The sequence below is a fragment of the Streptomyces sp. enrichment culture genome (assembly GCF_964273145.1).
Classification (GTDB): Bacteria; Actinomycetota; Actinomycetes; order Streptomycetales; family Streptomycetaceae; genus Streptomyces.
Genome location: NZ_OZ186873.1, coordinates 3,052,501 through 3,167,843 on the forward strand (window position 1 = coordinate 3,052,501; position 115,343 = coordinate 3,167,843).

90 protein-coding genes, 10 tRNA genes, 1 rRNA gene, 1 other RNA gene and 1 riboswitch (2 of these 103 only partly in view) are annotated in these 115,343 nt (G+C 73.5%); of the genes, 47 read left to right on the plus strand and 55 right to left on the minus strand.

Annotated elements, in window-relative coordinates; translation table 11 throughout:
- Together ACSU6Z_RS13760 and ACSU6Z_RS13765 are read right to left on the minus strand one after the other, a co-directional pair.
- Positions 1-218, minus strand: a 16S ribosomal RNA gene (locus ACSU6Z_RS13760); it reaches 1,309 nt to the left of the window's first position.
- A 645-nt stretch (positions 219-863) separates the two neighbouring features.
- Positions 864-1,412: a MarR family winged helix-turn-helix transcriptional regulator gene (locus ACSU6Z_RS13765; RefSeq protein WP_437045679.1), complete on the minus strand. Its 549-nt coding sequence runs from the start codon at positions 1,410-1,412 to the stop codon at positions 864-866.
- A gap of 153 nt (positions 1,413-1,565) precedes the next feature.
- On the opposite strand from ACSU6Z_RS13765, the gene ACSU6Z_RS13770 reads away from it, so the two are divergent.
- Positions 1,566-2,831: an MFS transporter gene (locus ACSU6Z_RS13770; protein WP_437050298.1), complete on the plus strand. Its 1,266-nt coding sequence runs from the start codon at positions 1,566-1,568 to the stop codon at positions 2,829-2,831.
- Positions 2,832-2,852: 21 nt separating this feature from the next.
- Here the strand turns inward: ACSU6Z_RS13770 and ACSU6Z_RS13775 are convergent, their stop codons facing one another.
- Both ACSU6Z_RS13775 and ACSU6Z_RS13780 read right to left on the minus strand, forming a co-directional pair.
- Entirely contained in the window at positions 2,853-4,502 is a 1,650-nt protein-coding gene (locus ACSU6Z_RS13775) for an ATP-binding SpoIIE family protein phosphatase (protein WP_437045680.1), read from the minus strand.
- A gap of 173 nt (positions 4,503-4,675) precedes the next feature.
- Complete coding sequence (locus tag ACSU6Z_RS13780) at positions 4,676-6,052, minus strand: NAD(P)/FAD-dependent oxidoreductase (RefSeq protein WP_437045682.1); 1,377 nt, start codon at positions 6,050-6,052, stop codon at positions 4,676-4,678.
- A 378-nt stretch (positions 6,053-6,430) separates the two neighbouring features.
- Here ACSU6Z_RS13780 and ACSU6Z_RS13785 point away from each other — a divergent pair, with 378 nt between their 5' ends.
- On the plus strand, positions 6,431-7,315 hold the full coding sequence (locus ACSU6Z_RS13785) for a TetR/AcrR family transcriptional regulator (RefSeq protein WP_437045684.1): 885 nt from the start codon (positions 6,431-6,433) through the stop codon (positions 7,313-7,315).
- A 322-nt stretch (positions 7,316-7,637) separates the two neighbouring features.
- Here ACSU6Z_RS13785 and ACSU6Z_RS13790 read toward each other — a convergent pair whose 3' ends face one another.
- On the minus strand, positions 7,638-9,815 hold the full coding sequence (locus ACSU6Z_RS13790) for an asparagine synthase-related protein (protein ID WP_437045686.1): 2,178 nt from the start codon (positions 9,813-9,815) through the stop codon (positions 7,638-7,640).
- A gap of 711 nt (positions 9,816-10,526) precedes the next feature.
- Between ACSU6Z_RS13790 and ACSU6Z_RS13795 the strand changes: the two genes are divergently transcribed.
- The 4 genes from ACSU6Z_RS13795 (at position 10,527) to ACSU6Z_RS13810 (ending at position 15,641) form a co-directional block, all read left to right on the plus strand.
- Positions 10,527-11,951, plus strand: coding sequence for an MFS transporter (locus tag ACSU6Z_RS13795; protein ID WP_437045687.1), 1,425 nt, complete (start codon positions 10,527-10,529; stop codon positions 11,949-11,951).
- Between the two features lie 72 nt (positions 11,952-12,023).
- On the plus strand, positions 12,024-13,238 hold the full coding sequence (gene lhgO / locus ACSU6Z_RS13800; protein WP_437045689.1) for an L-2-hydroxyglutarate oxidase: 1,215 nt from the start codon (positions 12,024-12,026) through the stop codon (positions 13,236-13,238).
- A 139-nt stretch (positions 13,239-13,377) separates the two neighbouring features.
- On the plus strand, positions 13,378-14,190 hold the full coding sequence (gene trmB, locus ACSU6Z_RS13805) for a tRNA (guanosine(46)-N7)-methyltransferase TrmB (RefSeq protein WP_437045691.1): 813 nt from the start codon (positions 13,378-13,380) through the stop codon (positions 14,188-14,190).
- 50 nt (positions 14,191-14,240) lie between these two features.
- The gene (locus ACSU6Z_RS13810; RefSeq protein WP_437045692.1) at positions 14,241-15,641 is read left to right on the plus strand and encodes a PrsW family intramembrane metalloprotease; all 1,401 of its coding nucleotides are present in this window, start codon (positions 14,241-14,243) and stop codon (positions 15,639-15,641) included.
- Between the two features lie 192 nt (positions 15,642-15,833).
- Here ACSU6Z_RS13810 and ACSU6Z_RS13815 read toward each other — a convergent pair whose 3' ends face one another.
- From ACSU6Z_RS13815 to ACSU6Z_RS13835, 5 genes are all read right to left on the minus strand, one after another.
- Positions 15,834-16,778, minus strand: a complete 945-nt coding sequence (locus tag ACSU6Z_RS13815) for an aldo/keto reductase (RefSeq protein ID WP_437045693.1) — start codon at positions 16,776-16,778, stop codon at positions 15,834-15,836.
- Between the two features lie 71 nt (positions 16,779-16,849).
- The gene (locus ACSU6Z_RS13820; RefSeq protein ID WP_437045694.1) at positions 16,850-17,887 is read right to left on the minus strand and encodes a M23 family metallopeptidase; all 1,038 of its coding nucleotides are present in this window, start codon (positions 17,885-17,887) and stop codon (positions 16,850-16,852) included.
- Between the two features lie 12 nt (positions 17,888-17,899).
- Positions 17,900-18,057: riboswitch (cyclic di-AMP (ydaO/yuaA leader) on the minus strand.
- Between the two features lie 253 nt (positions 18,058-18,310).
- On the minus strand, positions 18,311-19,456 hold the full coding sequence (locus ACSU6Z_RS13825) for a PP2C family protein-serine/threonine phosphatase (protein WP_437045696.1): 1,146 nt from the start codon (positions 19,454-19,456) through the stop codon (positions 18,311-18,313).
- A 222-nt stretch (positions 19,457-19,678) separates the two neighbouring features.
- Positions 19,679-19,752: transfer RNA gene (locus ACSU6Z_RS13830), tRNA-Met, on the minus strand.
- A 185-nt stretch (positions 19,753-19,937) separates the two neighbouring features.
- Positions 19,938-21,068, minus strand: a complete 1,131-nt coding sequence (locus ACSU6Z_RS13835) for a dihydrofolate reductase family protein (RefSeq protein ID WP_437045698.1) — start codon at positions 21,066-21,068, stop codon at positions 19,938-19,940.
- Positions 21,069-21,462: 394 nt separating this feature from the next.
- Between ACSU6Z_RS13835 and ACSU6Z_RS13840 the strand changes: the two genes are divergently transcribed.
- A complete protein-coding gene (locus ACSU6Z_RS13840; RefSeq protein ID WP_437045699.1) occupies positions 21,463-21,723 on the plus strand; it encodes a GntR family transcriptional regulator in 261 nt (86 codons plus the stop codon).
- Positions 21,724-21,865: 142 nt separating this feature from the next.
- Here ACSU6Z_RS13840 and ACSU6Z_RS13845 read toward each other — a convergent pair.
- From ACSU6Z_RS13845 to ACSU6Z_RS13870, 6 genes are all read right to left on the minus strand, one after another.
- A tRNA-Lys gene (locus tag ACSU6Z_RS13845) sits at positions 21,866-21,938 on the minus strand.
- 97 nt (positions 21,939-22,035) lie between these two features.
- Positions 22,036-23,607 carry an amino acid permease gene (locus tag ACSU6Z_RS13850; RefSeq protein ID WP_437045700.1) on the minus strand — a complete coding sequence of 524 codons (1,572 nt, stop codon included), beginning with the start codon at positions 23,605-23,607 and terminating at the stop codon, positions 22,036-22,038.
- 72 nt (positions 23,608-23,679) lie between these two features.
- Positions 23,680-26,052, minus strand: coding sequence for an FG-GAP repeat domain-containing protein (locus tag ACSU6Z_RS13855; protein WP_437045702.1), 2,373 nt, complete (start codon positions 26,050-26,052; stop codon positions 23,680-23,682).
- 227 nt (positions 26,053-26,279) lie between these two features.
- Positions 26,280-28,640 (minus strand): DEAD/DEAH box helicase, encoded by a 2,361-nt coding sequence (locus ACSU6Z_RS13860; protein WP_437045704.1) that lies wholly within the window; start codon positions 28,638-28,640, stop codon positions 26,280-26,282.
- Between the two features lie 244 nt (positions 28,641-28,884).
- A complete protein-coding gene (locus ACSU6Z_RS13865; RefSeq protein WP_437045705.1) occupies positions 28,885-29,475 on the minus strand; it encodes a hypothetical protein in 591 nt (196 codons plus the stop codon).
- Positions 29,476-29,563: 88 nt separating this feature from the next.
- A complete protein-coding gene (locus ACSU6Z_RS13870; RefSeq protein ID WP_437018254.1) occupies positions 29,564-29,914 on the minus strand; it encodes a metallopeptidase family protein in 351 nt (116 codons plus the stop codon).
- 84 nt (positions 29,915-29,998) lie between these two features.
- On the opposite strand from ACSU6Z_RS13870, the gene ACSU6Z_RS13875 reads away from it, so the two are divergent.
- From ACSU6Z_RS13875 to ACSU6Z_RS13905, 7 genes are all read left to right on the plus strand, one after another.
- The gene (locus tag ACSU6Z_RS13875) at positions 29,999-31,576 is read left to right on the plus strand and encodes a metallophosphoesterase family protein (protein WP_437045707.1); all 1,578 of its coding nucleotides are present in this window, start codon (positions 29,999-30,001) and stop codon (positions 31,574-31,576) included.
- 80 nt (positions 31,577-31,656) lie between these two features.
- Positions 31,657-31,729: transfer RNA gene (locus tag ACSU6Z_RS13880), tRNA-Glu, on the plus strand.
- Between the two features lie 52 nt (positions 31,730-31,781).
- Positions 31,782-31,856 (plus strand) — tRNA-Asp (locus tag ACSU6Z_RS13885).
- A 24-nt stretch (positions 31,857-31,880) separates the two neighbouring features.
- A tRNA-Phe gene (locus ACSU6Z_RS13890) sits at positions 31,881-31,957 on the plus strand.
- A gap of 302 nt (positions 31,958-32,259) precedes the next feature.
- Positions 32,260-36,237 carry an ATP-dependent RNA helicase HrpA gene (gene hrpA, locus ACSU6Z_RS13895; RefSeq protein ID WP_437045709.1) on the plus strand — a complete coding sequence of 1,326 codons (3,978 nt, stop codon included), beginning with the start codon at positions 32,260-32,262 and terminating at the stop codon, positions 36,235-36,237.
- Positions 36,238-36,331: 94 nt separating this feature from the next.
- Positions 36,332-36,406 (plus strand) — tRNA-Asp (locus tag ACSU6Z_RS13900).
- 372 nt (positions 36,407-36,778) lie between these two features.
- Positions 36,779-36,970, plus strand: a complete 192-nt coding sequence (locus tag ACSU6Z_RS13905; protein WP_437045710.1) for a DUF6274 family protein — start codon at positions 36,779-36,781, stop codon at positions 36,968-36,970.
- Positions 36,971-37,444: 474 nt separating this feature from the next.
- Here the strand turns inward: ACSU6Z_RS13905 and bldC are convergent, their stop codons facing one another.
- Both bldC and ACSU6Z_RS13915 read right to left on the minus strand, forming a co-directional pair.
- Positions 37,445-37,651, minus strand: coding sequence for a developmental transcriptional regulator BldC (gene bldC / locus ACSU6Z_RS13910; RefSeq protein ID WP_003949541.1), 207 nt, complete (start codon positions 37,649-37,651; stop codon positions 37,445-37,447).
- A gap of 573 nt (positions 37,652-38,224) precedes the next feature.
- Complete coding sequence (locus tag ACSU6Z_RS13915; protein ID WP_437045712.1) at positions 38,225-39,076, minus strand: hypothetical protein; 852 nt, start codon at positions 39,074-39,076, stop codon at positions 38,225-38,227.
- A gap of 219 nt (positions 39,077-39,295) precedes the next feature.
- On the opposite strand from ACSU6Z_RS13915, the gene ACSU6Z_RS13920 reads away from it, so the two are divergent.
- Together ACSU6Z_RS13920 and ACSU6Z_RS13925 are read left to right on the plus strand one after the other, a co-directional pair.
- Complete coding sequence (locus ACSU6Z_RS13920; protein WP_437045713.1) at positions 39,296-40,399, plus strand: Leu/Phe/Val dehydrogenase; 1,104 nt, start codon at positions 39,296-39,298, stop codon at positions 40,397-40,399.
- Between the two features lie 311 nt (positions 40,400-40,710).
- Entirely contained in the window at positions 40,711-40,962 is a 252-nt protein-coding gene (locus tag ACSU6Z_RS13925) for a DUF3073 domain-containing protein (protein WP_437045715.1), read from the plus strand.
- A gap of 122 nt (positions 40,963-41,084) precedes the next feature.
- Here the strand turns inward: ACSU6Z_RS13925 and purM are convergent, their stop codons facing one another.
- The 9 genes from purM to purS form a co-directional block, all read right to left on the minus strand.
- Positions 41,085-42,173: a phosphoribosylformylglycinamidine cyclo-ligase gene (purM, locus tag ACSU6Z_RS13930; protein WP_437045717.1), complete on the minus strand. Its 1,089-nt coding sequence runs from the start codon at positions 42,171-42,173 to the stop codon at positions 41,085-41,087.
- Between the two features lie 43 nt (positions 42,174-42,216).
- The gene (gene purF, locus ACSU6Z_RS13935) at positions 42,217-43,743 is read right to left on the minus strand and encodes an amidophosphoribosyltransferase (RefSeq protein WP_437045718.1); all 1,527 of its coding nucleotides are present in this window, start codon (positions 43,741-43,743) and stop codon (positions 42,217-42,219) included.
- A gap of 63 nt (positions 43,744-43,806) precedes the next feature.
- Positions 43,807-44,598: an META domain-containing protein gene (locus tag ACSU6Z_RS13940; protein WP_437045719.1), complete on the minus strand. Its 792-nt coding sequence runs from the start codon at positions 44,596-44,598 to the stop codon at positions 43,807-43,809.
- 103 nt (positions 44,599-44,701) lie between these two features.
- Positions 44,702-45,499, minus strand: a complete 798-nt coding sequence (locus tag ACSU6Z_RS13945) for a sterol carrier family protein (protein ID WP_437045721.1) — start codon at positions 45,497-45,499, stop codon at positions 44,702-44,704.
- A gap of 9 nt (positions 45,500-45,508) precedes the next feature.
- Complete coding sequence (locus ACSU6Z_RS13950; protein WP_437045722.1) at positions 45,509-46,345, minus strand: M23 family metallopeptidase; 837 nt, start codon at positions 46,343-46,345, stop codon at positions 45,509-45,511.
- A gap of 32 nt (positions 46,346-46,377) precedes the next feature.
- Complete coding sequence (locus tag ACSU6Z_RS13955) at positions 46,378-46,878, minus strand: ArsR/SmtB family transcription factor (RefSeq protein ID WP_437045724.1); 501 nt, start codon at positions 46,876-46,878, stop codon at positions 46,378-46,380.
- Positions 46,879-46,991: 113 nt separating this feature from the next.
- Positions 46,992-49,250 carry a phosphoribosylformylglycinamidine synthase subunit PurL gene (gene purL / locus ACSU6Z_RS13960; RefSeq protein ID WP_437045726.1) on the minus strand — a complete coding sequence of 753 codons (2,259 nt, stop codon included), beginning with the start codon at positions 49,248-49,250 and terminating at the stop codon, positions 46,992-46,994.
- Positions 49,247-49,927, minus strand: a complete 681-nt coding sequence (gene purQ / locus ACSU6Z_RS13965) for a phosphoribosylformylglycinamidine synthase subunit PurQ (protein WP_437045728.1) — start codon at positions 49,925-49,927, stop codon at positions 49,247-49,249. Before purQ ends, purL begins: the two co-directional genes overlap by 4 nt.
- Complete coding sequence (gene purS / locus ACSU6Z_RS13970; RefSeq protein ID WP_437045730.1) at positions 49,924-50,196, minus strand: phosphoribosylformylglycinamidine synthase subunit PurS; 273 nt, start codon at positions 50,194-50,196, stop codon at positions 49,924-49,926. The genes purQ and purS overlap by 4 nt, the downstream gene beginning before the upstream one ends.
- Before the next feature lie 341 nt (positions 50,197-50,537).
- Between purS and ACSU6Z_RS13975 the strand changes: the two genes are divergently transcribed.
- From ACSU6Z_RS13975 to ACSU6Z_RS14010, 8 genes are all read left to right on the plus strand, one after another.
- Positions 50,538-50,855, plus strand: coding sequence for a histone-like nucleoid-structuring protein Lsr2 (locus ACSU6Z_RS13975; protein WP_437045732.1), 318 nt, complete (start codon positions 50,538-50,540; stop codon positions 50,853-50,855).
- Positions 50,856-50,988: 133 nt separating this feature from the next.
- Positions 50,989-51,063, plus strand: a tRNA-Gly gene (locus ACSU6Z_RS13980).
- A gap of 77 nt (positions 51,064-51,140) precedes the next feature.
- Positions 51,141-51,213: transfer RNA gene (locus ACSU6Z_RS13985), tRNA-Gly, on the plus strand.
- Positions 51,214-51,375: 162 nt separating this feature from the next.
- Positions 51,376-52,332, plus strand: coding sequence for an ABC transporter ATP-binding protein (locus ACSU6Z_RS13990; RefSeq protein WP_437045733.1), 957 nt, complete (start codon positions 51,376-51,378; stop codon positions 52,330-52,332).
- 29 nt (positions 52,333-52,361) lie between these two features.
- Complete coding sequence (locus tag ACSU6Z_RS13995) at positions 52,362-53,105, plus strand: ABC transporter permease (protein ID WP_437050300.1); 744 nt, start codon at positions 52,362-52,364, stop codon at positions 53,103-53,105.
- Between the two features lie 17 nt (positions 53,106-53,122).
- Positions 53,123-54,376: a sensor histidine kinase gene (locus ACSU6Z_RS14000; RefSeq protein WP_437050301.1), complete on the plus strand. Its 1,254-nt coding sequence runs from the start codon at positions 53,123-53,125 to the stop codon at positions 54,374-54,376.
- Positions 54,373-54,993, plus strand: a complete 621-nt coding sequence (locus tag ACSU6Z_RS14005; protein ID WP_437045734.1) for a response regulator — start codon at positions 54,373-54,375, stop codon at positions 54,991-54,993. Before ACSU6Z_RS14000 ends, ACSU6Z_RS14005 begins: the two co-directional genes overlap by 4 nt.
- Positions 54,994-55,016: 23 nt before the next feature.
- A tRNA-Gly gene (locus ACSU6Z_RS14010) sits at positions 55,017-55,092 on the plus strand.
- A gap of 120 nt (positions 55,093-55,212) precedes the next feature.
- Here ACSU6Z_RS14010 and ACSU6Z_RS14015 read toward each other — a convergent pair.
- The 6 genes from ACSU6Z_RS14015 to ffs form a co-directional block, all read right to left on the minus strand.
- The gene (locus ACSU6Z_RS14015) at positions 55,213-56,112 is read right to left on the minus strand and encodes a phosphoribosylaminoimidazolesuccinocarboxamide synthase (RefSeq protein WP_437045736.1); all 900 of its coding nucleotides are present in this window, start codon (positions 56,110-56,112) and stop codon (positions 55,213-55,215) included.
- Positions 56,113-56,223: 111 nt separating this feature from the next.
- On the minus strand, positions 56,224-57,732 hold the full coding sequence (locus ACSU6Z_RS14020) for a N,N-dimethylformamidase beta subunit family domain-containing protein (protein ID WP_437045737.1): 1,509 nt from the start codon (positions 57,730-57,732) through the stop codon (positions 56,224-56,226).
- 282 nt (positions 57,733-58,014) lie between these two features.
- The gene (locus ACSU6Z_RS14025; RefSeq protein ID WP_437045739.1) at positions 58,015-59,898 is read right to left on the minus strand and encodes a hypothetical protein; all 1,884 of its coding nucleotides are present in this window, start codon (positions 59,896-59,898) and stop codon (positions 58,015-58,017) included.
- 379 nt (positions 59,899-60,277) lie between these two features.
- On the minus strand, positions 60,278-61,540 hold the full coding sequence (purD, locus tag ACSU6Z_RS14030) for a phosphoribosylamine--glycine ligase (RefSeq protein ID WP_437045741.1): 1,263 nt from the start codon (positions 61,538-61,540) through the stop codon (positions 60,278-60,280).
- A gap of 131 nt (positions 61,541-61,671) precedes the next feature.
- Entirely contained in the window at positions 61,672-63,987 is a 2,316-nt protein-coding gene (locus ACSU6Z_RS14035; protein ID WP_437045743.1) for a DNA polymerase III subunit gamma and tau, read from the minus strand.
- 169 nt (positions 63,988-64,156) lie between these two features.
- Positions 64,157-64,255, minus strand: an RNA gene (gene ffs / locus ACSU6Z_RS14040) — signal recognition particle sRNA small type.
- 72 nt (positions 64,256-64,327) lie between these two features.
- Between ffs and ACSU6Z_RS14045 the strand changes: the two genes are divergently transcribed.
- From ACSU6Z_RS14045 to ACSU6Z_RS14055, 3 genes are all read left to right on the plus strand, one after another.
- Positions 64,328-64,412 (plus strand) — tRNA-Ser (locus tag ACSU6Z_RS14045).
- Positions 64,413-64,759: 347 nt separating this feature from the next.
- Entirely contained in the window at positions 64,760-65,479 is a 720-nt protein-coding gene (locus tag ACSU6Z_RS14050; RefSeq protein WP_437045745.1) for a leucine-rich repeat domain-containing protein, read from the plus strand.
- Between the two features lie 177 nt (positions 65,480-65,656).
- On the plus strand, positions 65,657-66,028 hold the full coding sequence (locus ACSU6Z_RS14055; RefSeq protein ID WP_437045747.1) for a hypothetical protein: 372 nt from the start codon (positions 65,657-65,659) through the stop codon (positions 66,026-66,028).
- A 212-nt stretch (positions 66,029-66,240) separates the two neighbouring features.
- On the opposite strand, the gene ACSU6Z_RS14060 is transcribed toward ACSU6Z_RS14055, so the two are convergent.
- The 3 genes from ACSU6Z_RS14060 to ACSU6Z_RS14070 all read right to left on the minus strand — a co-directional run bounded on the left by ACSU6Z_RS14060 (position 66,241) and on the right by ACSU6Z_RS14070 (position 70,609).
- Positions 66,241-67,905 (minus strand): glycoside hydrolase family 13 protein, encoded by a 1,665-nt coding sequence (locus ACSU6Z_RS14060; RefSeq protein WP_437045749.1) that lies wholly within the window; start codon positions 67,903-67,905, stop codon positions 66,241-66,243.
- Positions 67,906-68,283: 378 nt separating this feature from the next.
- Complete coding sequence (gene thrS, locus ACSU6Z_RS14065) at positions 68,284-69,507, minus strand: threonine--tRNA ligase (RefSeq protein ID WP_437045751.1); 1,224 nt, start codon at positions 69,505-69,507, stop codon at positions 68,284-68,286.
- A 301-nt stretch (positions 69,508-69,808) separates the two neighbouring features.
- A complete protein-coding gene (locus ACSU6Z_RS14070) occupies positions 69,809-70,609 on the minus strand; it encodes a GAF and ANTAR domain-containing protein (protein WP_437045753.1) in 801 nt (266 codons plus the stop codon).
- 239 nt (positions 70,610-70,848) lie between these two features.
- Here ACSU6Z_RS14070 and ACSU6Z_RS14075 point away from each other — a divergent pair, with 239 nt between their 5' ends.
- Complete coding sequence (locus ACSU6Z_RS14075) at positions 70,849-71,118, plus strand: hypothetical protein (RefSeq protein ID WP_437045754.1); 270 nt, start codon at positions 70,849-70,851, stop codon at positions 71,116-71,118.
- Positions 71,119-71,211: 93 nt separating this feature from the next.
- Here ACSU6Z_RS14075 and ACSU6Z_RS14080 read toward each other — a convergent pair whose 3' ends face one another.
- A complete protein-coding gene (locus ACSU6Z_RS14080) occupies positions 71,212-72,273 on the minus strand; it encodes a hypothetical protein (protein WP_437045756.1) in 1,062 nt (353 codons plus the stop codon).
- A 244-nt stretch (positions 72,274-72,517) separates the two neighbouring features.
- Between ACSU6Z_RS14080 and ACSU6Z_RS14085 the strand changes: the two genes are divergently transcribed.
- The 4 genes from ACSU6Z_RS14085 (at position 72,518) to ACSU6Z_RS14100 (ending at position 75,918) form a co-directional block, all read left to right on the plus strand.
- A complete protein-coding gene (locus ACSU6Z_RS14085; protein WP_437045758.1) occupies positions 72,518-72,985 on the plus strand; it encodes a hypothetical protein in 468 nt (155 codons plus the stop codon).
- Positions 72,986-73,124: 139 nt separating this feature from the next.
- Positions 73,125-74,066 carry a hypothetical protein gene (locus ACSU6Z_RS14090; protein WP_437045759.1) on the plus strand — a complete coding sequence of 314 codons (942 nt, stop codon included), beginning with the start codon at positions 73,125-73,127 and terminating at the stop codon, positions 74,064-74,066.
- Between the two features lie 25 nt (positions 74,067-74,091).
- The gene (locus ACSU6Z_RS14095) at positions 74,092-74,889 is read left to right on the plus strand and encodes an alpha/beta fold hydrolase (RefSeq protein ID WP_437045761.1); all 798 of its coding nucleotides are present in this window, start codon (positions 74,092-74,094) and stop codon (positions 74,887-74,889) included.
- A gap of 27 nt (positions 74,890-74,916) precedes the next feature.
- Positions 74,917-75,918, plus strand: coding sequence for an endonuclease/exonuclease/phosphatase family protein (locus ACSU6Z_RS14100; protein WP_437050303.1), 1,002 nt, complete (start codon positions 74,917-74,919; stop codon positions 75,916-75,918).
- Positions 75,919-76,008: 90 nt separating this feature from the next.
- On the opposite strand, the gene ACSU6Z_RS14105 is transcribed toward ACSU6Z_RS14100, so the two are convergent.
- The gene (locus tag ACSU6Z_RS14105) at positions 76,009-78,081 is read right to left on the minus strand and encodes a PhoX family protein (RefSeq protein ID WP_437045763.1); all 2,073 of its coding nucleotides are present in this window, start codon (positions 78,079-78,081) and stop codon (positions 76,009-76,011) included.
- A gap of 250 nt (positions 78,082-78,331) precedes the next feature.
- Between ACSU6Z_RS14105 and ACSU6Z_RS14110 the strand changes: the two genes are divergently transcribed.
- From ACSU6Z_RS14110 to ACSU6Z_RS14120, 3 genes are all read left to right on the plus strand, one after another.
- On the plus strand, positions 78,332-79,918 hold the full coding sequence (locus ACSU6Z_RS14110) for a VWA domain-containing protein (RefSeq protein WP_437045765.1): 1,587 nt from the start codon (positions 78,332-78,334) through the stop codon (positions 79,916-79,918).
- Between the two features lie 176 nt (positions 79,919-80,094).
- Entirely contained in the window at positions 80,095-81,819 is a 1,725-nt protein-coding gene (gene metG / locus ACSU6Z_RS14115) for a methionine--tRNA ligase (RefSeq protein ID WP_437045766.1), read from the plus strand.
- Between the two features lie 175 nt (positions 81,820-81,994).
- Complete coding sequence (locus ACSU6Z_RS14120) at positions 81,995-82,360, plus strand: PH domain-containing protein (RefSeq protein ID WP_437018190.1); 366 nt, start codon at positions 81,995-81,997, stop codon at positions 82,358-82,360.
- Between the two features lie 110 nt (positions 82,361-82,470).
- On the opposite strand, the gene ACSU6Z_RS14125 is transcribed toward ACSU6Z_RS14120, so the two are convergent.
- The gene (locus ACSU6Z_RS14125) at positions 82,471-82,683 is read right to left on the minus strand and encodes a DUF397 domain-containing protein (RefSeq protein ID WP_437045768.1); all 213 of its coding nucleotides are present in this window, start codon (positions 82,681-82,683) and stop codon (positions 82,471-82,473) included.
- Entirely contained in the window at positions 82,680-83,555 is an 876-nt protein-coding gene (locus ACSU6Z_RS14130) for a helix-turn-helix domain-containing protein (RefSeq protein ID WP_437045770.1), read from the minus strand. Before ACSU6Z_RS14130 ends, ACSU6Z_RS14125 begins: the two co-directional genes overlap by 4 nt.
- A gap of 156 nt (positions 83,556-83,711) precedes the next feature.
- On the opposite strand from ACSU6Z_RS14130, the gene ACSU6Z_RS14135 reads away from it, so the two are divergent.
- The gene (locus ACSU6Z_RS14135; RefSeq protein WP_437045771.1) at positions 83,712-84,257 is read left to right on the plus strand and encodes an ATP-binding protein; all 546 of its coding nucleotides are present in this window, start codon (positions 83,712-83,714) and stop codon (positions 84,255-84,257) included.
- Between the two features lie 252 nt (positions 84,258-84,509).
- Here ACSU6Z_RS14135 and ACSU6Z_RS14140 read toward each other — a convergent pair whose 3' ends face one another.
- Positions 84,510-85,463 carry an intradiol ring-cleavage dioxygenase gene (locus ACSU6Z_RS14140; RefSeq protein WP_437045773.1) on the minus strand — a complete coding sequence of 318 codons (954 nt, stop codon included), beginning with the start codon at positions 85,461-85,463 and terminating at the stop codon, positions 84,510-84,512.
- Between the two features lie 165 nt (positions 85,464-85,628).
- Entirely contained in the window at positions 85,629-87,392 is a 1,764-nt protein-coding gene (gene aspS / locus ACSU6Z_RS14145; RefSeq protein ID WP_437045774.1) for an aspartate--tRNA ligase, read from the minus strand.
- A 186-nt stretch (positions 87,393-87,578) separates the two neighbouring features.
- Between aspS and ACSU6Z_RS14150 the strand changes: the two genes are divergently transcribed.
- Positions 87,579-89,735, plus strand: coding sequence for a SpoIIE family protein phosphatase (locus ACSU6Z_RS14150; RefSeq protein WP_437045776.1), 2,157 nt, complete (start codon positions 87,579-87,581; stop codon positions 89,733-89,735).
- A 157-nt stretch (positions 89,736-89,892) separates the two neighbouring features.
- On the opposite strand, the gene ACSU6Z_RS14155 is transcribed toward ACSU6Z_RS14150, so the two are convergent.
- Together ACSU6Z_RS14155 and ACSU6Z_RS14160 are read right to left on the minus strand one after the other, a co-directional pair.
- Positions 89,893-90,870: a pirin family protein gene (locus ACSU6Z_RS14155; protein WP_437045778.1), complete on the minus strand. Its 978-nt coding sequence runs from the start codon at positions 90,868-90,870 to the stop codon at positions 89,893-89,895.
- Positions 90,871-90,992: 122 nt separating this feature from the next.
- The gene (locus ACSU6Z_RS14160; RefSeq protein ID WP_437045779.1) at positions 90,993-91,457 is read right to left on the minus strand and encodes an SseB family protein; all 465 of its coding nucleotides are present in this window, start codon (positions 91,455-91,457) and stop codon (positions 90,993-90,995) included.
- Between the two features lie 144 nt (positions 91,458-91,601).
- On the opposite strand from ACSU6Z_RS14160, the gene ACSU6Z_RS14165 reads away from it, so the two are divergent.
- The 5 genes from ACSU6Z_RS14165 (at position 91,602) to ACSU6Z_RS14185 (ending at position 97,804) form a co-directional block, all read left to right on the plus strand.
- On the plus strand, positions 91,602-93,428 hold the full coding sequence (locus ACSU6Z_RS14165; RefSeq protein WP_437023153.1) for an acyl-CoA dehydrogenase: 1,827 nt from the start codon (positions 91,602-91,604) through the stop codon (positions 93,426-93,428).
- A gap of 74 nt (positions 93,429-93,502) precedes the next feature.
- The gene (locus ACSU6Z_RS14170; RefSeq protein ID WP_437045781.1) at positions 93,503-94,846 is read left to right on the plus strand and encodes a M18 family aminopeptidase; all 1,344 of its coding nucleotides are present in this window, start codon (positions 93,503-93,505) and stop codon (positions 94,844-94,846) included.
- 627 nt (positions 94,847-95,473) lie between these two features.
- Positions 95,474-97,099, plus strand: coding sequence for a ribosomal protection-like ABC-F family protein (gene abc-f, locus ACSU6Z_RS14175; protein WP_437045783.1), 1,626 nt, complete (start codon positions 95,474-95,476; stop codon positions 97,097-97,099).
- 11 nt (positions 97,100-97,110) lie between these two features.
- Positions 97,111-97,467: a hypothetical protein gene (locus ACSU6Z_RS14180; protein WP_437045784.1), complete on the plus strand. Its 357-nt coding sequence runs from the start codon at positions 97,111-97,113 to the stop codon at positions 97,465-97,467.
- A gap of 73 nt (positions 97,468-97,540) precedes the next feature.
- The gene (locus ACSU6Z_RS14185) at positions 97,541-97,804 is read left to right on the plus strand and encodes a DUF6458 family protein (RefSeq protein ID WP_437045786.1); all 264 of its coding nucleotides are present in this window, start codon (positions 97,541-97,543) and stop codon (positions 97,802-97,804) included.
- Between the two features lie 12 nt (positions 97,805-97,816).
- Here the strand turns inward: ACSU6Z_RS14185 and ACSU6Z_RS14190 are convergent, their stop codons facing one another.
- Positions 97,817-99,658: an NHL domain-containing thioredoxin family protein gene (locus tag ACSU6Z_RS14190; protein WP_437045788.1), complete on the minus strand. Its 1,842-nt coding sequence runs from the start codon at positions 99,656-99,658 to the stop codon at positions 97,817-97,819.
- A 62-nt stretch (positions 99,659-99,720) separates the two neighbouring features.
- Positions 99,721-100,113, minus strand: a complete 393-nt coding sequence (locus ACSU6Z_RS14195) for a cupin domain-containing protein (protein ID WP_437045790.1) — start codon at positions 100,111-100,113, stop codon at positions 99,721-99,723.
- A gap of 51 nt (positions 100,114-100,164) precedes the next feature.
- Here ACSU6Z_RS14195 and ACSU6Z_RS14200 point away from each other — a divergent pair, with 51 nt between their 5' ends.
- Together ACSU6Z_RS14200 and ACSU6Z_RS14205 are read left to right on the plus strand one after the other, a co-directional pair.
- Positions 100,165-101,178: a GlxA family transcriptional regulator gene (locus tag ACSU6Z_RS14200; RefSeq protein WP_437045792.1), complete on the plus strand. Its 1,014-nt coding sequence runs from the start codon at positions 100,165-100,167 to the stop codon at positions 101,176-101,178.
- Positions 101,175-101,669 (plus strand): LURP-one-related/scramblase family protein, encoded by a 495-nt coding sequence (locus ACSU6Z_RS14205; RefSeq protein ID WP_437045793.1) that lies wholly within the window; start codon positions 101,175-101,177, stop codon positions 101,667-101,669. The genes ACSU6Z_RS14200 and ACSU6Z_RS14205 overlap by 4 nt, the downstream gene beginning before the upstream one ends.
- A gap of 105 nt (positions 101,670-101,774) precedes the next feature.
- Here the strand turns inward: ACSU6Z_RS14205 and ACSU6Z_RS14210 are convergent, their stop codons facing one another.
- Positions 101,775-102,572, minus strand: a complete 798-nt coding sequence (locus ACSU6Z_RS14210; RefSeq protein ID WP_437045795.1) for a carbon-nitrogen family hydrolase — start codon at positions 102,570-102,572, stop codon at positions 101,775-101,777.
- A 241-nt stretch (positions 102,573-102,813) separates the two neighbouring features.
- On the opposite strand from ACSU6Z_RS14210, the gene ACSU6Z_RS14215 reads away from it, so the two are divergent.
- A complete protein-coding gene (locus ACSU6Z_RS14215; RefSeq protein ID WP_437045796.1) occupies positions 102,814-103,638 on the plus strand; it encodes a maleylpyruvate isomerase family mycothiol-dependent enzyme in 825 nt (274 codons plus the stop codon).
- Between the two features lie 48 nt (positions 103,639-103,686).
- Here ACSU6Z_RS14215 and ACSU6Z_RS14220 read toward each other — a convergent pair whose 3' ends face one another.
- The gene (locus tag ACSU6Z_RS14220) at positions 103,687-105,003 is read right to left on the minus strand and encodes an MFS transporter (RefSeq protein WP_437045797.1); all 1,317 of its coding nucleotides are present in this window, start codon (positions 105,001-105,003) and stop codon (positions 103,687-103,689) included.
- A complete protein-coding gene (locus tag ACSU6Z_RS14225) occupies positions 105,000-105,650 on the minus strand; it encodes a GntR family transcriptional regulator (protein ID WP_437045799.1) in 651 nt (216 codons plus the stop codon). The genes ACSU6Z_RS14220 and ACSU6Z_RS14225 overlap by 4 nt, the downstream gene beginning before the upstream one ends.
- Before the next feature lie 205 nt (positions 105,651-105,855).
- Between ACSU6Z_RS14225 and ACSU6Z_RS14230 the strand changes: the two genes are divergently transcribed.
- Positions 105,856-106,755: a D-alanyl-D-alanine carboxypeptidase family protein gene (locus tag ACSU6Z_RS14230; RefSeq protein WP_437045801.1), complete on the plus strand. Its 900-nt coding sequence runs from the start codon at positions 105,856-105,858 to the stop codon at positions 106,753-106,755.
- A gap of 109 nt (positions 106,756-106,864) precedes the next feature.
- Here the strand turns inward: ACSU6Z_RS14230 and ACSU6Z_RS14235 are convergent, their stop codons facing one another.
- From ACSU6Z_RS14235 to ACSU6Z_RS14255, 5 genes are all read right to left on the minus strand, one after another.
- Positions 106,865-108,277, minus strand: coding sequence for a dihydrolipoamide acetyltransferase family protein (locus tag ACSU6Z_RS14235; protein WP_437045803.1), 1,413 nt, complete (start codon positions 108,275-108,277; stop codon positions 106,865-106,867).
- A gap of 10 nt (positions 108,278-108,287) precedes the next feature.
- Positions 108,288-109,253, minus strand: coding sequence for an alpha-ketoacid dehydrogenase subunit beta (locus ACSU6Z_RS14240; RefSeq protein ID WP_437050305.1), 966 nt, complete (start codon positions 109,251-109,253; stop codon positions 108,288-108,290).
- A 32-nt stretch (positions 109,254-109,285) separates the two neighbouring features.
- The gene (gene pdhA / locus ACSU6Z_RS14245; RefSeq protein ID WP_437045804.1) at positions 109,286-110,545 is read right to left on the minus strand and encodes a pyruvate dehydrogenase (acetyl-transferring) E1 component subunit alpha; all 1,260 of its coding nucleotides are present in this window, start codon (positions 110,543-110,545) and stop codon (positions 109,286-109,288) included.
- A 665-nt stretch (positions 110,546-111,210) separates the two neighbouring features.
- The gene (locus ACSU6Z_RS14250; protein ID WP_437045806.1) at positions 111,211-112,830 is read right to left on the minus strand and encodes a protein kinase domain-containing protein; all 1,620 of its coding nucleotides are present in this window, start codon (positions 112,828-112,830) and stop codon (positions 111,211-111,213) included.
- A gap of 445 nt (positions 112,831-113,275) precedes the next feature.
- A complete protein-coding gene (locus ACSU6Z_RS14255) occupies positions 113,276-113,821 on the minus strand; it encodes a bacterial proteasome activator family protein (RefSeq protein ID WP_437050307.1) in 546 nt (181 codons plus the stop codon).
- A gap of 607 nt (positions 113,822-114,428) precedes the next feature.
- Here ACSU6Z_RS14255 and ACSU6Z_RS14260 point away from each other — a divergent pair.
- Complete coding sequence (locus tag ACSU6Z_RS14260; RefSeq protein WP_437045808.1) at positions 114,429-114,857, plus strand: hypothetical protein; 429 nt, start codon at positions 114,429-114,431, stop codon at positions 114,855-114,857.
- A gap of 20 nt (positions 114,858-114,877) precedes the next feature.
- On the opposite strand, the gene ACSU6Z_RS14265 is transcribed toward ACSU6Z_RS14260, so the two are convergent.
- A protein-coding gene (locus tag ACSU6Z_RS14265) for an NAD(P)H-quinone oxidoreductase (RefSeq protein WP_437045809.1) crosses the window boundary here: on the minus strand, positions 114,878-115,343 show its 3' portion. 515 nt of this gene lie beyond the right edge of the window; only the last 466 of its 981 coding nucleotides appear in the window; its start codon lies off the right edge, out of view; it ends in the stop codon at positions 114,878-114,880.

Consider the following 115,343-nt stretch of genomic DNA (forward strand, 5'->3'; position numbering starts at 1 on the left):
GCACCGCCGGAGCTTTCCAGCCTCACGGATGCCCGTGAAACTCGTATCCGGTATTAGACCCCGTTTCCAGGGCTTGTCCCAGAGTGCAGGGCAGATTGCCCACGTGTTACTCACCCGTTCGCCACTAATCCACCCCTGAAGGGGCTTCATCGTTCGACTTGCATGTGTTAAGCACGCCGCCAGCGTTCGTCCTGAGCCAGGATCAAACTCTCCGTGAATGCTTCCCCGTACTCGGGGCGACACACACGAGAGCGGTGCGAGAGGAGGAATAATCCCCCCGCACACAGCATCCTCGCTGTGATTTTTCAAAGGAACCTCGACCATCGGAAAGATCCGACGGACGGGGCATCAACATATCTGGCGTTGACTTTTGGCACGCTGTTGAGTTCTCAAGGAACGGACGCTTCCTTCGTACTCACCCTCTCGGGCTTTCCTCCGGGCGCTTCCCTTCGGTGTCTCCGACTCTATCAGATCGTTTCCCGATCCGATTTCCTCGGCGCTTTCCAGGTTCCCGCTTCCGCGTTTCCCTTTCCGGCGATTCCGACTCTATCAGATCCTTTCGGGCCTGATTCCCAGTCAGCGGGAGTTGTCTTCCCGGCCCTTGGGCCGTTCCGACGTCTCAAACCTTAGCGGATCTTCCCGGCGATTCCCAATCGAGTCGTTGGACTCAAGCGGAGCGTCGAGTTCCTACCGGAATTGAATTCGAGCATGTCGAAAACACCCCGGCGGGAGGATCGTGCTGGTGGTTTGAGTGCCGCTCTCGGCGGCGGGAGGTGCTGCCGCAGAACCGTTACGGCCCCGTGGCAACCCGAAGAACCTTACGGATCGGGCAGGGGGCTGTCAAGCAACGCTGTCAAGATCTTTTAATCCAGGTCGCTGAGCCGGCCGTCGGCGTCCGGCTGGGCGTGCTCCACCCTGCGCAGGAGGCGGGTGAGGACCTCGCCGAGGGCCGTCCGCTCCTCCGGGGACAGGTCCTGGAGGAGGTCCTCCTCGAAGACCGTGGCGAGGCGCATGGCCTCCAGCCACTTCTCCCGGCCCTCCTGGGTCAGCTCGACGATGACGCGGACGCGATTGGACTCGTCGCGCTCCCGGGTGACCAGGCCCTCGGTGACCATGCGGTCGATGCGGTGGGTCATGGCGGCGGGGGTCAGACCGAGGCGCTTGGCGAGGTCACCGGGGCCCATCCGGTAAGGGGCGCCGGAGAGGACGAGCGCCTTCAGGACCTCCCACTCGGCGTTGCTGATGCCGAGGGCGGCGGTCTGGCGGCCGTAGGCGACGTTCATCCGGCGGTTCAGGCGGGAGAGCGCCGAGACGATCTTCTCGACCTGGGGATCAAGGTCCTGGAACTCGCGCTGGTAGGCGGCGATCTGTTCTTCGAGTGTCGGCTCACTGGCGCCGGAGGTGTCGCCCATGGGCGCAGTATCGCACGTGACGCCTTTGCCTTGAAGTCCTTCACTATGTACTCTTTAGCTTCGAAGTTTATCTTCGAAGACTTCAGGCTTCAGTCTTCGGTGACGCAGAGAGAGCAGAGAGAGGTGAACGTGACCAGGGCGAAGGGCGCAGCGATGCGCCGGATCCACGTGGGCAACGCACTCAGTGCGTTCGGGCTCGGTTTCACCGTCCCCTACCTGTACGTCTACGTGGCGCAGGTGCGGGGGCTGGGTTCCGTCACGGCGGGCCTCGTGCTCGCCGTCTTCGCCGTGGCCGCGCTGATCGTGCTGCCGTTCGCCGGGCGGGCCATCGTCCGGCGGGGTCCGCTGCCGGTGCTGCTCGCCTCCTTGGCCGCCGCCGCGGTCGGGGCGCTGGCCCTGGGGCTGGCGAGCAGTGCCGCCGCCGTCCTGCTGTCGGCCGCCGCGCTGGGCGCGGGGCAGGCCGTGATGCAGCCGGCGCTCGCGACGATGATCGTGGACTGCTCGTCGACGGAGACGAGGTCGCGGGCGTTCGCGACGCAGTTCTTCCTGCAGAACCTCGGCCTCGGTGTCGGCGGGCTCATCGGCGGGCACCTGGTCGACGCGTCGAGCGCGTCGTCGTTCACGCTGCTGTTCGCGATCGAGGCGGCGATCTTCCTGCTGCTGGTCGTGGTGATGGCGACGGTGCGGACGCCGCGTGCGCCGCGGGTCGAACAGGCGCCGGGGCAGTCGGGCCGGGGGGACTGGAAGCAGTTGCTGGGCAACCGGGCCATGGTGCAGCTGTGCGTGCTGGGCTTCGTGCTGTTCTTCGCCTGCTACGGGCAGTTCGAGTCGGGGCTGAGCGCGTACGGGACCGAGGCCGCCGGGATCTCGACGTCCGCGCTGGGGACCGCGCTGGCGGCGAACACGCTGATGATCGTGGTCGCCCAGTTCGCGGTGCTGAAGTTCGTGGAGCGGCGGAAGCGGTCGCGGGTGATCGCCGCCGTGGGGCTGATCTGGGCCGTGGCGTGGGCCGTGGCCGGGTACGCCGGGCTGGGGCACGGCAGCCAGACCATGGCGACGGCCGCGTTCATCTCGACGTACGCGCTGTTCGGGCTGGGTGAGGCGATGCTGTCGCCGACGCTGGCGCCGCTGGTGGCCGACCTGGCGCCGAGCGGGATGGCCGGGCAGTACAACTCCGCCTTCGCCCTGGTGAAGCAGCTCGCGCTGGCGATCGGGCCGGCGGTGGGCGGTCCGCTGGGGGCCTCGCTGCACGCGCCGTACATCGTGGCGTTCCTGCTGTTCTCGCTGGTGATCACGGTGCTGGCGCTGCGGCTGGGGCGCCTGCTCACCCAGGCTCAGGACCAGCCGTGGGCGGTGCGCAGCCGGGTGGTCTCGCGGGGTGACGGGCCGGTCGCCGAGCCCGTGCGCGCGGACGCGTAGCCGGGCGTCCGGCCGCGGCCCTCAGCGGTTCGGCAGGACGAACTCGCACCACACCGCCTTTCCCCCGCCCGGTGTGAGCCGGCAGCCCCAGTTCGAGGTGATCGTCGCGACGATGGCGATGCCGCGGCCGGACTCGTCGCCGGGTTCGGCGCGGCGGCGGCGGGGCAGGTGGTCGTCGCCGTCGGTCACCTCGACGATCAGGCGGCGGTCGGTGCGGCGCAGGCGCAGGCGCATGGGGGGCGTGCCGTGCTGGAGGGAGTTGGCGACCAGTTCGCTGGCGGCCATGACGCCCAGGTCGTGCAGGTCCGTGGGGAAGCGCCAGCTGGTGAGGACGCCGGAGGCGAAGGCACGGGCGCGGGGGGCCGCTTCCACGCCGCCGAGCAGTTCCAGGGCCGCGTTGCGGAACAGTTCGCCCTCCGGGCCGGTGCGGGCCGGGTGCTGGAGGACCAGGACGGCCACGTCGTCGTCGTGGTCCGCGGCGACGCCGGCCGAGCGGACCAGGCGGTCGCAGACGACCTGGGGGGTGCCGGTGGCGCCGGCCAGGGCGCGTTCCAGGGCGGCGATGCCCTCGTCCAGGTCCTCGTTGCGGCGCTCCACCAGGCCGTCGGTGTAGAGGACGGCCGTGGAGCCGGGGGTGAGGGGGACCGAGCCGGAGGTGTGCATCCAGCCGCCGGTGCCCAGGGGCGGGCCCGTGGGTTCGTCGGCGCGGTGGACGGTGCCGCCCTCGTCGCGGACCAGGATCGGCAGGTGGCCGGCGGAGGCGTACACCAGGCGGCCCTCGTTCGGGTCGTGGATGGCGTACACGCACGTGGCGATCTGGTTGGCGTCGATCTCCGCGGCCAGGCCGTCGAGGAGCTGGAGGATCTCGTGCGGGGGGAGGTCGAGGCGGGCGTAGGCCCGCACCGCCGTGCGGAGCTGGCCCATGACGGCCGCCGCGCGGACGCCACGGCCCATGACGTCGCCGATGACGAGGGCGGTGCGTCCGCCGCCGAGGGTGATCACGTCGTACCAGTCGCCGCCGACCGCGGCCTCCGTGCCGCCGGGGTGGTAGGTCGCGGCGATGCGCAGGTCGTCCGGTTGTTCGAGCTTCTGGGGGAGGAGGGAGCGCTGGAGGGTGACGGCCGTCTCGCGCTGGCGGCGTTCGCTCGCGCGCAGGCGTGCGGCGGCCTCGGCGTGGTCGGTGACGTCGGTGGCGAAGACGAGCACGCCGCCGGTGTCGCCTTCGGTGACCGGGGTGCAGGTGAAGGTGTAGGAGCGGCCGTCGGGGGCCTTGCGGGCCTTGAGCGTGCGGGGCCGGCCGCTGCGCTGGACCTGGTCGAGCAGCGGGAACAGGCCGAGTTCGTCCAGTTCGAGGAGGGTTTCGCGGGCCCGCCCGCCCAGGGGGCGTACGCCGAAGGCCGCGGTGTAGGCGTCGTTGAGGTAGGCGATGCGGTGGTCGGGGCCGTGCAGGAGGGCGACGAGGGCCGGGACGTGGTCGAGGACCTCGCGTGCCGGCAGGTCGTCGACGGCCGGTACGGGGGGTGGCTCGTCGGCCGGCTGTCCGGCGCGTGCGGTGGGCACGGAGCTCTCCCCCGGCCGGTCCGGGGAGATCGTCGTACCGGTTCGGCCCGCGGCGGGGCGCCGCGTTCCGGGGAATCGGGCGCCCCAGCGCGTGAAGTTCGTGAGGTTCACGAATCCTTGCCTCGTGTAGTCGTCGTCGGCCGGCACCGGGACCGGCCGGCCCCGGGGGGCCGCGGGGGTGGGCGGCGGCCCGCCCGCGGTGCCGGCCCAGTCTGGCAGTGGGCCCGGCCGGGCCGGCGTCATCCGTCAGACGCCGGCCCGGCCGGGGGAGTTCCTGACTCCGTTCAGGACGACCCCTTCGGGTTGCGCGGGGGTTCCTCAGGAGGCTTTCCCCCGGCCGCGAGTTCGAACTCCGCTCGGGGGTGTTCGAGCGAACCCAGGGAGACGATCTCGCGCGCGAAGAGACCGGAGAGGGCCCATTCGGCCAGGACGCGCGCCTTGCGGCCGGCGGTGGGCATGCGGCTGAGGTGGCGGGCGCGGTGCAGCAGCCACGCGGGACGGCCCCCCAGGTCGCGCCCGCGCACGTGGGCGACGCCCCGGTAAAGGCCGAGGGAGACGACGGAACCCGCGCGCCGGTGGGCGTACGTCGTCAGGGGTTCGCCGCGCAGGGCGTGCGCGATGTTGTCGCCGAGGACCTCGGCCTGCCGCACGGCGTGTTGCGCGTCGGGCGCGCACTCGGCTCCGGGGACGGGCGCGGTGACGTCCGGTACGGCCGCGGCGTCACCGGCCGCCCACGCGTGCGGGGCGCCCTCGACGGTCACCTGGGGAGTGCACTTCAGCCGTCCGCGCGGGGTGCGGGGCAGGTCGGTGGCGGCGAGGAGCGGATGGGGCCCGGCGCCGGCCGTCCAGACGACCGTACGGGTGGGGAAGCGGGTGCCGTCGCCCAGGACGGCGACGCGGCCCGCGCAGGACTCCAGGCGGGTCCCCAGCCGCACGTCGACGTTGCGGCGGCGCAGTTCGGTGACCGCGCGGCGGGCCAGTTCCCCGCAGGCCTCGGGCAGGACCCGGTCCGCGGCCTCGACGAGCACCCATCTCATGTCCTCGCGGGTGACGTTGTGGTAGGAGCGCGCGGCGCGGCGGGCCATGTCCTCCAGTTCGCCCAGGGCCGCCACGCCCGCGTAGCCGCCGCCGACGAAGACGAAGGTGAGGGCGGCGTCGCGCAGCGCGGGGTCGCGGGTGGAGGAGGCGATGTCCAGCTGCTCCAGGACGTGGTTGCGCAGGCCGACGGCCTCCTCGACGGTCCGGAAGCCGATGCCGTGCTCGGCGAGGCCCGGGACGGGCAGGGCGCGCGCGACGGAGCCGGGGGCGAGGACGAGTTCGTCGTACTCCAGCCGCCGTGCGCCCGTACCCTCCTGCTCGGTGGCGGGGGTGGTGACGGTGGCCGTGCGGGCCGCGTGGTCGATGGCCGTGGCCTCGCCGATGAGGACGCGGCACCGGCCGAGGACGCGGCGCAGCGGTACGACGGCGTGGCGCGGGGAGAGCGAGCCGGCGGCGGCCTCGGGCAGGAACGGCCGGTACGTCATGCAGGGGTCGGGCGTGACGACGGTGATCTCTGCCTGCCCGCGCCGCAGTTCGCCCTTCAGCTTCCGCTGGAGTCGCAGGGCCGTGTACATCCCGGCGTAGCCGCCGCCGACAACGAGAATGCGCGCGCGTTCCTTCACCCTCCCATGACGCACCCGGCCCTTGTGTTTGTCCACAGGCCCGGCGATTCGTGTGACCGCCGGGTGCGGGGGAGCGACGCCGGCCGGGTCACCGTGCCGTGCGACAGCCGCGCAGGTCAGGACGTGCGCGCCGGGGAGCGGGAAGCGGCGCGGCCGGAGGGGGCGCGATCCGTACTCCGATCGGAGGGAACTCCGTGCGGAACCTGCCCCTTCTGAATTGACTCACGCTCAACTATGTTCGTCCCAACGGGGTGTGGGGGGATGAGCGCTCATTCGGGTCCGCGACGGGCGGGGCCGGCAGCCGGGCCCGTTCCGCACGCTCCGGCTTTCAGGCGGGGAGAGTCTCCGGGGGGAGACGTCATTACCGGGGGATTGTCTATGCATGTTCAGGACTCTCATGGGACCACCGGGCGGCCGGGAGCGGCCGGGCAGTCGGCGGCGTCCGTATCGTCCGTGCCCTCCATGGCGTCCGCGCCGTCCGCGCCGTCCGCGGGCGCCGGGCCCGGCGGGGGCGCCGGTCGCGGGGACGCGGCGCGCACGACGCCGCTGCGCGTGGACGCGCAGCGCAACCTGGAGCACGTGCTGCGGGCGGCGCGCGAGGTGTTCGGCGAACTGGGGTACGGGGCGCCGATGGAGGACGTGGCGCGCCGGGCCCGGGTCGGTGTCGGCACGGTGTACCGGCGCTTTCCCAGCAAGGACGTCCTGGTGCGGCGGATCGCCGAGGAGGAGACCTCCCGGCTGACCGACCAGGCGCGGGCGGCGCTCGGCCAGGAGGACGAGCCGTGGTCTGCGCTCTCGCGCTTCCTGCGCGCATCGGTGGCCTCGGGCGCCGGGCGGCTGCTGCCGCCGCAGGTGCTGCGGGTGGGGGTGCCGGACGAGCCCGGTGCCGATGCCGCGCCCGGGGAGCACCGGGTGCCGCAGCAGCGGACGCAGCCGGGCGCCGGTGAGCTGCGGCCGGTGTCCGGGGAACGGGCGGTCGGCGGTGGCTCCGGCGCCACGGGCGCGGCGGCCGTGGCCGGCGCCGCTCCGGGGCCGGTTCCCGCCGCGGACGACGCCGGAGCGGCGGCGCTGCTGGAGGTCGTGGGCCAGCTGGTGGAGCGGGCGCGGGCGGCGGGCGAGCTGCGGCCGGACGTGTCGGTGTCGGACGTCCTGCTGGTGATGGCGACGGCGGCTCCCTCCCTGCCGGACACGGCCCAGCGGGCGGCGGCGTCGGCGCGGCTGCTGGACATCCTGCTGGACGGGCTGCGGTCGCGGCCGGCGTGAGGAGGACGGCCGCCGCCGGACGGTGAGGAGGACGGCTACCGCCGGACGGTGAGAGGAACGACCCCGTCGCGGCGGTGAGGAGGACGGCCCCCGTCGCGGCGGTCCCGCCGGTGATGCCGCGCTCGCGGCCCGGACGGAGCCGGGCCCGCCGCAGCGGCCGGCCGTCCTCCACGGCGCACCGGGCCGGACGAGGACGTTCCGTCGGTGTCGGCGGGGCGCTGCCCGTGCCCCGCGGGCCCGCGGCCGGCCGCGGCGGGAGGGACCGTGCCGGGGGCGTCCGCCCCGCCACCGCGGGCACCCCGCCCCACCCGCGGGCGAAGCCTCACCCCCGCCGCACCACGGCCCCCGCCCCCAGCGCCCCCCGCTGCGGCGCGATCCCCGCCGGCACCGCGCGTTGGCGGCCGGCCGTGCCCGTCCAGCAGGTGCCCCGCCGCGCCAGGAGGCGCCGGAGCCACAGCTCCAGGGAGACCAGGTCGGCCAGCCCGTCCAGCGGCAGCGGCTCCCCCGCCGCGGCCCCCCGCAGCGCCTTGCGCACCACCCTCGCCTCGACCAGCCCCGCCTCCGCGAGCAGCGGCGTCTCGAACAGCGCCAGCAGGGAGTCCGCGGCCGCCCGCAGCCCCATCCGCGCCGCCGCGGCCGCCACCTCCTGTGTCGGCGCCCCCCAGCCGGGCGGCAGCCCGCTCACCCCGGCGCCCTCCAGCACCGTACGCAGTATCGTCGCGCGCGCCCCCGGCCGTACCCGCAGCGACTCCGGCAGGGCCCGGCACGCGCGGACGACCTGGTTGTCGAGGAACGGCGCGTGCAGCCGCTGGAAGCGGACCTCGGCGGCCTGCTCCAGCACCCGCACCCGGGCCGCCTGCCGCGCCAGCGCCGCACGCGCGCGGAAGTCGCCCGGCCGCTGCCCCGGCCCCAGCCCGGACCGCTGCGTCGCCGCCTGCAGGCGAACCGATACTTCGGCCAGCGCCTCCCCGGTCAGCCACCGCGCCGCAGGGCCGGGTCTTCCCCAGGTCAGTGCGGCGAGCGACGCCTCCACCGCGCCGCCACCGGCACCGTCCGGCCCGCCCCCGGGCCACCCGGCACCGCCCCCCGGCTCCTCGAACCGCCTCCGCAGCAGCCGCTCGGCGAGATCCTCCAGTCCCGCCCGGTACGGCGTCCGCGCCAGCCGCCGCGCCGCGACGTACACGCGCGCGGGGACCGTCATCGAGCCCACCACCGAGCCGTCGGCCTTCGCCAGGGCGGCCACCGGCCGCACGACGTGGCGCCGTTTGCGGTCCATCAGCAGGTCGGCCAGCCGCGCCGGATGCGCGTCCAGCACCTGCCGCGCGCCGTGCCCCGTGAAGTGGTCCGCGCTCCCGGCCGCCAGTCGCGCCCGGTGCCGTGCCGCCGACACCAGGCACGGCGCGGGTTCGTCCGTCAGCGGTCCGTCCAGGTCGGCGTACGGCAGCGTCTCCTCGCCCCCGGTCACCACCACGTGGTGCAGCCGGGGGCCGGCGGCCAGCGCCCCCGCCCGTTCCAGCTCGGCCTCCCGCCCGCCGACGGCCAGGTCGTTGAAGGTGACGGCCAGCAGCCGTTCGCCCGCCTCCGTGCCACCGTGCCCGAGCACGGTCCCGGGTCTGCCGGGCAGTCCCGCCGCGAGCAGCGCCAGCGTGCCGGAGGCCGGTCCGCCCGACAGGTCCGCCCCGATCCCCGGGGCCGGCATCCCGCGCGCGGCGCGCCGGTCGGCGGGTCCCATCCCGGGCACGGGCCCGGGGTCGAGGCCGTCACCGGGGTACCCGGGGACGTGCCGGGGCGCGGCGAGCCGGGTCCGCACGGCCTCCACGAGCGCCTCCCGCACGCCGTCCACCGCGCTGCGGGGGTCGGCCGGAGGCGCGGCCACCGCCAGGGAGGCGACCGGCTCGTACCCGGTGACCTCCCGGGCCCCGGCGCGCAGGATCAGCGCATGCCCCGGCGGAACGCGCTTCACGCCGTCGTAAGGGGTGGCGTCGCCCAGCGCGGCCGGTACGTCGGGGGTGGCCAGCAGCGCGGCGAGGTACCCGAAGTCGAGGTTGGCCTCGACGAGGTCGGCCAGCGGCAGCGCGGCCGTCGCGTACGCCGTGCCGCCCGCCCAGGGGGTGTGGAACACGGGCCGCGCACCGGCGAGGTCGCCGCACACGGTGATCCTCCGCCCCACCTGGACGACGGCCGTGTAACTGCCGGGCCAGGCGGTCAGGTGGCGCAGCGCGCCCCCGCGCGCGGCGAACAGGGCGACGCGCAGCTGCTCGTCCGTCGCCCCGCAGATGCCGAGGACGGCGATCCGGGTCAGCGCGTCGGCCTGGACGACGCGCACCTCGTCGGGGCGCCAGTCGCCGACCGCCCACAGCGGATCGGGGTCGCCCCACAGGAGCTGGGCGCCCACGGGCTGTACGGCCTCGCCGTCGTATCCGGTGGCTCCCGCGGAGCCGGGCCCGGCGACGCCGGCGGCCCCCGCGGCGGTGCTGCTCCATCCCACCAACCACCGCATCGACGCCTCCGCAGGCCGTGGACAACCAGTGCACCGTACGAACTGGTTCCCCATGCTGCCATGAAGGGCACGCGCCGAAGGTCCGGCGGAGCCGCTCGCGCTCCCGTGAATGCGCCCCCGCGGCTGCCCCCGTGAGCCCCCGGGGCGCCCGGCCATCGCCCGGCAGTGCTCCCCGCCGCGCTCCGCCGCACCACATCACGGCGTGAATGCGCCCCTTGAGCACGCCCCTTCGTCGCCTGATGCGCCACCAAGTGCCGTGGTGAACACGGCAACACCCCCGAACCCGTCGGGTCTATTTTCAGCCAAATCATGGACACGGAGCGTGTTCGAACACGCTTCGCGCAGGCTCCGCACGCCCTCGACGGGCGCACGGTCCGGGAGGCGCGGCACGCCTCCCGGACCGGTCCGCCGCCCGCGGGGATGGAGGCGGCGGTGTCCCCCAGCCCACTGGATCCAGTACAGCGGGCCGACCCACGCAGGAGCCATGGAAGCGCTCCCCCGGCGACCGGAGGAGAGCGCACGGCCGGGCGCACGGCCACACACCGGGAGCACACGGCAACAGTCCGTACAGAAGCCGCACTTGAGCACGGACCACAATCCCGCCATCCGGAACAGGGCCCCTTAACGCTTGGGATTCGGCGAACTACGCTGGGTTTACGAATGCCGCACGGTTATGCCAGCGCGGCAGCCGTCTGTGTCGAGGGGTGGCGCATGTCCAGGGAGCAACGCGGGCCGAACGAGAAGCTCGGCGCCGTTCTCGCCCTCGCGGGAATCTCGAACGCGGGCCTCGCCCGGCGCGTCAACGACCTCGGCGCCCAGCGCGGCCTGACGCTTCGCTACGACAAGACGTCGGTGGCGCGCTGGGTGTCGAAGGGCATGGTGCCCCAGGGCGCGGCGCCGCACCTCATAGCCGCCGCCATCAGCCAGAAGCTCGGCCGCCCGGTGCCGCTCCACGAGATCGGCCTGGCGGACGCGGACCCCGCGCCCGAGGTGGGCCTCGCCTTCCCCCGAGACGTCGGGCAGGCGGTCAAGTCCGCCACGGAGCTGTACCGCCTCGACCTCGCCGGCCGCCGCACGGGCTCGGGCGGCATCTGGCAGTCGCTGGCCGGATCGTTCGCGGTGAGCGCATACGCGACGCCCGCGTCGCGCTGGTTGATAACCCCGGCCGACAGTTCGGTGGCGCGCGAGGCGGGCCCGGCGGAGGGCCCCGGCACGCCGCTCAAAGTCGGCCACAGCGATGTGCAGAAGCTGCGGGAGGCCGCCGAGGACGCCCGCCGCTGGGACTCCAAGTACGGCGGCGGGGACTGGCGTTCGTCGATGGTCCCCGAATGCCTGCGCGTGGAGGCCGCGCCCCTGCTGCTCGGCTCCTACTCCGACGAGGTCGGCCGCGCCCTGTTCGGCGCCGCCGCCGAACTGACCCGGCTCGCCGGCTGGATGGCCTTCGACACCGGCCAGCAGGAGGCGGCCCAGCGCTACTACATCCAGGCCCTGCGCCTGGCCCGCGCGGCGGCCGACGTCCCGCTCGGCGGCTACGTGCTGGCCTCCATGTCGCTCCAGGCGACCTACCGCGGCTTCGGCGACGAGGGCGTCGACCTCGCGCAGGCCGCCCTGGAGCGCAACCGCGGCCTGGCCACGGCCCGCACGATGAGCTTCTTCCGCCTGGTCGAGGCCCGTGCCCACGCGCGCGCGGGTGACGCCCAGGCGGCGGGCGCGGCCCTGAAGGCCGCCGAGAGCTGGCTGGAGCGGGCCCGCCCCGGCGACCACGACCCGACGTGGCTCGGCTTCTACTCCTACGACCGCTTCGCCGCCGACGCCGCCGAGTGCTACCGCGACCTGAAGGCCCCCCGCCAGGTCCGCCGCTTCACCGAGCAGGCCCTCTCCAGGCCGACCGAGGAGTACGTCCGCTCCCACGGCCTGCGCCTGGTGGTGTCGGCGGTCGCCGAACTGGAGTCGGGCAACCTGGACGCGGCCTGCGAGCAGGGCGTGCGCGCGGTCGAGGTCGCCGGGCGCATCTCCTCCGCCCGCACCACCGAGTACGTCAAGGACCTCCTGCACCGCCTGGAGCCCTACGGCGACGAGCCGCGCGTCGTCGAGCTGCGCGAACGCGCCCGCCCCCTGCTCATGGCCCCGGCCTGACCGCACCGCCCGCCCGGGTTTGGAGGCATTGTCAGTGGCGCAGTGCACTATCGGACCCGGGAGGTGGAGCAGGTGGCGCGACAGAGAGCCGCTGACGACTGCGACGTGCTGGTGATCGGCGGCGGGATCGTCGGCCTGTCGACGGCGTACGCGATCACCCACGCCGCGCCCGGCACCCGGGTCACGGTCCTGGAGAAGGAACCGGGCCCGGCCCACCACCAGACGGGCCGCAACAGCGGCGTCGTCCACAGCGGCATCTACTACCGCCCCGGCTCCCTCAAGGCCCGCTACGCGGTGCGGGGCGCCACGGAGATGATCAAGTTCTGCGCGGAGTACGGCATCGCGCACGCCGTCACCGGAAAGCTGATCGTCGCCACCGACCGCGCGGAGCTGCCCCGCCTGCACGCGCTCGTGCAGCGCGGCCGGGAGAACGGCATACCGGTACGGGAGCTGGGTCCGGCCCAGATCGCGGAGTACGAGCCGGAGGTCCGCGGCCTGGCCGCGATACACGTCGGCACCACCGGGGTCTGCGACTACACCGCCGTCGCCCGGCAGCTGGCCGAGTCCTCCGGCGCGCACGTCCGCTACGGCGCCCGGGTGGTCCGCATCGACCGCAGACCGGCCCTCGGGGTCGCCGCGCTCACGCGCTCCGGCGACATCGTCCGCGCCCGCGTCCTGGTGAACTGCGCCGGTCTGTACTGCGACGAGATCGCCGGGATGACGGGGGACGACCCCGGCATGCGCATCGTGCCGTTCCGCGGCGAGTACTACGAACTGGCCCGGCCCGACCTCGTGCGGGGCCTGGTCTACCCGGTGCCGGACCCGGCGTTCCCCTTCCTCGGGGTGCACCTGACGCGGGGCGTCGACGGCGGCGTGCACATCGGCCCGAACGCGGTCCCGGCCCTGGCCCGCGAGGGTTACGGATGGAGCACGGTCCGCCCCCGCGAGCTGGCGTCCACCCTCACCTGGCCGGGCTCCTGGCACATCGCCCGGCGCCACTGGCGCCACGGCGCCGGCGAGCTGCGGCGCTCCCTGTCCAAGGTCGCCTTCACCGAAGCGGTGCGCAGGCTGCTGCCCGCCGTGACCGAGGACGACCTGGTGCCGGCGGCGGCGGGCGTACGGGCCCAGGCCGTCCTGCCGGACGGGACCCTGGTCGACGACTTCCTGATCCGGGAGGGCGCCCGCGCGGTGCACGTCCTGAACGCGCCGTCCCCCGCGGCGACGGCGTCCCTGCCGATCGGCAGGGAGGTGGCGAGACGGGCGCTGGCGGCCCTGGGCCGTACCTGACCCGGCGCCGCAGCCCTCCTTCCCCTCCCCCTCCGCCCCTCTCCCCTCTTCCTCCCCCGCCGAACGCACGGCACCTCCTCCCCCGCGGAACGCACGGCACAGGCCCCGCCGCCCCCACCCCCGTAAAATCGGCCCCACTGTGTCTGACTCCCGTAACGCCCCCGAGGCTCCCCAGCCCCCCGCCCCCTCCCGCCCCAAGGGCGAGCCCCGTTTCCCGGAAGGCCCGAAGGCCGACCCGGCCGGCTCGCACTTCGAACGGCGGATCCGGAGCTTCCAGCCACGTCGCAGCCGCGTGACCGCGGGACAGGCCGACGCGCTGCAGCGGCTCTGGCCCACGTGGGGCCTCGACATCGACGGGCAGCGCGTCCTCGACCTCGCCGAACTCTTCGGCAACACCCGCCCCGTCGTCCTGGAGATCGGCTTCGGCATGGGCGAGGCCACCGCCCAGATGGCCGCCGCCGACCCGGACACCAACATCCTCGCCGTCGACGTCCACACCCCCGGCCAGGGCAACCTCCTCAACCTCGCCGAACGGAACGGTCTGTCCAACATCCGCGTCGGCAACGGCGACGCGATCATCCTGCTGCGCGAGATGCTCACCCCGGACTCCCTCGACGGGCTCCGCGTCTACTTCCCCGACCCCTGGCCCAAGAAGCGGCACCACAAGCGCCGGCTGATCCAGCCGGAGTTCCTGACCCTCGCCGCGACCCGCCTCAAGCCGGGGGCGATCGTGCACTGCGCCACCGACTGGGAGCCGTACGCCGAGCAGATGCTCGAGGTGTTCACCGCGCACCCCGACTACGAGAACACCCGGCCGGACGGCGGTTTCGCGCCGCGTCCCGCCTACCGCCCCCTCACCCGTTTCGAGGGCCAGGGACTGGACAAGGGACACGTGGTGAACGACCTGCTCTTCCGCCGCGTCCACCGGAACCAGTCCCCCACCGGCGCCTGAAGTCGGCTGCTCCCTGCGACGGCGCCTCCCGCCTCGTTAGGGTCGATGCCGTGGCCACCTGTCCCCCGCACCCGACGACGTACCCCAGCGGCCCGCCGAGCGGCCCGCCGAACAGCCCGCCGGGCGGCCCCCTGCGGAGCGCGCACCCGCACTGGTGGCAACGCCCCTGGGTGCGCTACGGCGCGCCCACCACCCTCCTCGCCCTCTCCGGCCTCGTCATCCTGGCCCTGGTCCGCGAGGAGACCGGCACGCGGGGGTTCCTGGTCGGCCTCGCCCTCGCCGTCCTGCCGGTCCCCCTGCTGATCGCCGCGTTCCGCTGGCTGGACCGCGTCGAACCCGGCCCCTGGCGCAACCTGCTGTTCTCCTTCGCCTGGGGCGCCTGCGCCGCCGCGCTCATCGCGATCGTCGCCAACAGCTTCGCCACCCGGTGGATAGCGACCGCGACCGCCGACCCGGAAGGCGCCGACACCCTCGGCGCCACCGTCATAGCCCCGGTCGTCGAGGAGTCCGCGAAGGCCGCCGCCGTCCTGCTGGTCTTCCTCTTCCGCAGACGGGACTTCACGGGGATCGTGGACGGCGTCGTCATAGCCGGCGTCACCGCCACCGGCTTCGCGTTCACCGAGAACATCCTCTACCTGGGCACCGCCTTCGGCACCGACCAGCTCACCGGCGGCACCGGCGTCGCCTCCGTCACGGCGGCGACCTTCTTCGTGCGCGTCGTGATGTCGCCGTTCGCGCATCCGCTGTTCACCGTGCTCACCGGCATCGGCTTCGGCGCCGCCGCGCTCTCCGCGGACCGCCGTCCGGTCCGCCGGGTGCTGTTCCCCTCGGCCGGGCTGCTGCTCGCGATGGGCATGCACGCGCTGTGGAACGGCTCGGCCGCCCTCGGCGGCTACGGCTTCTTCGCGGTGTACGCGGCGTTCATGGTGCCGGCGTTCGGCCTGCTGACGTGGCTGGTGATCTGGACGCGGCAGCGTGAGCTGAGGACGGTGCGGACCGAACTGCCGCCCTATGTCGCGGCCGGCTGGCTGACCCCGGCCGAACCGTTCGCGCTGGGCTCGATGCGGGCGCGCCGCATCGCCCGGGAGTACGCCCGGCACCACGCCGGGAAGGCGGCGGCGCGGTCGGTCGCGCAGTACGAGGCGTACGCGACTTCGCTGGCGTTCCTGCGCCACCGGGGCCGCCGGGGCCGGGCGGGCGCCGACTTCGCCGTGCGGGAGGGGGAGCTGCTGCGGGAGCTGTGGAGCCGCCACGCGGTGGCCCGCCCGGCGCTGGACCACGCCGCACGGGTCACCGCGCCCCCGCCCCCGGTCATGGTGGCGCCGGCCCCCTGGACGGCGTACGGCCCGACGGCCCCGTACCGGCCGCACCCCCACCCGCAGCCGCCGCAGCCCCACGCCCAGCCGCCGCAGCCCCACCCGTATCCCCAGTACAACCCGTACCGCACGTAGGGTCTTTCGTTTGGATCAGGTCGGATCAGGGAGCGGGACCTGGTGCCGTGCATCGCAAGGCGGAGGAGGGCGCCATGGCGGAGCCATGGCAACCGACGACAACGCGGCGAGGCACGGCACCAGGCCCCGCGAGCCCGGCATGATCCGAACGAGAGGCCCTGGACGGCCGCCGGGCGCCCCCGGACCGTTCCGTCAGGCGGACGCCTCCGACAGCCTGCCGAGCTCCGCCTCCGTCAGGGTCAGCTCCGCCACTCCCAGCAGTGCCGGAAGCTGCTCCACGGTCCGGGCGGACGCGATCGGCGCGGCCACCGTCGGCTGGGCGGCGAGCCACGCCAGGGCGACCGTGGCCACCGGCGCGTCGTGGGCCTGGGCGATCTCGTCGAGGGCGGCGAGGACCCGCTGCCCGCGCTCGGTCCGCAGGTGCTGCGCGGCCCCGCCCGCCCGCGGGCTGTCGACGGTGGTGCCGGGCCGGTACTTGCCGGTGAGGAACCCGGAGGCGAGGGCGTAGTACGGGACGGCGGCGAGCCCCGCCCGCCGGGCCACGTCCTGGAGCTCGCCCTCGTAGGTGTCGCGCGAGACGAGGTTGTAGTGGGGCTGGAGCGCCACGTACCGGGCGAGTCCCTCCCGCTCGGAGAAGTCCAGGGAGGCCCGCAGCCGCTCGGCGGAGATGTTGGAGGCGGCGATGTGCCGCACCTTGCCCGCCTTCACCAGCTCGTCGAGGGCGCCGATGATCTCCTCCACCGGCACCTCGGGCTTGTCGAAGTGGGTGTAGTAGAGGTCGATGTGGTCGGTGCCCAGGCGGCGCAGGGAGGCGTCGGCGGCGGCCTTGATGTTGGCCGCGGACAGGCCCGGGTACTCGGGGTGCTGGCTGACCTTGGTGGCGATCACGACGTCGGCGCGGTTGCCGCGGGCCTTGAGCCACTTGCCGATGAGGGTCTCGGACTCGCCGCCGCTGTTGCCGTCGACCCACGCGGAGTAGGAGTCGGCGGTGTCGACGAAGTTGCCGCCGGCGGCCGTGTAGGCGTCGAGGACGGCGAAGGAGGCCGCCTCGTCGGCGGTCCAGCCGAAGACGTTGCCGCCGAGGGCGAGCGGGAAGACCTCCAGGTCGGAGGAGCCGAGCTTGCGAAGAGGAGTCATGCTCCTCCACAACACCGGTGGCGAGTACACCTATTCCGTGGACCCGCCGGCCCGGCCGTCCCGCCCCGTCCTCAGAGGGTGAGCCCCTTGCTCCGCAGCCAGGCCGCCGGGTCCACGCCGGAGGCGGATCCCTCGGGGTGCACCTCCAGGTGCAGGTGCGCGCCCGTGACGTTCCCGGTGGCGCCGACGCGTCCGATCACGTCCCCGGTGGAGACCTTCTGGCCGACGCTGACACTGATGGAGGACTGGTGGGCGTACCAGATCTCCGTGCCGTCGTCGAGGGTGAGCACCGTCTTGTAGCCGTAGGAGCCGTCCCAGCCGGCCGAGGTGATCGTGCCGCTGTGCACGGCCTTGATCAGCGTGCCCGTGGGGGCGGCGAAGTCGAGGCCGGTGTGGTGGCCGGAGGACCAGTACGGGCCGGCCTGCCCGAAGGTGGAGGTGAGGGTGTACGAGGAGGTCGGCAGCGCGTACTGGCGGGCGAGCGCGGCGAGCCGCTCGGCCTCGGCCTTCTTGCGGGCCTCCTCCTCCGCCTTCGCCTTCTCGGCGGCGGCCTTGGCCTCGGCCTCCCGCTCCGCCTCGGCGGCGGCCCGCGCGGCCTCCTCCTCGGCGGCGCGGGCGGCGGCGGCGAGGGCCTCGCTCTCGGCCTGGTCCTGCTGCTGCTCGGCCTGCGCCATGATCCGGGCCCGCAGTGCCTCGCCGGGGTCGGCGGTGCCCTGCCCGGTGCCGGCGGAGGCCGTGCCGATGCCGCTGAGCGGGGCGGCCGGGGTCTGTGCCGCGGCCTCCTCCTCGTCGTCCGCGACGAGCGAGCCCACGGACGACAGGTCGGGCATGGTGATCGACACCGGCGGCTTGCCGGACTGCGCGCCGGCCATGCCGCCCGCGCCGACGGCGGCGATGACACCGACGCCGAGGACGGTGGAGCTGCGGGCGAGTCCGCCGCGCTGCTTGACGACGCGGTGCCGGCCGCGCACGGCGCGGACGGACTCCGCGGTGGGGTTCCACTCCTCGAAGGGGCCCTCGCCGGGGAGGGGGCCGCCGGGGCCGAGGGTGTCGGTGTCATGCCGGCTCGGCGTGAACGGGGCCTCGGGGGCAGGCCGGTTGGACGCCACGTGGGCGCGCTCCTTTCCTTCCTTCTCCGCCTACCGGGTTAGCTGACGGGTTCGGAGCAGGAAGGTCTCCTACGCGCGTATACCTGCCGTGTCTCCACGGCGGCGTACGCCCGATTCACCCCAAGGTGGTGGTTCCCCGGTTCCCTGACGGGATTCGGCGCGTGCGCGCGGAGCCGTCTCCTGTGACGGCCGGGACGACCGCGCTGCGTTATCGAACGTTAATAGACGCGAGGCGCGTATTCCAAGCCGTTCCTCTTGATCGTTAAAGATTTCCAGGGGGGCGAACAGGTCACTAACGTATCATTACGGGCTAGTTGACCGCCCTTCAGCCACACTTCTCGCATCACACGAGACCTGATGGTATGTCAGTTGTTATGCGGAGGGCGGCCACCCCGTCACCATCCGTGGCGACGCCGTACGGAGTCAGGAACGCCGTACGGCGAGCAGCGCCATGTCGTCGGTCATGCCGCCCCCGGAGTGCCGGCGCACGTCGTCGGCGAGCGCCGCCAGCAGGTCGGCGGGGTGGCGGAAGGTACGGCCGGCGAGCCGGGCGGCCGGGTCGTAGAACACGCCGCGGGCGTCGCGGGCCTCGGACAGGCCGTCGGTGTGGAAGAGCAGCGTGGCGCCGCCGGGGAAGGCGGTTTCGTCGGCGCGGTCGGGCCAGACGCCGAGTTCGCCCATGCCGAGCGGCAGCGCGGCCTCCCGGGCGGGCGGCAGCGGGCGCAGGGTGCCGTCGGCGTACAGCAGCAGGGGCGGCGGATGCCCCCGGTTGACGATGCGGACGGTCCCGTCGCCGTGCGGGAGTTCGGCGAGGACGGCGGTGATGAACCCCTCGAAGGCGTCGATCCCCTCGCGCCGGGCGCCCTCGCGGGCCAGCGCCCGCTCCAGCCGCTGGGTGACCGCCTCCAGCGTGGCCTCCTGCTCGGCGGCCTCCCGGAACGCCCCGATCACCACGGCGACGGCCGCGACCGCGCCCATGCCCTTGCCGCGCACGTCCCCGACGACGAGCCGGACACCGTGCGGGCTGTCCTGCACGGCGTACAGGTCACCGCCGATGAACGCGTCCGCCTGCGCCGCCTCGTAGCGGGCCGCGATCTCGAACCCGCCGATCCGTTCGGCGGGTTCGGGCAGCACCGCCCGCTGCGCCGCCTCGGCGATCTCGCGGGTGGAGGCCAGGCGCCTGTCGGTGCGCCGGACGAGGCCGTTGATGAGCACGGCGAGCGCGGCGACCGTCGCCACGGTGACCAGCTCGGTGAGCGCGTCGATCCGCGCCAGGTCGCCGAAGCCCAGGTGGATGCCGAGCACGGCGGCGACGGAGGCGAGGCCGGTGAGCAGGGTGGCGCGCCGGGAGAAGAGCGGGGCCGCGACCAGGGGCGCGGCGGCGAAGAGGGGGGACGCGGTGAAGGGGCGGGGGGTGAGGCAGTCGTACAGCACGCCGATGACGAGGAGCAGCACGGGGAGGGGCCGTACGAACGCCTGGAGCCGGGAGCCCGGCCGCCCCTCACCACCACCCGGCGGCACGGGTCCGGCACCGCCGTGCGGCCCCTCGTCCACGTCGCCAGGCCGCACCACTCGTCTCCCACCGGTTCCGCGGCTCGCGCCCACGCCGTCGCCGTCCGCCCTGTCCCGTCCGTCCAGGGTTCCCGGCGCGGGGGCGGGGAGCGAGCCGGGAGGGCCGACCGGATGACCGTACGAGGGGCGCGGGGGACGGGACGGGGCCGAGGGGGCGGGAAGCGTCCGCGAACGCACCGACGGCCGGAACCCTGTCGGATTCCGGCCGTCGGCCTTCAGTAGCGGGGACAGGATTTGAACCTGCGACCTCTGGGTTATGAGCCCAGCGAGCTACCGAGCTGCTCCACCCCGCGTCGTTGTGTCTCAAGAGTACCCCATTTCCGGGGCCGTCCCGCACACGGGTTTCCGGCGCCTCCTCCGGCCCCCTCCTCACCTGGGGTTTTCACTCTCCCGGGTTGTCCGCGTGGGTCGGGGTCTCCCACGCGACCGAGGGGCCGCCGGTGCCGGACGGCCGATCGGCCCACCGGGGGTCGGCCGGTCAGCCGGTCAGGTGCCGGTTGGGCGCCTTGGCCCGCTCCTCGAACTCGGGGAGGACGACGACGGCGGCGCCCTGGGCGGTGAGCACCCCGCTGCCGTCGGCCCCGGGCACGAAGGTGTCGGGTTCGCGCCAGGCCGTCACCACGCGCCGCACCCCCGCGTCGAGGATGAGCCGGGCGCAGGGGGCGGGCCGGGAGGCGCGGCGGGCGCAGGGTTCCAGGCTGCTGTACACCGTGGCGGTCGCGAGCCGCGGGTCGGCCGGGTCGGTCTTGGCCAGGGCCGCCTCCTCCGCGTGCACCACCGGGTCCCCGCCCTCCCGGGAGTGGCCGCGGGCGAGTTCGGTGCCGTCGGCGGCGACCACCACCGCCCCCACGCTGAACGCGGTCCGGGAGGGCGGGCACTGCGCCGCCAGTTCGCAGGCGAGGCCGAGCCAGTACCGGTCGGCGGCCGCCTCGGCGGTGCCCGCCCCGGGGGCCGTCGGCCGGTACCTCATAAGCACGACGTCCCCGATCCGCCGCGTCTCCACCAGCCGCATCCGCCCGCCCGGGTAGGCGCCGGGCCCGAACAGCCTGGGCGCCTCCGGGTCACCGACGATCAGCGGCGCCAGCGCCAGCTGGAGTTCGTCGGCGAGCTGCCGCTGCAGCAGCTGCGTGTGGACGGTCCCGCCGCCCTCCACCATCAGCCGCCGCACCCCGCGCTCGTCGTGCAGGTGCTCCAGCGCCGCCCGCCAGTCGAGCCGGTCGCCGAGCGCGACGACGTCGGCGGCGATGCCGAGCGCGCGCGCCGTCCGGGCGCCCCGGTCCGTGGTGAGGAGGACCTTGTCGCCGCCCGTGTGCCAGAACAACGCACCCGGGTCCAGCTCCCCCGACCCGCTGACCGCCACCTTCGACGGGAACTCCGGCTTCCCCGCGGCGATCCGGGCCGCCCGCCGCTCGGGCGAGTTGACGAGCAGCCGCGGGTTGTCGGCCCGGATCGTGCCGGCCCCCACCAGGATCGCGTCGGCGGACGCCCGTACCTCGTCGACCCGGTCGAAGTCGTCCGGGCCGGACAGCAGCAGGCGCTCCGGGCCGGCGTCGTCCAGGTACCCGTCGAGGGAGACGGCGGCGGAGAGCAGGACGTACGGCAGGGGCATCGGCGGGCTCCGGGGGGGTCGAGCGGTGCGGACGGCAGGACAACGCTACGGGGACGCCCCCGGTCCCCGTCGGCCGCGGGCAGCCGCCGGCCGCGTGACTCCGCCACCCTCAGGACGCCGGCCAGGCACTCGGAGAGCCGGATCGCGGCGTAGCGCGCCTCGGCGTCGGGGGACAGGGGGTCCGCCAGCACCTCGCGGGCGCTGCCGAGCACGTCCGTTCCGACGGCGAGCTGCCTGGCCTCCGGTCCGGCCACCTCGCCGGGTCCTCACGTGGTTCAGGCCAGGCATCCATATAGCCCTCTGCATATAAGAGGGATCCACTCGAACGTGTAGCTGCGCAGATGCCTGGCTTGGCCACATCAGCGATACGGAGCGCCCGACCGTCCTGGAGCCCTTGGGCGCGGGACCGCTCCGCGTCCAACCGGCCGATCCCACCGCCGAGAAGATCGGGTCGGGAGAGCCGGCGCCGGACAGGCCCATCCCGTCGGGGAACCACCTCGCCGACGAGTACGGAGTCGCGCGGCTCACCGCACGACGAGCCGCGCAGGAACTGCGCGGACGAGGTCTCGTCGTCACCGTGCGCGGCAAGGGGTCCTACGTCGTGGAGCAGCCGCCGAACGACTCACCCCGGAACGAGGACGGGACCGCCGGCTGACGCGCTCCCCGCGCGGCCCCTCGCCCCTCCCGGAGCCAACCCCCGTGCGACCGCGTGCACTTCGGTGGAGCGCCGGTGGAGCCGGTGATGTCGGAACGACTTCGACCCCCGGTCGGATGACGTCTGACCGGGGGCCGAGCGGTAGGCCCTGTGGGACTCGAACCCACAACCAATGGATTAAAAGTCCACTGCTCTGCCAATTGAGCTAAGGGCCCAGGCACGGGTGCCACCCCGAGCATAGCCGGACCCGGCCGCGTCTCCGATCGGGTATCGGGGACACGGCCGTGTCACGGGCCGGACAAGGGGCATCCGTCACGGATCGACCGGATCGTCGGCCCGCCCGCCGGCCGGCCCGGACGCGTCCGCGCGGGGCGCCTCCCCCGCCCGTGCCCCGGCCCGGGCACGGGCATGGCCGGGGACGAGGAACCAGTGCCGGGCCGACGCCAGCCACCAGGTCGCGGCGAAGCCCAGGACGACGAGGACGGCGACCGGGGCGTAGTTGAAGGTCTCCCGGGTCACCGGGGACACCTGGGGCAGCATGAACAGGACGGTGATGAAGCCGACCCAGGCCACGGCCACCACGCCCACCGCCCGCGACCAGCGGCCCAGGTGCCAGGGGCCGCGCTCGAAGGCGGCGCCCTTGCGGACGCGCAGCAGGGTCGGGACGGCGTAGGCGATGTAGAGGCCGATCACGGCGATGGAGGTGACCGCGGCGTAGGCCGTGACGTTGATCAGGTACGGCAGTCCCAGCACCAGCGCTCCCCCCGCCGCCAGCCACACCGCGGCGACCGGGGTGCGGGTGCGCGGGCTCACCGTGTGCCAGAGGCGGGAGAAGGGCAGCGCCCCGTCGCGGGAGAAGGCGTAGATCATGCGGCTGTTGGCCGTCACCGAGGCCATGCCGCAGAAGAGCTGGGCACCGATGACGACGAGCAGCAGCAGCTTCCCGGCGGTCGCGCCGAGCGCGTCGAGCAGGATCTGGGCGGGCGGGGCACCGGTCGGGGAGTTCAGGGCGCCCTCGTAGGACCGGATGGCGAAGGTGAAGCCGAGCAGGAGGGCGAACCCCGCGATCCAGGAGGTCCAGATGGCGCGGACGATGCCCTTCGGCCCGGCGGTGGACGCGTCCCGCGTCTCCTCCGTCATGTGGGCGGAGGCGTCGTAGCCGGTGAAGGTGTACTGGGCCATCAGCAGGCCGAGCAGGACGACGTACGCGCCGCTGTCCCAGCCGGTGTTGTTCACGAACTCGCCGAAGACGAAGGATGCGGGCCGGTGCCGGTCGGGGACGAGGGCGAGCGCGCCGACGATGACCGCCACGCCCAGGACGTGCCACCACACGCTGACGCTGTTGAGCAGGCCGACGACGCGGACGCCGAAGGTGTTCAGCAGGCCGTGCAGGAGCAGGATCGCCGCGAAGAGCAGGACGGTGCGGCCGGGGGTGACCTCGAAGCCGAACTGGAGGTTCAGGTAGGCGCCGAGGAAGGACGCGGCGCCGAAGTCGATGCCGGCCGTCACGGCCACCTGGCCCAGCACGTTGAACCAGCCCGTGAACCAGGCCCAGGCCGCGGCCGTCCGGGCGGGCGCCAGCCGGTGCGCCCAGAAGTACAGGCCCGCCGAGGTCGGGTACGCCGAGCAGATCTCGGCCATCGCCAGCCCGACGAACAGCGTCATCAGGCCGACGGCGACCCAGCCCCAGGTGATCACGGCGGGGCCGCCCGTGTTCATGCCGAAGAGGTAGAGGGTCAGGCAGCCCGACAGGACCGAGATGATCGTGAAGGAGACCGCGTAGTTGGAGAACGCCGACATGCGGCGGGCCAGGACCTGGGTGTAGCCGAGCTGGGCCAGCCGTTCCTCGTCCGACAGCCCGCCGGCCTTGCCGTCATCCGTCATGCCCCCAGCGATTCCCTCGCCGGGGGCGTGACATGCGTCACTCGCCTGCCGGAAACGGCGGCCGCGGACCGGTCAGCGCACCAGCCGGACCGTGCCCCGCACCTCCAGCGGAGCGCCGACGCCGTCCGCGGGGGCGACGGACAGCGTCCAGTCGTAGGAGCCGGCGGGCAGGGCCGCCTCCCCGGTGGGCACCCGCTGGTTGCCGTGCCAGCCGACGCTCAGCAGGCCCCGGGCGGCACCGCCGTCCCGGGTGTCGACCACCTTGCCGGTCGCCTCGCTGCGCACGGTCAGCCGCCAGCTCGCCGACGGCTTGGACAGCAGCACGGTGGTCAGGGTGCCGGGAACGGTGTCGTGTTCGCGGCGTGTGACGGACGCGGCGTTCCGGGCCGCCTCCAGCGGACGCAGCGGCTGCTGCGGAACGCCGGACGGTACGAGGTGGACCCGCTCCTGCGCGTCGACGTAGGCGGCGTTCGGACCGGACTCGTCGACGGTCCAGCGCAGGTCGCGCTGCGAGACGCCGGTGTCGGGCAGGTCGCCGATCACCCGGCTCGCGGGAGCCCCGCCGGTGACCGTGGTGAGGGTCAACTTCCCGGCCCGCCGGTCGTGCGTGACGACGTAGCCGTCGCCGAGCTTCGCCTCGTGCGCCGGGACCGGGACGGACTTCCTCGCCGTACGGTCGTACACCCCGGCCCGGCCGTCGCAGGTCCAGTACAGCCAGCGGCCCAGCGCCTGGAGTTCGGTGGGCTCGCAGCCGGCGTCGGTGGTGAGGGTCTCGGTGGTCTTCCTCGTGGACAGGTTGTAGGCGGTGACGCTGCCGGGAGTGCGGCCCGCGGTCCACAGCAGGTCGCCGGAGAGGGCGGCGGCGCCCGCGGCGCGCAGGACGGTCGCGGGGCGGGCGACCCGCGACGCGCCCTCCGGCCAGGCCACCCGGTCGTCACCCGCCCGCTGGACGTACAGCAGCTTGGGCGTCGCGTAGATCAGGTACTCGCCGGAGACGTCGGTGATCCGCCCGCCCTCGGGAAGCGTGGTCCGCTCCCAGCCGTCGTACTCGCCGGCCCCGTCGGCCCGGACACTGACGTGCGGCGGGGTGCCGGACTCCAGCCAGGCGACACGGCCGTCCGCCATGCCGTGGATCGGGGTGCAGGTGCCGCCCTCGCCCGGGCAGCCGCCCATCCCGAATCCGGAGGGCCGGAACGCACTGCGCTCACCGAACTCGGGTGTCCCCGTCGCGGCGACCGTGCGGACGAAGTCGTGCCGCAGCCCAGGACCGGTGTACTCCGCGACGACGAGCCGGCCGTGGTCCAGGGACAGCCCCTGGATCGGTATCGGCGGCCTGCCCAGCGACTTGACCTGCTCGACCACGGGAGCGCCGCCGCCGGCGCCCGGACGGATGCGGTGCACACCCCAGTCGTCCATCCCCGGAGTGCGGCCGACGGCGAGGGCGGCACCGGCCGGGGTGGCGGCCACGCCGGAGTCGGAGACGCCGAGCAGGGTCACCGGCGCACCGCCCGCGATCGGCACGGCCTGCACGGCCTGGGCCGAGGCGGGCCGGTGGACCAGCCAGTCGCCGACCACGGTGAGGTCGCTCGCCGGGGCGTGGTCGCCGGGCAGGGTGACCGTGACCGGGTCCGCCGACAGGTCCGTACGGGGCACCACGAGGACGTCGGGACGGCCCGCACCGGCGTGCAGGACGATGTGCGCGGGCGAGAGCTGGGCGTAGTAGTAGTCCGTCGGCAGGGCCCGGGTCCAGTTCCTGACCCGTCCGGTGGCCCGGTCGACCTCCACGATGCGGGTGGTGCCGTCCAGCCGCCCCACGAAGAGGATGCTCTCGTCGTCGGCTCCCCGCGGCATGCCCAGCCGCATGCCGGCCGGCACTCCCGTGACCTCCGTGCCGGTCGCGGCCCCGTCCTCTCCCACGGCCCACAGGTGGAAGACGCGGCTCGTGGTGTCCCCGGGGACTCGGTCGTGGGCGCTGACGGCGGTGGTCCCGTAGGAAACCCCCGTGTCCGTGTGGCCTTCGGGAAGGCGGAACGTCCGAGTCGTGCCGTCGGCCGCGTTCCACAGGACGATGCGGCCGTCCTTGTAGCGGTAGGCGAGGATGTCGCTGCTCGTGCTCTTGACGGACGTGACGCCCTCCTGCGGGGGCGCGGGAACGGTCCTGCCGTCCGAGTAACGCGTCCACACGGTGCCCTCGTGCCCCTCCATGCTGTGGAAGAAGCCCTGTTCCCCGGCGCCGTACCGGCCGGTCGTGGGGTCGTTGTGGAGCAGCCGGCCCCCCAGGTGGTCGTAGCGCAGCGCCGCCGGCACCACCGTCTCCCGCGGCGCCTCCGCCGCCGACGCCGGTGACAGGGCCGGGCTCAGCCCGGCGGCGAGCGCCACGGACGCCGCGACGGCGACGGCCGCGCGTTTGGCGCGCGAGCGGCGTACGAGGACATGTCGAACCAAGGCGAGTCCCTCCCCATGCGTACGAGGGGAAGCGTGCACCGCGCTCCGGCACCACCGGTCGCGGCGAGATCCTCGGCCCCCGCCGCCACGCCCCGTCCCTCGGAAGTCGGCTGATCTTACAGGTTCTTCACAGCCTGTCAGCACCTCCGGGACGGCGGAAAAGCGCCGTGGCCCCCACCCGTCAGGGCAGGGGCCACGGCGCTCAGTGCTGCTTCACCGGGACCGGATCAGCCGTTGCGCTTCCAGCGCGGCTTGTCCTCGCGGCGCCCGAAGGACGAACCACCGCGGTGGTCGTCACGACGGCCGTACGGACGCTCGTGCCCGCCGGCGCGGTAGCCGGGGCGGTCGCCCTGGCGGTCGCGGTTGAAGGGGCGGTCGCTGCCGGGGCGGTCGGCCTGGCGGTCGCGGTTGAACGGGCGGTCGCTGCCGCGGTGCCCGCCCCGGTCGTCGCGGCGGAAGCCACCGCGGTCGTCCCGGCGCTCGAAGGAACGCCCGCCACGGTCGCCGTCACGACGGTCGTCCCGGCGGAAACCGCCCCGGTCGCCACCGCGCTCGCCGTCCCGGCGGTCGCCGCCTCGGAAGCCGTCACGGTCGCCGCCGCGGAAGCCACCGCGGTCGCCGCCGCGGTCGTCGCGGCGGAAGCCACCGCGGTCGTCCCGGCGCTCGAAGGAACGCCCGCCACGGTCGCCGTCACGACGGTCGTCCCGGCGGAAACCACCGCGGTCGCCACCGCGCTCGCCGTCCCGGCGGTCGCCGCCGCGGAAGCCGTCACGGTCGCCGCCGCGGAAGCCACCGCGGTCGTCACGACGGAAGCCGCCCCGGTCGTCCCGGCGCTCGAAGGAACGCCCGCCCCGGTCACCGTCACGGCGCTCGAAGGAACGGTCCCGGTCGTAGGACCGCTCGCGCCCGAACCCGCCGCGCTCCTCACGCCGCTCACGCCGCTCGTACGACCCCGAAGGCGCCGTGCGCTCGGACCGCTCCGGACGCTCGGACCGCTCGAATCGCTCCGGCCGCTCCACGTCCCGCGCGCCCGGCTGCTCCGGCACCGACGCCTCGACCGGCGTCGCCGCCGCGGTCGCGGTCACCTCGTCCGCACCGGCCGCCGCCGTGACAGCGGCGGGGTCCTCGCCCCGCTCGCGCGCCACCCGGGCGAGGAGCCGGTCGGCTTCCTCGCGCAGCTCGGTCGCGCGCCGCTGGGCCCGCTCCAGCTCCTTGGTGAGCTGGGCGACCTCGCGCTCGGCCTGCTGCGCGGCGTTGCCCGCGGACTCCGCCTGGACCTCGGTCATCGACCGGGCACCGGTGATCTCGGCGACCTCCGGGTCGAAGGCCGCGCCGCCCTGGATGATGTGGCGCTGGGCGTCGACGCCCGCGTCCTCCATCAGGCGGAAGATCTGGCGCCGCTGGTGCGGCAGGGACAGGGAGACGACCGTGCCGGTGCGGCCCGCGCGGGCGGTGCGGCCGGCCCGGTGCAGGTAGTCCTTGTGGTCGCCGGCCGGGTCCACGTTCAGGACCAGGTCGATGCCGTCCACGTGGATGCCGCGCGCCGCGACGTCGGTGGCGACCAGGACGTTGACGTACCCGTCCTTGAAGTCGGCCAGCGTGCGGGTGCGCGCGCCCTGGGTCATGCCGCCGTGCAGCGCTTCGGCCTTCACGCCCGCCTCGCGGAGCTGGTCGGCGACGCGGTCGGCGCCCAGCTGGGTGCGGACGAAGATGATGGTGCGGCCCTTGCGGGCGGCGATGGCCGCGGTGACCGGCGCCTTGTCCTTGGGCTTCACGACCAGGATGTGGTGCGACATGGTCGTCACCGCGCCCTGTGCCGCGTCGACCTCGTGCGTGGCCGGGTCGGTGAGGTACCGGTCGACGAGGGTCTTGATCTCGTTCTCCATGGTGGCGGAGAAGAGCATGCGCTGACCGCCCGCCGGGACCTGGTCGAGCAGCTCGGTGACCTCGGGCAGGAAGCCCAGGTCCGACATCTGGTCGGCCTCGTCGAGGACGGTGATCTGGACGTTCTCCAGGGAGCAGGCGCCGCGGTTGATGATGTCGCGCAGTCGGCCCGGCGTGGCGACGAGCACGTCGACGCCCTTCTCCAGGGCGTAGATCTGGTTGCCCATGGAGGTGCCGCCGCAGACGACCTTCATCTTCAGACCGAGGACGTCGCCGTACGGCTGGAGCGCGTCGGCGACCTGCATGGCCAGCTCACGGGTGGGCGTCAGGATGACGGCCCGCGGCTTGTGCTTCTCGGTGCGGCCGCCGGCGAGCTGCGTCAGCGTCGGCAGGCCGAAGGAGAGGGTCTTGCCGGAACCGGTGCGGCCCCGGCCGAGGATGTCCTTGCCGGCCAGGGCGTCCGGGATGGTCGCGGCCTGGATCGGGAAGGGGGAGGTCACGCCGTTCTGCGCGAGCTTGCGGACGACGCCCTCGGGCAGCCCGAGGTCCGCGAACGTGACCTGGGGGGTGTCGGGGGTGTCGTTCCCCGCGTTCCCCGTGGTCTCCGTGTCCTCCACGGGCTCCGTGTTCACGAAGGCCTCGGGGGTCTCGGGGTGCTCGGGGTTCTCGGACACGACGACGTGATCAGAACTGGTGATGGACATGCGAATGCGAAACCTTCCGGAGGATCGTCGGCACGCGCCCGTCAACTCCGTGATTCGCGATTCGCAATACGACCGCCTCGATGCGGTCCACCACGGCTTAGGAGAGTACGCGCCACACGGCGCGCTCTGCGTTGGCGCCGGGCAAATGGGATCAAACGATCTGCCACCATACGCACTCATCACCCCCAAAGGCAAGCCGACCGGCAAACCCCAGCTCAGCCCGCCCCTCCCCCTCCTGACCCACTCAGACCGGTGCCCCCGCCTCCGGCGCCGGTTCACGCTCCACCGGTTTGCGCCGCGCGAGCTGCGGCCCCGGCGGCTCGTGCGCCGACGACGACGGCTCGGCCACCGTGGGGTCCGGCGTCGGGGTGGCGGGGGGCTCCCTGGTCGGCGTCGGTTCGGGGGCGACCGTACGGGTGGGTTCCGGAACGGACGTGCGGGTGGGAGCGGGCTTGACCGGCCCGCCGCCCGCCGGGACGGACACGATCGGACCGGCGGTCGGCGCGCCCGGCGCGGGCTCCTCCCCGTCCCCGCCCTTCTCCTCGCCGTCCTTCCCCCGCTCCCCGCCCTTCCCCTTCCCCTTGCCCTTCCCCTTGCCCTTCTTCCCGCCCTTGCCGTCCTTCTCCCCGTCGTCGGCCGCCGCCGCGCCGTACCCGGATCCCCCGCCCGGCGCCACCACCCCGCCGTCGGGCTCCTTCGCGCCCCGCTCCCCGGCGGACTGCGACGGCTTGGCGGTCCTGCCGGAGGCGTCGTCGCCCACACTCATGCAGCCGGCTGCGGCGGCGACGGCCACGACCGTGGCGGCCAGGCGGACGGGTACGAACAAGGGGCGCACGGGAAGCCACCTCCGGAGCGGGGTGAATGAGTCAACGTGCCCAACTCCCGCCGCCCGCAAGAGGACACGCGCTCCGCACCGGCGGATGTCACCCGTACCCGAGGGCGTGCAGCCGCTCGTCGTCGATCCCGAAGTGGTGCGCGATCTCGTGCACCACGGTCACCTCCGTCTCGGCGACGACCTCCTCGCGCGTCCCGCACAGCCGCAGCGTCGGCCCCCGGTAGATCGTGATGCGGTCCGGCAGCACACCCGCGTACCACTCGCCGCGCTCCGTCAGCGGAGTCCCCTCGTACAGTCCGAGCAGCTCGGGGTCGTCCGCCGGCGGCTCGTCCTCCACGAACACCGCGACGTTGTCCATCAGCCGCGTCAGCTCCGGCGGGATCCGGTCCAGCGCCTCGGCGACCAGTTCCTCGAACTCCTCGCGCGTCATCTCCAGCACAGGCCCATTGTGGGGTACGCCACGCTCGTGCGAGAGGGGTCCGCGCCCCGCATACCCACCCCCGGACATGGGCATAGGGGATCAATGGTCCGCGTCCCCGCCGCAGTCCTGAACATGTACGACCGCATCCGCAAGACCCCACGCCCCCTCACCCGGCGGCACCGCTCCCGCCGGGCACCGGCCACCACGGTGGAACTCGCCCGCCGGCCCCGCCCCTGGCGCCGCGCCGCCGGGCTCGTCGCCGTCGTCGTCCTCGGCGCCTGGCTGGGCCTGCTGGTCGTGGGCAATGTGCGCGTCCCCGTCGGTCCGATGAACACGACGATGACCCTGCGCCCGTCCCTCACCGGCGGCACGAAGATCAACGTCTCGCCGATCGGCGCGCTCCAGTTCGACAGCCACATCGCCCCGGTCCGCCTGGACGTGAACGTCGACCAGCTCGACCCGGACCGCGCCCAGGCCCTCGTCGACCACCCCGAACGCCTCTCCGGCCTCCAGGGCGAGGTGGCCCGGGACGTCACCCGCGGCACCCTCGACCTCGCCGTGCGCTCCGGCGTCGCCGTCGTCACCGGCGCCACCGCCCTCGGCCTCGTCGTCTACCGCCGCCCCCGCCGCGCCCTCGCCGCCGGCGGCCTCGCCCTGGCCCTCCTGGCCGCCTCGGGCGGCACCGCGTACGCCACCTGGAACCCCGACTCCGTCCTGGAGCCCCGGTTCTCCGGCCTGCTCTCCTCCGCCCCGTCCCTGGTCGGCAACGCGCGCAGCATCGTCACGGAGTTCGACGTCTACCAGAAGGAGCTGGCCCGCCTGGTGACGAACGTGACGAAGCTGTACGACGTCACCTCCACGCTCCCCGCCTACGCCCCCGACCCGACCACCATCCGGGTCCTGCACGTCTCCGACATCCACCTCAACCCGGCGAGCTGGAAAATCATCGCCTCGCTGGTGAAGCAGTACAAGGTGGACGTGATCGTCGACTCCGGCGACACGATGGACCACGGCACGGCGGCCGAGAACGGCTTCCTGGACCCCGTCGAGGACCTGGGCGCCCCCTACGTCTGGGTCCGCGGCAACCACGACTCGCGCGTCACCCAGCGCCACCTGGAAGGCATGAGGAACGTGCACGTCCTCGACGACGGCCGCGCGACGACCGTCGCCGGCCTGCGCTTCGCCGGCATCGGCGACCCCCAGTTCACCCCCGACCGCTCCACGAAGCCCGGCGCCGAGGCCTCCCAGGAACTGGCCGGCGCCCGCCTCGCCTCCGCCCTGCGCGACCAGCGCGCCGCCGGAACCCCCGTGGACATCGCCATCGCCCACGAGCCGTCGGCGGCCCGCGAGGTCGACGGGGAGGTGCCGCTGGTGCTGGCCGGCCACATCCACCACCGGAAGACGCAGGTCATGAAGTACGGCACCCGGCTCCGCGTCGAGGGCTCGACCGGTGGCAGCGGCCTGCGCGCCGTCGAGGACGAGCACCCCGACCCGATCCAGGCGTCGATCCTCTACTTCGACCGCGACACCCGTCGCCTCCAGGCCTGGGACGAGATCGAACTGGGCGGCCTGGGACTGACGACGGCCGAGGTCAGCCGCCACCTCCCCAAGGAGAACCAGCCGGGGGCCGCCCCCACGCCGACCGCCTCCCCGTCCCCCTCCGCGACCCCCGCCCCGTAAACCGTTTTGGCGATCTCTCCCGCCATCCCCTATGCTTCTCACGTCCCCGACGCGCTGAGAAGCGCCCAGGCGGGCCGATAGCCCTCATCGTCTAGCGGCCTAGGACGCCGCCCTTTCAAGGCGGTAGCACGGGTTCGAATCCCGTTGGGGGCACGCAGTACGGTGTGCGACACTTGCCTACGTTGGTTCGCACACAGCCACGCTTGGTCCTGTGGAGCAGTTTGGAGTGCTCGCCACCCTGTCAAGGTGGAGGCCGCGGGTTCAAATCCCGTCAGGACCGCTGAGGTTTCACGTGAAACCTCGTGGCTGGGTAGCTCAGTTGGTACGAGCGTCCGCCTGAAAAGCGGAAGGTCGCCGGTTCGACCCCGGCCCCAGCCACCATCACCCCCGTCGGGATTCCCGGCGGGGGTTTTGTTGTGTCCCCCCGCCCCCTGATCGCGCCTGTGCGGGCGTCGTCCCGTTCACCACCGGAGGTACGACGGCCCAGGACGTGGCCGTACCCGGATCCGCGTGGCCCGTCCCGTACGCGGCCCCCAGCGTCCGTCGGCAGGCGGGCGCTGGGAGCGGCCCGGTTCCGGCGACCGCCGGTCCGTGGCCGCCGGCGGGGCCGGGGCGGGGCCGGGGACCGGGCCGGGCAAAAGCGTTCGCCACGAAATTCCCGGGGATGAGATCCTGGATCGCGTATGTCTACGCACTCCGCCCCCGCCCTCGGCAGTCTCGCCTCCCGCCTGACCGAGCTGTCCCTGCGTGACGCGCACCGCCTCGGCCGGCGGCTGGAAGGCGCGCGCAAGATCCGCAAGCCGGAGGCCCGTGCCGCCGTCCTCACCGAGATCGAGGCGGACGTCGAGCGGGCCGAGCGGCGCATCGGCGAGCGCCGGGCCCGCGTGCCCGACGTCACCTACCCGGAGCAGCTGCCGGTCAGCCAGAAGAAGGACGCCATCGCGGCGGCCATCCGTGATCATCAGGTGGTGATCGTGGCCGGTGAGACGGGGTCCGGCAAGACGACGCAGATCCCGAAGATCTGCCTCGAGCTCGGCCGGGGCGTCCGCGGCATGATCGGGCACACGCAGCCGCGCCGGATCGCCGCCCGGACGGTCGCCGAGCGCGTGGCCGAGGAGCTGGACACCCCGCTCGGCGAGGCCGTCGGCTGGAAGGTCCGCTTCACCGACCAGGTGGACCCGGACGCCACCTTCATCAAGCTGATGACGGACGGCATCCTGCTCGCGGAGATCCAGACCGACCGCGAACTGCGCGCCTACGACACGATCATCATCGACGAGGCGCACGAGCGGTCCCTGAACATCGACTTCCTGCTCGGCTACCTCGCCCAGCTGCTGCCGAAGCGTCCCGACCTGAAGGTCGTCATCACCTCGGCGACCATCGACCCGGAGCGTTTCTCCCGGCACTTCGGCGACGCCCCGATCATCGAGGTCAGCGGCCGGACGTATCCCGTCGAGGTCCGCTACCGGCCGCTGCTGGAGGAGGACTCCGACGACGCCGACCGCGACCAGATCACCGCCATCACGGACGCCGTCGAGGAGCTGATGGCCGAGGGACCCGGCGACATCCTGGTCTTCCTCTCCGGGGAGCGGGAGATCCGCGACACCGCGGACGCGCTCGCCAAGAAGCAGTACAGGTCCACCGAGATCCTGCCCCTGTACGCCCGGCTCTCGCACGCGGAGCAGCACCGCGTCTTCCAGCCGCACTCCGGCCGCAGGATCGTCCTGGCCACGAACGTGGCCGAGACCTCGCTGACCGTCCCGGGCATCAAGTACGTCATCGACCCCGGATTCGCCCGGATCTCCCGCTACAGCCACCGCACCAAGGTGCAGCGGCTGCCGATCGAGCCGATCTCGCAGGCCAGCGCCAACCAGCGCAAGGGCCGCTGCGGCCGTACCTCCGACGGCATCTGCATCCGGCTGTACAGCGAGGAGGACTTCGCCTCCCGCCCGGAGTTCACGGACGCGGAGATCCTGCGGACCAACCTCGCCTCCGTCATCCTGCAGATGACCGCCGCCGGTCTCGGCGACATCGAGAAGTTCCCCTTCATCGACCCGCCGGACCACCGCAACATCCGCGACGGCGTCCAGCTGCTCCAGGAGCTCGGCGCGCTCGACCCGGCGCAGAAGGACCCGCGCAAGCGGCTGACGGAGACCGGCCGCAAACTGGCCCAGCTGCCCGTCGACCCCCGCCTGGCCCGGATGGTGCTGGAGGCCGACAGGAACGGCTGCGTGCGCGAGGTCATGGTCATCGCCGCCGCGCTGTCCATCCAGGACCCGCGCGAGCGCCCGGCCGACAAGCAGGCGCAGGCCGACCAGCAGCACGCCCGCTTCAAGGACGAGACCAGCGACTTCCTCGCCTACCTCAACCTCTGGCGCTACATCCGCGAGCAGCAGAAGGAACGCGGCTCGTCCTCCTTCCGCCGGATGTGCAAGCAGGAGTACCTCAACTTCCTGCGCATCCGCGAGTGGCAGGACATCTACACCCAGCTGCGCTCGGTCGCCAAGCAGATGGGCATCCACCTCAACGAGGACGACGCCCCCGCCGACCGCATCCACGTCTCCCTCCTCGCCGGCCTGCTCTCGCACATCGGCATGAAGGACGTCAAGAACGCCGCGGGGGAGGGCGGGAAGAGCACGGCGAGGAACGAGTACCTGGGTGCCCGCAACGCCAAGTTCGCGATCTTCCCCGGTTCGGCGCTGTTCAGGAAACCGCCGCGTTTCGTGATGTCCGCCGAACTCGTCGAGACCTCCCGGCTGTGGGCCCGGGTCAACGCGAGGATCGAACCGGAGTGGGTCGAGCCGCTCGCCCAGCACCTGGTCAAGCGCACGTACAGCGAGCCGCACTGGGAGAAGGACCAGGCGGCGGTGATGGCGTACGAGAAGGTCACGCTGTACGGCGTGCCGATCGTCGCCCAGCGCAAGGTGAACTACGGCCGGATCGACCCCGAGGCCAGCCGCGAGCTGTTCATCCGGCACGCCCTGGTCGAGGGCGACTGGCGCACGCACCACAAGTTCTTCGCCGACAACCGCAAGCTGCTCACCGAGGTCGAGGAGCTGGAGCACCGCGCGCGGCGCCGGGACATCCTGGTCGACGACGAGACGCTGTTCGACTTCTACGACCGGCGGATCCCCGACCACGTCGTCTCCGGCGCCCACTTCGACTCGTGGTGGAAGCACAAGCGGCACGAGCAGCCCGACTTCCTCGACTTCGAGCGCGAGATGCTCATCAACGAGAAGGCGGGCGCGGTCACCAAGGACGACTACCCGGACTCCTGGCGCCAGGGGAACCTGAAGTTCCGCGTCACGTACCAGTTCGAGCCGGGGGCGGACGCCGACGGCGTCACCGTCCACGTCCCGCTCCAGGTCCTCAACCAGGTCACCGGCGAGGGCTTCGACTGGCAGATCCCGGGCCTGCGGGAGGAACTGGTCACCGAGCTCATCCGCTCCCTCCCCAAGCCGATCCGCCGCAACTACGTCCCGGCCCCGAACTACGCCAAGGCGTTCCTGGAGAAGGCGGTCCCGCTCCAGGAGCCGCTGACGGTGACCATGGCGCGCGAGCTGAAGCGCATGGTCGGCGTCCCCTTCGAGGCCGAGGACTTCGACTGGTCCAAGGTCCCCGACCACCTCAAGATCACTTTCCGGATCGTCGACGAGCGGCGCCGCAAGCTGGCCGAGGACAAGGACCTGGAGGCGCTCAAGCTCCGGCTGAAGCCGAAGGCGAGGAAGGCCCTGTCCCAGGCCGCCGCGGCCACCGCCTCCCGCCAGGGCGGGCCGTCCCTGGAGCGCGAGGGCCTGACCGACTGGACGATCGGCACGCTCACCCGGGTCTTCGAGACGCGCCGCGCCGGGCAGCCGGTGAAGGCGTATCCGGCGCTGGTCGACGACGGGCCGGCGGCGAACACCGTCTCCGTCCGGCTCTTCGACACCGAGGACGAGCAGGCCGAGGCGATGTGGAAGGGCACGCGCCGGCTGATCCTGCGCAACATCCCGGTCAATCCAGCGAAGTTCGCATCCGAAAAGCTGACCAACCAGCAGAAGCTGGGGCTGTCGGCGAATCCGCACGGTTCGATCCAGGCCCTGTTCGACGACTGCGCGACGGCCGCCGCCGACAAGCTGATCGCCGACTTCGGCGGCCCGGTGTGGGACGAGGAGTCGTACCGCAAGCTGTACGACAAGGTCCGCGCGGAGATCGTCGACACGACCGTCCGCACGGTGGGCCAGGTCCAGCAGGTGCTGGCCGCCTGGCAGGCCTGCGAACGCCGCCTGAAGGCCGTACGGAGCCCCGCGCTGCTGCCGAACCTCCAGGACGTGCGCCGGCAGCTGGACGGTCTGGTGAAGCCCGGCTTCGTGACGGAGGCGGGCATCGAGCGGCTGCCGGACCTGATGCGCTACCTGATCGCCGCCGACCGGCGCCTGCAGCAGATGCCGACGGGCGTCCAGCGGGACACCACCCGCATGGAGAAGGTCCACGAGATGCAGGACGAGTACGCGTGGCTGCTGGAGCAGATGCCGCAGGGCCGCCCGGTCCCGCGGCAGGTCCTGGACATCCGCTGGATGATCGAGGAGCTCCGGGTCAGCTACTTCGCGCACGCGTTGGGCACGGCGTACCCGGTCTCGGACAAGCGGATCGTGAAGGCGATCGACGCGGCGGCGCCGTGACGGCGTCCGCACGGAGGGTGAGTTCGACCAGGGGGCTCACCCTCCTGTAGAGTCTCTTCTCGCAGCGCAACGCACGAAAAGCGCGGCAAATCCTGGTCCTGTGGAGCAGTTTGGAGTGCTCGCCACCCTGTCAAGGTGGAGGCCGCGGGTTCAAATCCCGTCAGGACCGCAGTGAAGAGTGAGGCCCGCGCCCGAAAGGGACAGCGGGCCTCACTCGTTTCGCCACGCGTGCCCCTCCCCCGCCCTCCCGCCGAGGCGGCGGCCGCGACCGGGTATGGCATTCCGTCAGGACCGCGGCGACGAGCGAGGCCCGCGCCCGGAAGGGACGGCGGGCCTCGCTCGTGTCATCGCGCCGGGAGCGCGACGGGAGGACCCGGGCCGGCGGATCCGGGCCCCTCCTCGTGCGCGCGCCGTTCGGCGCCACCCGGCGCCCGTGGCCCGGAAGGCGCCGGGCGTCCCCTCGCGGCCTTGACGGCGTCACATTCACTGGGTACTCCGGAAGCAGGGCCCCTTCCCCGTGCGGCCCTCCCGGAGGTGGCGTATGGCGGCATCGGCGAGGCACGAGACGCGGGCACTGCTCCGCGCGCACCTGTCGGCCGCGTCGTCGTACCGCCATCTGACGCGCCACTGCCCGATCTGCCACCGCCTGCTGCGGCTGGCGATGGATTCCGCGGCACAGCCCGTGGACGGCCCCCAGGAGGCCGAGGAGGACGAAGCCCCCTCCCCGGCGTGACCCCTCCGGCCCAACACCCTTACGGCGATGGGGTCCTGGCGGACGAACCTCCTCTACCGCACATATGCCAGGGACAACAAGCTCCGTCAGGTGTGACGGGTGTCACCGCATGAGTTTTGAAAACCTCGGTATTTACACCTGCCCTACAACCGGTCAATTTAATATGTGCAATTGCACCGGTGTCCTGGGCGGTCGCACAGCCGATCCGACACCCCTCCCCAGACTCCCGCAAGGACGCTCACAGGGACGCCCCCCGGGCCCGCCACCAGGCACGAAAAGCCCCTGATCAACACGGGGAAGCCCGCCCCGCACAAAAAAGATCGCGCCGGACTCGGCGGAGTCCGGCGCGATCGACGACGCGCCCCTACCGGGGCAGGGGGCCTGTTGGGGCAGGTCCCCACGTCGCTTGGAGCTGTGGGTCCGAGCGCTTCGGCAGGTTGGGGGACCCGCCGGTTTGCCCGGTTATGCGGTTGTTCAGGCCTCGCTGCGCTGCTGCGGGATACCCGCGAGCAGGGCGCGGACCTCGGCCTCGCGGTAGCGGCGGTGCCCGCCGAGCGTGCGGATCGACGTGAGCTTGCCGGCCTTCGCCCAGCGCGTGACCGTCTTCGGGTCGACGCGGAACATGGTGGCGACCTCAGCCGGGGTCAGCAGCGGCTCGGCATCAGGGGTGCGAGCGGTCATGAGCGGCCTCCTCGGGAGAACCGAACCTTCTCGGTTCTTTCCTCTAAATTCTGCACCTTGACCCGCGTTGCCCGAAATGGCGGACGCGAGTCGAGTCGGTTATAGGACGAACGGCTTGTCCTCGGCACTACAACTACACCATCTGTCCAGCCGCGTCGGCCAAACCGATGGAATTGCCCTCCCAGGTGTTCATCAGCGACGGAAGCCGATGGACCATGCCATAGCGGACAGTCACGCCACTGTGACGATCAGTCACAGGGCGATCAGGAGTTACCAGACCCCCCAAAGCAGGCATTGCCGAGATTCCCCCCATAATGCAACACATCGGGATGGACGGAGCCTCCCCGGACTCCTTGTCCTATTTTGGCATGAGGGTGGGCAACACGCGCAAGGGTGGGGTACGTGCGGTCCGTCACGCTTGACGCAAACGCCCGGATCGGGACCTACATCCCGTGCTGGACCCGTGCCCGCCCGGGAGTGCTCCGCTTTGACGGAGCATCAGGAACCTCAGAACGAGGACGAAACCCCAAAACGAGCGTTACGTCAAACGCCCGTTCGTCACCCGCGCCGGGGTCAGTTCGCCGACCGCCGGTCGCGCACCGCCCGCCACCGCTCCACGAGCCGCCCGTACGCCGCCCCCGCGGCCGCCTCGTCACCGTGCCGCAGCGCCTCGATGCCCTCGGCCACGTCCGCCGCCGAGTGGTCGTCCGCCAGCTCCCCGGCCGGCAGGGCGTGCACCAGCCCGCCGTAGTCCAGCTCGACGTACGACCGCGGATGGAACTCCTCCAGCCAGCGCCCCACGTCCACCAGGCCGTCGATCAGCGGCCCGTCGTCCACGGCGCTCCTCAGGGCCCGCAGCGCCCGCGCCACCCGCCGCCGGGCCTGCACCATGGGCGTCCGGTAGCGCAGCACCGGCGGCTCGGCGCCCGTGTCGCCCGAGCCGCCGGCGTACTCCCGCTCCTCGTCGGCGACGAGCACGAACCAGTTGATCGGCACCTGCCAGGTGGAGGTGCGGATCCACGGGCGGGCGTCCGGGTTGCGGGCGAGCCAGCGCTCGTAGTCCTGCGCAACCTGACGGCGGACCAGCGGGGGCAGTGCCGCGTCCAGGACCGGCGGCGGGAGCTCCCCCGCGGCCTCCTCCAGGGCCTGCCAGCCGCGCAGCCGGGTGCGCCACGGGCACACGCAGAGCACTCCGTCGGCCTCCAGCACGAACGCGTCGCCGCTCTCGTGCACCGGCACCGCGACCGGCGGGGTGGGCACCAGGTCGGCCAGGGCGCGGCGGAGTTCCTCCTGGCAGGTGGGCAGGTCGTCGCGGCGGGCGTAGCGCGCCCAGTGGCCGCGCTCCGGCTCGGGGAAGGCGGCCAGCGGCTCGTACACGCGCAGGTACGCCGCGTAGGGAACGATCACCGAGGTCACCTTGGGCACGCCTGCTCCCTCCCCCGCGCACCGTCGCGAAAACCTGCGGAACGGCCGCAGACGCGCGGGAAACCCACGCGCATCGTCGCACGGCCGTACTCCGTGCGGAGGTGATCCCGGACACGGTGCGGCGGCGGGGCACCGTCAGGCTCTAATCTCGTGCCACCAGCTCCCGCCACCCCTGGGGGCCCGCCTCCGACCGGCGCAACGTACCGAGGAGTCACCACCGTGACCGACGTAACCGGCGCACCCGCTGACGTCCTGCACACCCTGTTCCACTCGGACCAGGGAGGCCACGAGCAGGTCGTGCTCTGCCAGGACCGTGCCAGCGGCCTGAAGGCCGTCATCGCCCTGCACTCCACCGCCCTGGGCCCCGCGCTCGGCGGCACCCGCTTCTACCCGTACGCGACCGAGGCGGAGGCCGTCGCCGACGCGCTGAACCTCGCGCGCGGCATGTCGTACAAGAACGCCATGGCCGGGCTCGACCACGGCGGCGGCAAGGCCGTGATCATCGGCGATCCCGAGCGGGACAAGACCGAGGATCTGCTGCTCGCCTACGGGCGGTTCGTCGCCTCGCTCGGCGGGCGGTACGTCACCGCCTGCGACGTCGGCACGTACGTCGCCGACATGGACGTCGTGGCGCGCGAGTGCCGCTGGACCACCGGGCGGTCCCCGGAGAACGGCGGCGCGGGCGACTCGTCCGTGCTGACCGCCTTCGGCGTCTACCAGGGCATGCGGGCCTCGGCCCGGCACCTGTGGGGCGACCCGGCGCTGCGCGGCCGCACGGTCGGCGTCGCGGGCGTCGGCAAGGTCGGCCGCCACCTGGTGGAGCACCTGCTGGCGGAGGGCGCCCGGGTCGTCGTCACGGACGTCCGCGAGGAGGCCGTGCGGCGGATCACCGAGCGGCACCCGTCGGTGCGGGCCGTCCCCGACACCGACGCGCTCATCCGCACCGAGGGCCTGGACGTCTACGCGCCCTGCGCGCTCGGCGGGGCGCTGAACGACGACACCGTCCCGGCGCTGACCGCCGCGGTGGTCTGCGGCGCCGCCAACAACCAGCTCGCCCATCCGGGTGTGGAGAAGGACCTCGCCGACCGCGGGATCCTCTACGCACCGGACTACGTGGTGAACGCCGGCGGGGTCATCCAGGTCGCCGACGAGCTGCACGGCTTCGATTTCGAGCGGTGCAAGGCGAAGGCGGCGAAGATCTACGACACCACGCTCGCGATATTCGCACGTGCGAAGGAAGACGGTATTCCACCGGCCGCGGCGGCCGACCGGATCGCCGAGCAGCGGATGGCGGAGGCCCGCAAGGGCCCGGCGGCGGGCTGATCCGGGAGCGACTCCGCGGACTTGACCGCACGTGTGAGCGGTACCCGCCGGTGGCCGGTTGGAGAGAACTCTCACTTTCACCGGCGGGTCGATCGGGGATAAGTGGTTAAAATCGCGGTTGACCAGCGAGGACAGGGCACCTCGAAGGTCTCGGGCGCGGGCACGTCATGCGGGCGACGTACCGTATGGGCGCGGGCTCAGGTACCGTGGAAGCCCTACGGACCGGCCTCTCCACGGAGAGTCCGTTCTGGATCATGAACGCGTGTCAAGACTCTGGGGCCGTCGAGCCCCGTCGTTGAGGGGGTCGAGCCATGGGGCGCGGCCGGGCCAAGGCCAAGCAGACGAAGGTCGCCCGCCAGCTGAAGTACAACAGCGGTGGGACGGATCTCGCACGCCTGGCCGAGGAGCTGGGCGCATCGACTGCGAACGCGTCGCCAAGCGGCGGCGAACGGTTCCAGGACGATGAGCACGACGACGACCTGTACGCAAAGTACGCCGACCTCTACGAGGACGACGACGAGGACGGGGACAGCCAGTCCCCGCAGCAGCGTCGCGGCGCTTGACCTTGCACTGAGCATCAGCCCGGCCGGTGACGGACGTCACCGGCCGGGTTCTGTGCTGCCCGAGCAGCCGGGCCGGCCGTGACCCCGCCCGCGGGGGCGGGACCACGGGAAGCGGCCGGTGCTCAGCTCGCGTAGTCGCCGACCAGGGCGGCGCCCGTCGCGTGGTCGCCGCGGCCGGTGATCTCGCCGGCCACCCAGGCCTCCACACCGCGGTCGGCCAGGGTCGCCAGCGCCACGTCCGCCGACTCCTGCGGCACGACCGCGATCATGCCGACGCCCATGTTGAGGGTCTTCTCCAGCTCCAGCCGCTCGACGTCGCCGGTCCTGCCGACGAGGTCGAAGACCGGGCCGGGGGTCCAGGTGGAACGGTCGACGATCGCGTGCAGTCCGTCGGGGATGACCCGGGCCAGGTTGGCCGCGAGCCCGCCGCCGGTGACGTGGCTGAACGCGTGCACGTCGGTGGTGCGGGTCAGGGCCAGGCAGTCCAGCGAGTAGATCTTCGTCGGCTCCAGCAGTTCCTCGCCGAGGGTGCGGCCGAGCTCGTCGACGTGCGTCTCCAGGGCCAGGCCGGCCCGGTCCAGCAGGACGTGCCGCACGAGCGAGTACCCGTTCGAGTGAAGACCGGAGGCCGCCATGGCGATCACCGCGTCACCTTCGCGGATGCGGTCCGCGCCGAGCAGCCGGTCGGCCTCCACCACGCCCGTACCGGCGCCGGCGACGTCGAAGTCGTCCTCGCCGAGCAGGCCCGGGTGTTCGGCCGTCTCGCCGCCCACCAGGGCGCACCCCGCCAGCACACAGCCTTCGGCGATGCCCTTGACGATGGCGGCGACGCGCTCGGGGTGGACCTTGCCGACGCAGATGTAGTCGGTCATGAACAGCGGCTCGGCGCCGCACACCACGATGTCGTCCATGACCATGGCGACCAGGTCGTGGCCGATGGTGTCGTAGACGCCCATCCGGCGGGCGATGTCGACCTTGGTGCCGACGCCGTCCGTGGCGGAGGCCAGCAGGGGGCGGTCGTAGTTCTTCAGGGCGGAGGCGTCGAAGAGGCCGGCGAAGCCGCCGAGGCCGCCGAGGACCTCGGGGCGCCGGGTCTTCCTCACCCACTCCTTCATCAGCTCGACCGCGCGGTCGCCCGCCTCGATGTCGACACCGGCAGCCGCGTAGGAAGCACCGGAGGCACCGGTGACACCGGTGGGGGTCTCAGACATTGCCTGGGATCTTTCGGGTTGGTGATACGGGGCTGGCGGGTGCCTACGGACGGCGGATGGCGTCGGAGGCGGCCGTGCCGGCGGGCCCGGCGGCCAGCTCGGTCTCCAGCAGCTGCTTGCCCAGCAGCTCCGGGTCGGGGAGCTCCATGGGGTACTCGCCGTCGAAGCAGGCGCGGCACAGGTTCGGCTTGGCGATCGTCGTCGCCTCGATCATGCCGTCGAGGGAGATGTAGGCGAGGGAGTCGGCGCCCAGGGACGTGCCGATCTCCTCGACCGACATGCCGTTGGCGATCAGCTCGGCGCGGGTGGCGAAGTCGATGCCGAAGAAGCACGGCCACTTCACGGGCGGGGAGGAGATCCGGATGTGGACCTCGGCGGCGCCCGCCTCGCGCAGCATGCGGACCAGGGCCCGCTGGGTGTTGCCGCGGACGATGGAGTCGTCGACGACGACCAGCCGCTTGCCCTTGATGACTTCCTTCAGGGGGTTCAGCTTCAGGCGGATGCCGAGCTGGCGGATGGTCTGGGAGGGCTGGATGAAGGTGCGGCCCACGTAGGCGTTCTTCACCAGGCCGGCGCCGAAGGGGATGCCGGACGCCTCGGCGTAGCCGATGGCGGCCGGGGTGCCGGACTCCGGGGTCGCTATGACCAGGTCGGCCTCGACCGGGGCCTCCTTGGCAAGGCGGCGGCCCATCTCGACGCGGGAGAGGTACACGTTCCGGCCGGCGATGTCGGTGTCCGGGCGGGCCAGGTACACGTACTCGAAGACACAGCCCTTGGGCTTCGCTTCCGCGAATCGGGAGGTGCGCAGGCCGTTCTCGTCGATGGCGACGAACTCGCCCGGCTCGATCTCGCGGACGAAGCTGGCGCCGGTGATGTCCAGGGCGGCGGTCTCGGAGGCGACGACCCAGCCGCGCTCCAGGCGGCCGAGGACCAGCGGGCGGATGCCCTGCGGGTCGCGGGCGGCGTACAGGGTGTGCTCGTCCATGAAGACGAGGGAGAAGGCGCCGCGCACCTGGGGCAGCACCTGACCGGCCGCCTCCTCGATGGTCAGCGGTTTGCCGTCCTCGTCGACCTGGGCCGCCAGCAGCGCGGTGAGCAGATCGGTGTCGTTGGTCGCCGCGACCCGCGTGGAGCGGCCGTCCTGCTTGGGCAGGTCGGCGACCAGCTCGGCGAGCCGGGCGGTGTTGACGAGGTTGCCGTTGTGACCGAGCGCGATGGAGCCGTGCGCGGTGGCGCGGAAGGTGGGCTGGGCGTTCTCCCACACGGAGGCGCCGGTGGTCGAGTAGCGGGCGTGTCCGACCGCGATGTGACCCTGGAGCGAACCGAGCGAGGTTTCGTCGAAGACCTGGGAGACCAGGCCCATGTCCTTGAAGACGAGGATCTGGGAGCCGTTGCTGACCGCGATTCCCGCGGATTCCTGACCCCGGTGCTGGAGGGCGTAGAGCCCGAAGTACGTGAGCTTTGCGACCTCTTCGCCCGGAGCCCAGACACCGAAGACGCCGCATGCGTCCTGGGGGCCCTTCTCGCCGGGGAGTAGATCGTGATTGAGTCGACCGTCACCACGTGGCACGCCTCCGAGTGTAGGCGAGGTCGGCCGCTGATCCGAATGGGGGATGCGGGGTTCCTGGGGAGGTCACCGGTCGGCGACGGCACGCACGGTGGTGCCGTTCTCGCTGGTCAGCGTGAGGGTCTGCTGTTCGATCCGGTAGTCGGCCCGGGAGTCGAAAAGCCGCAGGAGACGCCTTTCGGTGTCCATGAGTGAATCTTCGCACACCCTTCGGGTGGCGGTCGCGGCGCCGAAGGTGATAGAGCCGTCGCGAACGGTGGCCCCGGCGTGCGCGGTGTTGCAGCCGAGGTGGGCGGAGACGGTGTTGCCCGCGCCGTCGAAGGTGAGGCGGGCCCGGGTGGCGCCGCCTCCGGGGGCGGTGACGGTCCATTCGGTGCCGTGCAGGGGGGCGTCCTGCCGCCTGCTCAGCCGGACGGTGTCCCCGTCCTGCGCGGTGAGCGTCAGCCGGTCGCCGCCGGCGTCGGTCCCGGCGGTGAGCGGACCTGCGGTGAGGGTGCGGACGAGGGCCTGCTCGGCGGCCGGGGGCGTGTCGTCGCAGCCCATCTCGGTGGCCGCGGCGTCGCTGAGCCGGACGCGGTCGCCGTCGACGGCGGCCCGGGCGCTGAACCGGTTGCAGCCGAGGTTGCCCTCCGCCCGGCCACCGGAGCCGATGCGGACGTGCGCCCGGTCCGGCAGGCGGTGCGTGGTCCCGTCGACGGTGACGCTGTCGACGCGCCAGTGGACGCCGGTCACGGGGGCCTCGCCGGCACCGGCCGAGGCGCTCCCGCCGTCCGCCTTCTCGCTGCCGCAGGCCACGGCGAGCGGGAGGAGGGCGGCAGCGGCGATGGTCAGGGTCATGCGCTGCTTCATCCTGTACATGCCGATCCGACGGGCGCGGGGAAGGATCGGTTCCCCGCGCGCCCACGGCTTTTCGCCGCTTCCCGCGGCCCCTCGCCGGCCCCCTCCGGCCTCCCGCGGTCCCTCACGCCAGCAACGGCAGCACTCCCCCGAGGTCGGCCCGCTCGCCGCTCGCGCTCACCTCGGCCCCGGCGACCGCGTCCTTCCAGCCCAGCCGCCCGGTGGCGAGCCGGATCCAGGTCAGCGGGTCGGTCTCGACCACGTTGGGCGGGGTGCCCCGGGTGTGCCGGGGCCCCTCCACGCACTGCACGACGGCGTACGGCGGGATCCGCACCTCCGTCGCCCCGCCGGGCGCCTTCGCGGCGAGCGTGTCGGCCAGCAGGCGGGTCGCGGTGGCCAGGGCCTGGCGGTCGCAGGGGACGTCGAGGCCGGGGACGGCGGCGTTCAGGTCGTCGGTGTGGACGACGAGTTCGACGGCGCGGGTGACGAGGTAGTCGGCGAGGGCGATGGCGCCGGTCCGGGTGGCGAGGAGACGGGTGCCGGGGGCGTCGGCCAGGTGTGCGGTGAGGCGCTGCTCGGTGCGGGCGTAGAGGGCGTCGAGGTCGGGGTGGGCGGCGGCCAGTTCGCGGGTGTCGTCGGCGATGTCGCTCGCGTGTGCGGCGGTGGCGGAGGGCCAGTCCAGGAGGGCGAGGCCGGCCCCGGCGGGTTCCTCGCGGTCGAGGCCGCGGCCGACGGCCTCCACGGCCAGGGCGACGTGCGCGGCCAGTTCCCGTACCGTCCAGCCGTCGAGCCGGGTGGGCAGGGCCAGTTGGCCGGGGGTGAGGGTGCGCACGGCCGACCGCACGTGGGCGAACTGGGCGAGGACGGCGGCGCGGGTGCGGGCGGGGTCGTAGGAGCGGGGGCGCTTCTTGGCCGGTGGCATGGCGGAAGCCTATGCGGGGGCGGTCGGCGTCGGCTCGGGCGCGTCGAACACCTCACCGCCCCGGGGCACGCCGATGCCGCGCCAGGTGAACGGGACGCCTCGCGCGGTGTCCGGGTCGGGGCCGTCCATCAGCTGGAAGTGCAGGTGCGGCTCGGAGGAGTTGCCCGAGTTGCCGACTCGGGCGAGCACCTGCCCCACGCGCACGGTGTCGCCCTCGCGGACGGTGAGCGAGCCGCGCCGCAGGTGGGCGTAGGCCGCGTAGGTGCCGTCGCCGAGGTCCAGCACGAGGTGGTTGCCGAGGATCCGGCGGACCCCGGACATCTCGCGCACCGAGCCCTCCATCAGCGTCAGGTACAGCAGCCCGGGCAGCGAGGTGCGGCTGAGGTGGTCGCGCTGCCGGTCCTCGGCCCGGACGACCGTGGCGTCGGCGACCGCGAACAGCGGGGCGCCGTACGCCGGGAAGTCGGTGCCGCGGCGGGCGAGCGGCCAGACGAAGGAGAACCCGGGGCGGGCGCCCGGCTCCGGTTCGGCGACCAGGTCGATGGCGTACGTCTGCCCGTAGGCGTGGACGCCGTGGCTCGGGGTGCGGTCGGCCGGGCTGTTCAACGCGGACCAGCGGCCGGCGACCGGCGGTGCGACCTCGACCGGCGCGCGGGCGGCCCGCGGGGCGTCCGGAGCGCCGCCCAGCCGGTTGACCACGGCGATCAGGGCGTAGGCCAGGACCAGGGGCAGGAAGTCCCACCACCCCGGGTACCCCCAGTCGAGGCAGACGTGGGCGGCCACCAGGGCGATGAAGCCCAGTTGCAGGCACCGGAACACGATCATGGAGAGTTTGCGCGCGGACATCGTTCCCCCTCGTCGTCGTGGTGCGCGGGTGGTCAGGGCCGCGCTGCGGACAGCGCCACCAGCAGCGGTACGACCCGGCCCGGCGGCACCTCGTGGCGGCCGCGGCCGGTGGTGTGCAGCCAGCCGGCGCCGGTGAGCTGGCGCAGGTGGTGGTACACCTGGCCGGTCGTGCCGACCCCGTCCAGTCCGGCGAGCTCGGCCGCGGTGCGCCGGCCGCCGAGGACCTCGCGGAGCAGCCGCAGCCGTACCGGATGGCCGAGCGCGGCGAAGGCCTCGGCGGCGGCCGGCCAGTCGTCGTCCAGCAGTCCCGCGGTGAGCGCGCCGTGCTGCCATTCGTACCGCTCGCCGGTCGGCAGCCGGACCGCGCCGGTGAACAGCACGCCCCCGTCGGCCGCCGTCGCCTCGGCGAGCCGGTCCTTCAGCCCTTCCAGGGCCCAGAAGTCGCCCTCGCCCGGCCGGGGCGCCCCGCGTCGCTCCGCTTCCAGCGCCGCGAGCCGGCGCTCGAGGTCGGCGACGCGTTCTTCGAGTTCCACGCTCTTGAGGTTACGGAATTACGTAATAACGTGCAAGCAAAGGGGTGGGGGCACGCCGAGGCCCCCGCCCCGGCGGGCCGGGGCGGGGGCCTCGTGCGGAGCGGCGCGGGTGATCAGGCCAGCAGCGCCGGGATCGTCGCCTCGTGGGCGTTCCGCAGCTCGTCCAGGGTGAGCGTGAACTCGCCCTGCACCTCCACCGTGTCGCCGTCGACGACGCCGATGCGGGTGGCCGGCAGGCCCCGCGCGCCGCACATGTCGGTGAAGCGGACCTCCTCCGAACGCGGCACCGCGACGATCGCGCGGCCCGCCGACTCGGAGAACAGGAAGGTGAACGCGTCCAGGCCGTCCGGGACGATCAGGCGGGCGCCCTTCTCCCCGAGCAGCGCCGACTCGACCACGGCCTGGATCAGACCGCCGTCGGACAGGTCGTGCGCGGAGTCGATCATGCCGTCGCGGGAGGCGGCGATGAGGATCTCGGCGAGCAGCCGCTCGCGCTCCAGGTCGACCTCGGGCGGCAGGCCGCCGAGGTGGTCGTGGATCACCTGGGACCAGGCCGAGCCGCCGAACTCCTCGCGGGTGTCGCCCAGGAGGTAGATCATCTGGCCCTCCTCCCGGAAGGCGACCGGCGTGCGGCGGGCCACGTCGTCGATCACGCCGAGGACGGCGACGACCGGCGTCGGGTGGATGGCGGCCTCGCCCGTCTGGTTGTACAGCGAGACGTTGCCGCCGGTCACCGGGGTGCCGAGCTGCCGGCAGCCGTCCGCCAGGCCGCGCACGGCCTCGGCGAACTGCCACATGACCGCCGGGTCCTCGGGGGAGCCGAAGTTCAGGCAGTCGGAGACGGCGAGGGGCTTGGCGCCGGTCGTCGCCACGTTGCGGTACGCCTCCGCCAGGGCGAGCTGCGCGCCGGTGTACGGGTCGAGCTTGGCGTAGCGGCCGTTGCCGTCCGTGGCGATCGCGACGCCGAGGCCGGTCTCCTCGTCGATGCGGATCATGCCGGAGTCCTCGGGCTGGGCGAGGACGGTGTTGCCCTGTACGAAGTGGTCGTACTGCTGGGTGATCCACTTCTTGGATGCCTGGTTCGGGGACGCGACCAGCTTCAGGACCTGGTCCTTCAGCTCCTCGGACGTCGCCGGGCGGGGCAGCTTGTTCGCGTCGTCGGCCTGGAGGGCGTCCTGCCAGGCGGGGCGGGCGTAGGGGCGCTCGTAGACCGGGCCCTCGTGCGCGACCGTGCGCGGGTCCACGTCGACGATCTTCTCGCCGTGCCAGAAGATCTCCAGCCGGTCGCCGTCGGTGACCTCGCCGATGACGGTGGCGATGACGTCCCACTTGTCGCAGATCTCGAGGAAGCGGTCGACCTTGTCGGGCTCGACGACCGCGCACATGCGCTCCTGCGACTCGCTCATGAGGATCTCCTCGGGAGACAGCGTCGAGTCGCGCAGGGGGACGTCGTCCAGGATGACGCGCATGCCGCCGGAGCCGTTGGAGGCCAGCTCGCTCGTGGCGCAGGACAGGCCCGCCGCGCCCAGGTCCTGGATGCCGACGACCAGCTTCTCGGCGAACGCCTCCAGGGTGCACTCGATGAGGAGCTTCTCCTGGAAGGGGTCGCCGACCTGGACGGCGGGGCGCTTGGAGGGCTTGGCGTCGTCGAAGGTCTCGGAGGCGAGGATCGAGGCGCCGCCGATGCCGTCGCCGCCGGTGCGGGCGCCGTAGAGGATGACCTTGTTGCCCGCGCCGGACGCCTTGGCGAGGTGGATGTCCTCGTGCCGCATGACGCCGATGGCACCGGCGTTGACCAGCGGGTTGCCCTGGTAGCAGGCGTCGAAGACGACCTCGCCGCCGATGTTGGGCAGGCCCAGGCAGTTGCCGTAGCCGCCGATGCCCGCGACGACGCCCGGCAGGACGCGCTTGGTGTCCGGGTGGTCGGCGGCGCCGAACCGCAGCGGATCGACGACCGCGACCGGCCGCGCGCCCATGGCGATGATGTCGCGGACGATGCCGCCGACACCCGTGGCCGCGCCCTGGTAGGGCTCGACGTAGGAGGGGTGGTTGTGCGACTCGACCTTGAAGGTGACCGCGTAGCCCTGGCCGACGTCGACCACACCGGCGTTCTCGCCGATGCCGACGAGCAGGGCGTCGGACTCGGGGGCCTTCTCGCCGAACTGGCGGAGGTGGACCTTGGAGGACTTGTACGAGCAGTGCTCGGACCACATCACGGAGTACATGGCGAGTTCGGCGCCGGTGGGGCGGCGGCCGAGGATCTCGACGACTCGCTCGTACTCGTCCTTCTTCAGGCCGAGTTCGGCCCAGGGCAGCTCGACGTCGGGGGTCGCGGCCGCGTGCTCGACCGTGTCCAGAGGCGTCCGGCTCATGCGTTGACCAGCTTCTTGAGGATCGAGGTGAAGAACGGGAGGCCGTCGGTACGCCCGGTACCGATCAGCGGCTCCACGGCGTGCTCGGGGTGCGGCATCAGGCCGACGACGTTGCCGGCGGCGTTGGTGATGCCGGCGATGTCGTTGAGCGAGCCGTTGGGGTTGACGTCCACGTACCGGAAGGCGACCCGTCCCTCGGCCTCCAACTCGTCCAGCGTGCGCCGGTCGGCGACGTAGCGGCCGTCCATGTTCTTCAGCGGGATGTGGATCTCCTGGCCGGCCGTGTAGTCGGTGGTCCAGGCGGTGCCCGCGTTCTCCACCCGCAGCTTCTGGTCGCGGCAGATGAAGTGCAGGTGGTCGTTGCCGAGCATCGCGCCGGGCAGCAGGTGGGCCTCGGTGAGGATCTGGAAGCCGTTGCAGATGCCGAGGACCGGCAGGCCCTCCTTGGCCTGGGCGATCAGGGGCTCCATCACCGGCGAGAAGCGGGCGATGGCGCCGGCGCGCAGGTAGTCGCCGTAGGAGAAGCCGCCGCACAGCACGACCGCGTCGACCTGCTTGAGGTCCTTGTCCTTGTGCCACAGGGCCACGGGCTCGGCCCCCGCGACGCGGATCGCGCGCTGCGTGTCCCGGTCGTCGAGGCTGCCCGGGAAAGTGACGACGCCGATACGAGCGGTCACTTCGCGGCCCCCGCGACTTCCGCCGCTTCCTCGACCCGGACGGTGAAGTCCTCGATCACGGTGTTGGCGAGGAAGGATTCCGCAAGATCGTGGATGCGGGCGAGGGCGGCCTCGTCGACCGGCCCGTCAACTTCCAGTTCGAAACGCTTTCCCTGGCGGACGTCCGAGATCCCTTCGAAACCCAGCCGCGGCAGTGCGCGCTGCACCGCCTGGCCCTGGGGGTCGAGGATCTCCGGCTTGAGCATGACGTCGACTACGACGCGTGCCACTGGCACTCCCGGTGTGTGGTGCTGAGCAGGTTCCTTCAGACTACCCGCACAAAATTTCTACGCGGGTAGAGTTGGAGGAAACTACGTGACCCCGGTCACGATTCGATGTCGGGGACAACCCCGAGCGAAAAGATACGGAAAAGATTCCGGACCACGCCGCGGCGTCCATTGCGCACCATCCGTGTGTTCCGTTTCGGTGGGACTTCACATTGCAATGCCGAGCCCTGTACAAATGAAAAGCCAATAACCGATACTTTGCCCAATAACAGGCGAACAGTCGGCATCTTCGCGACGTCCTGGCACGTCATCGCGACAGATGCCGCGCGAAGGGACCGATATTCGTGGCGCAGCGTGTCGTGGTCACTCTCTTTGACGACATCGACGGCTCGGAAGCGGCGGAGACGATCGCCTTCGGACTCGACGGCAGGACGTACGAGATCGACCTGAACGAAGCCAACGCCAGGAAACTCCGCGAGACCCTGGAGCCGTACGTGGCGGCCGGCCGCAAGCGGTCCGCCTCCGGCCGGGCCTACCGGCAGACGGAGGTCGCCCCCGACCCGGCGGCCGTCCGCGCCTGGGCCCAGTCGAACAGGATGGACGTGCCCGCGCGGGGCCGCATCCCCAAGAAGGTCTACGAGGCGTTCGCCGCGGCCCGGTGAGCCGCTCCGGCCGCACCGGCCGACGACCGGTCATCCGCCCCTCGCCGCAGCCGACTTGCGCGACACCCCTGGTGATCAGCTAAAGTCTGGAACACGCCGAGGGGCGAGCCGGAAGGCCCACCTCACGGACCACGCGGGTGTAGTTCAGTAGTAGAACATCCCCCTTCCAGGGGGAAGGCGCAGTGTGCGATCCCTGTCACCCGCTCCACGCACCGGTCACGACCACTCCTGTGGATCAGGTAGGCTGGTGCTCGCGCCGATCGGTGAAAGCCGGTCGGAGGCAATGCGGACGTAGCTCAGTTGGTAGAGCGCAACCTTGCCAAGGTTGAGGTCGCGAGTTCGAGCCTCGTCGTCCGCTCGGGAATGAGACCCCGGTCCTTCAGGACCGGGGTCTTTTCGTGTCCCCGCGGATCCCCACGGACGGCTTTCCCTTTCGCGTGCACCGCGGTCTGACATTTGTCATGCCGGGAGATGACAGCGCGCACTGCCGCCGGGCGCGCGGCGACGGGACGCTGTCGGCATGGACACAGACGAACGCGAACACGTGATCGAGGTCACCGACCTGCGGCGTGTGTACGGGGGCGGGTTCGAGGCGGTGCGCGGAGTGAGCTTCTCCGTACGGCGCGCGGAGATCTTCGCCCTGCTGGGCACCAACGGCGCCGGCAAGACGTCGACGGTGGAACTGCTGGAGGGGCTGGCCCGGCCGGCCGGCGGCACCGTGCGCGTCCTCGGGCACGACCCGTACACCGGCCGGGCTGCCGTACGCCCCCGCACCGGCGTGATGCTCCAGGAGGGCGGTTTCCCCTCCGAGCTGACCGTCGCCGAGACCGCGCGGATGTGGGCGGGCTGCGTCAGCGGCGCCCGCCCGGCGGACGAGGTGCTGGCGCTGACCGGGCTGGAGAAGAAGGCCGGCATCCGGGTCAAGCAGCTGTCCGGCGGTGAACGGCGGCGGCTGGATCTGGCGCTCGCGCTGCTCGGCGGGCCCGAGGTGCTGTTCCTGGACGAGCCGACCACCGGGCTGGACGCCGAAGGGCGCCGCGACACTTGGGAGTTGGTGCGCGCGCTGCGCGACGGCGGCACGACGGTGCTGCTGACCACGCACTACCTGGAAGAGGCCGAGAACCTCGCCGACCGGCTCGCCATCCTGCACGCCGGGCGCATCGCCGCGTCCGGCACCCCGGCCGAGGTGACCGCGGCCCGGCCGTCCCGGATCTCCTTCGAACTGCCCGGGGGCTGGTTCGTGGGGGACCTGCCGCCGCTCGGCGAACTCGGCGTGTGCGGACACGAGGTGCGGGGACGGACCGTCCGGCTGCGCACGCGCGAACTGCAGCGGACCGCCACCCGGCTGCTGGTGTGGGCCGAGGGGGCCGGGGTGGAGCTGCGCGGGCTGGACGTGCGGTCGGCGTCGCTGGAGGAGGCGTTCCTGGACATCGCTCGGGAGGCGTCGGGCACCGAGGCGGAGGAGTGCGCGGCGTGAACGGCACGGCCACCACCCCCGCACGCCGCATGACGGCGCTGGCGCGGGCGGAACTGACGCTCCTGGGACGCAGCAGGGGCTCGCTGTTCGCCGTGCTGTTCGTGCCGGCGGTGCTGCCGCTGAGCCTGTACTCGGCGGTGCAGGACATGGACCTCGGCCGGGTCGGGCTGACCGTCGGCACGGTCGTCCTGCCCTCCGCGATCGGCTTCTCCCTGCTGTTCGCCGTCCACGGGGCGCTCGTCGGCGTCCTCGTCGTCCGGCGCGAGGAACTCGTCCTCAAGCGGTTGCGCACCGGGGAGTTGCGCGACGCCGAGATCCTCGCCGGTTCCGCGCTGCCGGCCGGCGCCACCGGGCTCGTCCAGAGCCTGCTGCTGGCGGTGGGCTGCACGGTCCTGCTGGACGTGCCCGCGCCGCCCGCGCCCCACCTGGCCGTGGCCGGCGTCCTGCTCGGCCTGGTGCTGTGCGCGGCGCTCGCCGCCGTCACCGCCGGCTTCACCCGGACCGCCGAGAGCGCCCAGGTCACCCCGATGCCGCTGCTGCTGCTCTCGATGCTGGGCTCCGGGGTGACCGTCCCGCTGGAGGTCCTGCCCGACCGGCTCGCGTCGGTGTGCCGCGCGCTGCCGCTGACCCCCGTGATCACCCTCGTCCGCGGAGGCTGGACCGGGGACCTGTCCGCGGCGGAGGCACTCGGCGCCCTGGGGGCGGCCCTGGCCTGGATCGCCGTGGCGGTGTTTGCTGTACGGCGGTGGTTCCGGTGGGAGCCGCGGCGGTGACGGACGGGGACGAGCGGATGCGGATGCCGACTGCGTGGTGGCGGGGCAAGACCACCCCGGCGAAGGTGGAGACGTACACGCGGTGGTCGCTGTACTCCTTCGCGCTGGTCGAGGCCGGCTGGCTCGGACCGGTGTCCTTCACCCATCTGCCGTTCCCGATCGCCGCGGCACTGCTGGCCGCGCTGTGCGGACACGCCGCGCTCGGCGTCGTGACGGCGGCGCGGTCCCTGGACTGGACCCGGGGGCGCAGGGACCAGCCCGTGCGGCTGGTGGCGGCATACGGGCTGGTCACCACCGTGCTCGCCGTCGGCGCGCTCGCCCTGCTCATGCGGGTGCCGGGCGACGGGAGCGGGGACGCCACCGCCAGGTTCTTCTTCATCGGCGTGCTCATGGTCGGCGCCGGCAACGTCACCCTCGGTCTGCGCAGCCGCCGCCGGGTGATCGCCTCGGTGTTCGGCGCCTCCCTCGGAGCCGGGGTGGCCGGCCTGCCGGCCGGGTTGCCCGGACTGCCCGCGCTGATCACCGGGGTCACCGTGCTGCTCGCCACCGGCGTCTTCGCCCTCACCGCCTCCTTCTCCGTCTGGATGCTCGACGCCGTCTACGAGCTCGACGAGGCCCGCGAGACCCGGGCCCGGCTCGCCGTCGCCGAGGAGCGGCTGCGGTTCGGGCGGGACCTGCACGACGTGATGGGGCGCAACCTCGCCGTGATCGCGCTCAAGAGCGAACTGGCCGTGCAACTCGCCCAGCGGGGGCGGCCCGAGGCCGTGGAGCAGATGATCGAGGCGCAGCGGCTGGCCCGGGAGGCGCAGCGGGAGGTCCGGGAAGTCGTACGCGGCTACCGCCAGGCCGACCTCGGCGCGGAACTCGCCGGAGCACAGGGCGTGTTGGCGGCGGCGGGGATCGACTGCGCGGTCACCGGCTCGGCCGCCGGGCTGCCGGCACCGGTGCAGTCGGCGCTCGGCTGGGTCGTGCGGGAGGCGGTGACGAACGTGCTGCGGCACGGGGACGCCCGGCGCTGCACGGTGGAACTGGGGGCGAGGGAGGGGCGCGTGGTGCTGTCCGTGGAGAACGACGGGGTGTCCGGGGCGGCCGCCGGCACCGGGACCGGGTCGGGGCTGGCCGGGCTGCGGGAGCGGCTGGCCGGGATCGACGGCACGCTGCGGGCCGGGCCCGACGGGCGGGGCCGCTTCCGCCTGACCGCCGAGATACCGCTGCCGTCGGCCGCCGGTTCCCCCTCCGTCCCCCGCCCTGTGAGCGAGGTCACCGCATGACGTCCTCCCGGCCCGTCCGGCTGCTGCTGGCCGACGACGAGCACCTGATCCGCGGCGCGCTGGCCGCCCTGCTGTCCCTGGAGGACGACCTGCTGGTCGTCGCCGAGGCGGCGTCCGGACCCGAGGCCCTGGCCATGGCGCGGGCGCACGTGCCCGACGTGGCCGTCCTCGATCTCCAGATGCCCGGTGCCGACGGTGTGAAGGTCGCCACATCCCTGCGGGCCGAGCTGCCCGGCTGCCGGGTGCTCGTCGTCACCGGTCACGGCCGTCCCGGGCACCTGAAGCGGGCGCTCGCGGCAGGCGTGCGCGGCTTCGTTCCGAAGACGGTCAGCGCCCAGCGGCTCGCCGAGATCATCCGCACGGTCCACGCCGGAAACCGCTACGTCGACCCGGAGTTGGCCGCCGACGCGATCTCCGCCGGGGACTCGCCGCTGACCGCGCGGGAGGCGGAGGTGCTGGAGCTCGCCGCGGACGGGGCGCCCGTCGCGGAGATCGCCGAGCGGGCCGCGCTGTCGCAGGGGACCGTGCGCAACTACCTGTCGTCGGCCGTCATGAAACTGGGCGTGGAGAACCGTCATGCCGCGGTGCGTCTCGCACGCGAGCGAGGTTGGGTATAGTTGCTCTCGCGCCACGGCGCAACGCGGACGTAGCTCAGTTGGTAGAGCGCAACCTTGCCAAGGTTGAGGTCGCGAGTTCGAGCCTCGTCGTCCGCTCCAGTGACAAGCCCCCCGGTTCCGGCCGGGGGGCTTGTCCCGTTCCTGACCCGTTCCGTTCCGGGGTCCCCTGTTCCGGGGGCCGCCGCGGTGCGGCCCCCGGTCCCCGTGACCGACGGGCCGTCAGGACCAGCTCAGGCCCGTCAGACGCTCGTACGCCTCGACGTACTTGGCGCGGGTCGCGTCCACCACCCGCTGCGGGAGCGGCGGCGGGGGCTGCTCGCCCCTGCGGTCCCAGCCGGACTCGGCGGAGGTCAGCCAGTCACGGACGAACTGCTTGTCGTACGACGCCTGCGGGCGGCCCGGCTGCCACTGGTCGGCCGGCCAGAAACGGGAGGAGTCCGGGGTGAGGACCTCGTCGGCCAGGACCAGGCGCTCGTCCTCGAAGCCGAACTCGAACTTCGTGTCCGCGAGGATGATCCCCCGGTCGCGGGCGATGTCGCGGGCGCGGGAGTACACGGCGAGGGTCGCCTGGCGCAGCTGGGCGGCGGTGTCCGCGCCGACCTGGCGGGCGACCTCCTCGTACGAGACGTTCTCGTCGTGCTCGCCGACCGCGGCCTTGGTGGCCGGGGTGAAGATCGGGGCGGGCAGCTCGGAGCCGTCGACCAGGCCCTCGGGCAGGGCGAGGCCGCAGACCGTGCGGGACTCGGCGTACTCGGCCAGCCCCGAGCCGGTGAGGTAGCCGCGGGCCACGCACTCGACCGGGACCATCCGCAGGGACTTGCAGACCAGGGTGCGGCCGGCCCAGTCGGCGGGGGCGCCCTCGGGCAGGTCGGTGCTCAGGACGTGGCCGGGGACCAGGTCGGCGAGCTGGTCGAACCACCACAAGGAGAGCTGGGTGAGGATGCGGCCCTTGTCGGGGATCTCGGTCGGCAGCACCCAGTCGTAGGCGGAGATGCGGTCGCTGGCGACCATGACGAGGTCGCCCGCCTCGTTCCGGTACAGGTCGCGCACCTTGCCGGTGTGCAGATGCACCAGACCCGGAACCTGGATCGGCTCGGGCTTTTCGACGAATCCGGACACGGTTCCTCCCCGTGGTTCTGTCCAATGGGTCGATTCTCCCGTACGCGGGGGCGACCGGGCCCAGGGGGTCCGTCCGGAGGCGGGTGGGGGCGGCGGGCCGGGAGGAACGGGTCAGTCCCGTTTGCAGATGCGGTCCAGGAGGTTCGCGGTGGCGCGCTGGATTCGCAGGTCGACGTGGTCGGGACGGTCCAGGGCCGGGGACCAGGCGAAGGTCCCGGACGCGAACACCCAGGCACCGGACGGGGCACGGTACAGGGACGTCTCCTGGTGCCGGCGGATGCCGTCGACGTCGGTGTACGGGGAGTGGGCGAGCAGGATCCGCTCGTCGTGGTCCGGCAGCGGGGTGCGCGGGAAGTAGCGGTCGGCCTCGCCCGCCACGAGCCCCTCGATCCCGTCGCCCTCGTGCGCGCCCGTGCCCTCCCACAGCCAGTGCCCGGCGTTGCGGACGACCAGCGGGTGCGGCTCGGGGACGCGGCCCGCGTACTGGATGCCCAGCAGCTGCTGCTCCGCCCGGTCGATCTCCCGCCACAGCGCCGGGCGTCCCGGGCCTTTGCGTTTGCGGCAGGTCAGCAGGCGGTCGGGGACGCCGGACGGGGACGGGGACAGCTCCACCTGCCAGTACATGGTGTTGGCGGAGAGGAAGACGAGCGAGGTGCCGCGCTCCCGGGCGAGCTCCACGGTGCGACGCATGGGCACGGACCAGTACTCGTCGTGGCCGGGGAAGACCAGGCCCCGGTAGTGGGTGGGGTCGATCCGGCCGGCGTGCAGGTCGCGGGCGTCGGCGTAGGCGAGGTCGTAGCCGTAGCGCTCGGCGAAGCGGATGAAGTCGTAGGCGTGGCCGACGTGCAGGGGCAGGCCCGCGCCCGCGTACGGGCGGTCGAAGGAGACGGTCGTCGCGGCGTCCGCCTCGCCCAGCAGGCGGCCCTCCTCGTCCCAGGCGTGGTAGAAGCTCGCGCCGGTCCGGCCGTCCTCCGGGTACAGGTTGTACGCCTGCCAGGTGACGTCCGGCAGGACGAGCAGCAGGTCGGCGGGGTGGGCGCCGCGGACCGTGAAGGGGACGTGGGAGCGGTGGCCGTCGGCCGTGGTGAGGACGGCGACGTACGCGCCGTCGTTCCAGTACGACGGGATCTGCAGCCGCCAGGACAGCCACCAGTGGTGGCAGGAGACCGTGCGGTCGGCGGTGAGCGGTGCCGGCTGCACGATCCCGGACAGGCGCGGGCTGGTGGTGATCTTCGCGGCGCCGTCGCCGCCGTAGTGGCCGATGCGGTAGACGTCGACGCCGAACTCCTGGGGCGGGTCGACGGTGACGTGGAAGTCGACGGCCTCGCCGGGGGCGACCGCGCCGGTGGAGGCGAACCCCTTGATCTGCTGGTGGACGTCGTCGGCCGCGCGGGGGCCGCCGGTGGGGCGGTGCGCGGGGCGCTGGGCGGGAACCCTCCGGGCGCGGCCCTCCGGGGCGGGGGCGGGGTCCGGGTCCACGTACCAGGGAACGACCTGGCCCGTGTCGCTGAAGTACGTCTCGCCGCCGCGCAGCCAGGGGACCGGGCCCTGCCCGAAGGGGTCCGTCACGGCATGCGCGAGTGCTCCCGACTCCCAGCGGCGTACGTGCTGCGACCCCATGGGTCGTTCCCCTCCCTCTTGCCCCGTTTCGTGCGGTGTGCGGCGCGGTCTGTGGTGGGCGGCGCAGGCTGCGCGGTGGTGACGCGGTCCGGTCGCCGGGCGGGTTTCGCTGTCGTATGTCGGGTGTCTTTGCCGCGGCGGCCACCGCTCCCCAGCACATCACATTTCGCACGTGTGCTGTCACTATTTGTTGTGAACCGGCCGAAAGTGGAATTGACGACTCCGATTGGTGGGGCCGCCGGATCCGGCCGGGGCTGCCGGATCCGGCAGGGGAGGTCGGGATCAGACCAGTCGCACCGGCTTCTCCGGGCGTATGCCGAGGTCGGTGAGCCAGGCCCGCAGGGGGGCCGGGTCCCCGGTCTCGACCAGGGTCAGGACACGGGGGGCGAGATCGGACGCGCGTTCGCCGCCGATGCGGAGGACCGGGCCGTCGAGCCAGTCGAGCCCCGGAACGGCGCCGGCGGTGTCCATCGCCGCGCAGCAGACCATCGCCGTGATGTGGTCGGTGAGGAGGTCACGGGCCGCGCGCGGGGGCTGGAGCGGGAAGAGGGGCAGCGGGCGGTCGTCCCAGAGGGCGGTGTCGGGACCGGACGCGTCGGCGGGGGGCCGGCCGGGTGGTGCGGGGGGCCGGGCCTCCGCCTCCTCGCGGGCCACTTCGGCACTGAGCCGGGCGGCGAGGGCGGCGCTGCGGGCGGTGGTCCCGGAGAGTTCCCCGTCCTGGCCGGTCCCGTCCTCCGGCTCGGTCGCGTCCTCCGGCTCGGTTCCGTCCGGGCCGGTCCGGCTGCTCGGCTCGGTCCCGTCCTCCGGGCCGGCCCGGCCCTTCCGCCCGGCCCGGGGCCGGGGGGCGGCCCCGGGTGCCGGGGCCGCCTCGTCAGGGGGGTCCGCCGGATCCGTCAGGTGGTCGAGGACGCGGGCCAGGGTGGGACCGTCGGCCGGGGGCGTGGCGGCGGCGCGGCGGACGCCGAGGGCGTCCAGGACGCGGTGGAGGCGGGCGGCGTCCGTGCGCCAGGCGCGGTCCACGACCTCCTCCGTATACGCCTGCCACTCCACCGGCGACCAGTCCGGCCCGGGTTCGGCGGGGCCGCCGTGGAAGAGGCGCGCGGCGAGGAGGGAGACCGCCTCGTCCACCGCGCCGGGCTCCTCCAGCAGGTCGCAGGCGGGACGCTCGCCCAGACGGGAGGCGAAGCCCTCGGCCAGGCGATCGCGGCGGGACAGTTCGGTGAGCGCCGCGACGACCCCGGCGTCCAGCCGGGAGGGCCAGCGGCCCATCCGCCAGGCGGGCAGCGCGACCTTCGTCAGCAGCCGGTCCCAGCCCGCGTACGCCAGGCCCACCTGCTCCTGGGCGACGATCCGCAGCCCGTAGTCCACGGCCTGTGCCCGCTCGGCCGCGGCCGCCGCGACCGCGCGTTCCATCTCGGCGGCGTGGCCGCGGCAGCCGCGCAGCAGCAGGCGGGATATCCAGCCGATGCCCGCGTACACCGCGCGGGACAGCGGGAGGCGGCTGCGCGTGGAGGCGATCGCCACCGCCGCGTCCAGGCCGCGCACGAAGCGCCGGGCCGCGGCTATGTCGGGGTGCGCCGACGGTCCCGTGCCGGCGACGACCGGGGCGAGCACCGCGCGCAGTTCGCCGACGCGCATCCACCACAGGAAGGGGGAGCCGATGACGAGGACGGGAGCGGCGGCGGTCCGGTGGCGGGAGCGTCCGGCCGGTCCCGCCGTGTCGTCGTACCCCTGCGGGGACGGGGGCCCGTGGGCCGGGTGGGTGCGGTCCTCCAGCCAGCTGTCGCAGTCCGGGGTGAGGGCCACCGCGGACGGGGCGGGCACGTCGAGCCGGTCGGCGAGGTCGCGCACCATCCGGTACAGGTCCGGGGCCGACTCCTCGGCGATCGGGACCGTCGGGCTGACGGCGGGGCGGGCGCGGGCGACGAGCAGGGCGATACCGGCCGCGGCGAGGAGGACGACGGCGGCGGTCGCGGTCACGGTCCAGCGGGCGGCGTCCCAGCCGCCGCCCACGAGATGCCCCGTCGCGCCGCCGGCGAGCAGGATCACTGCGGCGGCAGCGGGCAGCAGGGCGACGGCCACGGCCCGGCTGCGGACGCGCAGCACGGCCAGCGCCCGGGAGCGCGCGGCCCGCGCGCCCTGTTCCTCCACGCCCGTACCGCTCATGGCCGGCTCCTCACCCCCTCCCTGCCCGTCGTGCCTGTCGCGACGCTGTCCTGGTGGTGCTCACTCCCCCACTGTGGCACCCGCCACCGACATCGCAATGCCGGTGGGCCAAGTGCCGGAACGCTTGCGCGGCACCCTAGTTGGGGGCTCGGTATCCGTCAGCCGGATGGGGCATCGGTCACTCGATGGAATGGCTCTGGGGAGAGGTGGGTGACGGACAGCAAGGATCAGGCCCCGGCTCCCGAGCCCGAAGGCTTGAGAACCGGGGCCTGTCGGGTCCGGTGTCGGTCGAGGTGCCCGGGGCCTGAGGGCCTGGGAGCCGGTGGCCTGGCGGCTTGGTGCCCTGGGAGATGGCGGCTTGGGGCCCGGTGGCCCTGGCCTATGCGCCGGCTGCCGCCTCTGCCGCCTTCGCCGCGATGTCCGTGCGGTGCCGGGAGCCGTCGAGGCGGATGCGGGAGACGGCCCGGTAGGCGCGGTCGCGGGCCTCGCCGAGGTCCTTGCCGGTGGCCGTCACCGACAGGACGCGACCGCCCGCGCTGACGACCGCGTCGCCCTCGCGCCGGGTGCCCGCGTGCAGGACGTACGCGTGCGGGGCGTCCTGCGCCGCGACCTCGTCCAGGCCGGTGATCGGGTCGCCGGTGCGCGGGGTGCCGGGGTAGTTGTGCGAGGCGACGACCACGGTGACCGCTGCCTCGTCGCTCCAGCGCAGGGGTTCCAGGTCGGCGAGGTTGCCGGTGGCGGCGGCCATCAGCAGGCCGGCCAGCGGGGTCCTCAGCCGGGCGAGCACGACCTGCGTCTCGGGGTCGCCGAACCGGGCGTTGAACTCGATCACGCGCACACCGCGGGAGGTGATCGCGAGTCCGGCGTAGAGCAGCCCGGAGAACGGGGTGCCGCGACGGCGCATCTCGTCGACGGTCGGCTGCAGGACCGTCTCCACGACCTCGTCGACCAGCTTCGGGTCGGCCCACGGCAGCGGCGAGTACGCGCCCATGCCGCCGGTGTTGGGACCCTCGTCGCCGTCGAGCGCGCGCTTGAAGTCCTGGGCGGGCTGGAGCGGACGGACCGTCTCGCCGTCGGTGACGGCGAACAGGGACACCTCCGGCCCGTCGAGGTACTCCTCGACGACCACCCGGTCGCAGGCCGCCGCGTGCGCCTTGGCGGCTTCGAGGTCGGAGGTCACGACGACGCCCTTGCCCGCGGCGAGCCCGTCGTCCTTGACGACGTACGGGGCGCCGAAGGCGTCGAGGGCCGCGGCGACCTCCTCCGCGGTCGTGCAGACGTACGAGCGGGCGGTGGGTACTCCGGCCGCCGCCATGACGTCCTTGGCGAAGGCCTTGGAGCCCTCCAGCCGCGCGGCCCGCGCGGAGGGCCCGAAGACCGGGATGCCCGCCTCGCGCACGGCGTCGGCGACCCCGGCGACGAGCGGCGCCTCCGGGCCGACCACGACCAGCTCGGCACCGAGCCCGGTGGCCAGCGCGGTCACGGCCTTGCCGTCGAGGGCGTCGACCTGGTGCAACTCGGCGACCTCGGCGATGCCGGCGTTGCCGGGTGCGCAGTGCAGCGCGGTGACGTCGGGGTCGAGGGACAGGGAGCGGCACAGGGCGTGTTCGCGGGCGCCGCCGCCGATGACGAGGACCTTCACGGGGTCAGCCTAACGGCAGGGGGGCGGCACGGTTTGTGCGGGCCGCCGAGGGGGTGGGGGACGGTTGTTTGTGGGTTCCTCCGAGAAGGTCTCCCCTCCCCGTCCTCCCCGGTCCGTCCCCCGCCCGTCCGCTATTCGTGCGCGATCTCCTCCACGACCGTCGCGCCCAGCTCCCGCACGATCAGTTCCTTGCCGGAGAGGGCCGACTCGTCGAGGTCGGGGTCGTCGTCCTCGGGGATGTCGTCCTCGGGGGAGACGGGGGGCGGCTCCGGTGCCGGGGGCACGGGTGCGGGAGCGGAGGCACGGGAGGGGGCGGGTGCCTGCGGCGCGGCCGGCGCGGGTGCCGGGGAGGACGAGGGGAACGAGGCGGGCGGCGGGGGCGGGGGGGCCGGCCGCTGTGCGGGCGAGGGCGTGCCGCCGCCGTAGCCGCCGGCGCCGCCCGGAGCGGCACCGCCCGCGCCGTGGCCGCCGGTGGACCCCGGGGGACCGGCGGGCGGCGGCGCCGAGCCGCCGGAGGGGTCGACGACCGCCTCGATCTTCCACTGGACGTGGAACTGTTCGGCCAGCGCCTGGCGCAGCACGTCCTCGCTGCCGCTGCTCAGGAAGTTGTCCCGGGCCCCGGCGTTGACGAAGCCGAGCTGGAGGGTCGTGCCGTCGAAGCCGGTCACCTGGGCGTTCTGGCTGAGCAGGATCCAGGTGAACCGGCGGCGGTTCTTGACCGCCTCCAGGATGTCCGGCCAGAGCGAGCGGGGGTCGAGGCCGCCCGGGGCCGGGGAGGCCGGGGCGACCGGGCCGGCCGGCGGCGCGGAGGCGGGAACGGGACGGGAAGCGGGCGGGGTGGGCGAGGCGGGCGCCGGGGGTTGCTGTCCGCCGCCCGCGGGCGCCGCCGTGGGCCAGCCGCCGGGCCGGCGTCCGCTGCCGGCGGCGGCGGCCGTGGGCCAGGCACCGGGCACGGGGGAGGCAGCGGCCGGTGACGCGGGGGCGGGCGCGGGAGGTACGGGGGCGGCGGGGGCCGGGGCGGGGGCGGCCGGCGCGGGTGCGGCAGCGGCCGGCGGCCGGGAGGCCTGCCCCGCGGGGGCGGGGGCGGACGGGCCGGAAGCGGCGGCCGGCGCACCGGCCGCACCGGGACCCGCGGGCGCGGCGGCGGCCGGCGCGCCGGAAGCGCGCACCGCCGCCCGGGCCGCGGCTGGTCCGCCGCCCGGCGGAACCGGAACGGCGGCGTCGCCCCCGTGGGCCCCGGGGCCCGGCACGTACCCCGCCGCGGGGGCGCCGGCGCCCGCGGAGAAGTGCACACCGCGCTCGATCCGGTCGAGGCGGGCCATCACCGACCGCTCGTCGCCGTAGGCCGCCGGCAGCAGCACGCGCGCGCAGATCAGTTCGAGCTGGAGGCGGGGGGAGGTGGTTCCCCGCATCTCGGTGAGCCCCTGGTTGACGAGGTCGGCGGCGCGGCTCAGCTCGGCGGCGCCGAAGGACCTCGCCTGGGCCTGCATCCGCTCGACGACGTCCGCCGGGGCGTCGATGAGCCCCTTCTCCCCCGCGTCCGGCACGGCGGACAGGATCACCAGGTCGCGGAGCCGCTCCAGCAGGTCGGCGACGAAGCGCCGCGGGTCGTTGCCGCTCTCGATGACGCGGTCGACGACCTCGAAGGCCGCCGCCCCGTCCCCGGAGGCGAACGCCTCGACGACGGAGTCCAGCAGCGAGCCGTCCGTGTAGCCGAGCAGGGCGGTGGCCATGGCGTACGTCACGCCCTCGGCGCCGGCGCCCGCGAGCAGCTGGTCCATGACGGACATGGAGTCCCGTACGGAACCGGCGCCCGCCCGCACGACGAGCGGGAGCACGCCGTCCTCGACGGGGATGTCCTCCTGCTCGCACACCTGGGAGAGGTAGTCCCGCAGGGTGCCGGGCGGCACGAGCCGGAAGGGGTAGTGGTGGGTCCGCGACCGGATGGTCCCGATGACCTTCTCGGGCTCGGTGGTGGCGAAGATGAACTTCAGGTGCTCCGGCGGCTCCTCGACCACCTTGAGCAGGGCGTTGAAGCCGGCCGACGTGACCATGTGGGCCTCGTCGATGATGTAGATCTTGTACCGGCTGCGGGCGGGGCCGAAGAACGCCTTCTCCCTCAGGTCGCGGGCGTCGTCCACACCACCGTGCGAGGCGGCGTCGATCTCGATGACGTCGATGGAACCGGGGCCGTTGCGCGCCAGGTCCCGGCACGACTGGCAGTCGCCGCACGGCGTCGGCGTGGGACCTTGCTCACAGTTCAGGCAGCGGGCCAGGATCCGCGCGCTCGTCGTCTTGCCGCAGCCGCGCGGACCGCTGAACAGGTACGCGTGATTGACCCGGTTGTTCCGCAGCGCCTGCTGCAGCGGGTCGGTGACATGCTCCTGCCCGATGACCTCGGCGAAGGACTCCGGGCGGTAGCGGCGGTAGAGCGCGAGAGACGACACGCCTACGAGGTTATAGGCGCCCGCCGACAACCGGCCGGGCCTCGGCTGCGCCCCTGGTCAGGGGCTTGTCCTCCCCTCGGCCGACCGCTCGGCCGTTTCCTCGGCCGGCCGTCCGGCCCCGGGCCCGCCCCGCCGGGTCCGCCGGGTCCGGTCCGGGGAACGCCCCGGAAACGGAAGCGCCCCCCACGCACCCGCCAGAGCCGACCTACCCTTGCTGCCTTCCGGCCCTGGGGGAGTTCAGTCAGATAGCGCCGCGTGAGGGGCTTCCCACAGGTTACCCGATTCCGCGGGCCCGGAACGAGTTCGCGAGCACTCCCCGGCGTCATGTAATGTTCTCGGCGGAGGATTCGCCTAGAGGCCTAGGGCGCACGCTTGGAAAGCGTGTTGGGGGCAACCCCTCACGAGTTCGAATCTCGTATCCTCCGCAGCCGCCGAACCGGCGGAATGACGAGCCGGACCACTTCACGTGGTCCGGCTCGTCTTCGTATGTGACGTGCTCGGTTGTTCCCGGCCGCGCCCGGTCATGTCCGACCAGGCTCGACCGTGCTCGGTCACGTCCGATCACGAAGACCTGCCCGGGAGGGGGCTCCGCTCCGGCCGGCTCCCCGGGGCGCGGCTGCTCGCGCGCCGGGGGCAGGGGCACTCGTCCTGATCCGCCGATCGTACGGCGCTTCCGCGTCCCCGGTCCGGGGCCAACCTCCTTGTAGCTTTCAGTGGTTCGCCGGTCCGCCCTGCCCGTGGCGTCGAGGACCGGTGGGGAGGGGAGCGGGGCGTGCCGCGTGTACTGGATCTCTGGCGTCGGCAGCTGGGGGAGGTACCCGAGTCGGTCTGGGAACGGACCGATCTGGAGGTGCTGATCCTCGCGGACAACGGGCTCACGGACCTTCCGCCGCGGATCGGCCGGCTGCGCCGGCTGACCACCCTGGACCTCGGGCACAACCGCCTCGCCTCCGTCCCCGACGAGCTGGGTGACCTGACCGGCCTGAGCGACTGCCTCTACCTGCACGGCAACCGGCTGTCCCGGCTCCCCGGCTCCCTGGGGAACCTGACGCGGCTGCGCTACCTCAACGTCGGCGGGAACGCCCTCACCGCCCTGCCCGAGGCCGTCGGCCGGATGAGCGCGCTGATCGAGCTGCGGGCGCAGCACAACCGGCTGACCACCCTGCCCGAGGGCGTCGGGAGCCTCCGCGGCCTTCGGGAACTGTGGCTCCGCGGCAACGCGATCGGCGGTCTGCCGTCGTCCGTGGCCGGTCTGCGGGAGCTGCGGCACCTGGACCTGCGGGACAACGCGCTCACCGAGCTGCCCCGGGCGCTGGCCGGCCTGCCCCGGCTGCGTCAGCTCGACGTGCGCGGCAACCGCCTGACCCAGGTGCCGGACTGGGTCGTCGGCCTGCCCTCGCTGGAGAAGCTGGACCTGCGCTGGAACGCGTGCGAGCCCTCCCCGGCGACGATGTCCGGGTTGCGGCGGCGGGGGTGTTTCGTGCTGCTGTGAGCAGGGCTCCGCCCGGTCCGGCCGTCCGGAGCCGGGCGGTGGTGCGGGGGGCCACTTGTCAAGGCCGGGGCGACGGAGGTAAAGCGTTGACCGACGGTCCCCGCGGGCCCGGTCCCGGGGAGCCGTCTTCCGTCCGGAGCGACCGACGTCCGTCCGTCCGATCGGAGGTGTGCCGCAGTGATCACCGAGCTTGCCGTGGAACGTGTCGAGTTCACCTGCGGGTCGTGCTGGCACCGCTGGAGCGCCGACTACGACGTCCAGCGCCACCTCGACGGCCACGGGGACGAATGGGAGTACTTCTCCCGGGACAACGCCGCCGTGCCGTCCCCGTACACCCTCGAAGGGGCACCCCCGTGCCCGTACTGCGGGCGGCGCTGGGTCGGCCGGCTCGTGGCGCGGCGGCCCGTCCCCCTCTCCGGGGCCCCCGACGCGCCCCGCAGCCGGGTGCCGGCGGAGGGCACCCATCGCCCCGAGCGGCACGCGGCGCCGCTGCTGGAGTCCGCCGGTCACCCCCAGCCGGCCCCCGGCGCCCCGGAGCCGAGCGGCTGACGCGTCCGGCGGCCGTCCGGCCGCCGGGGACCGTCCGCCGTGTCCCGGAGCGGTGACGCGGCGGACGGGACGCGGCGGACGGTTCGTCCCGGCCCCCGCAGGCCCCTGACGGGACCGGCCGGTCCCCGCGGACCACCGGTGGGACCGGTCGGCTCCCGCGGACCACCGGCGGGACCGGCCGGGCGGCGGCCGCCGGCGGGGCTCGCCGGGCCCTACAGGGCCAGCCAGGCCGTCGTGTCCGGGCCCAGCCGTCCGTCCTCCAGGGGCGCGCTGGTCAGCAGCACCTCCCCCGCGGGCAGCGGCACCGGTTCGCCGGACAGGTTGGCGACGCAGCGCCAGCGGCCGGAGCGGTCGAACCGGAGCACGCCCGGGGGCACGTCGTCGGACCAGGTCAGCGTCTCGCCGTCGAGCAGTTTGCGGCGCAGCCGCAGGGCGGTGCGGTACAGCTCCAGGGTGGAGCCCGCCACCCCGTCCTGGGCCTCGACGGCGTACGCGGCGAAGCCGGGGGGCTGCGGCAGCCAGGAGCCGCCCGGTCCGAAGCCGTACGACGGCCCGGTCGTCGTCCACGGCAGCGGCACCCGGCAGCCGTCGCGGCCCTTGCGGACGTGCCCGGTCTGCTCCCAGATCGGGTCCTGGAGCACCTCGGCGGGCAGGTCGGCCACCTCGGGCAGGCCGAGCTCCTCGCCCTGGTAGAGGTAGGCCGAGCCGGGCAGGGCCAGCATCAGCAGGGTCGCGGCGCGGGCCCGGCGCAGGCCGGCCGCCTCGTCGACCGCCGGGACGCGGCCGCCGGACAGCAGCCAGGCGTCGGCGTCCGTGCCCGGCGGCAGCATCAGGCGGGAGGTGTGGCGGACGACGTCGTGGTTGGACAGCACCCAGGTCGCCGACGCCCCGGCGGCCGCCGCGTCGGCGAGCGACCCGGTGATGAGGCGACGCAGTTCGTCCGCGTCCCAGCCCGCTTGCAGGTACTCGAAGTTGAACGCCTGCCCCAGTTCGTCGGGGCGGGCGTACAGCGCGCGGCGGGCACCCGGCACCCACGCCTCGGCGACGGCCGTGCGGGGCGGGGTGTAGGCGTCGAGGATCTTCCGCCAGTCGCGGTAGATCTCGTGGACCTCGTCGCGGTCGTAGAAGGGGTGGGTGCCCGGCTCGAACCCGGTCAGCGCCTCCTCGCCGCCCGTCCCGTGGGCGCCCAGGTCGCGCAGCGGTTCGCTCAGGTCCTTGGCGAGGGCGTGGGCGACGTCGACGCGGAAGCCGTCGACACCGCGGTCGGCCCAGAACCTCAGGGTGGTGCGGAAGTCGGCGCGGACCTGCTCGTTCCCCCAGTTCAGGTCGGGCTGCTCGGGGGCGAACAGGTGCAGGTACCACTGCCCGTCGGGCACCCGCCGCCAGGCGCTGCCGCCGAAGACGGACTGCCAGTCGGTGGGCGGGAGTTCGCCGCGCGCGCCGCGGCCGTCCCGGAAGACGTACCGGTCGCGGGCGGCGGAGCCCGGCCCGGCGCTCAGGGCCTCCCGGAACCACGCGTGGCGGTGCGAGGTGTGGTTGGGGACGAGGTCGACGATCACCTTCAGGCCGAGGCGGTGGGCCTCGGCCGCCAGGGCGTCGAAGTCGTCCAGGGTGCCCAGGCGCGGGTCGACGTCCCGGTGGTCCTCGACGTCGTAGCCGCCGTCGGCGAGTTCGGAGGGGTAGAAGGGGCTGAGCCAGAGGGCGTCGACGCCGAGGGCGGCCAGGTGGGACAGGCGCCGGGTGATGCCGCGGAGGTCACCGAGCCCGTCGCCGTCGGCGTCGGCGAAACTGCGCGGGTAGATCTGGTAGACGACGGCCTGCCGCCACCAGTGGGGGTCCTTGGACGACAGGTCGGGCGTGGGGGTGCGGACGGTCACGCGGCCTCCTCTGCGGTGCGTGCGGGCGACAGCATGAAATCTGTCCAGAAGACCGGAAAAGTGAACACGCGCACCGATCGGAACGGATCGGTCCCAAAGCGACGGAACCGCGCGGATCATGCACGGTTCTCGGCATCGCCGCAGGCGGCCCGGGGTGACCGCGTCACACGCCACGGAGCTGGACGCGGCTCGTGGGGCCGGCGGGGCCGGCGATTCCCCGGACGCCCACCCCCGGTACGGCCGGTCCGCGCGTCCCCCACCGTCCGCCGCCCCCGCCCCTGGCGCTGCCCGCCTCGCAGGAGGATCCGCCCGTCCATGGCGGGACGCGTCACCACGCGCCGTCGCGGGACCGGGCGCCCGCGGCACCTCCTCGCGGCCCTACGCGGGTTCCCACAGCTCCCCGCCCCGGTCCCGCGCCCGTTCCGCGACCCGCCGCAGCAGTTCCGCGCCGGCCACCCCTCCCGGCCGCCGCCCGTCCCGCAGCCGTACGGCCACCAGGTCGCCGGCGGCCTCCCGCTCCCCGATCACCGCCTGGTACGGCACCAGCCGCGCCGCCCGGACGCGGGCGCCCAGGGTGCCCCGCCCGGGCCCGGCGACCTCGGCCCGCAGTCCCAGGGCGAGGGCCTCGCGCACCAGCTCGTACGCCCGTCCCTCCTGCGCCTCGCCGACCGGCAGCACCACCAGCTGCACGGGCGCCAGCCACACCGGGAAGGCGCCGCCGTGCACCTCGATCAGGTGCGCGACCGCCCGCTCCACGCTGCCGACGACGCTGCGGTGCACCATGACCGGCCGGCGCCGGCGTCCGCCGGCATCGGTGTACCGCAGGCCGAAGCGCGCGGGCTGGTGGAAGTCGACCTGGATGGTGGACAGGGTGGTCTCGCGTCCGGCGGCGTCCGCGATCTGCACGTCGATCTTGGGTCCGTAGAAGGCGGCCTCCCCCTCGGCGGCCTCGTACGGCAGCCCGTCCGCTTCCTCCAGCGCCTCCTCCAGCAGGGCGGTGGCCCGCCGCCACAGCTCCGGATCGGCGACGTACTTGCCACCGGGCCCCGGCAGGGAGAGCCGGTAGCGGGCGGCTCGGATGCCGAGGTCGGCGTAGGCGCGGCGGATCAGGCCGAGCGCCGCCCGGACCTCGCCGGCCGCCTGCTCGGCGGTGCAGAAGATGTGAGCGTCGTTGAGGTGAATGGCCCGCACCCGGGTCAGACCGCCGAGCACACCGGAGGGCTCGGAGCGGTACATGGCGCCCAACTCGGCGATTCGCAGGGGAAGTTCGCGGTGGCTGCGAGCACGGGAGCGGTAGACGAGGGCGTGGTGGGGGCACAGGCCGGGGCGCAGGACGACCTCCTCGGCACCGAGTCTCATCGGCGGGAACATGTCGTCGCGGTACAGGTCCCAGTGCCCGGAGATCTCGTACAGTTCGCGCTTGCCGAGGACCGGCGAGTACACGTGCCGGTACCCGGCGCGCAGCTCCGCCTCGCGGACGTACTCCTCCAGGGCGTGGCGGACGACGGCGCCGTCGGGCAGCCAGTACGGCAGCCCCGCGCCCATCAGGGGGTCGGTGTCGAACAGGCCGAGGTCGCGGCCGAGGCGTCGGTGGTCGTGCATGGTGAGCTCCTCACAAGCCGGGTACGGGGAGGGCGAGCACCACGCGACGAAGCCCCGGGGCGCTCACCCCGGGGCTTCGGATGTCGAAGGATCAGCCGTCAGCGCGCCGGGACACTCTCCGGCGTCGTCGTCGGGAACGGGCGAACGGGCGCGACGGGCTGCATGGGACGACGGTAGCGCCGGGGCGGCGGGAGCGCGACGGATTTCCCGGGGCACCGGAGGACCGGCCCGGACGGGCGGCCGGGCTTCCCAGGCGCCCTCCGGACCGTGCGGGCCCGCCGTCCTGCCGGCTTCGCCGGTCCTACCGGTCCCGCTCGAAGCGCTCCCGGTGCGTCACCACGTCCCGGGCCACGTCGTGGGCGGTGCGGCCGTGGGCGAAGGCGTGGGCCCGCAGGCGGGCCAGGGCCTCGTCGGCGCCCACGCCGAGCTGGGCCATGATCATGCCGACGGCCCGGTAGACCTCGTCGTGCCCGGCGGCCAGGCCGCTCAGCCAGGGCTCGCCGCCCTGGACGTCGTACTCCTCGCCGTGCGGCAGCGCCATCAGGGCCACCGTCATGACGGCGGCCACCAGGCGCGCGGTGTGCAGCTGGGGGCCGGTGAGGGTGCCGGGGGTGTCGCGGTAGAGGTCGAGGGTGCCCACGCACACCGAGTCGTTGCCGAGCGGCAGCGCGTACACCGCCCGCACGCCGACGGCCGTCGCGTACTGGGCGTAGACCGGCCAGCGGCGGGCGTCGGGACCCGTCGTCAGGTCGCGGGCGAGCACGGGGCCGCCGGTCTCGGCCGCCTGGAGGCAGGGCCCCTCCCCCAGCGTCGCCTGGACGTCCGACAGGTAGGCGGCCAGGTCGCTGCTGGCGCACAGCTGGACGGGGACACCGTCGCCGCGCAGGGACGCGCTCGCCCCGGTCACCGGCAGCAGCCTCACCGCCACCTCGCACAGGCGCCCCGGGATCTCACCGGGTCCGGCGCCGCCCATGCCCTCGGCGATCGCCTCGGCGGCGAGGGTCCGTTCCGCCGGGTCCGGGTACCGTTCGGTGCCGTCTGCGGGCGGCCGGGGACCGTCGCCGCCCGGCTCACCGTGACGGTCGTCGTCCCTGGGACGCACGCCTACCGCCTCCTTCGGTCATCGCGGCCGGCAACGTCGACGGCTCCGGGGCAGGACGGACCGCCGACGGCCGCGCCTGCCCGGAGACGAGCCCCGACTACCCGTGGCCGCAGGGGCGAAACCCGCCCCCCTCCCCCGTCGCCTTGCCCGCCCGGTGCCACCGGCCCTAAGTTCAACGGTGAACCATGTGTGTCCGGCCCAGTACCGTGCCGGACACCGCCTCCCACCCGCCCGACCCCGTGACACCTCTCACCACCCCCCACCCCCTGCCGTTCGCCGCCGCCCGCCGCCGACCGGCACTTGACCGTTGCTGTGAGGTCGCCGTGCTCGTCCGCACCCGTTCCGCCGACCGGTACGTCAGAGGCCTGGCCGCCGCCGTCGTCGCCGTGGCCGTCCTGGGCCTGGCGGCCAGCACGGGCCCCGTTCCGGTGCCGGACCCCGGCCCCGGCCCGCGCACCGCGCACACGCCCGGCACCTCCGTGGCCGACGGCGCGCCCAAGCGGCCGTAGCGGGCCCGCGCCCGCGGCCGGGACGCCCGCGGCGGCCGCCGGGGAGGCGGGGCGGCGGGGACGCCGCCGGCCGCCGCTCCGGCGCGGCGCGGGTCAGGGCTGGGTCTGCAGCCGGCTCAGCTGCTGCCGCACGTGGTCCAGCGCGCCCTCCCGGCGGCCGGGCACCCGGCCCCGCAGCTCCGCCAGCGCGGTGCCGAGCTCCCGGGCGCGGGACGCGTCGCGGATCTGCGCCCACTGGTGGTGGGCCCGGTCGGCGGCGGCCTCGACGGCGGGCGCGTCGGCCGCCTGACCGGCGTTGAGCCGGGTGGTGGCCACCACCAGCCAGGTACGGCAGCTGCGCACCGGGTCCCCGGCGAACATCGCCAGATCGGCGCGGACCTCGGCCCAGTGCAGCGCCTCCTCCGACGCCGCGCCGTGCGCCTGCCGGGCGGCGCGCTCGTGGTGCGCGGCGAGCGCGTCGGCGTCGGCGTGCCGGCCCGCCTGGACGGCGGCGGTGATGGCGGCGTGCGGGTCGCCCGGCATCGGTCCGGGCGCGGTCAGCACCAGGCCGGGCGAGGGGTCCTCGGCGGCGGTGCGGGCCAGCGCGTGCTGGTGCAACTGGTCCAGCGGGGGCCGGTACCCGCTGCGCAGGATCGTCGCCACGCTCCGCATGTACGTCGGCACGGCCACCCCGCGCCGGGCCGGCGGTGGCGCGACGCGCCCGTAGACGGCGTTGCCGCGGCCCGAGTCGAGGGGGTGGGCGCCGAGCCACTCCCAGGCCTCCCGGTCCGCGTGCAGGTCCAGCAGCAGCGTCGTCGCGCCCGCCGGGCGCAGCCGCAGCTCCTCGCGTATCCAGTGCCAGGGCAGGGCGGTGTAGCGGACGGTGGACGGGGTGGTGCGGGCCAGCGCGAGGTGGGGCAGGTGCTGGCGGCGGTCCAGCTGGAGTTGCCCGGCGAGATAGACGGTGAGCGGGCCGGGGGCCGCCGCGGCCGCGCGCAGCCTGGTGAGCACCGCCTGCGGTTCCAGGGGGTCGGCGAGCTCGACGACGGTCGCGGCCTCCGTGCCGGACAGCACGGAGGGCGGCACGGCGGCGAGGACGGGCAGCACGGAGGCGGCGTCCACCAGGCGTCCCCTGCCCACGGGTGAGGCCGCTAGCAGCAGCACGGTTCCGGGCATGTCCTCCCCCTGTCGGTCACGTGGCGATCACGTACGGCAGCACGGTAACCGGTGCGGCTGCGAAGAGGGGGGGCGAGCGGTGGACGCTCACCCCTGCCGGGGGCGGCGGGAACGCCGCGCCGGAGCCCGTCGCGCCGCCGCCGGGGCGGGCGCCGCCCGCGGACGCCCCCTCATCACGCCGACTTGCCGCCCGTTCTCCCCCGGTGTGCGCTGGAAGGCGGGGGCGAGAGAGAGGAGTGTCCCCATGGCGCATACGGCACCCGCCTCCGGCGGGAGGAGCGGACGCGGCGACGCACCCGGGCGGGCGCCCGGACGGGCGCCCGACGTCTTCGGCGAAGGCGTCCACACCGCCGCGAAGTGGGCGGTGCCCGTCGTGCTCGGGCTGATCTACGGTTGCTGGGTCGCGACCAACCGCCGCTTCGGCGGCCCCGTCACCGCCTGGAACCTGTTGTTCGGCCTCCTGTCCGCGCTGGCGTTCATGGCGCTGTACACCGCCGCCCGCGTGGTGGCCCAGCGGCGGAACCCCGAGGCGCGCGCCGTGACCTGGGGCGCGTTCGCCGGGATCGCGGTGGGTTTCCTGTACAGCCAGTCCGTCACGGCGACCGTGCTGGGGTCCGCCGGCACGGGGTTGGCGGTCGGCGTGGGCCTCTCCCTCGCGTTGTTCTACCGCTACCACACGCGGGAGGTCACGAAGCGGCATCCCGCCGCCTGACGGGTAGGGACGGGTCCGGCCGTCCGGCCGGGTCCGCCCCCGTACCGCCCGTCCGTCCGTCCCCCGTCCGGCGGACGGGTACGCCCGTCCGCCGTACCGCCGCTCGCGCGGCCCGCCCCGCCGGGGCTTGCCTGGGAGGGTGTCCCCCCGTCCGCGGAACCTCCTGTCGGCCGTCCTGATCGTCCTCGCCGCCCTGCTCGTGCCGTGCGGCACGCTGGCGGCCTGGGTGGCGTACGACCTCGCCGACACCGGCCGCTACACCGCCGCGATGGCTCCGCTGGCCGCCGACCCGGACGTACGGGAGGCGGTCGCCGACGCGCTGGAGGACGGGATCGTCCGGGAGGCCGGTGCCGGTGCGCTGCGCGGCGCCATGGGGCCGTTCGTTCGGGACGCGGCCCGGTCGTTCACCCGGACCGAGGCGTTCCGCGCGGGCTGGGACACGGCCAACCGCACCGTGCACGGCGCCGTGCTGCGCGCCGTGCGCACCGAGGCCGCGGGCGACCGCCCGGTCACCGTGGACCTCGCCGTGGTCACCGCCCGCGTCAGGGACGAACTCGCCAGGGAGCGGATGCCGTTCGCCCACCGCATCCCGGTCCGGCACGCCGAGGTCACCGTGCTGCCGACCGCGGAGACCGACCGGCTGAGGAGGGGGCTGCGCGTGCTCGACGTCGCGGCCCGCTGGCTGCCCTGCGCGGCCGTCGTCTTCGCCGTCGCCGGCATCGTCACCGCCACCTGCCGCCGCCGCGCGGTCACCGCCACCGGCCTGGGCACCGCCCTCGGCGGCGCGCTGCTCGTCCTCGCCGTCGCGGCCGGACGCCGCCTCACCCTCGCCGGCCTGTCCGGCCCGTCCCACCGCCCCGCGGCGGCCGCCGTGTACGACGCCCTCACCGCCACCCTGCGCACGGCCTCCTGGCTCCTGGCCGTCCTCGGTCTGGCCGTGGCCCTGGCCTCCTGGCTGACCGGCCGCCTCCCGCGGCGCCGCGGTGTCCCGGCCGCCGGCGGCCCGGTCCCGCCCCCCGGCGCCGGACCGGGGCCCGCTCCGAGCACCCCGGGCACTTCAAGTACTCCGTTGCCGCCGTGAGTTGGTCCCGCCTAGGGTCACCCTCATGGCACCCCTTCCGGCATACGAGGACCACCGCGACGGCGAGGCGACCGGCCCCTCGGCCACCCCGCTCGTCCTCGTCCACGGCCACCCCTTCGACCGCACCATGTGGGCTCCGCAGATCGAGGCCTTCTCGGCCTCCCGCCGGGTCGTCGCCCCCGACCTGCGCGGTTACGGCGCCTCACCGACCGGCCCCGCCCTCACGGACTTCGCCCGGTTCGCCGAGGACGTCGAGGCACTGCTGGACGAACTGGGGGTGACGTCCTGCGTCCTGGCCGGGCTGTCGATGGGCGGCCAGATCGTGATGGAGTGCTACGGCCGCTTCCCCGGCCGCGTCCGGGGACTGGTCCTGGCCGACACCTCCCCGGTGGCCGAGACCCCCGAGGGCAAGCGGGTCCGCAACGCGATGGCGGACCGCCTGCTGCGCGAGGGCATGCGCGGGTACGCCGACGAGGTGCTGGAGAAGATGGTCTCCCCGCACGCGGACCCGGCGGTCAAGGCGCACGTCCACCGCATGATGACGGCCACCCGCCCGGAGGGCGCCGCGGCGGCCCTGCGCGCCCGCGCCGAACGCCGCGACTACCGCGAACTGCTCGCCCGCGCCACGGTCCCCTCCCTGGTCGTCGTGGGCGCCGACGACGAGTACACCCCGGTCTCCGGCGCCGAGTCCCTGCACGCGCTGCTGCCCGACTCCACCCTGTGCGTCGTCGAGGGCGCGGCCCACATGCCGAACCTGGAACGGCCGCGGACGTTCAACGCGGCCCTGGAGGAGTTCCTGGCCCGCGTCGACGCGAAGGCCTGAGGGGGGAGCGTGGGGGGCGCGGGAGGCGTGGGCACCGCGGCGGCGGGGGGCATGACGGCCGGGGCCGCTCCGGGCGCGCGGCGGGGGCGGCGGCTCGGGGCGTGGTGCGCCGGACTGCTGTTCGCCGCGGTGAGCGCGGTCGCCGGGTGCCGGGCCGCCGGCACCGACGGCGTCACGCCGGTGCCGCAGCTGCTCGCGTTCCTGCCGTGGCTGCTGGTGCCCACGGGCGCCGGACTGGTGGTGGCGCTGCTCGCCCGCTGGTGGACCGGGACGGTGTGGGGGGCGGCCCTGCTCGGGCTGCTGGCGTGGTTCACCGGGCCGTACGGCACGGCCGCCGGCGCCCCCGCCGGCCCCGCCGTGGCCGACCTGCGGGTGCTGACCTCGAACGTCGAGTTCGGGCAGGGCACCGGCGCGCTGATCGAGGCGGTGCGCCGCGAGAAGCCGGACCTCGTCTTCGTCCAGGAGTGCGAGTACACGTGCGGCGCGGCGCTGCGCCGCGGCCTCGCGGCGGACTACCCCCACCGCCGGGCCGTCGAGGGCGGCGGCTCCGAGGGCAGCGTCATCCTCGGCCGCTTCCCGCTGCGGGCCGCCGCCGGCGTGCCCGCCACGATGGGCATGCCGGGCGCCGTCGCCGACGTGCGCGGGCACCCCGTACGGCTCCAGCTCGCCCACCCGATGCCCCCGCTGCCCGGCCAGGTCGGCCTCTGGCGCGAGGAGCTGGACGCGGTGCGCGCCGCCGCCGCCGCGGACACCGGCACCCCCACCGTCCTCGCCGGCGACTTCAACGCCACCCGGGACCACGCCGCCTTCCGCCGCGTCCTCGACACCGGGCTGCGCGACGCCGCCCGACTGGCCGGCGCCGGCCGGACGCCCACCTGGCCGTCCCGGGCCGCCCCGGCGTTCGGCGTCCAGATCGACCACGTGCTGGTGTCGGAGGACTTCGCCGTCCGCGGTGTCCGCTTCCTCGGCATCGCGGGCTCCGACCACCGCGCGGTGTCCGTGGACCTCACCCTGCACGGGCGGGACTGACCGGGCCGTACGACGACGGCGGCGCGCCGCCCCGGGCGGGTGGGCCCGGGAGCGGCGCGCCGCGGTGGGGACGGGGGCGGTCCGCCGGGATCAGACGCCGATGTCGCCGCCGTCGGCGCGCCACACGGCCACGACCGCCGGGCGGACGATCTTCCCGGGCCCGTCGGGCCAGGTGCTGGCGGGGTTCTCCACCGAGGCGCCGTCGACCTCGCCCGGGTGCTGCACGGAGACCAGGACCCGCCGGTCCTGGATGACCGGACCGCAGGTCTCCGCGCCCGTCGGCACGGTCAGGAACTGCTTGAGCTCACCGCGCCGGTCGCCCTTCGTCGCGACGCCGAAGAGGCCGTCGTGGTTGCCGAGGGCGTTGCCGTCGGTGGACAGCCACAGGTTGCCGTGGGGGTCGAAGGCGACGTTGTCCGGGCAGGAGATCGGGCTGACGGCCTCCTTGGGGAAGCCGGCGAAGTACGTCGCCGGGTCCTGCGGGTCGCCGGCGACCAGGAACAGCGACCAGGCGAACGTCGTGCTCTCCGGCCGGTTCCGGTGCTCGGTCAGCTCCAGGACGTGCCCGTGCTTGTTGCTGTTGCGCGGGTTGGCCTCGTCGGCTCCCGCGTAACCGGTCTTGCCGCGGTTGGAGTTGTTGGTGAGGGCGACGTAGACCTTGCCGGTGACCGGGGAGGGCTCGATGTCCTCCGGGCGGTCCATCTTCGTCGCGCCGACCTTGTCGCCGGCCAGGCGCGTGAAGACGCACACCTCCTCGGCGGTCATGCCCGGCACGTGCGAGACGGCGCCGTCGGCGGTGGCGGTCACCAGCGGGATCCACTGCCCGCCGCCGTCGAACTCGCCGTCGGCCGGCAGCTTGCCGGTGCCGTCGATCTCGATGGCCGGGGAGTCGCCGGTGAGCTTGGCGACGTACAGCGTCCCCTCGTCCAGCAGCGACAGGTTGTGCTCGCGGACGGCCCGGGACGTGCCCTTCTTCATCCGCTTGCTGCTCACGAACTTGTAGAAGTAGTCGAACCGCTCGTCGTCGCCGGAGTAGACGACCGGGCGGCCGTCATGGGTGAGGCGCACGGTCGCGGCCTCGTGCTTGAAGCGGCCGAGGGCGGTGTGCTTGCGCGGCGTGGAGTGCGGGTCGTACGGGTCGAACTCGACGACGTACCCGAAGCGGTGCACCTCGTTCGGCTCCCGCGCCACGTCGAACCGCTTGTCGAACCGCTCCCACTTGCGCTCGGTGGCGCCGGTGCCGACCCCGTACCGCTTGTCGGTCGCCCGGTTGCCGTTGGCGAAGTACTGGTTGAAGTTCTCCTCGCCGTGCAGCGTCGTGCCCCACGGGGTGGTGCCGCCGGAGCAGTTGTTGAGGGTGCCGAGCACCTTGGTGCCGGAGCGGTCGGCGGAGGTCTTCACCAGGTCGGACCCGGCGGCGGGCCCGGTCAGCCGGAACTCGGTGGTGGCGGTGACCCGCCGGTTGAGGTGGTGCCGGGTGACGGGCGTCAGCTTCCCGGTCCTGCGGTCCTCCTCCACGACCACGGCCGACAGCCCGTGCGCGGCCCAGGCGATCTCCACCTGCTCGCGGGTCGGGTTCTCGGGGTCGTACCCGCGGAACATGAGCACCTCGTCGGTGTACTCGTGGTTGGCGACGAGGAGCTGCCGGCCGCGCTCGCCGGGCAGCGGCAGCAGCGCGAGGAAGTCGTTGTTGTAGCCGAACTGCCCGGCCTGCGCCTTCGCGGTCTGCTTCTCCGGGTCGAAGGCGGGCGCCCCGCGCAGGATGGGCTCGCCCCAGCGGATGACCACGTTCTGGCGGTAGCCCTCCGGCACGACCACGGCGTCCCGCGTGTTCGGCGCCACCGGCGTGAACCGCAGCCCGCGCGCGCCCTTCTGCTTCCCGCGCGCCGCGGTCTGCGCCGCCGGAGCGGCCTGCGCCTCGGGCGCCCCCGCGACGGTGACCGCCCCGGCGCCGGCCGCGGCGACGGTGACGACGGCGGCGGCCCGCATCACCGAACGGCGGCTGAGCGCACCGGCGATGACGTCACCGACGTACTCGTTGGAGCTGGTGTTGGGCACCTCGTGGAAGCAGGCGTCACCACACCGGAAACGACAGGTCATGGCGGACCGTCCACCGGGATGCGACCCGGCCGGCGTTCCGATCAGCGGCAGCAGCTTGCGCACGGTTGTTCTCCCTGGATGGCCTAGGTGCCCTTGATGCCAGCGACCGTAAAGGCACGTACGTGCGAGAAACGGGCGCCAAGGTGAACAACGAGTGAAGTCACGGCATCGGACGGGAAGGCCGGGTCCCGACTTGACGTGACCACTCTTCCGTGCCAGATCCTGCCCAGGGCCGCGATCCGGGGCCGCTAACCTTACGTGTCCGTCCTGGCCAGGGATCGACGGGCTCCACCTCATGCGAAGGGTTGCGCACATGGGCTTTCTCACTCTCCTGCGGAACACGTTCGGCCGGTCACGCAAAGCGAAGACCGCCCCGGCGGAGGGTGCGGTGCCGCAGCCGACCACGGAGCCCGCTCCCGAACCGGCTCCGGAGGCCGTCCCCGATCCGGCCACGGAGCCGGCCCCCGCGCCGACCGCGGAGTCGGTCCCCGCACCGGCCGCGGAGTCGGTCCCCGCACCGGCCGCGGAGCCGATCCCCGCGCCCGCCGCGGAGAAGGCGCCCTCCGAACACGCCGCCGAGCCCTCCCCCGACCCCCGCCCGGCCGCCCCCGAGGAACACGAACTCGTCGTCGCCGCCTTCGACAAGGTCGCGGTCCCGAGGCCGGCCCGGGCGCCGGAGCAGGAGGAGAGCGAGGGGAGCACCGGATCCGGGACGGAGCCGAAGGAGACGGCACAGGCCCTGGAGTCCGCCACGAGCGGGACGGAGCCGAAGGGGACGGCACAGGCCCCGGAGCCCGCCACGAGCGGGACGGAGTCGGCCCCGGAGCCGCAGACGGTCCCCGAGCCCACGGCTCCGGACCCGGTCCCGGCCTCCGAACCCGCGGCCCCGACCCCGGACTCGGCCACGCCCGAGACCGAACCGGCCCCCGAGCAGCAGCCGGCCCCCGAACCCACGACCCCGGCCACGCCCGAAACCGAACCGACCCCCGAGCAGCAGCCGACCCCCGAGCCCACGACCCCGGCCACGGACCCGGCCCCCGCAGCCACCGCCCCCACGCCCTCCGCCCCCGCAGCCACCCACGGCGAGAGGGCCCCCCGGGAGTCCCCCGCGCCCGGGGACGAGAGCCGCACGGAAGGTACGGAAGGTACGGCCGGGAAGGCCTCCCCGGCCGAGAGCGAGGCCGAGAGCGAGGCCGAGAGCGGGGCCGAGGGCGGGGCCGAGGTCAGGAAACCCGCCGTCTCCGCGGCCCGCCTCCGCTCCCGCGCCCCCCACCTCTCGCCCGCCTACAAGGCCGCCGGCGCCGTCCTGCGCAAGCGCGGCCTCACCGGCGCCCGCGCCAAGGTCTACCTCGTCCTCGACCGCTCCGCCTCGATGCGCCCGTACTACAAGGACGGCTCCGCCCAGGCGCTCGCCGAGCAGACCCTCGCCCTCGCCGCGCACCTGGACCCCGAGGCCACGGTCCCCGTCGTGTTCTTCTCCACCGAGCTGGACGGCACCGGCGAGCTCACCCTCACGCGCCACGAGAACAGGATCGACGAGCTGCACGGCGCCCTCGGCCGCATGGGCCGCACCAGCTACCACGCGGCCGTCGCGGAAGTGGTCGCCCGGCACGCCGAGCACGAGAAGGCGGCCCCCGGCACCCCCGCCCTGGTGGTCTTCCAGACGGACGGCGCCCCCGACGCCAAGACCCCCGCCACCCGGGCCCTCGCCGAGGCGGCGGAGTCCCACCCCTCCCTCTTCTTCTCCTTCGTCGCCTTCGGCGACCCGGAGAACAAGGCGTTCGACTACCTCCGCAAGCTGAAGGCGGGCAACGCGTCCCACTTCCTCGCCGGCGAGGCCCCCCGTGAGCTGACCGACAAGGAGATGTACGAGGGCCTCCTCGCCTCCTGGCGCCCCTGACGGCCCCTCCCCCCGTTCCCCGGGGCTCCCCGGGCCGCCCCCTTCCCCTTCACCCCTCCCACCCCTCGAAACGGGAAGCGGGCGGTCCACCCGTGTCGGCTACGATTTCAAGGTTCCACGGACGACCCGAAACCACGAGATCGTCACTACACGTAACGACTTGGGAGCAGCCCGCGATGGCTCGACACCTCATCACCAGCGCCCTTCCGTACATCAACGGGATCAAGCACCTGGGCAACATGGTGGGGTCCATGCTCCCGGCGGACGTGTACGCCCGCTACCTGCGCCAGCGCGGCCACGAGGTCCTCTACATCTGCGCGACGGACGAGCACGGCACCCCGGCGGAGCTGGCGGCCAAGGAGCAGGGCCTCCCCGTGGACGAGTTCTGCGCGCAGGCGCACGACGCCCAGAAGGCGGTCTACGACGGCTTCGCGCTCGCCTTCGACTACTTCGGCCGCAGCTCCTCCCCGCAGAACGTCGAGATCACCCAGCACTTCGCCCGCAAGCTGAACGAGAACGGCTTCATCGAGGAGCGGGCCATCCGGCAGGTCTACAGCCCCGCCGACGGCCGCTTCCTGCCGGACCGCTACGTCGAGGGCACCTGCCCCCACTGCGGCTACGACAAGGCCCGCGGCGACCAGTGCGAGAACTGCACCCGCGTCCTCGACCCCACGGACCTGCTGAACCCGCGCTCGGCGATCTCCGGCAGCACCGACCTCGAGGTGCGCGAGACCAAGCACCTCTTCCTCCTCCAGTCCAAGCTCCAGCACGAGGTCGAGGCCTGGGTCGCCCGCCACGAGGACGACTGGCCGCAGCTGGCCTCCTCCATCGCCCGCAAGTGGCTGAACGAGGGCCTGCACGACCGCGCCATCACCCGCGACCTGGACTGGGGCGTCCCGGTCCCGGCCGACACCTGGCCGGAGCTGGCCGCCGAGGGCAAGGTCTTCTACGTCTGGTTCGACGCGCCGATCGAGTACATCGGCGCGACGAAGGAGTGGGCGGACCAGGACCCGGAGAACCGGGACTGGAAGTCCTGGTGGTACGAGGCCGACTCCGGTGACGACCCCGTCCGCTACACCGAGTTCATGGCCAAGGACAACGTCCCCTTCCACACCGTGATGTTCCCGGCCACCGAGCTGGGCGTGCGCGAGCCGTGGAAGAAGGTCGACTACGTCAAGGCCTTCAACTGGCTGACGTACTACGGCGGCAAGTTCTCCACGAGCCAGAAGCGCGGCGTCTTCACCGACCAGGCCCTGGAGATCCTCCCGGCGGACTACTGGCGCTACTTCCTCATCGCCAACGCCCCCGAGTCGGACGACTCGTCGTTCACCTGGGAGCACTTCACCGCCACGGTCAACAAGGACCTCGCCGACACCCTCGGCAACTTCGTCAACCGGGTCCTGTCCTTCTCCAAGAAGCGCTTCGGCGAGGAGGTCCCCGCGGGCGGCGAGCCCGGCGAGGCGGAGGCCCGCCTCGGCGAGGAGATCGCCCGCCTGCTCGCCGAGTACGAGCAGCAGATGGAGGCCCTCCAGTTCCGCAAGGCCGCCGCGGCGCTGCGCGCCCTGTGGTCCGCGGGCAACTCCTACCTGGAGGAGAAGGCCCCCTGGCTGGAGATCAAGACCAACAAGGACGGCGCCGCGCTGACCCTGCGGACCGCGATGAACCTCATCCACCTGTACGCGGTGGTCTCCGAGCCGTTCATCCCGGCCACCTCGGCCGCCATGCGCGCCGCCTTCGCCCTCGCCGACGACACGGCCACCTGGGTCACCGAGGACGAGGCGAAGGCCCTGGCCTCCGTCCCGGCCGGCACCCCCTTCACGGTCCCGCCGGTCCTCTTCGCCAAGCTGACCGACGACGACCTCGCGGAGTACAAGGAGCGCTTCGGCGGCGAGCCGCAGTAAGCCCCGCTGACGGCACCCGTGGGCCCGGTGACACCGCCCGGTGTCACCGGGCCCACGTCTGTGGCACGCCTGTTACCGCCGGACCTGGACGAACCGCCCCCAAGACGAAGATCATGGAAGTCACGGCGCAAGGGCTTCGCCATCGGGGGCGGCCCAGGAGTGGGGGAAACCAGCCATGGCACTGTTCGGCAACGCACACAGCATCGACCCGTCCCAGGCCCAGCAGGACTACGCCCGCCTGCTCGGCCCCGGCGAGCAGGTCCACGCCGCCTGCCTGCTGATCCGCGACACCATCCTGTTCACCGACCGCCGCATGATCCTGGTCGACAAGCAGGGCATCACCGGCAAGAAGACGGAGTACCACTCCGTTCCGTACCGCAGCATCACCCACTTCTCCGTGGAGACCGCCGGCACCTTCGACCTCGACGCCGAACTGAAGATCTGGATCTCCGGCAACCCGACCCCGATCCAGAAGACCTTCACCAAGGGCGTCGACATCTACGAGATCCAGGCGATCCTGACCCAGTTCGTCGCGAGGTAGCCCGCCCCGGCCCCCGGGCACGGGGCCGACGCCCGGAGGCCGGCCGACGCCGTACGACAACACCCCGCGCCCGGTGACGACCAGGCGCGGGGCACGTCAGTCGAAGGTGGTCAGCTCCCGGACGCGTACGCCACGAAGTCCGCCCAGGTCTCCGGCGCGAGGGCGAGGCGGGGGCCGGCGTCCCGGTACTTGGAGTCGCGGACGTGGATGGTGCCGGAGGTGGTGGCGACCTCCACGCAGGAGTCGCCTTCGTTGCCGTCGCTATAGCTGCTCTTGAACCACGCCAGTTCGGAGGCGTCCCCGGCGGAGGCCTTGCGGATCATGTCTCTCCCAGCAGTTGTTCGATGAAGGCCAGTGACTCCCCCGGCGGGAGGGCCTGCGCCCGGATGACGCCATACCGCAGCTCAAGGATGCGGAGCTGCCTCGGGTCGGAGATCGGCCGCCCGTTGAACGCGCCATCGGAGCGCCCCACGGCCGTGCCGTCCTCGAATTTCAACAACTCGATCTTGCCGTCCAGGCCCGGGTGGGTCTCGCGGTGTGTCGGCATCACCTGGAGGGAGACGTTACGCAATCGCCCCACCTCCAACAGACGTTCGAGCTGCTGCCGCCACACCATTGTGCCCCCGAGCGGTCGCCGGATCGGCGCCTCTTCCAAGACGAAACCGAGTGCGGGGGCAGGGTCCCGATCAAAGATCGACTGCCGAGCCATGCGAGCGGCGACCATCCGCTCGACCTCCTCCTCCGAGTACGGGGGTTGCCGTGACTCGAAAGCTGCCCTGGCGTGCTCAGGCGTCTGCAACAACCCGCTGATGCTGTGGCACACATACACCCCGATCTCGACCGCACGCGCCTCCATCTGCGCCAGGTCCCGCACCTTCTTGGGGTACCGGACCCTCGCCACGTCCTCCTTCATCGCGGCGAGCAGCCCACCCGCCCCCAGCACCTCGTCCGCCCTGTCCAGGAACTCGGGCCGGGGAATCCGCTTCCCGCTCTCGATCTTGTAGACGAGGTCCTCGCCGTACCCCACGGCCTTCCCGAACTCACCGGCCCGCATCCCCACCGACTCGCGCCGCAGCTTCACCTGCCGCCCCACGGTGGCGATCACCGCCACGCCCCACTCGTCGTCCGGGTCCACCTCCCACCCCGGCTCGTCGGCCTCGGTCCTCAGCCGCCGAACCTCGCCGTCCACCGACATGCGCGCCCCTCCGTCGTACCGCCTCGTACCAGCCACGCCCCACCCGCACGCACCGCCCCGACAGGCCCGGACACCACCGGACAACCAGCGGACAGTCACCGTACGCAACCGCGGAGTCACTCTTCACGGTAGGCGCATCCGGCCACGCTGAGTGACGTGAATGAGGAATTCGCCGCAACCGGCAACCCGATCCGCGAGTACAGCGTGCTGCTGTCACCGACACCACGGGGCGCCCGCCTGGCCCGTCTGCTGGCAACGGAGCAACTGCACGCCTGGGGTCTGCCGTCGGACCCGGCGGCGCTGATCGTGGCCGAGCTGGCGAACAACGCGGCGACGCACGGCCGCGTACCGGGCCGGAGTTTCCGGCTGCTGCTCCACGCCGTCGGCGGGACGCTCCGCGTCGAGGTCACGGACACCCGCGGTGACCGGCTCCCGCACCTCCACGACCCAAAGCCGACGGCGGAGAGCGGCCGGGGCATGGCCCTGGTGGCCGCCCTGGCCGACCGCTGGGGGGTGACCCCGGGTCCGCCACCCCGCAAGACGGTATGGGCCGAACTCACCGTCCCGTCGCGGCCATCACCGGAACCCGACCGCCCAGGCCCCGGTCCCACCTGCGTTCCTCCCGCACTGCCCACGGGGGAGAAAACACCTCACCAAGCCCCACCCCTCCCTCCCGCCGGGCAAACTCCCTCCCGCGAGTGAATATGCCCAGGTGGGCTGGGTGCGCGACGGGTTGCCCGCCTTGTGCCCAGCGCGGCACGTCCCCAGACGCGCGACGACCCTCGCCGCCCGGGAGACGGTCCCCGCCGGTCGCCCGGTGACACCGCTCGGTGTCACCGGGTTCGCGGGGTGCCCGCGGCCGTGTGTCCACGGTCCCGCCGCCCGGTCCCGCCAGGCGGCACCGGCCCGATGGCCTGAGGATCCGGCCCGAGCGGTTCCCCGGGAGGGCCGGTGTCAGCCGGCCGGGGCCGAAGCGGTCGCCGGGGTCCCCGGCTGGACGGCGTCCTCGGTGCCGTCGTGCGTGGCGTCGGGGTCGACGCCGACCGTGATGGTCGCGAGGACGCCCTTGGCGATGTCCTTCTTGTTGTACGTCAGCTTGAGCAGGCCACCGGTCGTGCCGCTCTGGTCGTAGATGGTGTCCTCGGTGAGCGTGGTGCGCTCGGTGGTGTTGGTGGAGTACGGCGCGACCTCGGCGGCCGCCAGGACCGCCTCCTCGGCGAAGAAGAACTGACCGGTGTGGCAGGTGTGCCCGCCCTCGTAGCCGCCGTCGGTCCAGGCGCCGTCCACGTGGACCTTGGTGTGGATGTGGACGCAGCGGCCCCGGTACCAGCCCGGGAAGATCGTCTTGAACGTGACGAAGCCGGACCTGTCGGTCTTCCAGGTGCCGCGCAGGTAGCGCTCGTCGTCGGTGGGTTCCTCGTGCCCGCCGCCCCCTCCTGAGGGCGCGCCGCTCGGGGGCGGGCCGGAGGGGGCGCCCGTCGGGGCACCCGTGGGAGCCCCTCCGCCACCGCCCGTGGACATGCTCTCGTAGCCCGAGTAGATGCCGAGCGCGTCGCAGTGCCAGACGTCCACGGCCGCGCCGCTCAGCGGCTTGCAGGTCTCCGCATCGACGACCTTGATGCGGAGGGTCAACGGGATGCCCTCCTTGTCCTCGGTGATGTCCTGGCGGATCTTGTCCGCGTCGATGTAGTAGGGCCCCTCGGTGGTCTCCGAGGTGAGCTTGTAGCAGGCCTCGGCCGCGCCGCTCGCGGACCCGCCGGCACCGCCCGCCTCGTCCGCGAACGCGCCCGCGGCGAACGCCCCGCCCACACCGGCCGCCGCCACGGCGCCCGCACCGAGAGCGATGACCTTACGACGCGTCAGGTCCCGTGCGTGCTTAGGCCCTTGGGCCTCTTCGTGTCGTGTCATGCCCAGGGACGTTAGGTACGGAAGCTGTCAGGAGCATGGGTATCCCCTGTGGTTTGCGGAGAAAGCCGAAGCGACCCACCCGTCTCCCGGCGGCGGGCGGACATGCCGAAGGGGGCGGGAAACGGCTCGTCTCCCGCCCCCTTCAAGGCGTCCCGCCCGTGGTGCCTACTTCGGCTGCGGCTTGCGCACCGACAGGTGCAGCTCCCTCAGCCGGGCCTCGTCCAGCTCCGTCGGCGCGCCCATCATCAGGTCCTGGGCGTTGCCGTTGAGCGGGAAGGCGATCGTCTCGCGGATGTTGGGCTCGTCGGCCAGCAGCATGACGATGCGGTCGACGCCGGGGGCGATGCCGCCGTGCGGCGGGGCGCCGAAGCGGAGGGCGCGCAGCATGCCGGCGAACTCGCGCTCGACGGTCTCGTTGTCGTACCCGGCGATCTCGAAGGCCTTGAGCATGATGTCCGGCTCGTGGTTCCGGATCGCGCCCGAGGACAGCTCGACGCCGTTGCAGACGATGTCGTACTGCCAGGCCAGGACGTCCAGCGGGTCCTGGTTCTCCAGGGCCTCCATGCCGCCCTGCGGCATCGAGAAGGGGTTGTGGGAGAAGTCGATCTTCCCGGTCTCCTCGTCCTTCTCGTACATCGGGAAGTCGACGATCCAGCAGAAGCGGAAGACGTTCTCCTCGAAGTGACCGGCGCGCTTGGCGGCCTCGACCCGCACCGCGCCCATGATCTTGGAGACCTCGTCGAACTCGCCCGCGCCGAAGAAGACCGCGTGGCCGGGGGCCAGGGAGAGGCGCTTGGTGAGCTCGGCGACGTCGTCCTCGGTGAGGAACTTCGCGATCGGGCCGGTGAGCGTGCCGTCCTCGCCGACGCGTACCCAGGCCAGGCCCTTGGCGCCCTGCGAGACGGCGTAGTCGCCGAGCTGGTCGAAGAACTTGCGGGGCTGGGCGGCGACGTCCGGCACCGGCAGGGCGCGCACGTGCTTGCCGGCGAACGCCTTGAACTCCGAGCCCGCGAAGATGTCGGTGATGTCGACGAGTTCCAGCTTGGCGCGCAGGTCCGGCTTGTCGGAGCCGTACTTCAGCATCGCCTCGCGGAACGGGATCCGCGGGAAGGGCGAGGTGACCTCGCGGCCGCCGCCGAACTCGGTGAACAGCTCGGTCATGAGCTTCTCGATCGGCTGGAAGACGTCCTCCTGCTCGACGAAGCTCATCTCGACGTCGAGCTGGTAGAACTCGCCCGGCGAGCGGTCGGCGCGGGCGTCCTCGTCGCGGAAGCAGGGCGCGATCTGGAAGTAGCGGTCGAAGCCGGAGATCATCAGCAGCTGCTTGAACTGCTGCGGCGCCTGCGGGAGGGCGTAGAACCTGCCCGGGTGCAGACGGGAGGGGACGACGAAGTCACGGGCGCCCTCGGGGGAGGTGGCGGTGAGGATCGGCGTGGCCATCTCGTTGAAGCCGAGCGCCGTCATCTTCTGCCGGATGGCACCGATGACCGCCGTGCGCAGCATGATGTTGCGGTGCATGCGCTCGCGGCGCAGGTCCAGGAAGCGGTACTCCAGGCGCCGCTCCTCGTTGACCCCGTCCTCGGTGTTGATGGTGAAGGGGAGCGGGGCGGCGGCGCCCAGCAGCTCGACCTCGCTCACCTCGACCTCGATCTCGCCGGTCGGCAGGTCGGGGTTCACGTTCTCGGTTCCACGTGAAACGACGCGGCCGTCGACACGGACGGTCGACTCCTTGGAGACCTTGTCGAGGGCCTCGTACGCCTCGGTGCCCGGACGCGCGACGAGCTGCGTGATGCCGTAGTGGTCGCGCAGATCGATGAAGAGGATGCCGCCCAGGTCGCGCCGATTGTGCAGCCAGCCACTCAGCCGGACGTCGGTGCCGACGTCAGAGGCGCGGAGCTCGCCGCAGGTGTGGGACCTGTACCGATGCATCGTCGTTCATCCAGTCTTCGCGGATTCGGGAATCTCCGGGACCCGGTGCCCGGACTTTCCCAGGGTACCGGCCGCCCCGCGGTCGGCTCTCCTCCCTTTCGGCTCCCGCGTCCCCGGGCGCGTCCCAGCCGCACGCCGGTACGTCTTCGGTGGCAGCGTGCGAACACCTCTTCTTAAAGTGGGGCAATGCGCACTGGTGAGCCCCTGCCCGACGTGGGGGACGTCCTCGCCGCCCTGGCCACCGGCGTGTGGCACTGCGACACCGGGACCCGGCAGGTCACGGTCGACGCCGAGGCCGCACGCCTGTTCGGGCTTCCCGCCCGGCGGGCGACCCTCGCGGAGGCCCGGGTCCGCGCCCGGATCCACCCGGCGGACTGGAACGAGATCGCCGGTGTGGTCCAGCTCGCCGCGGCCGAGGGCACCGTCGCCGAGGGCCGCCTGAGGGTCATGGACGAGCGGGGCCGGGTGGTCCGGGTGCTGCGCAGCCGCTCCCGGCCGTCCTTCGATCCCCGGCGCAGGACGTACGAGCTGATCGGCACCCTCCAGGAGGTCACCGGCCCGGAGCCGGGCACGGCCGCCGACGGCGCGGACACCGGGGACCGGCGCCGCTCGCGGGAGGCGTTCCTGCTGGACGCGGGCCGGGCGCTGGCGGAGGCGCGGTCCACGCAGGAGGTGCTGCGGGTCGTGTCGAACCTGGCGATGCCGGGCTTCTCCCCGGACGGGCTCGCGGTGTTCGGCGTGGAGGGCGAACGGCTGACGGTCATCGGCCACCACGGGCAGCGGTCGGGGGACGAGGGCCCGTTCACCGAGATGCCCCTGGAGGCGGACTATCCGGCGGCCGAGGTGGTCCGCACCGGCCGGGCGATCTACCTGTCCTCCCCCCAGGAGTACCGGTCCCGCTACCCGCTCACCTGGCCGCTCGCCCAGCGCTTCGGCCGCCGCTCCTGGGCGTTCATGCCGCTGACCGTGGCGGGCCGCACGATGGGCGCCTGGATGGCCGGCTTCTCCCACCCGGTGGCGTTCACGCCGGACGAGCGGTCGGTGCTGACCACGGTCGCCCGGATGCTGGCGCAGGCCCTGTCGCGGGCCGGCGACGCCGAGTCCCAGCGGGAGCTGACCGAAGGGCTGCAGCGCTCGATGCTGCCGGTGCTGGGCCCGCGGATCCCCGGCATGGGCGTCGCCGCCCGCTACGTGCCCACCGGCGGCGGACTCCAGGTGGGCGGCGACTGGTACGACGTGATCCCACTGCCGCAGGGACGGTTCGCCCTGGTCATCGGCGACGTGCAGGGGCACGACGTGCGGGCGGCGGGCCTGATGGGCCAGCTGCGCATCGCCCTGCGCGCGTACGCCTCCGAGGGCCACCGCCCCGACGCGGTCCTCTCCCGCGCCTCCCGCTTCTTCCACGACCTCGCCGACAACCCCGACGACCCCGGTGACCTCCGCTTCGCGACCTGCCTGTACGTCGAGGTCGACCCGGCGACCGGGACGGTGGAGTCCGCCCGCGCCGGCCATCTGGACCCGGTGGTGCGCATGGCGGACGGGACGGTGCTGCTGCGGGCCACGGCCGGGGGGCTCCCCCTCGGCATCGACCCGGACGGCGACTACCCGACCACGCGCCTCGCCCTGGAGCCCGGCGAGACGCTGATGCTGTGCACGGACGGCCTGGTGGAGACCGGCGGCCACGACCTGTACACCGGCTGGCTGCGGCTGCGGCGGGTGCTGGAGCGGCACCGCGGCGGCCTGGAGGACCTGGCCGACACGCTGGTGCAGGCCGTGATCGGCCCGTCCTCCCACCACACCACCGGCCCGCTCGCCGACCGCCGGGAGGACGACATCGCGGTGGTCCTGCTGCACCGCGACGAGGACACCGCCGTACGGCGCACGGTGCGCCGCACGATGCTCACGATCGCGCAGGCCGAGCCCGAACGGATCGCCACCGCCCGCCGGCACCTGCGGGACCTGCTGCACGACTGGCCCGACGCGGAGCAGAGGGACGCGGCGGTCCTGCTGCTGTCCGAGGCGCTGACCAACGTCCTGGTCCACACCGACGCCGACGCGCTGCTGGTGGCGGAGATGACCGGGGAGCCGGGCGAGCGGCGGATCCGGGCCGAGGTCTTCGACGACGGGGCCGACCTGCCGCACAAGCGCCGGCCGGGGGAGATGGCCTCCTCCGGGCGCGGCCTGATGCTGATCGAGCTGCTCGCGGACGCCTGGGGGGTGGCGCCGCGGGGACGGGGCAAGAGCATCTGGTTCGAGATCTACGAGTCCGCCGCCGAAGGCTCCCCGGACTCCGGGAGCCCGGGAGGGACCGGGGGCTCCGGAGGCGGCCGCGGCGCCGTGTAGCGGGGGCCCGGGGGCGGGCACGCCCTCAACGGATCACGCGCCGGGCGGGCCGTCCTCAGGGGGACACGCGTCGAGGCGAGCCGTCCTCAGGGGGATCGCACGCCGGGGCGGGCCGTCCTGCGCGGACGGCCCGCCCCGGCGGCACGGTGTCGGGTGTTCAGCCCCGCGGGCCGTCCGCCGACATCCCGTGCACCGCCGGGACGGTGCCGAGCCGGCCCTTCTGGAAGTCCTCGAAGGCCTGCATCAGCTCCTCCTTGGTGTTCATCACGAAGGGGCCGTAGTGGGCCATCGGCTCCCGGATCGGCCGGCCGCCGAGCAGGACGACCTCCAGGTCCGGCGTGCGGGACTCCTGCTTCTCGTCCGCGCGGACGGTCAGCGCGGACCCGGCGCCGAAGACCGCGGCCTGGCCGAGGCGGATCGGGCGGCGCTCGGCGCCGACGCTGCCGCGCCCGGCGAGCACGTACGCCAGGCCGTTGAACTCCTCCCGCCAGGGCAGGGTGACCTCCGCGCCCGGCGCGAGCGTGGCGTGGATCATCGTGATCGGGGTGTGCGTGATGCCGGGACCGGCGTGGCCGTCCAGCTCACCGGCGATGACCCGCAGCAGCGCGCCGCCGTCGGGGGAGGTCAGCAGCTGGACCTGGCCGCCGCGGATGTCCTGGTAGCGGGGGGCCATCATCTTGTCCTTGGCCGGCAGGTTCACCCACAGCTGGAGGCCGTGGAAGACGCCGCCGGACACCACCAGCGCCTCCGGCGGGGCCTCGATGTGCAGCAGGCCGCTGCCCGCGGTCATCCACTGGGTGTCGCCGTCGGCGATGGACCCGCCGCCGCCGTGGCTGTCCTGGTGGTCGAAGGCGCCGTCGATGATGTAGGTGACGGTCTCGAAGCCGCGGTGGGGGTGCCAGGGGGTGCCCTTGGGCTCACCGGGCGCGTACTCCACCTCACCCATCTGGTCCATCATGATGAACGGGTCGAGGTGGCGGTAGTCGATCCCCGCGAACGCCCGGCGCACCGGGAAGCCCTCGCCCTCGAAACCGCTGGGCGCGGTCGTGACGGCGAGCACGGGACGTGCCAGGGCATCGGCGGGGGCGGCCACACGGGGCAGCGTCAGCGGGTTCTCGACGGTCACGGCAGGCATGTCGGTACCTCCTCAGGTACGCCCAGTTTAGTTGAGCGTTGAACTTCCTGCCACCCCCAACGGAAAGAGCCCGGGGGACATTCCCCGGGCTCGGCGACACGGCGGCGAAGGCGGACGCCGCGCTAGCCGTACATCCGCCGCATCGCGAAGTCGACCATCTCCTCCACGGCCTTCGCGTCGAAGACGATCCGGTGCTCGCCCTCCATGTCCAGCACGAAGCCGTAGCCGGTCGGCAGCAGGTCCAGCACCTCGGCACCGGTGATCACGAAGTACTTGGACTCCTTGCCCGCGTACCGCCGCAGCTCCTTGAGCGTGGTGAACATCGGGATCACCGGCTGCTGGGTGTTGTGCAGGGCGAGGAAACCGGGGTTGTCACCGCGCGGGCAGTAGACCTTCGAGGTCGCGAAGATCTGCTGGAAGTCCTCGGCGGCCATCTGCCCGGTGGTGAAGGCGCGCACCGCGTCCGCGAGCGACGGCGGGGACGGCTCGGGGTACAGCGGCGCCTGCTGCCCGTACCCGCCGTCCATCGGCTGCTGCGGAGGGGCGTACTGCTGCTGGGAACCCGCGGTCTGGTCGTAGCCGTACATGGCGGCAAGCGTACTGAGTCACAGATGCCCCGCCCGGGGTTGCTTCTTATTACCGACGGGTAGCATCATCGTAGCTACCAGCTGGTAGGTGAAACCGTGCGCGAGGAGCCAGTGCCTCGCCGATCCCTCTACGGAGCCGTCGCCATGGGGCACTACAAGTCGAATCTCCGGGACATCGAGTTCAACCTCTTCGAGGTGCTCGGCCGCGACAAGCTGTACGGCACCGGCCCGTTCGCGGAGATGGACGTCGACACCGCCAGGAGCATCCTGGAGGAGCTGACCCGCCTCTCGGAGAACGAGCTGGCGGAGTCCTTCGCCGACGCCGACCGCAACCCGCCGGTCTTCGACCCGGAGACGAACACCGCGCCGGTCCCGGAGTCCTTCAAGAAGAGCTACCAGGCCTTCATGGAGTCCGAGTACTGGCGGCTCGGCCTGCCCGAGGAGATCGGCGGCACCACCGCGCCGCGCTCCCTGATCTGGGCCTACGCGGAGCTGATCCTCGGCGCCAACCCGGCCGTGTGGATGTACTCCTCCGGCCCCGCCTTCGCGGGCATCCTCTTCGACGAGGGCAACGAGGTCCAGAAGAACATCGCCAAGATCGCCGTCGAGCGGCAGTGGGGCTCGACGATGGTGCTCACCGAGCCCGACGCCGGCTCCGACGTGGGCGCCGGCCGCACCCGGGCCGTGCAGCAGGAGGACGGCTCCTGGCACATCGAGGGCGTGAAGCGCTTCATCACCTCCGGTGAGCACGACATGTCGGAGAACATCCTCCACTACGTGCTCGCCCGCCCCGAGGGCGCCGGCCCCGGCACCAAGGGCCTGTCCCTCTTCCTCGTCCCGAAGTACCTCTTCGACTTCGAGACCGGCGAGCTGGGCGAGCGCAACGGCGTCTACGCCACCAACGTCGAGCACAAGATGGGCCTGAAGGTCTCCAACACCTGCGAGATGACCTTCGGCGACCGGCACCCCGCCAAGGGCTGGCTGGTCGGCGACAAGCACGACGGCATCCGCCAGATGTTCCGCATCATCGAGTTCGCCCGCATGATGGTCGGCACGAAGGCGATCTCCACGCTGTCGACGGGCTACCTCAACGCGCTGGAGTACGCCAAGGAGCGCGTCCAGGGCCCGGACCTGGCCAACTTCATGGACAAGACCGCGCCCAAGGTCACCATCACCCACCACCCCGACGTGCGCCGCTCGCTGCTGACGCAGAAGGCGTACGCGGAGGGCATGCGCGCCCTGGTGATGTACACCGCCTCCGTCCAGGACGCCATCCAGGTCAAGGAGGCGAGCGGCGAGGACGCCTCCGCCGAGCACGCCCTGAACGACCTGCTCCTGCCGATCGTCAAGGGCTACGGCTCCGAGAAGGCCTACGAGCAGCTCGCCCAGTCGCTGCAGACCTTCGGCGGCTCCGGCTTCCTCCAGGAGTACCCGGTCGAGCAGTACATCCGCGACTCCAAGATCGACACCCTCTACGAGGGCACCACCGCGATCCAGGGCCAGGACTACTTCTTCCGGAAGATCGTCCGCAACCAGGGCGCCGCGCTGAACTCGCTCGCCGAGGACATCAAGAAGTTCCTCGCCCTGGGCACCGGCGGCGAGGAGCTCGCCGGCGCCCGCGAGCAGCTCGCCAAGGCCGCCGTCGAGCTGGAGGCCATCGTCGGCCTGATGCTGACCGACCTCGCGGCCACCGAGCAGGACGTCAAGAACATCTACAAGGTCGGGCTCAACACCACCCGCCTGCTGATGGCCTCCGGTGACGTGATCGTCGGCTACCTGCTGCTCAAGGGCGCCGCGATCGCCGCCGAGAAGCTGCCGACGGCGTCCGCCAAGGACAAGGCGTTCTACACCGGCAAGATCGCCGCGGCGAAGTTCTTCGCGCAGACCGTGCTGCCGGGCGTCACCTGCGCCCGCAAGGTCGCCGAGGGCGTCGACCTGGACATCATGGAGCTGGACGAGGCCGCGTTCTAGGCCTCCCGCCCCTGTACGAGGGTCCGTTCCCGTCCCGTCGGGAACGGACCCTCCCCGTCGTTAAGGTGAACCCCATGAGCGCACCCTCCCGCCCGTCGCCCGCCACCGCAGGCAGCGCCTCGCGCGCGCCCCGGGCCTTCCACCGCCCGCACACCGACGACCTCATGGCCTTCCTGGCGGCGAGCCCCACGCCGTACCACGCCGTGGCCAACGCCGCCGAACGGCTGGAGAAGGCGGGCTTCAGACAGGTCGCGGAGACGGACGCCTGGGACGGGACCAGCGGCGGCAGATACGTGCTGCGCGGCGGCGCGATCGTGGCCTGGTACGTCCCCGAGGGCGCGTCGCCCCACACCCCCTTCCGGATCGTCGGCGCCCACACCGACTCCCCCGGCCTGCGCGTCAAGCCGCTGCCCGACAGCGGGGCGCACGGCTGGCGCCAGGTCGCCGTCGAGATCTACGGCGGCCCGCTGATGAACTCCTGGCTCGACCGGGACCTGGGCCTGGCCGGCCGCCTCACCCTGCGCGACGGCTCGACCCGCCTGGTCGACGTCGACCGCCCGCTGCTGCGCGTCCCGCAGCTCGCCATCCACCTGGACCGCTCGGTCTCCACCGAGGGCCTCAAGCTGGACAAGCAGCGGCACCTGCAGCCGGTGTGGGGCCTGGGCGACGACGTCCGCGACGGCGACCTCGTGGCCTTCCTGGAGGAGGCGTCCGGCATCCCGGCCGGCGAGGTCACCGGCTGGGACCTGATGACGTACCCCGTGGAGGCCCCCGCCTACCTGGGCCGCGACCGGGAGCTGGTGGCGGGCCCGCGGATGGACAACCTGCTGTCGGTGCACGCCGGCACGGCCGCCCTGGCCGCCGTCGCCGCCTCGGGCGAGGCCCTGCCGTACATCCCCGTGCTGGCCGCCTTCGACCACGAGGAGAACGGCTCGCAGTCGGACACCGGCGCCGACGGCCCGCTGCTCGGCACCGTCCTGGAGCGCTCGGTGTTCGCGCGCGGCGGCTCGTACGAGGACCGGGCGCGCGCCTTCGCCGGCACCGTCTGCCTGTCCGCCGACACCGGCCACGCCGTGCACCCGAACTACGCGGAGCGGCACGACCCGACGCACCACCCGCGCGTCAACGGCGGGCCGATCCTGAAGGTCAACGTCAACAACCGCTACGCGACCGACGGTTCGGGCCGCGCGGTCTTCGCCGCCGCCTGCGAGAAGGCGGACGTCCCCTTCCAGTCGTTCGTCTCCCACAACTCCATGCCGTGCGGCACGACGATCGGCCCCATCACCGCCGCCCGGCACGGCATCCGCACCGTCGACATCGGCGTGGCCATCCTGTCGATGCACAGCGCCCGGGAACTGTGCGGCGCCGACGACCCGTACCTGCTGGCGAACGCGCTGGTGGCGTTCCTGGAGGGCTAGGGCCTCTCGTTCGGATCATGCCGGGCTCGCGGGGCCTGGTGCCGTGCCCCGCCGCGTTGTCGTCGGTTGCCATGGCTCCGCCATGGCGCCCTCCTCCGCCTTGCGATGCACGGCACCGGGTCCCGCTCCCTGATCCGACCCGATCCAAACGAAAGACCCTAGGCAGCCGGTGGTGGGTCCGGGCGTGCCGTCGGCCGACGCGCGGTGGGCGCGGATCGAGCCGTCGCCCCCGGACCGGACGCCGGAGCGGGTGGCCGCCGGCGGGACCGCCGCGAGGTGACCGGCGCGATCGTCCGCGGGTTGCGGACCGGTGCCCGGTGGGTGCGCCCGCCGGGGAAGCGCGGCAACCGGCGAGGAGCCTACGACCGGCCACGGATGCGGGCCGCCGACGGGACCCGGGAGCGGGTGTCCACCGCGCTGACGGACCAGGCCGACGCGGAGGAAGACCTCACCCGGTCGGTCCCGGGTTCCGGGCCGGAATTTCCGCTTGCTCCCACCGCCGCCACGATGACAGCATCTTATTGCAACTGCTGTCGCACTAAGGAGTGGACATGCTCTTCCGAGGCGCTCACCCGACCCCGCGGTCCACCGGGGCCGCCCCGCACACGAACGCCTCGGAGCACCCCCATGCCCACGCAGATCAGCGCCCGCGCCGTCACGAAGTCGTACCACGGCCGTCTCGTCCTCGACTCCGTCACCTGCGCGCTCACCACGGGTGAGCGCACCGGCATCGTCGGGGAGAACGGCTCGGGCAAGACCACCCTGCTGCGCCTGTTCGCCGGGGTGGAGCAGCCGGACGCCGGCGAGATCACCGTCCAGGCCGACGGCGGCGTCGGCTACCTCCCGCAGGACGGCCGGCTCCCCGCGCACCACACCGTCCGGCAGGCCGTCGACGACGCCCTGAGCGACCTGCGCGCCATGGAGCGCCGCATGCGCGAACTCGAAGCCGCCATGGCCGACGGCGCCGACGACCGGGTCCTCGCCGAGTACGGCGACCTGCTGACCGCCTTCGAACTGCGCGGCGGCTACGAGGCCGACGCCCGGGTCGAACGCGCCCTGCACGGTCTGGGCCTGGCCCACCTGCCGCGCGACCGCGCCGTCGGCGACCTCTCCGGCGGCGAACAGGTCCGCCTGCGCCTGGCCGCGCTCCTCGCCGCCTCCCCCGAGGTCCTGCTGCTCGACGAGCCCACGAACCACCTCGACGCCGCCGCCCTGACCTGGCTCGAGGACCACCTGCGCACCCGGCGCGGCACCACCGTCGCGGTCTCCCACGACCGCACCTTCCTCGAACGCGTCACCACCACCCTCCTGGAGGTCGACGCCGACCGCCGCACCGTCACCCGCTACGGCAACGGCTACACCGGCTACCTCGCCGAGAAGGCCGCCGCCCGGCAGCGCTGGGCGCAGGAACACGCCCGCTGGGAAGCGGAAGTGGCCGCCCAGCGCGAAGCGGCCGCCACCACGGCCCGCCGCGTCGCCCCCGGCCGCGCCATGACCGACGGCAACAAGATGGCCTACGACCGTGCCGCCGGCCGTGTCCAGCAGTCCCTGGCTGGCAGGGTCCGCAACGCCGAGGAACGCCTGCGCCGCCTGCTCGCCGACCCCGTGCCCCCGCCGCCCGAGCCGCTGCGCTTCACGCCCGTCCTGCGCTCGGGCCGGCTCACCGGCACGGTCCTGGACGCCACCGGCGTCACCGTCACCGGCCGCCTCGCCCCCACCGACCTCACCGTCCGGGCGGGCGACCGCCTCCTGGTCACCGGAGGCAACGGCGCCGGCAAGAGCACCCTGCTGAGGGTCCTGGCCGGCCGCCTCACCCCCGACGCCGGCCGCGTCACCCGCCGCGGCCGCATCGGCCACCTCCCCCAGGATCCCGCCCCCGGCCGCCCCGGCGAGACCGTCCTCCAGGCCTACGCGCGCGGCCTGCCCGGCCACCCCGAGGACCACACCGAACGCCTCCTCGCGCTCGGCCTGTTCGCCCCCGAACGCCTCACGGCCCGCGTCACCGAACTGTCCACCGGCCAGCGGCAGCGCCTGGCCCTGGCCCGCCTGCTGAGCCGCCCCAGCGACGTCCTGCTGCTGGACGAGCCCACCAACCACCTCTCCCCGGCGCTCGTCGAAGACCTGGAACAGGCCCTGGCCGACTACCCCGGCACCCTCCTCCTGGTCTCCCACGACCGCCGCCTGCGCACCCGGTGGCAGGGCGACCGCATCACCCTCCCCCCGCGTGACACCGTCCCGTCCCTGACCACCTGACAGGAGCCGCCATGACCGGCACGACGCCGACCCCCGCGGTGGCCGGACCCGTCCGGGACGGCACCGGCGGCCCGCGCGCCCGCGCCGCCGCCCGCTTCCTCGCCGAGGACCCCGGCGTCCGCGCCCCGGCCACGGCGCTCGGCACCACCGGGTACCACCCGCGCCGGATGTCCTCGTCGCCGGCGGGGAAGACGCTGCCGGAGCGTGTCCGGCGGCGCCGTACGTCCGTGTCCGCCGCGGACGTGGTGCGGGGCGAGGACGGTCCGCCGAGCATCGGCCGACGGCGCACCCGGACCCACGACCGACCGACCCGGACGGGACCGCCCGGGCGACGACGCGTCAACCCCGGTCCCGCGCATGGGTGTTGAACCCGGGGGTACCCGCAGGGAACCGGATCGACGGAAAGCCCGGACCGACCGGACCGACAGGGAGGCGACACTCATGGGCCTCGGCGGGTGCATCATCCTCATCGCCGCGGGAGCCATCCTCACGTTCGCGACCGACTGGGACATGCGAGGCGTCAACCTCGACATGGTGGGCGTCATCCTCATGATCGTCGGCCTGATCGGCGTCTCGACGTTCAGCAGCATCGCCCGGCGCCGGCGCGTGGTGGTCCCGCCCACCACGCCGGTCATCGACGAGCAGGCGGCCCCGCACCACCACCACCGCGGCGACGGCCGCTACAGCGACGGGTACGGAGTCTGATCCCCGCGGGGATCAGACTCCGTCCCGCTCGTCCATCCCCGCCAGCACCAGCGGCAGCCGGTCCGCACCGCCCTCGGTGAGGCGGACCGGGACGCCCCAGTCCTGCTGGTGGACGTGGCAGGCCGGGTACTCGTTGGCCGGATCGTCGTCGCAGGAGGCCGCCATCGCCGAGACGTGCAGGACGCCCTCCGGCACGGCGGGATCGAGCTCCAGGTCGCGGGAGAGATCCGTCCCCGCGCCCCCGCCGGCCAGCAGCAGCTCGGGCGGGGTGGCGGACACCAGGAGCCGGGTGGACGGACCGTAGCGCGTGTCGAGCTTCTGCCCCGCCGGCGCCTGGAAGATCACGTCCAGCCGGAACCGTCCCGGGGCCACCTCGGTCGCCGCGCGCCGGGTGCGGTGGGCGACGGCCTCGACGCGGACCGCCTCCTCCGGCAGCCGCAGCCGGGTCAGCCGGTGCCGGGCCGACTCCACCACCACGATGTCGTCGCCGACGAGGACGGCGTCGCTGGGCTCGCGCAGATCCGTGGCCAGGGTGGTGACCTCACCGGTGGCCGGGTCGTAGCGGCGCAGGGCGTGGTTGTAGGTGTCGCTGACGGCTACCGAGCCGTCGGGCAGCGCCGTGACGCCCAGCGGGTGCTGCAGCAGCGCCTGCCCGGCGTCTCCGTCCCGGTGCCCGAAGTCGAACAGTCCGGTGCCGACGGCCGTGTGCACGGCGCCGTCGAGGTCCACCCAGCGCAGCGCGGACGTCTCGGAGTCGGCGAGCCACAGCCGCTCGGGCGTGGCCGCCAGCCCCGACGGCTGCGCGAACCAGGCCTGCTCGCCCGGCCCGTCGACGAGCCCCTCGTTGGTCGTCCCGGCCGTGACGGCCACGGTGCCGTCGGCCGGGTCGTACGCCCACAGCTGGTGCACACCGGCCATGGCGATCCACACCCTGCCGTTCCACCAGGCGACGTCCCAGGGGGAGGAGAGGCTGACCTCGCGGCCGGGGCCCGACGTGGGATCGCCCTGCATCCACTGGCGGCCGGTGCCGGCCAAGGTCGTGACCTCGCCCGCGGCCGGGTCCAGGCGGCGCAGGGCGTGGTTGACGGTGTCGGCGACGACCACGGACCCGTCCTCCAGCAGCGCCAGCCCCTGCGGCTCGTTGAAGGCGGCGGTGGCGAGGTCGCCGTCCGCGAACCCGCGCGTCCCGGCGCCGATCCGGCGCACCACGCTCTCCCCGTCCGCCGCCAGCTCCACCAGCTGGTGCCGGGTGGTATCACTGACCAGGAAGTTCCCGGACGGCAGCAGCAGCGCCTTGCCCGGGAAGCGCAGCGTCGTCGGCTCCGGCTCCGGCGGCACGTACGGCCCGTCGCCGCGCCGCAGTGTCCCCTTCGCCGCGTGCTCGGCCTCCAGCTCCTCCACCAGCCGCTCGATGGCGTGCGCGTGCCCCTCGCCGGCGTGCTGGGCGACGACGTACCCCTCGGGGTCGATCACGACGAGCGTCGGCCAGGCCCGCACCGCGTACTGCTTCCAGGTGGCCAGCTCCGGGTCGTCCAGGACGGGGTGCTCGACGCCGTACCGCTCCACGGCGTCGACCACCGCCCGGTGCTCGGCCTCGTGGACGAACTTCGGCGAGTGCACGCCGATGACCACGACCGTGTCCCGGTGCTTCTCCTCCAGCTCGCGCAGCTCGTCCAGGACGTGCAGGCAGTTGATGCAGCAGAAGGTCCAAAAATCCAGGACGACGATGCGTCCGCGCAGGTCGGACAGGGTGTACTGCTTGCCGCCCGTGTTGAGCCAGCCGCCCTTGCCGATCAGCTCGGGGGCGCGGACGCGGGCACGGCGGGAAACCGGGGCCGGGGATGAATCGGTCATGGACCAAGGGTGCCACTCGCCGCGGACATCCGTGCCGGCGCCCGGCCCGCCTGTGCGCCGCGTCACCCCAGCCCGTGTCCCGTGGTCGCGTCCACGTGGTCCGGCACCTCGTCGTGCCGGTCGCCGACGGTGAGGGTGCCGGTGGGTTCGAGGAGGAGGATCTCGGTGGGGAGGGGGGCGTACGGCTTGTGCTCCGTGCCGCGCGGCACGGTGAGGACCGACCCCTTCGGCAGGACGACCGTGCGCTCGCCGGCCGCCTCGCGCAGACCGATGTGGAGTTCGCCGGACAGGACGAGGAAGAACTCGTCGGTGTGGTCGTGGACGTGCCAGACGTGCTCGCCCTCCACCTTGGCGACGCGGACGTCGTAGTCGTTGACGGTGGTGACGATGCGGGGGCTCCACCGCTCGTGGAACGAGGCGAGGGCGGAGGCGAGGGAGATCGGTTCCTGGGTCATGCGGTCATCCTCGGGCTGCCGCGGGCGGCGCACGAGTGCTAGGAATCGCACATGTCGCAAGGATCCTCTCAGCCCGCCCGGGTCGTGCGCCCGCACCGCGTGGCCGTGATCGTCGACGAGGGCACCAACCCGTTCGAGGTCGGCGTCGCCACCGAGCTGTTCGGGCTGCCGCGGCCGGAGCTCGGGTCCGGCGAGCCGTTGTACGAGGTGACGCTGTGCACGCCGGAGCCCGAGGTGCGGATGAACCACGGCTTCTTCACACTGACCGGCGTGCCGGGCCTGGAGGCCGTGGACGACGCCGACACCCTCGTCGTACCGGGCCGCCCGGACAACGTCGTCCCGCGCGGGGAGGCCGTCCTGGACGCGATCCGCCGCACGCACGCGCGCGGCGCGCGCGTGGTGAGCTTCTGCACCGGCACCTTCGCGCTGGCCGAGGCCGGGCTGCTGGACGGGCGCCGGGCGACGACCCACTGGATGTGGGCGGAGTCCTTCCGCGCGCTGCACCCGGGGGTCGTGCTGGAACCGGACGTGCTCTTCGTGGACGAGGGCGGGATCCTCACCGCCGCGGGCAGCTCCGCCGCGCTCGACCTCGGGCTGCACCTGTGGCGGCGGGACCACGGCGCCGAGATCGCCAACGCCGTCTCGCGGCGGCTGGTGTTCGCCGCGCACCGGGACGGCGGGCAGCGCCAGTTCGTGGAGCGGCCGGTGCCGGACGTGCCCGACGCCTCGCTCGCGCCGGTGCTGGCGTGGGCGCAGGAGCGGCTGGACCGGCCGCTGACGGTCGCGGACCTGGCGGCCCGCGCGGCGGTCTCCCCGGCCACCCTGCACCGGCGCTTCCAGGCGCAGCTCGGCACGACGCCGCTCGCCTGGCTGACCGCCGAGCGTGTGACCCTCGCGCGGCGGCTGATCGAGCGCGGGGAGGAGCGGCTGGACGTGGTGGCGGCCCGGTGCGGGCTGGGCACGGCGGCGAACCTGCGGGCGCGGCTGCGGCGCGAGACGGGGCTCAGCCCGTCGGCCTACCGGCGGCGTCGCGCGGCGGCCGCCGGGGAACCGCTCCGGGCATGAGATTCCTCGTGTACGACCGGCTCCTCGGCTTCGGTGACGACTACTGGATCGAGGACGACCGCGGCGACAAGGTCTTCCTCGTCGACGGCAGGGCGATGCGCCTGCGGGACAGGTGGGAGCTGAAGGACGCCCAGGGGCGGGTCCTGATCGGCATCCGGCAGAAGATGCTCGCCCTGCGGGACACCCTGGTGATCGAGCGGGGCGGCGAGCCGCTGGCGACGATCCGGCGCAAGCGGCTGTCGCTGCTGCGCAACCACTACCGGGTCGCCCTGGCCGACGGCCACGAGCTGGACGTCAGCGGCAGGATCCTCGACCGGGAGTTCGCCATCGAGTACGACGGTGAGCCGCTGGCCGTCGTCTCGCGGCGCCTGCTGACCGTGCGGGACGCCTACGGCCTGGACATCGTGCGGGACGACGCCGATCCGGCGCTGCTCGTCGCGGTGACGGTGTGCGTGATCCACCTGTCCGAGAAGGAGAGGGAGGACGGCTGACCCCGGCCGGGGGCGTACCGCCGGCGCGGCGGCCGTCAGCGCGCCCACGCGCCCGTGCGCCCACCCGCCCGGCGGGGCGGGGCCACCGGCGCGGTGGCGCGGTGGTCACCGGCGCGGCGGCGTCTCCAGCCCCAGGACCCGGTCCCTCAGCACCGGGAAGCGCTCCCGCGTGCCCGCCACCGACGCGGGGTCGAACTCCACGGTGAGGACCTGCTCGTCCGGGCCCGCCTGGGCCAGCACCTCACCCCACGGGTCCACCACGACCGAGTGACCGGCCTGCGGGACTCCCGCGTGCGTCCCGGCCGTTCCGCACGCGAGGACGAACGCCTGGTTCTCCACCGCCCGCGCCCGGGCCAGCAGCGTCCAGTGGGAGCGGCGGCGCTCGGGCCAGCCCGCCGGGACGGCGAGGATCTCGGCGCCGGCGTCGACCAGCCCGCGGAAGAGTTCGGGGAAGCGGAGGTCGTAGCAGGTCGCCACGCCCAGGGTCGTCCCCGGCAGACGGACCGTCACCAGCTCGCGCCCCGCGCCCATCAGCACGGCCTCGCCCTTGTCGAAGCCGAAGCGGTGGATCTTGCGGTAGGCGGCGGCCAGGTCGCCGGAGGGGGAGAGGACGAGGGAGGTGTTGTAGAGGGACCCGTCGGGGTCGCGTTCCGGGATCGAGCCCGCGTGCAGCCACACGCCCGCGTCGCGCGCGGCCTCGGCCATCGCCTCGTACGTCGGTCCCCGGAGCGGCTCGGCCCCGGCGTCGAACTCCTCGAAGGCGAAGGCGCCGGTGGTCCACAGCTCGGGCAGGACGACCAGGTCGGCGCCCTCCTGTTCCCGTACGAGGGCGGCCACGCGCCGGCGGCGCGACGCCACCGGTTCCCCCTCGTCCACGGCGAGCTGGATCAGAGAAGCGCGCACACTACCACCGTCCTGGCCATCGGAGCCGTCCACACGGACCTCCCCACAGCCTACGATCGTCACACGAAAGCACTGCCGGGGCACCGCACAGCAGCGTAACTTGGGGGTCCCCCCTGCTCGAAGCCTGCGCGCAGCGGAGGCGAGGGCCCGGGGGAGTCCGAAGACGCCCGCCGAGTGCAGCCGCCACCCACTGGCACCGCCGCCACCTGCCCGTGTACCGACCGCCGAGGGGTCCCGTTCCGTGAGTCTGCATCCCACCCTCCAGCCCTACGCCGATGCCTGGACCCACTCCATCGAGGCGATATCCGAACTGGTCCAGCCACTCGTGGAGGCCGACTGGAACCGGCGCACACCGTGTCCGGGCTGGTCGGTCCGCGACGTGGTCTCCCACGTCATCGGGCTGGACTCCGAGATGCTCGGCGACCCGCGTCCCATCCACGCGCTGCCGCGCGACCTGTTCCACGTCACCAGCGAGCACCAGCGCTACATGGAGCTGCAGGTCGACGTCCGCCGTCACCACACGGCACCGGAGATGACCTCCGAGCTGGAGTACATGATCATCCGCCGCAACCGCCAGCTGCGGAACGAGAACCGCGACCCCGGCACCAAGGTCCGCGGCCCGTACGGGGCCGATCTCACCCTGGAGGAGTCGATGCGCCGGCACGCCTTCGACGTGTGGGTGCACGAGCAGGACCTGCGCACCGCCCTCGGCCGCCCGGGCAACCTCGACTCCCCCGGCGCGTACGTCGCGCGGGACGTGCTGCTCGGCGAGCTGCCGCGGGTCGTCGCCGAGGACGCGCACGCGCCGCGCAGCTCGGCCGTCGTGGTGGACGTCCACGGGCCGGTGGAGTTCCTGCGCACGGTGCGCGTGGACATCCAGGGCCGCGGCACCCTGGAGGCGGTTCCCGCGCTCGGGCCGGCCGCCTCCCTCTCCCTCGACTGGGAGACCTACGTCCGCCTGGCCTGCGGGCGGGTGACGCCGGAGGCGGTGGCGGACCGGGTCAAGACGGAGGGCGACCAGGAGCTGGCGGCGGCCATCCTGCGGAGGTTCGCGGTCACCAAGTAGCCCGCGGCCACCGGGCGGGCGGGACGCCGCGCCCCCGAACCCGGCGGATCACGCGGGGACGTGCACCGTCTCCACCCGGCTGGCGACCAGCCGCTCCCGCTCCCGCCGGGCCGCGCGCCCGCGCAGCCGCAGGATCTGGGAGACGCCGAGCGCCTGGAGGACGAACACGGAGGAGAAGGCGACGGTGTAGTCGTCCCCGGTGGCGTCGAGCAGCACGCCGATCGCGAACAGCGTGGTCATCGAGGCGATGAAGCCGCCCATGTTGGTGATCCCGGACGCCGTTCCCTGCCGCTCGGGCGGGTTGGCGGGCCGTGCGAAGTCGAACCCGATCATCGACGCCGGGCCGCACGCCCCCAGCACCACGCACAACACGACCAGCAGCCCCGTCGGGGCGTGCTCACCGGGCCAGGCGAGTGTCGCGGCCCACAGGGCGGCCGTCGCGGCCACCGTGCCCAGCGCCAGCGGCAGCCGCGCCCCGTGGTGCCGGGCGACGACCTGGCCGTAGACCAGGCCGACCGCCATGTTCGACAGCACGACGAGCGTGAGCAGCTCGCCCGCGGCCGCCCGGGACAGGCCCTGCGCCTCGACCAGGAAGGGCAGGCCCCACAGCAGCAGGAACACCATCGCCGGGAACTGGGTGGTGAAGTGCACCCACAGTCCGAGCCGCGTCCCCGGTTCCCGCCACGACATCGCGATCTGCCGCCGCACGTACGCGGCTCCCCGGTGCCCGGCCGGCTCCGGCCCGTGCCCCTCGGGGTGGTCCTTCAGGAAGAGCAGCAGCAGGACCAGCACGACGACGCCCGCCAGCGCGCTGCCCGCGAACGCCGCCTCCCACCCGATGCCGTGCAGCAGCCGCGCCACGACGAGGGTGGAGACGAGGTTGCCCGCCATGCCGGCCAGGCCGGCGAGCTGACCGACCAGCGGTCCGCGCCGGGCCGGGAACCAGCGGGTGCCCAGCCGCAGCACGCTGATGAACGTCATCGCGTCGCCGCAACCGAGCAGCGCCCGCGAGGCGAGCGCCATGCCGTACGACGGGGAGAACGCGAAGCCCAGCTGTCCCGCCGTGAACAGCACCGCGCCCAGGCCCAGCACCTTCTTGGTGCCGAGCCGGTCGACGAGCAGGCCGACGGGTATCTGCATGCCCGCGTAGACCAGCAGCTGGAGGATGGAGAAGGTGGACAGGGCCGAGGCGCTCACGTGGAAGCGGTCGACGGCGTCGAGGCCGGCCACCCCCAGCGAGGTGCGGAAGGTGACGGCGACGAAGTAGACGGCGACGCCGACGCTCCAGACGCCGATCGCGCGCCGGCCGCCCGGCGGGTCGCCGGGCAGGGGGGTGGAGCCGCCCAGGGAGGCCCTCGAACTCATCGGACCTCCCCCCGGGCCAGGTTCGAGAACCAGCTCACGTGCCGGCGGACGACGGCGACGGCCGACTCCGCGTCCCCGGCGCGCAGCGCGCCGAGGATCTCCCCGTGCTCGGCGAGGGTCTTGGCGATCCGGTCCGGGTGGGAGTGCATGACGGCGACGCCCATGCGCAGCTGCCGGTCGCGCAGCTGGTCGTAGAGCCTGGAGAGGATCTCGTTGCCGCCGCTGCGGACGATCTCGGCGTGGAAGCAGCGGTCGGTGACGGCCGCGGCGGCGAAGTCGCCGGCGGCGGCCTGCTCCCGCTGCCGGGCGAGCAGCTGCTCCAGCCGCTCGACCAGCCCGGGCGGCGCGGGTACGGCCTTGCGCGCCGCGTGCTCCTCGACCAGCAGCCGGGTCTCCACGACGTCGGCGATCTCCTGTGCGGAGACGGGCAGCACCAGGGCGCCCTTCTTCGGGTAGAGCCGGATCAGCCCCTCGGCCTCCAGCCGCAGCAGCGCCTCGCGCACCGGGGTGCGCGAGACCCCGACGGCCTCGGCGAGCTCGCCCTCGGTGAGGAGGGTGCCTCCCTCGTAACGGCGTTCCAGGACGCCCTGCTTGACGTGTGTGTAGACGCGGTCGGCGGCGGGGGGTTGCTTCACGGCCATGGTCATGCCCACAGGATAGATACAACAGGTACGCATCACGGTCGCCTTCCGCCATGCGGACGCCGGAGCGGGGCCGGAACGCGGGGAGAAGCCCACCGGCCCCGGTACAACCATCCGCGCCCGCCGCGTGTCACACAGACGCGGCCCCGTGCTGCCCGCACCTCAACCTCGGCCGCGCCCACGGGCATTCAACGTAATCGGGGTAACTCACTTGAAGAACGGCATTCAGGGCATCCGTCCGCGCAGAGCCGCCGCCGCCACCGTGGCCGCCGGCGCCGTGTTCGCCACCGGACTCCTCTCCGCGGCGCCCGCGCAGGCCGCCACCGCGCCCACGATCGCCGCCAAGGGCGGCTTCGTGATGAACAACGCCACCGGCAAGTCGCTGTACACCAAGGCCGCGGACACCAAGCGCTCCACCGGCTCGACGACGAAGATCATGACCGCCAAGGTCGTGCTCGCGCAGCCGAACCTCAACCTCGACGCCAAGGTCACGATCCAGAAGGCGTACAGCGACTACATCGTGTCGAAGAACGCCTCCTCGGCACGGCTGATCGTCGGCGACAAGGTCACCGTCCGCCAGTTGCTGTACGGGCTGATGCTGCCCTCCGGCTGCGACGCCGCCTACGCGCTCGCCGACAAGTTCGGCACGGGCTCGACGCGTGCCGCGCGCGTGAAGTCGTTCATCGGCAAGATGAACACCGCCGCCAAGAACCTCGGTCTGAAGAACACGCGCTTCGACTCCTTCGACGGCATCGGCAACGGCTCGAACTACTCCACTCCGCGCGACCTGACGAAGATCGCCAGCAGCGCGATGAAGAGCTCCACGTTCCGCACGATCGTCAAGACGAAGAAGTACACGGCCAAGACGATCACCAAGACCGGCAGCACCCGCACGATGGCGCCGTGGGTCAACACCAACACGCTGCTCAACACCTACAGCGGCACCATCGGCGTGAAGACCGGCTCCGGCCCCGAGGCCAAGTACTGCCTGGTCTTCGCCGCCACCCGCAACGGCAAGACCGTCATCGGCACGGTCCTGGCGTCGACGTCCGGGACCCAGCGCGAGACGGACGCGAAGAAGCTGCTGAACTACGGCTTCACCAAGGCCTGACCCGCGGCGGCTCACGGCCGGCGCCCGAGGGCCCGCGCCCGGTACGCGGCACGAGGGGCCCGCCGCGTCACCGCGGCGGGCCCCTCGTGCCGTCCCGTCCCGGAGGGCCTCACGCCCAGGTGATCAACCGCTTCGGCTGCTCCAGGATCGCCGCCACGTCGGCCAGCACCTTCGAACCCAGCTCGCCGTCGACCAGGCGGTGGTCGAAGGAGAGGGCCAGCGTGGTGACCTGACGGGGCTTCACCTTGCCCTTGTGGACCCACGGCTGGGGCTTGATCGCGCCGACCGCGAGGATCGCGGACTCGCCGGGGTTGAGGATCGGCGTGCCGGTGTCGACGCCGAAGACGCCGACGTTGGTGATGGTCACCGTCCCGCCCTGCATCGCCGCCGGGGAGGTCCTGCCCTCGCGGGCCGTCGTCACCAGCTCGCCCAGCGCCTGCGCCAGCTGCGGGAGCGTCTTGGCGTGGGCGTCCTTGATGTTCGGGACGATCAGACCGCGCGGGGTCGCCGCCGCGATGCCCAGGTTGACGTAGTGCTTGACCACGATCTCCTGGGCCGCCTCGTCCCAGGACGCGTTGATGTCCGGGTTGCGCTTGACCGCGACCAGCAGGGCCTTGGCGATCAGCAGGAGGGGGTTCACGCGCAGGCCCGCGAACTCCTTGTCCTGCTTCAGCTCCTCGACCAGCTTCATCGTCCGGGTCACGTCCACCGTCACGAACTCCGTGACGTGCGGCGCGGTGAACGCCGAGCCGACCATCGCCGCGGCCGTCGCCTTGCGGACGCCCTTGACCGGCACGCGGGTCTCGCGGGCGGTGTCGTACGACACCGGCGCGGGAGCCACGGACACGGGGGCCGCGGGCGCCGGGGTGCCCACGGCCGGCTCCGGCCCCGCCGCCTGCCGCGGGGCCGCCGCCGCGTGGACGTCCTCGCGGGTGATGACGCCGTCCGGGCCGGTCGGGGTGACCGCCGCCAGGTCGACGCCGAGGTCCTTGGCGAGCTTGCGCACCGGCGGCTTGGCCAGGGGGCGCCGGCGGGCGTCCGGTCCGTGGCCGTTCAGCTCGGCCTGGACCGCGGCCGCCGCCGGCGCGGCGGGCGCCTCCTGGGCCGGGATCTCCGCGGCCCTGCGGGGACGGCGGCGGGTCGAGGAGGTGGCGACGCCGTAGCCGACCAGGACCGGCTGGCGGCCCGAGCCCTGCGGCTTCGGCTCCTCGGCCCGTTCCCGCGCGGCGGGTGCCGGCTCCTGCGCGGCGGGCGCGGCACCGCCGCCGACGTCCACCGTGATGATCGCCGTGCCCACGTCCACCGTGGTGCCCTCGGGGAAGCGCAGCTCACGCACCACGCCGTCGTAGGGGATGGGGAGCTCGACGGCCGCCTTGGCGGTCTCGACCTCGCACACCACCTGCCCGTCGGTGACCGTGTCACCGGGCTGCACGTACCACTTGAGGATCTCCGCCTCGGTGAGTCCCTCGCCCACGTCGGGCATCTTGAACTCGCGCACGGACCCTTCCGTCATCGTCGTCACGGCCCTCTCCTCAGTACGCCAGCGAGCGGTCGACGGCATCCAGCACCCGGTCCAGGTCGGGCAGGTACTCCTCCTCCAGGCGGGCCGGCGGGTACGGGGCGTGGTAGCCGCCGACCCGGAGCACCGGGGCCTCCAGGTGGTAGAAGCAGCGCTCGGTGATGCGGGCGGCGATCTCCCCGCCGGAACCGAAGAACACCGGCGCCTCGTGGACCACGACCAGGCGGCGGGTCTTCTCCACCGACGCCTGGATCGTGTCGAAGTCGAGCGGGGAGACCGAGCGCAGGTCGAGGACCTCCAGGGACTTGCCCTCCTCGGCGGCGGCGTCGGCCACCTCCCGGCAGAGCTTCACCATCGGGCCGTAGGCGGCCAGGGTGAGGTCCGTCCCCTCGCGGACCACGCGCGCGGCGTGCAGCGGGCCGGGGATCGCCTCGGTGTCGACCTCGCCCTTGTCCCAGTAACGCCGCTTGGGTTCGAAGAAGATCACGGGGTCGTCGCTCTGGATGGCCTGCTGCATCATCCAGTACGCGTCCGCCGCGTTGGAGGGGCTGACCACCTTCAGGCCCGCGACGTGCGCGAAGAGCGCCTCCGGGGACTCCGAGTGGTGCTCCACCGCGCCGATGCCGCCGCCGTAGGGGATGCGGACGACGACGGGCAGCTTGACCTTGCCCAGCGAGCGGGCGTGCATCTTCGCCAGCTGCGTGACGATCTGGTCGTACGCAGGGAAGACGAAACCGTCGAACTGGATCTCCACCACCGGGCGGTAGCCGCGCAGGGCGAGGCCGATCGCCGTGCCGACGATGCCGGACTCGGCCAGGGGGGTGTCGATGACGCGGTTCTCCCCGAAGTCCTTCTGCAGACCGTCCGTCACACGGAAGACGCCACCGAGCTTGCCGACGTCCTCGCCCATGATCAGGACCTTGGGGTCGGTCTCCAGGGCGCGGCGCAGCGATTCGTTGATCGCCTTGGCCAGGGCCATGTTCTGGGTGGGTGCGGTCTCCACGGCCATGATCAAACCCCCGATCCGGCGGCGAGGCCGCCATCGGACTCAGGCGCGAACGACGCCTGGTAGGCGGCGAACTGCGCGCGCTCCTCGTCGACGAGCGCGTGCCCGTCCGCGTACACGTTCTCGAAGAGGGCGAACCGGTCCGGGTCCTCCATGGCGCGGACCGCCTCGCGCACCCGCCTGCCCAGCGCCTCGCTCTCGGCCTCCAGCTCCGCGAAGAACCCCTCGTCCGCGTGGTGCGAGGCCTCCAGGTGGCGGCGCAGGCGCAGGATCGGGTCCTTCGCCTCCCAGGCGGCCCGCTCGTCGTCGTGGCGGTAGCGGGTGGGGTCGTCGGAGGTGGTGTGGGCGCCCATGCGGTACGTCCACGCCTCGATCAGCGCCGGGCCCTCGCCGCGCCGGGCCCGCTCCAGGGCCCACCGGGTGACGGCGAGGGTGGCCAGCACGTCGTTGCCGTCGACGCGGACGCCGGGGAAGCCGAAGCCCTGGGCGCGCTGGTACAGCGGCACGCGGGTCTGCTTCTCGTTGGACTCCGAGATCGCCCACTGGTTGTTCTGGCAGAAGAACACGACCGGGGCGTTGTAGACGGCGGCGAAGTTGAACGCCTCGTTCACGTCGCCCTGGCTGGAGGCGCCGTCGCCGAAGTAGGCGATCACGGCCGAGTCGGCGCCGTCCATGGAGATGCCCATGGCGTAGCCGGTGGCGTGCAGCGCCTGCGAGCCGATGACGATCGTGTAGAGGTGGAAGTTGTTGCCGTTGGGGTCCCAGCCGCCGTTGTTCACGCCGCGGAACATGCCGAGCAGGTTGGTCGGGTCGACCCCGCGGCACCAGGCGACGCCGTGCTCGCGGTAGGTCGGGAAGACGTAGTCGTCCTCGCGGGTGGCGCGGCCGGAACCGATCTGGGCGGCCTCCTGGCCCAGCAGGGAGGCCCACAGGCCGAGCTCGCCCTGGCGCTGCAGGGCGGTGGCCTCGGCGTCGAAGCGGCGGGTGAGCACCATGTCGCGGTACAGGCCGCGCAGCTCGTCGGGGGTGACGCCGGCGACGTACGCGTCGTACTCGGCGTTCTCGACGCGCTCGCCCTCGGGCGTGAGGAGCTGGACGAGCTCGGGCTCGGTGCTCTGTGCGGCGCCCTTCTCGGCGCTCTTCTTGGCAGCGGTGCGGGTGGTGCGCTTGGTGCCGGTGGTGCCGGCCGCCTTCGTACCGGTGGTCCCGGTCTTGCTCCCGGCGCTGCGTCGCGGCTTGCGCGCGGCAGTGCTCTCCACGGTCACGTGTGCTCCTCCGTCGGTCCGGCCCCCGGGTTCGCCGGGTGCCTGGGATCCCCCTCGCTCCGTTCCGGAGCTCGGGGGAGCGGCTCACCTGTTCTTCCGACGGGACGCACGGGGTGGGTGCGCCCGGCCGGGAACAGGCGTGACAGGTGCCCCGGCGAGCGCCCTGCAGAAAAGCACGTTACCCAGTTCTCCACATTTCTGTGAAACCCACCCTGACCTGCAATTTTGCTTGGATTTCCAAGTAAATGGCGAAAGTCGGGAACAGGTACTGGTCACAGCCTTGCAGGGGGCCGGAACAACGGCACGGTATCCCGGTCACCCCGGGCGCGGGAAGAGTTCGCGCGTGAGACCGGCACCGTGCGCACAGAAGGACGAATCCGCCCATTTCTCCCGCCGGCCGCGAGGCCGTCCACCGGGCGTCCACGGCCCGCCCGCGGGCGAGGACGGCATCGGGGCGGCCGGCGAGCCCGGTACAGCCGGGCGCCGGACCGGTGGCCGGCGCGCGCGTGCCGAAACGGCCGCGCGACGGCGGCACCCGGACCGGAGCCCCGGCGTGTCCGCCCTCCGCGCGCATCCGTACCAACGCCACGCGCGCGTGGGGCCCCGTGTGGGCCCCACGCGCGCGTGAGGGTGCTTCCGGCTGCTTCCCCGGGGCTCTTCCCCCGTCAGCCGCCGAACGGGTTGATCGTTCCGCCGGTCGCGCCGTTGTCCTCGTCGCCACCGCTGTCGTCACCGTCCGTCGGCTGCGTCTGGCCGCCCGTCGGCTGCCCCCCGCCGCTGGTCGGCTGGGCGTCCGTCGGTTCCGGCGTCACCGGGGGCGCGGTCTCCCCGCCCGTCGGGTCCTGGGTCGGCTCCTGGGTCTGCGTGTACGACGGCGTGTACGAGGGGGCCGTGGGCTGCGTCCAGCCGGAGTCGCCGCCGGTGTCCCCGGTGCCCGGCTGGGTGCCGGAGTCGGTGCTCCCCTCCGTCGCCCCGTCGCTCGGCGTCTCGCTGGGCTTCTCCTCCTGGGTGGTCTGCGAGGCGCTCGGCGACTCCTTGGGACTCCCGTCGCCGCCCGCGTCGCCACCCTCGAACTGACTCATCGCCAGCGCGGCGCCCGCCACGACCGCGATCACCGCGAGCACGGCGATGATCCAGAGCTTGCCCCGGCCGCTGCCCCGGTTGCCGTGGCCCTCGAAGCCGCCGTCGTCGCCGCCGCCGTACCCGCCGGGCAGGACCGGCTGCGGGATCTGCGTGGTGCCGGAGCCGTGGTCGGGGTGGGGCAGCACGGCCGTGCCCGCCATGCCGGCGGACGGGGTGTGCCGCCCCTCGTGCGCGGCGACCGGCCCGGTGTTCCAGGTGCCGTTGTGGCTGCCCTGCTCGTACAGCATCTGCAGCGCGTACTGGATCAGCCCGCGCATCTCCTCGGCCGTCTGGAAGCGGTCGTCGGGCTCCTTGGCCAGCGAGCGCATGACTAGGCCGTCCAGCTCGGGCGGACAGGCGTCGGAGACCTCCGACGGGGGCGTCGGGATGTCCTGGACGTGCTGGTAGACCACCGACAGCGGGGTCTCGCCGGTGAACGGCGGGCGCAGCGCCAGCAGTTCGTACAGCAGGCAGCCGGTGGCGTACAGGTCGGAGCGGTGGTCGACGGCCTTGCCGAGGGCCTGCTCCGGGGAGAGGTACTGCGGGGTGCCCATGACCATGCCGGTCTGCGTCATCGTCGTCGACGCCCCGTGCAGGGCGCGGGCGATGCCGAAGTCCATCACCTTCACGGCGCCGCTGTCCGTGATGATGACGTTGGCCGGCTTGATGTCGCGGTGCACGATGCCGTGCTGGTGCGAGTAGGCCAGCGCCTCCAGGACACCGGAGACGATGACCAGCGCCTGCTCCGGGCCCGGGGCCTCGGCGTTCATCAGCAGGTCGCGGATGGTGCGGCCCTCGACCAGCTCCATGACGATGTACGGCACGGACTGGCCGCCGACGACGTCCTCGCCGGAGTCGTACACGGCGACGATCGCGTGGTGGTTGAGCCCGGCCACCGACTGCGCCTCACGCGTGAAGCGGGCCTTGGACACCGGGTCCTCGGCCAGGTCGGCGCGCAGCAGCTTGACCGCCACGGTGCGTCCGAGGCGGACGTCCTCCGCGGCGAACACCTCGGCCATGCCGCCCCGTCCGAGCCTGTGGGTCAGCCGGTACCGGCCGTCCCCGACCAGCCCCCCGTTGCCCCAGGTCTCCGGCGCGTCTGACATACCGCCGCCAGTCGCCTCGGGGTCGGACGGGCCCTGAGCGCGCTGCTGCTGTGCCATCAGTCCTCGCCGTCGTTTCTGCCCGCGGTGCGCGCGGTGTTGTTACGGTCTCCGTCGGCCACGCTACAGCCTCCGCGCAAGCCTCCGGTCCGAGACGGGCGCCAGGACCGGCACGAGACGGACCGGCCATCCAACCCTGCCCCCGCGCGACCGTGCAAATTCTGTGCACCGGACGTGCGTCCGCCGTAACGCTTCCGCGACGCTTCTTTCGCGTACGGTCACGGAACGGGCACTTCGCTTGACGTGCCGGCGTCCCGGAGTGGACCCGGCCGGGAAAAACCCGCCGTGGGCGCTCCCGGCGCGGGACCCCGGCCGTGGCCAAGGTCACGCCACGAGATCGTCACGGCGTTCCGGACGCGCCGGGGCCCGGGAGCGGGGGAGGTCCCGGGAGCGGGAGAGGGCCCGGCAGCCGGTGCCGCCGGACCCTGGCGGGCCGGGGAGGCCCTTACAGGTACGGCCCCCCGCCCGCACGCCCGCCCGTGTGGCCGTCCTCGCCGCCGTCGTGGCCCAGGCCGGCCGGCAGGGCGCGGCGCATCTGCTCCAACTGCGCGCGGGCGGCCATCTGCTGGGCGAACAGCGTGGTCTGGATCCCGTGGAAGAGGCCCTCCAGCCAGCCCACCAGCTGCGCCTGGGCGATGCGCAGCTCCGCGTCGCTCGGGGTGGCCTCGTCCGTGAAGGGCAGGGAGAGCCGCTCCAGCTCCTCCACCAGCTCCGGCGCCAGACCGTCCTCCAGCTCCTTCACCGAGCTGGCGTGGATCTCCTTGAGCCGGTTCCGGCTCGCCTCGTCCAGGGGGGCGACGCGCACCTCCTCCAGGAGCTGCTTGATCATGCTGCCGATCCGCATGACCTTGGCAGGCTGCTCCACCTGCTCCGTCACCGGGGTCTCGCGGGACTCCTCATCCCCGCCACCACCGCTGAGGGCCATGCCGTCCTGGCCGACGACCAGGATCTGGGGGTTCTCCGGTGACCTGTCGTTCCTCGGCATCTCCATGCCGCCATTCTCTCGCACCCGCACGCCTCCTCACCGTCGCGCCCCCGGAAGGGACCGATCCACCGCGTACGGGTGGAGGAATCCGGAATGCCGGAACAGTCGATGGATGTGAGGCTTGTTCCGACGATCTTGACCACTGGTAGACCGGGAGGGGGTCACCGACGTGACTCCATGGCTGCGAGCAGTGCGCGGGGCAGGGCTCGTGCTGGCCCTGGGAACGGCTCTGGGCGCGGGAACGGGCCTGCCCGGGCCCGGCCCTGCGGCGTACGCGGCGCAGGGGGACGCCACGGCGTACGACCCCGGAGGGCCGCGCGGCCCCGGGGCGGTGCCCGACCCGGGTGCGGAGCGCGGCCCGGGTGTGGGGCGCGGTCCCGGGGCGGCGCCCGATCCCGCCGCGTCGCACCGCTCGCACCGCCGTACCGGGAGCGCCCCGCCCGGTGGCGGGGCGTCGGAGCCGGGGACGGCGCCCGCTTCGGGGCCGGCCCCGTCCGCCGCCCGGCGCCCGCCCCTCCGGCCGGCCGACCGGCCGGGGCCGGTGCCGGGGCCGGAGGCGGCCTCCGCGCCCGCGTCCGCCTCCCCGCGGAGCGACGGACGCGTTTCCGGGCCGGTGGTCGGCGGCACGGTCCGCAAGCCCTCGCCCGCGCCCACCTCCCCCGCGCCCGCCACCGAGCCGTCCCGGGCGGGCAGCAGGGCCGGGGAGGGGCGGCAGCGGCCGGGACGGCCGGACGTGCCGGAGACGGAGGAGGGCGCGGTCGTCACGGACGCGGACCCGGAGCACCCGGAGGCACCGGGACGGGACGGCGGGGACGTGCCCGGCCGGCCGGACCTGTCCGCCCCGGCCGAGAAGGCGCAGCCGGCGCCTTCCCCGCCCCTCGTACGGCCGGGAGCGGGAACCGTCGCGCACGCCGGGCGGTCCGCGGAGCCGGCCCTGCGGATCCTGCCCCTCGGCAGCGGGCTGGTCCTGATCGGCCTCGGTCTGGGCCTGGGCCTCTTCGCCCTCCGGCTGCGCAGGAGCCAGAGGGCTCAGGCCGGGTGACGGCGGGGTCGCCCGGGCGGTCAGGACGTGACGAGCAGCACCTTGCCGACGTGGCCGCTCTCCTCCACGACCCGGTGCGCGGCGGACGCCTCGCTCATCGGCATCTCCCGGTCGACGACCGGGCGGACGTGACCGGCGGCCAGCAGCGGCCACACGTGTTCGCGCACGGCCGCCACGATGGCCGTCTTCTCCTCCAGGGGACGGGCCCGCAGCGAGGTCGCGCTGACGGCGGCGCGCTTGGCGAGGAGGGCACCGATGTTCAGCTCGCCCTTCCTGCCGCCCTGCATGCCGATGATGGCCAGCCGGCCGTTGACGGCGAGCGCCCGGACGTTGCGGTCCAGGTACTTCGCGCCCATGTTGTCCAGGATGACGTCGGCGCCCGCGCCGCCCGTGGCCTGCTCGATCTCGGCGACGAAGTCCTGCTCGCGGTAGTTGATCAGGATGTCGGCGCCCAGCTCGGCGCACCGCTCCAGCTTCTCCTTCGTC

Excerpts from the sequence above, each read along its gene's own strand:
- ACSU6Z_RS14005 (WP_437045734.1), top strand. The coding sequence starts at position 54,373 with ATGACGTCCTCCCGGCCCGTCCGGCTGCTGCTGGCCGACGACGAGCAC.
- ACSU6Z_RS13945 (WP_437045721.1), bottom strand. The coding sequence starts at position 45,499 with ATGCCACCGGCCAAGAAGCGCCCCCGCTCCTACGACCCCGCCCGCACC.
- ACSU6Z_RS14150 (WP_437045776.1), top strand. The coding sequence starts at position 87,579 with ATGCGCACTGGTGAGCCCCTGCCCGACGTGGGGGACGTCCTCGCCGCC.
- ACSU6Z_RS14155 (WP_437045778.1), bottom strand. The coding sequence starts at position 90,870 with ATGCCTGCCGTGACCGTCGAGAACCCGCTGACGCTGCCCCGTGTGGCC.
- ACSU6Z_RS14165 (WP_437023153.1), top strand. The coding sequence starts at position 91,602 with ATGGGGCACTACAAGTCGAATCTCCGGGACATCGAGTTCAACCTCTTC.
- ACSU6Z_RS13835 (WP_437045698.1), bottom strand. The coding sequence starts at position 21,068 with ATGCCCCTGCCGTACGTCCTGCTCTCCGCCGCCGTCTCCCTCGACGGG.
- bldC (WP_003949541.1), bottom strand. The coding sequence starts at position 37,651 with ATGACCGCTCGCACCCCTGATGCCGAGCCGCTGCTGACCCCGGCTGAG.
- ACSU6Z_RS13950 (WP_437045722.1), bottom strand. The coding sequence starts at position 46,345 with ATGTCCGCGCGCAAACTCTCCATGATCGTGTTCCGGTGCCTGCAACTG.
- ACSU6Z_RS13905 (WP_437045710.1), top strand. The coding sequence starts at position 36,779 with ATGGCGGCATCGGCGAGGCACGAGACGCGGGCACTGCTCCGCGCGCAC.
- ACSU6Z_RS14240 (WP_437050305.1), bottom strand. The coding sequence starts at position 109,253 with ATGGCCCTGGCCAAGGCGATCAACGAATCGCTGCGCCGCGCCCTGGAG.
- ACSU6Z_RS14000 (WP_437050301.1), top strand. The coding sequence starts at position 53,123 with ATGCGGATGCCGACTGCGTGGTGGCGGGGCAAGACCACCCCGGCGAAG.
- ACSU6Z_RS13770 (WP_437050298.1), top strand. The coding sequence starts at position 1,566 with ATGCGCCGGATCCACGTGGGCAACGCACTCAGTGCGTTCGGGCTCGGT.
- ACSU6Z_RS14110 (WP_437045765.1), top strand. The coding sequence starts at position 78,332 with ATGGGCTTTCTCACTCTCCTGCGGAACACGTTCGGCCGGTCACGCAAA.
- metG (WP_437045766.1), top strand. The coding sequence starts at position 80,095 with ATGGCTCGACACCTCATCACCAGCGCCCTTCCGTACATCAACGGGATC.
- ACSU6Z_RS14200 (WP_437045792.1), top strand. The coding sequence starts at position 100,165 with ATGTCGCAAGGATCCTCTCAGCCCGCCCGGGTCGTGCGCCCGCACCGC.
- ACSU6Z_RS13875 (WP_437045707.1), top strand. The coding sequence starts at position 29,999 with ATGGTCCGCGTCCCCGCCGCAGTCCTGAACATGTACGACCGCATCCGC.
- ACSU6Z_RS14095 (WP_437045761.1), top strand. The coding sequence starts at position 74,092 with ATGGCACCCCTTCCGGCATACGAGGACCACCGCGACGGCGAGGCGACC.
- ACSU6Z_RS13815 (WP_437045693.1), bottom strand. The coding sequence starts at position 16,778 with ATGACTCCTCTTCGCAAGCTCGGCTCCTCCGACCTGGAGGTCTTCCCG.
- ACSU6Z_RS13795 (WP_437045687.1), top strand. The coding sequence starts at position 10,527 with ATGTCCAGGGAGCAACGCGGGCCGAACGAGAAGCTCGGCGCCGTTCTC.
- hrpA (WP_437045709.1), top strand. The coding sequence starts at position 32,260 with ATGTCTACGCACTCCGCCCCCGCCCTCGGCAGTCTCGCCTCCCGCCTG.
- ACSU6Z_RS14025 (WP_437045739.1), bottom strand. The coding sequence starts at position 59,898 with ATGAGCGGTACGGGCGTGGAGGAACAGGGCGCGCGGGCCGCGCGCTCC.
- ACSU6Z_RS14250 (WP_437045806.1), bottom strand. The coding sequence starts at position 112,830 with ATGGCACAGCAGCAGCGCGCTCAGGGCCCGTCCGACCCCGAGGCGACT.
- aspS (WP_437045774.1), bottom strand. The coding sequence starts at position 87,392 with ATGCATCGGTACAGGTCCCACACCTGCGGCGAGCTCCGCGCCTCTGAC.
- ACSU6Z_RS13995 (WP_437050300.1), top strand. The coding sequence starts at position 52,362 with ATGACGGCGCTGGCGCGGGCGGAACTGACGCTCCTGGGACGCAGCAGG.
- ACSU6Z_RS14180 (WP_437045784.1), top strand. The coding sequence starts at position 97,111 with ATGACCGGCACGACGCCGACCCCCGCGGTGGCCGGACCCGTCCGGGAC.
- ACSU6Z_RS14140 (WP_437045773.1), bottom strand. The coding sequence starts at position 85,463 with ATGACACGACACGAAGAGGCCCAAGGGCCTAAGCACGCACGGGACCTG.
- ACSU6Z_RS14085 (WP_437045758.1), top strand. The coding sequence starts at position 72,518 with ATGGCGCATACGGCACCCGCCTCCGGCGGGAGGAGCGGACGCGGCGAC.
- ACSU6Z_RS14130 (WP_437045770.1), bottom strand. The coding sequence starts at position 83,555 with ATGTCGGTGGACGGCGAGGTTCGGCGGCTGAGGACCGAGGCCGACGAG.
- ACSU6Z_RS14225 (WP_437045799.1), bottom strand. The coding sequence starts at position 105,650 with ATGACCATGGCCGTGAAGCAACCCCCCGCCGCCGACCGCGTCTACACA.
- ACSU6Z_RS14020 (WP_437045737.1), bottom strand. The coding sequence starts at position 57,732 with ATGGGGTCGCAGCACGTACGCCGCTGGGAGTCGGGAGCACTCGCGCAT.
- thrS (WP_437045751.1), bottom strand. The coding sequence starts at position 69,507 with ATGCACGACCACCGACGCCTCGGCCGCGACCTCGGCCTGTTCGACACC.
- ACSU6Z_RS13990 (WP_437045733.1), top strand. The coding sequence starts at position 51,376 with ATGGACACAGACGAACGCGAACACGTGATCGAGGTCACCGACCTGCGG.
- ACSU6Z_RS13925 (WP_437045715.1), top strand. The coding sequence starts at position 40,711 with ATGGGGCGCGGCCGGGCCAAGGCCAAGCAGACGAAGGTCGCCCGCCAG.
- ACSU6Z_RS14220 (WP_437045797.1), bottom strand. The coding sequence starts at position 105,003 with ATGAGTTCGAGGGCCTCCCTGGGCGGCTCCACCCCCCTGCCCGGCGAC.
- abc-f (WP_437045783.1), top strand. The coding sequence starts at position 95,474 with ATGCCCACGCAGATCAGCGCCCGCGCCGTCACGAAGTCGTACCACGGC.
- ACSU6Z_RS13860 (WP_437045704.1), bottom strand. The coding sequence starts at position 28,640 with ATGTCCATCACCAGTTCTGATCACGTCGTCGTGTCCGAGAACCCCGAG.
- ACSU6Z_RS14185 (WP_437045786.1), top strand. The coding sequence starts at position 97,541 with ATGGGCCTCGGCGGGTGCATCATCCTCATCGCCGCGGGAGCCATCCTC.
- ACSU6Z_RS14125 (WP_437045768.1), bottom strand. The coding sequence starts at position 82,683 with ATGATCCGCAAGGCCTCCGCCGGGGACGCCTCCGAACTGGCGTGGTTC.
- ACSU6Z_RS14195 (WP_437045790.1), bottom strand. The coding sequence starts at position 100,113 with ATGACCCAGGAACCGATCTCCCTCGCCTCCGCCCTCGCCTCGTTCCAC.
- purM (WP_437045717.1), bottom strand. The coding sequence starts at position 42,173 with ATGTCTGAGACCCCCACCGGTGTCACCGGTGCCTCCGGTGCTTCCTAC.
- ACSU6Z_RS14080 (WP_437045756.1), bottom strand. The coding sequence starts at position 72,273 with ATGCCCGGAACCGTGCTGCTGCTAGCGGCCTCACCCGTGGGCAGGGGA.
- ACSU6Z_RS14190 (WP_437045788.1), bottom strand. The coding sequence starts at position 99,658 with ATGACCGATTCATCCCCGGCCCCGGTTTCCCGCCGTGCCCGCGTCCGC.
- ACSU6Z_RS13850 (WP_437045700.1), bottom strand. The coding sequence starts at position 23,607 with ATGACGGATGACGGCAAGGCCGGCGGGCTGTCGGACGAGGAACGGCTG.
- ACSU6Z_RS14170 (WP_437045781.1), top strand. The coding sequence starts at position 93,503 with ATGAGCGCACCCTCCCGCCCGTCGCCCGCCACCGCAGGCAGCGCCTCG.
- ACSU6Z_RS13765 (WP_437045679.1), bottom strand. The coding sequence starts at position 1,412 with ATGGGCGACACCTCCGGCGCCAGTGAGCCGACACTCGAAGAACAGATC.
- ACSU6Z_RS14255 (WP_437050307.1), bottom strand. The coding sequence starts at position 113,821 with ATGGAGATGCCGAGGAACGACAGGTCACCGGAGAACCCCCAGATCCTG.
- purL (WP_437045726.1), bottom strand. The coding sequence starts at position 49,250 with ATGAGCCGGACGCCTCTGGACACGGTCGAGCACGCGGCCGCGACCCCC.
- ACSU6Z_RS14160 (WP_437045779.1), bottom strand. The coding sequence starts at position 91,457 with ATGTACGGCTACGACCAGACCGCGGGTTCCCAGCAGCAGTACGCCCCT.
- ACSU6Z_RS13790 (WP_437045686.1), bottom strand. The coding sequence starts at position 9,815 with ATGCGGTGGTTGGTGGGATGGAGCAGCACCGCCGCGGGGGCCGCCGGC.
- ACSU6Z_RS14120 (WP_437018190.1), top strand. The coding sequence starts at position 81,995 with ATGGCACTGTTCGGCAACGCACACAGCATCGACCCGTCCCAGGCCCAG.
- ACSU6Z_RS13785 (WP_437045684.1), top strand. The coding sequence starts at position 6,431 with ATGCATGTTCAGGACTCTCATGGGACCACCGGGCGGCCGGGAGCGGCC.
- ACSU6Z_RS14205 (WP_437045793.1), top strand. The coding sequence starts at position 101,175 with ATGAGATTCCTCGTGTACGACCGGCTCCTCGGCTTCGGTGACGACTAC.
- ACSU6Z_RS13940 (WP_437045719.1), bottom strand. The coding sequence starts at position 44,598 with ATGTACAGGATGAAGCAGCGCATGACCCTGACCATCGCCGCTGCCGCC.